This is a genomic window from Mesorhizobium sp. M1403, from assembly GCF_040317695.1.
Taxonomy (GTDB): Bacteria; Pseudomonadota; Alphaproteobacteria; order Rhizobiales; family Rhizobiaceae; genus Mesorhizobium.
Genome location: NZ_JAMYKY010000014.1, coordinates 1 through 110,511, shown reverse-complemented (window position 1 = coordinate 110,511; position 110,511 = coordinate 1). Strand labels below are relative to the sequence as shown.

The window sequence follows — 110,511 nt, the reverse complement described above, 5'->3', positions numbered from 1 at the left end:
GAAACGGCGGAGCCTGAATTCGCCCCCTTCCCGCTCGACCCAGATCGCCGGCGCACCAAGATGGCGCGAGGTCTCATAGGCCGGGATCAGCCCGCCGATCGCTGGGCCGACGACATAGTCGATCCTGCCGGGAACGCCAGCGCGGATCTTTTCGGCCAGCGCCTTGCACAAGCGCTCGGTCTTGTCGGCATGCATGAAAACGCGCGCCTTTTGCAAAAAGACCGGGCTGCGCAGGCCGGACGTCAGGATGAAATGCCCTTCGAGAACGGCGCCGGCCTCGCGGAAAATGCCCAGCACTTCATCGGTGTTCATCGTTCGCTCCATGCCCATGGTGAATGGTGAATGGTAGTGAGTAGTGAGTAGTGAGTAGTGAGTAGTGAGAGCACCCTCTTTCACTATTCACTATTCACTATTCACTATTCACCCATTCACGCGTCGCGCGTCGCTGACGCTCGAATTGTCCTTTAGCTGCGACAGCAGCCGGTTCAAGTGCTTCAGATCCCACACTTCGAGATCAATCAGCATTTCGGTGAAATCGGGCGCGGTGCGCACCATCGACAAGGTGTGGATGTTGGCGTCGTTGGATGCGACGACCTGCGCAATGTCGGCCAGCGAACCCGGTGCGTTGATGGCGGTGACCGAGACACGCGCCGGGAACCGCTCCTTGGTGCGCTCGTCAATATCCCAGCGCACGTCGATCCAGCGCTCAGGCTGGTCGTCAAAGGCCTGCAACGCCGGCGACTGGATCGGATAGATGGTGATGCCGGTTCCCGGCTGCACGATGCCGACGATGCGGTCGCCGGGCACTGCCCCCTCCGGCGCGAAGCGCACCGGCAGATCGCCGCGCACGCCGCGGATCGGCACCGCATCGTCACGCGGCTGGTTCTTGTCCTTGCGTGCGGCGCGGCCCGGAATCTGGAACAGCATGCCGGCGGCGTTGCGGATCTTCGACCAGCCCTCCTCGCGCTGCTTGGGCGCGACCAGCGTGACGCGCTCGTCCTTGTAGTCAGGAAATACCGCCTTCATGACGTCGCTGGAGGCGAGTTCGCCACGGCCGACCGAGGCCAGCACATCCTCGATGTCCTTGCGCGCCAGCCGGTGCAGCACCGGCTTCAGGTTTTCCTTGGTGAAGGTCTTGCCGGACCGTTCGAAGGCGCGCTCCAGAATGCGGATACCGAGACCCGAATATTGCTTGCGGATAGCGTTCTTGGTGGCACGGCGGATGGCCGAGCGCGCCTTGCCGGTAACGACCACCGATTCCCACGCCGCCGGCGGCACCTGCGCCTTCGAGCGGATGATCTCGACCTCGTCGCCGTTCTTCAGCTCCGTCATCAGCGGCATGATGCGGCCATTGACCTTGGCGCCGACGCAAGTGTCGCCGACATCGGTGTGGACGGCATAGGCAAAGTCAATCGGCGTGGCGCCGCGCGGCAGCGCGATCAGCATGCCTTTCGGCGTAAAGCAGAACACCTGGTCCTGAAACAGTTCCAGCTTGGTGTTTTCGAGGAAGTCCTCGGGATTGTCGCCTTCGGCAAGCTGCTCGATGGTGCGCCGCAGCCAGGCATAGGCATTGGTCTCCTTCGAGATCGCATGGACGGCACCATTCATCTTGCCGCCGGTATCTTTATAGATCGAATGAGCGGCGACACCGTATTCAGCGATCTTGTTCATCTGGTAGGTGCGGATCTGCAATTCGACGCGCTGGCGCGACGGGCCGACGATGGTGGTGTGGATCGAGCGGTAGTCGTTCTGCTTCGGTGTCGAGATATAGTCCTTGAAGCGTCCGGGCACCATCGACCAGGTGGTGTGGATGGCGCCGAGCGCGCGATAGCAGTCCTCGACCGTCTCGACAACGACGCGGAAGCCGAAAATGTCGGACAGTTGCTCGAACGACAGCGCCTTGGCTTCCATCTTGCGGAACACCGACCACGGCTTCTTCTGCCGGCTCTTGACCTCGGCCTTGATCGAATATTTGTCGAACAGTGTGGACAGTGCCTTCTCGATCTCGGACAGCACGCCCTTGTTGCGCTCGAAAATTTCGACGAGGCGCGCGGTGACGGCGCGGTAGGCTTCGGGATTGATGAAGCGGAAGGCGATCTCCTCCAACTCCTCGCGCATGCCTTGCATGCCCATGCGGCCGGCCAGCGGCGCGTAGATGTCCATCGTCTCTTCGGCAATGCGCAGGCGCTTGGCTTCCGGCACATGGTCGAGGGTGCGCATATTGTGCAGGCGGTCGGCGAGCTTGACCAGAAGCACGCGCACGTCTTCCGAGATCGCCAGCAACAGCTTGCGCAGGTTCTCCGCCTGCTCGGCCTTCTTCGAGACGAGGTCGAGCTTCTTCAGCTTGGTCAGTCCTTCGACCAGCTTGCCCATTTCCGGACCGAACAATTCGTCGATCTCGGCCCTGGTCGCCGTGGTGTCCTCGATCGTGTCGTGCAGCAAGGCAACGGCAATCGTCGCCTCGTCCATGTGCATTTCGGTGAGGATGGCGGCGACTTCGAGCGGATGCGAGAAATAGGGATCGCCGGAGGCGCGCTTCTGGTGGCCATGCTTCTGCATGGCGTAGACATAGGCCTTGTTGAGCAGCGCCTCGTTGACGTCAGGCTTGTAGCGCTGGACGCGCTCGACAAGCTCATACTGACGCATCATGGCGGGATCTCGCAATGCTGAAATGAATCATGCGCCGCACTGGCGTACGGCGCATGTCATAGATAGCCACGAAACTGCCGACGCGAAAGTGTCGGCAGTTGTTGCTAAGATCAATAATCGTCGCTTTTTTCCGGCGGTACCAGCCCTTCGATGCCGGCCAACAGGTCTTCTTCGGTCATGCGATCGAAGGTGACGTTGTCCTCGGCGTCGTCGGCATCGGTGGCCGCAACAGTGCTGCCGGTCTGGTCGGCAATCGCCTCGCCATCGGCTTCCGGCTCGTCGACCTCGACATGCTTCTGCAGCGAATGGATGAGATCTTCCTTGAGGTCGTCCGGCGATAGCGTCTCGTCGGCGATTTCGCGGAGCGCAACGACCGGATTCTTGTCGTTGTCGCGAGGTACGGTAATCTGCGCGCCCTGGCTGATTTGACGGGCGCGGTGGCCGGCCAGGAGCACCAGCTCGAAGCGGTTGTCGACCTTGTCGATGCAATCTTCAACGGTTACGCGGGCCATGAGTTGCCCCTTTCATGCCTGGATTTGATGGAAAACAGGCGCGGTCCATAACCCGAACGCCGCCAAAATACAAGCTTTTATGGCGGTGCCCAGCTCTGACGCGGGCCGCCTGCGACGACGCAGCGCCGATCACAATTGCTTGCGGTGCCGCATGGTGCCTTGGATTGCCGTAAAACTGGCGTTATCTCGAACGATGAAGGCCAACAGGTCTATTATCAGACCGGCCGATAGTCGCCACGCATTTAGACGACCGCTTATTTCGAAAAAGGACATTTTTCCATGTTCGATCCTCGTGAAAAAATCGCTCTCTTTATCGACGGTGCCAATCTCTACGCCACCTCGCGCGCGCTGGGCTTTGACATCGACTACCGCAAACTTCTGTCGAGCTTCCAGAAACGCGGCTATCTGCTGCGCGCTTATTACTACACCGCGCTGGTCGAGGATCAGGAATACTCCTCGATTCGGCCGCTGATCGACTGGCTAGATTATAACGGCTTCAAGGTGGTGACCAAGCCAGCCAAGGAATTCACCGACTCGACCGGCCGCCGCAAGATCAAGGGCAATATGGATATCGAGCTGACCGTCGATGCGCTCGAGCTCGCCGATGTCGTCGACCATTATGTCATCTTCTCAGGTGACGGCGATTTCCGCACGCTGGTCGAGGCGCTGCAGCGGCGTGGGCGCAAGGTCTCGATCGTCTCGACCATGGCATCGCAGCCGCCGATGATCTCCGATGACCTGCGCCGCCAGGCCGACCATTTCATCGACTTGATGGCGCTCAAGAATGAAGTCGGCCGCGATCCGTCGGAGCGGCCGGTACGCCGGTCCGAGCCGGCCGAAGTCGACGAGGAAGACTATTGACGGTCGTTGCCTTGACCGCGCCCCTGGCCGCCTCTCCCGAACCCGATCGCGACTGCCCGCTTTGTCCGCGGCTGCACGACTTCATCGCCGAGTGGCGGCAGCGCGAGCCGTCCTGGTTCAACGCGCCAGTGCCGACCTTTTTGCCGCCGGAAGGCGAGGATGCGGTGCGCTTGCTGATCGTCGGGCTGGCGCCTGGCCTCCGCGGCGCGAACCGGACGGGGCGCCCCTTCACCGGCGATTTTGCCGGTGATCTGCTCTACAATACGCTGATCGCGCACGGCTTTGCGCGCGGCGAATTCAAAGCGCGACCAGATGACGGGCTGGAGCTTGTCGGTACGGCGATTACCAATGCGGTGCGCTGCGTGCCGCCGGAGAACAAGCCGGTTGGTGCCGAGATAGCCACCTGCCGGACGTTCCTGGTACCGACGATCGCCCGATTTCCAAACCTGCGCGCCGTGCTGGCGCTGGGCTCGATCGCGCACCAGTCGACCGTGCGGGCGCTCGGCCAGCGCGTCGCCGCCTATCCGTTCCAGCATGGTGGGCAGCAGCAGGCCAATGGCATCGCGCTGTTTTCCAGCTATCATTGCTCGCGCTACAACACCAATACGGGCGTACTGACGCAAGCCATGTTCGTCAACGTTTTCAGTCAGATAGAAGCTTTTCTGAAGACTGAGAGCCGGACGACGCCCGCCGGCGCACAAGCCCTAGATTCGGGTGATCGCGAACAACCAGGCCAAGAGATCCAGCAACCATAGTAACAGTGCAAGCTGCAGCGCGACGCGCAGGCGTTGGATGATCCGCCAATTGCTGGCCATGTCGGATTTGATGCGCAGCGCAAGCGCTCGGTGCATCCCATCCATGGTTGCGGGAGGATGCTGATCGACGAAATCCTGGAGCAGCTTCTCGGGATCGAAACGGAACGTATAGTTATAATATGGCCACACCATAATCGCGACCAGCAGTCCGATAAGAAAAAGCAATGTCAGCGCCAGCCAGTCCCAAGGCCCTATGCCATCCAGGAGCGCCCTGCCTCCAAGGAGAGAACTCGCGAACGCAGTTGCAAAAATCAGATTTCCAGCGCGCGTATTGAGACTTTCAACCACGCCCTGCTGGTGTTGGAGGCCACGCACCGCCTCCGCATAGACAAACGCCAGGCGGGGATCCCCACCGTCCGTCGCAGCAGGCGGGGCGTTGCTGTCATTGGCTGATGAAGGGCGCTCCGGCATCAAATGTACTTAGCACGGCGCCGCCTGCGATATGAATAGCCACCTTGGCGAAGGCTTCGTCGTTCCCGTCATCGCCCACTGAGGGTGCTCTCGCTGGACAGGAATAGCGTCAATCCGACGCCGTCGCTTCAGGCGCTGCGGCAAACAACGCGGCCAGCGTCGCCGGCCCGCCTTGGAGAACATTCAGGTCGACGTCGCCGCTGATGCCGTCGACGCGGCCCCGGTTGTGGTACTGCCAGTAAATCCAGTCGTCATGGCCTGGCCGCAGCGCCAGCGAACGCAGCCAGCGCGGGCGGCCGGCTACCTGCCCGGCATAGGCTTGCGCGGCCTCGTCGGTCACATAGAGGATCGCCGTCTTGCCGAACGCTGCTTCGACCGGGCCGAGGAAGGCTGAGAGTTCGGCGCTCAGCTGTTCGGGAGTTGGCCGCTGCGGGCAATTGCCGCCGAACTCGATGTCTACCACCGGCGGCAGCAAAGGCTGATCGCGCGGCACCACCGAGATGAAGTTGCGTGCCTGATCGGCACCCGGCCTGCAGAAGGTGAAGAAGTGATAGGCGCCGACGGCAAGGCCGGCGGCGCGGGCCGCACCCAAATTGGCGGCGAAGGCATCGTCGACATGGTCGCCGCCTTCCGTTGCCTTGATAACGGCGAAGGCGACATCGTCGGCTGCAACACGCCGCCAGTCGATCTGCCGCTGATGATGGGAAACGTCGATGCCCCTGACCGGATATTTGCCGCGATCCGGAGAAAATGTCTGGAAGTAGGTATAGCCGCCGGCCAGGACGAGGCCCACCAGGAGCAGACCGGCCGCGCCCCATGAGACGATCCGGTTTTTCAAACGAGACCTATCCCTATTGGTCCGCCCTGCCCTCCGCTATGGCTCCGGGCGTTCGTCGCTCGAAAAGCCAAATCGTTGGCTTTTCGTCCGGTTCGCGGACCTCTGCTCACCCTCGCTCTTTCAGCAGCCGGCCCTTCTCGCGCGACCAGTCGCGCTGCTTTTCGGTCTCGCGCTTGTCGTGCAGCTTCTTGCCGCGGCCGACGGCGAGCAGCACCTTCGCCCGCCCTTGGTCGTTGAAATAGATCTTCAGCGGCACCAGCGTCATGCCTTCGCGGTCGACGCTCTGCGACAGCTTGGCCATCTCGCGCTTGTTGAGCAGGAGTTTGCGGCGGCGGCGCGGCTCGTGGTTGAAGCGGTTGGCTTGCAGATATTCCGGCAAATAGGAGTTGATCAGCCAGATCTCGCCGCCCTCGACCGAGGCATAGCTGTCCTGGATATTGGCCTGGCCCTGACGCAGCGACTTCACTTCCGTACCGGTCAGCACCAGGCCGGCCTCGATCGTGTCGAGCACCTCATAGGAAAACCGCGCCTTGCGGTTTTCCGCAACGGTCTTGTTGTTGGGATCGGCTTTTCTGACTTGATTCATGATGCGGAGAGGTGGCGCCTCATCCCTAATTTATCAAGCCGGCGTGCTTCATCGCCGCGTCGATCTTCTCGGCGGTCGACGGCTCGACCGTCATTAGCGGCGAGCGCAGCACGTTCTCGACCTTGCCCAGCTTCGACAGCGCATATTTCGCGCCGGAAACGCCGGGTTCCAGGAAAATCGCCTTGTGCAGTGGCAACAGACGGTCCTGCAGGTCGAGCGCCTTGGCGCTATCGCCGGAAAGCGTCGCCTCCTGGAATTCGGCGCAGAGCCTGGGCGCGACATTTGCCGTCACCGAGATGCAGCCGACGCCGCCATGCGCGTTGAAGCCGAGGGCCGAGGCGTCTTCGCCGGAGAGCTGGATGAAGTCCTTGCCGCAGGTAGCGCGCTGCTCCGAAACCCGCTCGACCTTGCCGGTGGCATCCTTGACGCCGACGATGTTCTTGAAGTCGTGCACCAATTGCCCCATCGTCTCCGGGCTCATGTCGACCACCGAGCGCGGTGGAATGTTGTAGATGATGATCGGCAGGCTGGTCGCCTTGGCGACGGCGGCGAAATGCGCATAGAGGCCGCGCTGCGTCGGCCTGTTGTAATAGGGCGTGACGACAAGGGCCGCGTCGGCGCCCACCTTCTCGGCATACTGGACCAGGCCGACCGCCTCTTCGGTGTTGTTGGAGCCGGCGCCGGCGACGATAGGAACCCGGCCCTTGGCGACTTCGATGCAGACCTTGACGACTTGGCGGTGCTCGTCATGCGACAGCGTCGGCGACTCGCCGGTGGTGCCGACCGGGACCACGCCCGTCGTGCCCTCGGCGATCTGCCAGGCGATGAAGGCGCGAAAGGCTTTCTCGTCGAAACGGCCGCTCTTTTCGAACGGTGTGACGAGCGCGGTCAGCGAGCCTCTCAGCATGTCGTCCAACTCCTTGGGGACTTTCGGGTTTGTCGTGCGCGCCTTCTAGCCGAAAGCGAAGCGGCGCACCATAGTCTCGACATTGTTGCGCGGCAAGCATTGCGCCAGCAATTGCAATTCGAATGACCTCGAGAAGGTTTTCTTTACGGGCCCTTCATCACAGACGAGTAAGCTTCAATTCATCTGTGTCTGTTGTAGCGTCGAAGAACGGGGATGACCAAATCCATGCCGATCAGGCGGCCTCATCTTTTCGCGCTTATCGGCGCGATCGTCGCCCTGATTCCCGGCGCGGCGATCGGCAGCAGCGTCGATGTGCAGGTTACGTCGGCGATTCCGATGACCGAGCCGCAGAACGATGCGGTGCAGCAGTCCCCGTCCGCGAGCGTCGCGGTGCTGAAGAGCGGTCTCGATGCGCTGGCGGCAAACGACATTGCGCGCGCGCGCCAGGTGCGCGAAGCGCTGCCGGCCAAGTCGCTCGACCGGCACATCCTTGCCTGGGCGATCGCGCTCTATGGCGGCGACCAGGTGCCGAGCGGCGACATCGCCGATGCGGCAAAGATGCTGCCGAACTGGCCGGGTACAATCGCCTTGCGCAAGAACAGCGAGCGCGCGCTCTATCGGGAGAACCCCACGCCGCAGATCGTGGTGCGGGCGTTCGACGGCAGCCAGCCGCTGACCTTCGAGGGCGTGGTGATCCTAGCCCGCTCCTATCTAGCACTGGGCGATACCAAGGCGGCGCGCTCGGTGCTGTCGCCATTCTGGCGGACCGAAAAGCTCGAAGCCAGGGACGAGGCGGCGGTCATTCGCGAGTTCGGTGCGCTGATTCCGGCCGCCGACCATCGCTTCCGCATGGAGCGGATGTTTTATGCCGACCGGGTCGCTTCGGCGCTGCGCGTCGCCGGTCTCGCCCGCGCCCAGCAATTGGCCGATGCCTGGGCGGCAGTCACCAAAGGCGACAAGAACGCGGCCAAGCTGCTGAAGGCGGTGCCGGCAGCGCAGCGGGCGGCCGGCTATCTCTTTGCCGAAGCCGAATATCTGCGCAAGCAGCAGAAATTTTCCGACGCCGCCGCGCTGGTGATGAAGGCGCCGGGCGACCGCGACGCTCTGGTCGATCCGGACGCCTGGTGGGTCGAGCGCCGGGTGCTGTCGCGCGAGCTGGTCGACCAGGGCGACATGAAGACCGCCTACAGAATAGTCGCCGCGCATGCCGCCGAAAGTCCCGCCAATGCTGCCGAGGCGGAATTCCATGCAGGCTGGTACGCGCTGCGCGGCCTCAACGACCCGAGCATCGCCGCCAAGCATTTTGCGCGAATCGCGGAGCTCGCCCAAGGGCCGATGTCGCTGTCGCGCGCCTATTATTGGCTCGGCCGCGCCGCCGAAGTCGGCGGCCCCGGCAATGCCAAGGATTATTTCAGCCGCGCCGCAAGCTACGGCACGACCTTTTACGGCCAGCTCGCCGGCGAGCGCGTCGGCCGGCAGACCCTCAACATCGTCTACCCACAGCCAAGTGCCGCCGACCGCCAGAATTTCGCCACCCGCGAGGCGGTCCGCGCCATCAAGCGGCTGCAGGAGGCCGGCTATGACCGCTATGCCGAGACGCTCTACCGCGACCTCGCCGGGCAGCTGAACAACCCCGGCGAACTGGCGCTGCTTGCGGTGTTGGCGGAAAGACAAGGCAACCATTTCATGGCGCTGAAGATCGGCAAGATCGCCGGCGCCCGCGGCATCGATGTCGGCGCGCTGTCGCATCCGCTCGGCGTCATTCCCGACACCGCAAACATCTCCGGCTCGGGCAAGGCGCTGGCCTATGCGATTGCCCGCCAGGAAAGCGAGTTCAACATCGGCGCAATCTCCAGCGCCGGCGCGCGCGGACTGCTGCAACTAATGCCAGGCACCGCCAAGCAATTGGCGAAGAAGGCCGGCATGACATTTTCTCAGGCCCGGCTAACCACCGATGCCGGCTACAATGCAACGCTGGGCGCTGCCTTTCTCGGCGAGCAACTCGGCCGTTTCGACGGCTCCTACGTGCTGACCTTCGCCGGCTACAATGCCGGCCCCGCCCGCGCCGCCCAGTGGGTGGCGAAATACGGCGATCCGCGCGGCAAGGACGTCGATGCCGTCGTCGACTGGATCGAGCGGATTCCCTATACGGAAACAAGAAGTTACGTCCAGCGCGTGATGGAGAATTATGAGGTCTACAAGATGCGTATCTCCGGCAAGTACGACATTGTCGGGGATCTGGTGAACGGCCGGGGGTGACGGCCGGGCTTCAAGCCAGGTTTGCCGGTCACAGCGTATTTTGTTCTTGCTTTGTGCCGGCAGCTATGCTACTAATTTAAATGTGGTGCTGATTCGCACCGACGACCCGCCCAACGAGGCGGGTTTTTGTTTCAGGCTTTGAAAGTTCCGGACGTCGAGTTGGCGGACAGCGGCCCGCCCTGTCCTGCCGGACATCTCCCCAAGGGTCCCACCAGGGGGAGATCGGCAGCTTCGTGGACAGTGCCTTTCTGCATCCGACGAAACTTGGCGAAAGCGACGATGACAGCCAATCTCCCCCTTGAGGGACCCTGCAACTTCGGCGCCTCCCCTATTTGACCCTACCGGCCCCTCGCCTGTAGCAGTTGAAACAAGCCAGCAGCGAGAGGAACGGAGTCCACATGGCAACCGAGCAGGGTTTCTCCGATTTCTTCTACGCCGCGCCGGACGGGCTGTCCCTGCACGCCCGCATCTACGGCGAAGCGAATTCCGGCCGCTGGCCAGTCGTTTGCCTGCCCGCCCTGACCCGCAATTGCCGTGATTTTCACGAGCTGGCGCTTTATCTGTCGACGCAGGCGAAGCGCAAGGTCGTCGCTTTCGACTATCGCGGGCGCGGGCAGTCCGCCTACGATGCCGATATCGGCCATTACAATATCGGCATCGAAGCTGGCGATATTCTCGCCGGGCTGGCGGCGCTGAGCATCGAGGAGGCTGCCTTCATCGGCACGTCGCGCGGCGGACTGATCATCCATGTGCTCGGGGCGATGCGGCCGGCCGTGCTGAAGGCCGTCGTCCTCAACGACATCGGCCCGGTGATCGAGACGCAAGGGCTCGCCCATATCCGCTCCTATCTCGACCCCGCGCCCAGGCCGAAGGCGTACGCAGAGGTGGTCCGCGGCCTGCGCAGCACCCATGGCGCCGATTTTGCGGCGCTGACCGATGCGGATTGGGAGCGGATGGCGTCAGCCCTCTACCGCGAGACCGAGGAGGGATTTCTGCCCGATTTCGATCCGAAACTGGTCGATACGCTGGCGGGCCTCGATCCCAGCCGGCCGATGCCCGATCTTTGGCCACAGTTCGACGCGCTGGCGGCCATCCCAATGCTCGTCATACGCGGCGCCAACTCGAAGCTGCTGTCCGCCGAAACGCTCGAGCAGATGCGGACGCGCCATACCGATATCGAGACGATCACCGCTGACGGCCAGGGGCATGCACCGTTTTTGGAGTCCGGGATCCTGCCGGGCAGGATCGCTGGTTTTTTCGATCGGGTGGAGCGGCGGAGCGGTTGGAAGTAAAACCACGGTAAGTTTAAGTAACTCTCTGCCTTATCTTGTACCTGTGAAGCATTCTGGCAGCGATTAACAGCTCTGCTGGCGTCCCGGAGAATAATTGTTGGATGTCGGCGCCGCCCCTCATCCGCCTGCTGGCACCTTCTCCCCGTGTAGTGACGGGAGAAGGACAGACGGCCGCAACGCTGACGAACTCCCCTCTCCCCGTTTTTTCACGGGGAGAGGGTAAGGGTGAGGGGCAGCGCCGACTTGATGTATTGGCCTGCAATCCGTTGTCAGATCGACCGACTTACGCCAGATCCACCCAAACCGTCAGGATTTGGCGCTTCTCTTCGCGGGCTTTGGTGCCTTGCTTGCGGCCGGCTCGCTTTTTGGTTCCCGCCTTGCCGAAGGTGGAGCAGACAAAGGACTTGCGCCGCCGCTGTCCGCGCCACCGGACCGCGGCGTTTCCAGCACGGTGACGCAGCCGTCGAGATCGTTGGTGGCCAGATGGGCGTAGCGCATGGTCATCGACAGCGTCTGATGGCCGAGCCACATCTGCACGCGCCTGATGTCGATGCCGCCCTGGACGAGACGCGAGGCACAAGTATGGCGCAATATGTGCGGCACGACCTGATCGTCGGCGCCAAGCCCGACCTCGGCCTTGGCATCGTTCCAGATGGCCCGAAACTGCGCCTGGCTGAGCTTGGTGAACGGGCCCTTGGGCCGGCGACCCTCGGTGGTCGGCAGCTTGATCACCTCTTTTACCCGCTCGGTCATCGGGATGGTGCGGCTGCGGCCGGACTTGGTGATCCAGAAACTGACGCGGTGCTCCTGGATATCGTTCCAGATCAGCCCCAGCGCTTCGCCGAGGCGGCAGCCGGTATCGACGAGAAAGACGGAAAGCCGATAAGCGTCCTCGCTGCGGCTTTTGATGGCGGCAAACAGCCGGGCCTCCTCGTCCCTTTCGAGGAAACGAATCCGTCCCGCCCGCTCTTTCTGGCGGCGGAACTCGGGCAGGCTGTGGATATCCCCCATCTTGTGAGCCTTGCGCAGCAGTTTGCTGAGGGCAGCCATCTTCCGGTTGATGGTTGCGTTGCTGTTGCCGCGCTGGCGCAAGGTGCCGATAAGGTTGTCGAGGGTGCTTTGGTCGAAGGCGCTGAAACGCTCCCCAAGGAGAATCTCATCTATTTCGCCGATGAAGGAGCTGACATTGTATTTGTGCCGCCCATCATCCCAAAGTATGTCCCGGTATGCTGAAAAAAGTTCTCCGACCCTATGCGACTTTACTTCTCGTATGTTGTTGTAACTATATTTTATCTTTGCAGTCTGAGAAGAAAACATCGAAAAAAGATCAGAGGGTTCTCCCTCTTGAATCGCATCGTTCGTCATTATTCGCCACACCCCCGAGTGGATAGGCCTAGACCTACCTGCTTGGTGGTGCCCTTTCAAGAGTTTTAAGCGCTGCGGTCGATTTCATCCGCCAGCGGCGGATCCCAACGACATCGTTCCACAACCCTGTTCAGCTACCGAACCCCCTTTTCCTTCTGTTTGCTACCAGTCGCGAAAACAAAAACAGCCCGGGCGTTAAAGCGCCCGGGCTGGATTTCACTTGCTTTAAGTCCAGCCCTTAGAACGAGCGCTGGAAGCGGAGGACACCGCCGATGTTGCTGTCGTCGTCGGCACCAGTCCAGTTGTAGAAGTCGGCGTCGCCAAACTTGCCGGCGTGCAGGTAGTCGACTTCGGCCGTGATCGTGAAGCCTGGGACGATGTCGTAGGCGATGTTGGCCGCGATGCCGAGATTCTCGTCTTCGTCATACCCCGCCTGGAGGTTGAACGAGGTCTTCTCGTTGATGGTGTAGGTACCACCACCCCAGACTGCCCAATTGCCGCCCCACTGCTTGTAGAAGTTGCGTGGGATATTGTCGTCCGAACCATAGCCGGCCATCAGGAACAGCGTCAGGTTCTGCATCGGCGTGATGTCCAGGCGAGCCTTGCCTGTCCATTCTTCCAGTGAGCTGTCATAGGCAACGACGCCTGAGATCGAACCCCAGCCCTGCGTGTACTTCACGCCGCCGACGACATACGGAACATAGCTGTCGATGGAGTCATGGCCGAGATTGAGGCTTAAATTGGTGACGTTGTCGCCGTTAATGAAAAAGCCCTCACCGGTTTCCAACGACGCCACGGCCGAGAAGCCGTTGCCAGCATCGAAGTAATACTGGATGACGTTGGTGTCGAAGCCGCCGTAGGGGACCAGCGTATCGTTGATGACGTTGCCGGCGTAGCCGGTGAACGTGTTGAAAGCCGTTTCGTCCTTACCGACGCGGAGACCACCGAGCTGGATCCAGGCGAAGTTCAGCGAAACGCCTCTGCTACCAAAGCTGGAAAAGCTGTAGGTAATGTCGTCGCCTTGGTCCAGAGTCCCCTGATCATTCGTGATGTCATGATGACCGGTTCCCCAGTTGAAGCGGGTCTCGGTGTAGGTCTTCAAGGTGCCCATCTCGGTTTCCTGGCCGGTGTAGGTCCTCAGCGTGAAGCGAGCCTGCTTGTAATAACCATCGTTTTCTTCGATTCTGCCGTCCAGAAGATCCGAGTTGTCGAGGTAACGGGCACCAGTGAACGCGCCCGCATCGCCGGCCGAGATGTCGTAGCGGACATAGCCGCCGATGCGCATGCAGATTTCGGTGCCGGGGATGTAGAAGTAGCCAGCGCCGTAGACGTCGCAGATCTTGACGTATTCAGCGGGTTCCGGCTCGGCGACGACGACGGCGTCGGCGGCGCGCGCACCGGAAACTGCGATCAGTGCCGCAGCGGAGCCGAGAAGCAGGCTCTTGATGTTCATTTTCTGACCTCCAGTCAGAATCGAGGGCGGAGGTCGGCAAAAAGCAGCTCGTTCGGCTGTTTTTATTTATATTTTCAAATAGATAAGTCCTAAGGCCGTCAGTGAGGCCCTGTCCGCCAAAAACGCTTACTGGCGAAGGCCTTGCCTGAACCGGTCTTGAAATATCGCTCGAGTTGCCGTGCGTTGGCCTCGGTTTCAACCCCGATGTAGGACTTCAAAGTTACAGGCAGATAGGCCTTGGTCGAAGTCACATAGCCTGATCGATGCGATTCGAAGCGGCGCCGAAGGTCGTTGGTCGACCCGACGTAGACATCGCCGTTACGAAGTTGCAGGAAATAGACGTACCACATAGTCCCCCTACGCTACTTCGTAGCTTCGGGCGACACCCTACGCCCAAAATGCGGTTCCGGGTGGCCTGCCACCCGAAGCCCGCAGGGCGTAGGGTGGCGGAGAGGATGGGATTCGAACCCACGAGAAGCTTTTGACCTCTACTCCCTTAGCAGGGGAGCGCCTTCGACCACTCGGCCACCTCTCCGTAGCGCCGGTGGATAAAGAAAAGCGCCGGCACAATCAACAAGCTGGCGCTATTATCCTTGAAAAATCGACCCTTCGCCAAAGCGCCGCCCAGCGATGTGGCGATTCTGCGGCAATTCCCTGGTTCGCGACTCGGGCCATGGTCACACTTCGGGCCGACCATCGCCGGAATCCGCCGTTTGCAACGGCTTGCGAATGGCTGTTGGTTAACGGGAGCTTTCGGAGTGAGGCCAAATCGTGTCATTTGTGCAACAACGCCGGGGTATAGCGCCAACACAAACCTTTTGCCGGTATGATCGTGGTTGAACGCCGCCGTCTCATGGGTAATGTCGGGTTTGAAGGAGCGGCGCGGTGCGCATCTTTTTCGGTAGTGGGGATGGGGCAGGGAACGCTGTCCTTCAGCAAAGAATACCCAGACCCGTTTTTTAACTTTTGACTGGAGGTCAGAAAATGAACATCAAGAGCCTTCTTCTCGGCTCCGCTGCGGCACTGGTCGCAGTTTCCGGTGCGCGCGCCGCCGACGCCGTCGTCGTCGCCGAGCCGGAACCCGCTGAATACGTCAAGATCTGCGACGTCTACGGCGCTGGCTACTTCTACATCCCCGGCACCGAAACCTGCCTGCGCATCGGCGGCTATGTCCGCTATGACATCGGCATCGGCGACGTTGGCTCATTCGACGGTGCAAAGACTACCGATCAGCAGGACGGCGACTCGCAAGATACCTACTACAAGCACGCCCGCTTTACGCTGAAGACCTGGACCGGCCAGGAGACCGAGCTCGGCACCTTGAAGACCTACACCGAGACCCGTTTCAACTGGGGTAACCGCAATAATTACCTTGATGACAACTACAATGGCATCGACGGCACGGGGGTTTCACTGAACTTCGCCTGGGTCCAGCTCGGTGGCCTGCGCGTCGGTAAGGACGAATCGGCCTTCGATACGTTCATCGGCTACGCCGGCAATGTCATCCAAGATACGCTGGTTCCTTACGGCGGCTTCGACACCAATGTCGTCCAGTATTATTTCGATGCAGGCAACGGCTTCTCGGCCGTGGCTTCATTGGAAACCGGTTCGGGCAGTGCCGATGCGGATCCTGGCGAGTTCCAAGACAGCAACAGCGGCAATGATTCCATCGACAGCTATGTTCCGTATGTCGTCGGCGGTCTCAAATACACGCAGGGCTGGGGCTCGATCACCGGCGTCGCCGCCTACGACAGCACCTGGGAAGAGTGGGCCGGCAAGGTTCGCGTCGACGTTACGCCGATACAGAACCTAACACTGTTCCTCATGGCTGGTTACGGTTCGGACGACAACATCGACCGCAACTTCTACAAGCAGTGGGGCGGCAACTGGGCAGTCTGGGGCGGTGGCACCTACACCATCAACGAGAAGACCTCGTTCAATCTCCAGGCATCGGTTGACGACGACAAGAACTACGGCGTCGCTGCGAACGTCGCCTACGATATCGTTCCCGGTTTCACGATCACGGCTGAAGTCGATTGGGCCCACGACGGTCAGTTTGAAAAAGACTTCGATCGCAACTGGACCAATGCCGACGACAAGGACAGCATTGGCGGCATGCTCCGCTTCCAGCGCTCGTTCTAACAAACCGAGTCTGATTGAGATCGAACCCGGCGGGCCAACCGCCGGGTTTTTCGTTTCGGGCGACGCAGCTAACAACTCTCGATGCATGAATGCAGGCTGCTAAACGGGCAAGCGTTCGCTCGATCTGAAAGGCTGGCCTACAGGATCAACCGACCTGGGACAGCAAGTCACGGTCGACTGCGGCCCATCGAGCGCGCCCTACTTGCTCAAAGTTCGGCCAGGTCGCCCAAAGCATCAATCAGTGGCTGGATCTTGTTCTCATAATTTTTCCAGCGCTTGATGGACGAATTGTAAATCGGTTGCCGAACCTGCCAGCGACTGAGCGTGTTGACCGAACCGTCATTCTCGAAGAATCGCAGGCAGGCATCGTCCCAGGGCAATCCAAGATGATCGATGAGACGGCGAGATTGTACCTCCTGATCCGCAATCAGCGTCTCGTAGCGACTTTCGAAGATGCGTCCGGGAAAAACCTTGTCCCAATGCCGCATCAGGCGATCATATTCACGGTAGTATAGCCCGAGCGTCTCAAGGTCGGCGTTGTAGCTGTGTCCCTTGGTGAACTTCAAAACGAAGCAGGAGACGCAATTGTCGATGGCATCGCGGCGGCAATGAATGATGCGCGCGTTGGGAAAGAGAATTCCGATGAGGCCGATAAGCTCGAAATTATGAGGCATCTTGTCGACAATGCGTAGCGCGGCCGGCGCCCATTGCCGGAGGTATGACAGGTATTCTTCGGCCAGTGCCTTCGACTGATTAGCGGTCATTGCGATCATCGATCTGCGCAAGGTCTCGGCCGCCTGCGTCGTGAAACCAATTGCTTTTGCGATCCGCCGCAGCTTCGTAAGCTCCCCGGCGCCATGAACATCCGGATGGCTCGCGCAGATTTGCTCGGTCAGCGTCGTCCCCGACCGGGGCATGCCCAGCACAAACACAGGCACTTCGGACGGACTGCCGTGGCCGGCCTTGGCTTCCAGCAGTGACGGGCTGAATATCTCGATCATGCAATCGACGTAGCGGCGGAAGGACTCCAGGTCGAAACCACGGCCAGCGGCCTTTTTCGCCCTCTTGAAGTGATCCATTGCCTCTTCATAGCGTTGAAGATCGTTCAGCACTTTGCCTGCGGCGTGATGGAGTTGCGACGCAACATCCGGGTCGAGCCTGGGATTGGAGAGTTCGCGCAGGATAGAGTCGAGCTCTGCAGGCTTCTCAGCGAACTTACGCGTGTTGACCAGGCTATCGTAGGCCTCCCCAATATCGAGGCGACGTTCGATTGCCTGCTTCAGATAGGCTCTGGCTTCGTCCATGCGACCGAGGCTGGTGAGCGCACCAGCCAGACCAATCCGGACCATGGGATGGTCGCCGTTGATCTTTAGCGCCTTCTCGTAAAGGGGCAAAGCCATCTCGGCCTTGTCGAAGTTGACGTAGGCACGCGCTAGTCCGCAAAGCGCTTCCACCAGATCGGGCTTCAATTCGCAGGCGCGCTGCAGGTGCCTGATCGCAAGCAAGCTGTCGCCAAGCTTCAGGCAGGCCTCTCCCAGGCTAAGGTGGAAATACGGATTCTGAGGCGTCTGGCTTACTGCTCGTGCAAAATATTTGAGAGCCAACTCATCGTCGACACCGAGCCCCAACGTGCCGAGGATGTAGAGCGAAAGCGGGTGGTTGGGCGTGCGGGCGAGAACGCGATGGCACAACTCCTCGGCCTCTGGAAGCCGCTCGGCTTGCTGGAGTTCGAGCGCCTGTCGCAGCAGCATGTCGTCGGCTTGCACACGCGACGGCGGTTTCGCCTTCGGCGGTTCCACTTTCGGCGCCGGGCGGGACTTTATGTGTTTGGACCAAGCGGGCGGCAGTCGGTTGCTCATCATGTCTGGCTAGCAAAATGATCCGGGAGAATCCAGCCTGACGTGCCCGCCCGCCGCAGAACTTGCGCAGGCCCAGCCGGCAGGCTAGCAAGAAGGCTCCTTTTCGAACGAGCCTTTGCTATGCGCCCTCCCCTTACGCCGCTTATCGACGCGCTTCCCTCTACGGTGCCGTTTGTCGGCCCGGAGGCGCAGGAGCGTGGTCGCGGCCGCGCCTTTCGCGCTCGCATCGGCGCCAATGAGAGCAGCTTTGGCCCTTCGCCGCGTGTCGTTGCCCGCATGGCCGAGATTGCCGCCGACATGTGGATGTATTGCGACCCCGATAATCACGATTTGAAGGTAGCAGTAGCCAGGCATCTCGATGTCGGCGCCGAAAACGTCGTCGTCGGCGAAGGCATAGATGGGCTGCTCAGCCTGGTGGCGCGCATGTATGTGGCGCCCGGCGACGCGGTGGTGACGTCGCGCGGCGCCTATCCGACCTTCAACTTTCATGTCGCCGGCGTCGGCGGCCGGTTGGTCGCGGTGCCTTACGAGAACGATCGGGAAAACCTCGACGGCCTGTTGGCGGCCGTGGCCAAGGAAAAGGCGCCGCTGGTCTACCTGTCCAATCCGGACAATCCGATGGGCAGCTGGTGGGAAGCGACCGAGCTCGGCCGCTTCATCGAGGCCTTGCCGGAGACCACCATGCTGGTGCTCGACGAGGCGTATGGCGAATTAGGGCCAGCCTCAGCGCTGCCGCCGATTGATATCGCGCGGCCGAACGTCATCCGCATGCGCACCTTCTCCAAGGCCTATGGGCTGGCCGGCATACGCTGCGGCTACGCGGTGGCCGAAGCCCAGGTGATTCGCGACTTTGAGAAGATACGCAACCATTACGGCGTCAGCCGCATGGCGCAGATCGCCGGCGTCGAGGCGCTTGCCGATCAGGCCTGGCTGGAGAGCGTGGTGGCGCGGGTCGCCGCCGGCCGCCGGCGCATCGCCGGAATAGCCGAGGCGAACGGGCTGAAGCCGCTGGCTTCGGCGACCAATTTCGTCACCATCGACTGCGGCCGCGACGGCGCTTTCGCGCTGAAGGTGCTGCAGGCGCTGTTGTCGCGCGACGTGTTCATCCGCAAGCCGATGGTGCCAGTGCTCGACCGCTGCATCCGGGTCAGCGTCGGCCTCGATCACGAGCTCGACATTTTTGCCGAGGAACTGCCGGGCGCACTGGCGGCAGCGCGGGGGAATTGAGGCGCCAAAAGGGGCGACGGAGCACCACGACCTCCAGTACCGCCGCTACTTCTCCCCACCATCAAGCAGGCGCATGACCCGTTTCAAGGCGTCCGATAATTCGGCAGCCGCGTCATCGGCGAGGCTGGCCGTCAGCCGGGCGAGATCGCGATCCGTCGCAGCCTGAAGCCTGGCGAGTTCCGCACTTCCGCGAGCGGTTAGCGACAGGATGCGTCTGCGCCGATCGGCTGGGTCAGTGCGTATCTCGGTCAGGCCAGCGGCAGCGAATCTCCTCAGGACGCGCGTGACGTAGGCCGGATCGAGCCGGAGTTCGGCGGCGATTTCGGAGGCTGCCGGTCCGAGATCGAGGTGGAACGCCCGTGCCAGAAACCCAGCCTCACCGCCGCTATTGGCGGCAGCGCGGAATCGGTCGCCCAATTCGAACAGCAGCCGCGCCTCGCCCAGCGTATAGGCGCTGTGCGTCAAGGTCAGGTCGAGCAGCCCGATCAGGCGCGTGTAGAAGCGATTGAAGCAACGTATCTCCGCGACAAGGGCATTCCGATCGGCCGGCATGTGGACCTCCTTCGGGCTGATCGCTCCTAAGGACCATGATGATCTATTATTTGACTTAGTCAATCATTCGATGGAGACGCCGCCTATCTCGCACGTGAAGCTGGCGGATAGCGATCGGCAGAGAGACCTTCGATGCACGTTGCCTGGTTGAATTTGCACAGCGATGCGCCAGACTCGACTCAGAAGATGGAGAGCGCGATGGCCGACCGGACGGTGCAGGTACGCATATACGGCAAGGTGCAGGGCGTCAGCTATCGGGTCTGGGCGCGGCGCGAGGCGTCTGGACTTGGCCTTGCCGGTTGGGTGCGCAACGAAGTTGACGGCTCGGTGACAGCCTCGATTGCAGGTGCCGATGCGGCGGTCTCGACAATAATCGAACGTCTCTGGCAAGGGCCGCCAGGGGCAGCAGTTTCGAACGTCGATGTCGAGGAGATCGAGGCGCGCCACATGTCCGCGGGTTTCAGGATCGTTGCCTAGCAAGGCATGATCCTGCTCATTCGCTTCCATCGCACAAAATCTCTAGGGTGCAGATAGAGCAAACCTGAAGCCATTGCCCTGACCGAACCTCGGATCCTTGAATTAATTGAACGTTTGTTTTATTGTTCGCGAAAAGGCGAGCTTATCATGGCGCGTACGACCGGCTCCGACGGCGAGAAGACCGAAGCTGCGGCCCGCGAGGCGGCGGTCAGCCTGATTGCGCGTCTCGGCTACGAGGCGATGTCGATGCGCCAGCTGGCGGCCGAGGTCGGCGTCCAGGCAGCGGCGCTTTACCGCTACTTCCCGACCAAGCAGGACCTTCTGTTCACGCTGATGCGCGAGCATATGGAAGGCTTGATCGAGGCGTGGCGCGCAACACGCCCTGTCGGCGCCGATCCGGCAGCGCGGCTCGCCGCCTATGTCGAAAACCACATCGCTTTCCACGTCGAACGCCGCCATTCCACCCATGTCTCGAACATGGAGCTGCGCAGCCTGTCGCACGAAAGACTCACGCAGATCCTGCGCATGCGCACCGCTTACGAGAAGGAGCTGCGCGCCATTCTGCGCGACGGCGTCGAAGCGGGCTTGTTCAGCGTCGAGGACACCGGGCTCACCGCCATGGCGCTGATCCAGATGATGACCGGCGTCATCGTGTGGTTCCGGCCGGGCGAACGGCTGTCGATCGCCGAAGTCACCGCTACATATCTAGCAATGACAATGCGCCTTGTTGGAGCAAAGAGCGATGGCGCGAGGACGAGCCACGGCACCGTGCGTCCATTCGAGCGCGCAAAGGACGCTGTAGCACTTTGATTTCGCGCATGATCCCGATTTTCGCGGTCGTGCGCCGGGAGGAACGGCATGTACACGCAGACGCTCAACTTCGGGCTTGACGAAGACATCGAGGCGCTGCGCGATCTGGTGCGGCGCTTCGCCCAGGAGAAAATCGCGCCGATAGCCGCCGAGATCGACCGCTCGAACGAATTCCCGGCACATCTGTGGGTGGAGCTCGGCGGGCTCGGCCTGCTCGGCATCACCGCCGATCCCGATTTCGGCGGCAGCGGCATGGGCTACCTCGCCCATGTCGTGGCGATGGAGGAGATTTCGCGCGCCTCGGCCTCGGTCGGCCTCTCTTACGGCGCCCATTCCAACCTGTGCGTCAATCAGATCAACCGCTGGGCGACGCAGGCACAGAAAGAAAAATATCTACCTTCGCTCTGCAGCGGCGAAAAGGTCGGGGCACTGGCGATGTCGGAATCGGGTGCCGGCTCAGATGTCGTGTCGCTGCGCCTGCGCGCCGAAAAGCGCAATGATCGCTACGTGCTCAACGGCACCAAAATGTGGATCACCAACGGGCCGGATGCCGAGACGCTGGTCGTCTACGCCAAGACCGATCCGGAACTCAATTCGCGCGGCATCACCGCTTTCATCGTCGAAAAGGCCTTTGCCGGTTTTTCGGTGGCGCAAAAGCTCGACAAGCTCGGCATGCGCGGCTCGAACACCGGCGAGCTGGTGTTCGACAATGTCGAAGTGCCGTTCGACAATGTGCTGCACGAGGAAGGGCGCGGCGTCGAGGTGCTGATGTCAGGCCTCGACTACGAACGCGCCGTGCTTGCCGGCGGGCCGATCGGGCTGATGGCTGCGTGCCTCGACGTGGCGATCCCTTACGTGCACGAACGCAAGCAGTTCGGCCAGCCGATCGGCGAGTTCCAGCTGGTGCAAGGCAAGCTCGCCGACATGTATGCGACGATGAATGCGGCGCGTGCTTACGTCTATGCCGTAGCCGCCGCCTGCGATCGCGGTGAGACGACGCGCAAGGACGCCGCCGGGTGCGTGCTGTTCGCCGCCGAAAAGGCGACGCTGATGGCGCTCGACGCCATCCAGCTTTTGGGCGGCAACGGCTACATCAACGATTACCCTACCGGCCGGCTGCTGCGCGACGCCAAGCTCTACGAGATCGGCGCCGGCACCAGCGAAATCCGTCGCTGGCTGATCGGACGGGAAATCATGGCGGAGGGCGCCTAATGGCATTCTTTTGAGATTTGCCAGAAGCCGCACGATATGGCATACTTCCGGACATATGCCATAAATACAAGCGAGACGGACCATGGCGGGCAGAACGGGAAAGTCCGGATTTGACGAAGATCCGCAAGCACAGTTCGATGCTGGCGCTCGCAAAACGCGGCTTCGGGTTCCGGCGAAACGCGAGCGCGTCAAGCTTGGCGAGGGCGGGCGCTTCGTCATCCCTGCTGCGATGCGCGAGGAGATGGGCGTGAAGCCTGGCGAGGACATGATCCTTCATGTCGAAAACGGCGAACTGCGGGTAAGATCGTGGCTGCAGAATTTGCGACGCGTTCAGGCCGAATTGTCGGCGCTGAAACAGCCCGGTGAAAGCGTCGTCGACGAATTTCTGAAGGAGCGGCGGGAAGAGCAGCGTCGAAGCGACAAGCGTCTCGACCGGCTTCACGCCGAAGGGACGACGGGAAAGCGGGTGAAATGAAGCCATACGTCATGGACAGCTCGGCGGCGCTCGCAATCCTGCTCAACGAGCAAGGCACCGAGAATGCTTTGGGGTTCGCGCCGGATGCACAATGCAGCTCGGTCAATGCGGCCGAGATCATTGCCAAGCTGATCGACAAGGGACGCAGCTTGGAACAGGCTGCCGACGACCTCGGCAGTCTCGGCATGCCGATCGCCGTTTTCGACGAAGCGATGGGCATCGCCGCCGGGCAGCTTCGCCAACTGACGCGGCATCGCGGCTTGTCGCTGGGCGATCGGGCCTGCCTGGCGCTGGCGATTCGCGAGAACGCCATTGCCGTCACCGCCGATCGCGACTGGGGCGACCTGGATGTCGGCTGCAAGATCGAGCTGATCCGGTAGCGCCATGGCCCCCCTCACCTCGCAGATCTCGCCCGTCTCCGATATTTTCCGCGCCAATGCCGAGCGCATGCGGGCGCTGGTCGCCGATATTGCGGAAAAGGCTGCTACGGTCGAACGCGGCGGCTCGGAGGAAGCGCGTGAGCGGCATGTTTCGCGCGGCAAGCTCCTGCCGCGGCAACGTCTTGCCCAATTGCTCGATACCGGCTCGCCCTTCCTCGAAATCGGTCAGTTCGCGGCGTGGTCGATGTATGGCGAGGACATCTCCTCGGCCGGCCTCATCGCCGGCATCGGCCGCGTCGAAGGCACCGAAGTCATGGTCGTCGTCAATGACGCCACGGTGAAGGGCGGCACCTATTATCCACTGACGGTGAAGAAGCATCTGCGTGCACAGGAGATCGCATTGCAGAACAATCTGCCTTGCGTCTATCTGGTCGACAGCGGCGGCGCCAATCTGCCCAATCAGGACGAGGTGTTTCCCGACCGCGATCATTTCGGCCGCATCTTCTACAACCAGGCCAACATGTCGGCCGCCGGCATTCCGCAGATCGCCTGCGTCATGGGTTCATGCACGGCCGGCGGCGCCTATGTGCCTGCGATGTCGGACGAGACAATCATGGTGCGCAACCAGGCGACCATCTTTCTCGGCGGGCCGCCGCTGGTGAAGGCGGCCACCGGCGAGGACGTCACCGCCGAGGACCTCGGTGGTGCCGACGTGCACACAAGGCTTTCCGGCGTTGCCGATCACTATGCGCTCGACGACGAGCATGCGCTGGCAATATGCCGGCGTATCGTCAAAAACCTGAATCGGAACAAGACTGTAAGCCTGGCCCTGAAGAAATCGATCCCACCGCTTCACGATCCACATGAACTCTACGGCATCGTACCGACGGATCTGCGCCAGCCTTACGACGTGCGCGAGGTGATCGCCCGCATCGTCGACGGCTCCGAGTTCGATGAGTTCAAGCAGAATTACGGCACCACGCTGGTCACCGGTTTTGCCCATCTCAACGGCATGCCGGTCGGCATCGTCGCCAACAATGGCGTGCTGTTTTCGGAAAGCGCGCTGAAGGGCGCGCACTTCATCGAACTGTGCTGCCAGCGCAAGATCCCGCTGGTCTTCCTGCAAAACATCACCGGTTTCATGGTCGGGCGAAAATACGAGGCCGGCGGCATCGCCAAGGATGGCGCCAAGCTGGTCATGGCGGTCGCAACGGCCAAGGTGCCGAAGGTGACCGTGATCATCGGCGGCTCGTTCGGCGCCGGCAATTACGGTATGTGCGGACGCGCCTATTCGCCACGCTTCCTGTGGATGTGGCCGAATGCCCGCATCTCGGTGATGGGCGGCGAACAGGCAGCAACGGTGCTGGCCGTCGTCAAGCGCGAAGGCATCGAGCGCAAGGGTGGCGAGTGGAGCGCCGAAGAGGAAGCAAAATTCAAGAAGCCGATCCTGATGAAGTACGAGCATGAAGGTCACCCGCTCTATTCGTCGGCAAGGCTCTGGGACGACGGCATCATCGATCCGGCGAAGACCCGCGAGGTGCTGGCGCTAAGCCTGTCGGCCGCGCTGAACGCCGGGATCGAGGAGACCCGGTTCGGCGTGTTCAGGATGTGAGATGAGCGAAATCGGCCAGAGGATTCGCGTTCACACCGGCGACATCACGAAGCTGGCGGTCGATGCAATCGTCAACGCCGCCAACACCTCGCTTCTCGGCGGCGGCGGCGTGGACGGCGCCATCCACCGGGCGGCCGGCCCCGAGCTTGAGTTCGAATGCCGGATGCTGAATGGCTGCAAGGTTGGCGAGGCAAAACTCACCAAGGGCTACAGGCTGCCGGCACGCTACATCATCCACACGGTCGGACCGGTCTGGCAAGGCGGCAGCAAAGGAGAAGCCGAGCTGCTCGCCTCCTGCTATCGCCGGTCACTCGAAATCGCCGCCGCAAAGGACTGCCGGACGGTGGCGTTTCCAGCGATCTCGACCGGTGTCTACCGCTATCCTAAGGATCAGGCGACGCAAATTGCTGTCGGTACCGTGAGTGCCTTCATCGGCCAGAACATCGTTCCGGAAACTGTCATTTTCTGCTGCTTCGACGAGCCGACGGCCGAACTGTATCAGCGGGTCGTTGCTGCACTCGGCAGGGTGTGACCCTGCGCGGGCGACGAACCCGTCCACACCTCCAGACCAATTTTTTTGCTTCTTCATCTGGCCAGCCGAAAGAATCACGGCTATTGGTCATCTCAAATACCAATGGGGATTGGGCGAAGATGAAACGGCGGCTTTTCAAGGAAACAACTGCGTCTATACTTGCGGGGTTGCTTATATTAGCGACGCCTGGCGCCAGTGCAGCGGCGTCGCTTGCTGGGAAAGTCGGCGACAAGCGTTCCTTCGTGTATCTCCCTCAGCAAGGCTCGGAAGGCAATTGCAGGCAGGCCTACAACGCCTATGTGGCTGCGGCCGGTCATTCCGCCTACGCATCGACCATCACCGGAGCAAGGGTCCTGTATTTCGTCTGCGGCGTGCACATTAACGCACCGTCCCAGAAGGCTGCCGAAGCGCTCGCGCTTAAGTCATGCGAAGCCGGTCGCAAGAAGTTCAAAGTGGACATGGTCGGCGGCTGCGGCGTAGTCGCTTCCAAGTAGCTTTCGGCATCAAAGGGCCGGATAGCAATGGGGGATAGGACGAAGATGAGACTTCAGCTTTTTCAGAAAACAACTGTATCCATATTTGCCGGGTTGCTCGTGTTGGGGGCGCCCGGCATCGGAGCAGCGGAGTCGCTGGCGGGACGCAAGGGCGACAGCCGCTATCCCGTCTATTTCGCACCTGGCTCGACGGGAGGCTGTCAGAAGGCATACAGGGCCTATGTGGCGACCGGCAGCCATTCCGCTTATGCGTCGACTCCATTCAATTGGGCGACCGAGTTCATGATTTGCGCGCGTGCAAATGCAACGTCGCAAAAGGCTGCAGAGGCGCAGGCGCTGAAATCCTGCCAGTCAGCCAAGAAGAGCTACAAGGTCACAACCGCGGGAGCTTGCAGCATCGCTGCCTCCAAGTAGGAGATGCTGTTGGCGTTCGCTCTTCCAGGGGAAAAAATGACACCGAGACACGTCAAAAGTACAATCGCTTCGATACTTGCCGGCTTTCTTGTATTCACGGCACCTGGCATAGGAACGGCGGAATCGCTGGCGGGAAGCAAGGGCGAGACCCGTTTCTACCCCTATTTGCCGAAGAATCCGAAGGATCCATGCACCATGGCTTACAAGGCCTATGTAGCGGCCGGCGGCCATTCGGCCTATGCAAGCACTCCGTATTCCCGGGTGCGTTCGCTGTACATCATCTGCGGCTCGCGCTTGAATGCACCGTCACAGCAAGCTGCCGAAGAGTTGGCGTTAAAATCCTGTCAGGCCACCCGCAACAGTTATAAGGTTACGACAGGCGGAGGCTGCGAAATAGCCGCCTCCAAATAGCTGAATATCTGCCAGTCTCGGGTTTTTCAAATGGGTTGGGCAATGAAATCTTTATCCATCAGGCGAGCAACCATATTGGTACTTGCACTGTTCGTGGCCTCTGCACCGAATGTTGGCGCTGCCGAATCGCTAGCTGGAAGCAAGGGCGACGTCCGTTTCTACCCGTATTTGCCGGCAACCGCGGATCGGCCGTGTACCAAGGCATATAAGGCGTATGTGGCGGCCAGCGGCCATTCAGCCTATGCGACCACTCCGTATTCCAGAGTGCGTTCGTTGTACATCATGTGCGGCTCGCGCTTGAATGCGCCCTCGCAAAAGGCTGCCGAGGATATGGCTATGAAATCCTGCCAGGCCACCCGCAGCCATTACAAGGTCACGACCGGTGGAGCTTGCGAAATCGCGGCCTCCAAGTAGGCAGGCCTCGCTTGCCTATCCTTTGACGGCCAGATTACAAAGCGGGGTATTGCCGCAGCTCGCGTGAAGAGAATTCGCGCCGTTGGCGGCGAGCTCTGCCTGTGGAGGCCCGATGTTCGCCAAGATCCTGATCGCCAACCGTGGCGAGATCGCCTGCCGGGTGATCCGCACGGCACGCAGGATGGGTGTGCGCAGCGTCGCCGTCTATTCTGACGCCGACGCTCGCGCCTTGCATGTCGAGACGGCGGACGAGGCGGTGCATATCGGTCCCTCGCCTGCCGGCGAAAGCTATCTGCGGGGTAACAAGATCATCGCGGCGGCCTTGGCCACGGGTGCCGAGGCCATTCATCCGGGCTACGGCTTTCTCTCGGAAAATCCCGACTTCGTCGACCAGGTGGTCGCGGCGGGGCTGATCTTCATCGGGCCGTCGGCGGCCTCGATCCGCGCCATGGGATTGAAGGACGCGGCCAAGCGGCTGATAGAAAAGGCCGGCGTGCCGGTGGTGCCGGGCTATCATGGCGAGGCGCAGGAGATCGTGTTGCTCGCCTCCAAGGCGCGCGAGATCGGCTACCCCGTATTGATCAAGGCGCGCGCCGGTGGCGGCGGCAAGGGCATGCGGCGCGTCGAGCATCCCGATGATTTTTCGGAAGCACTGTCTGGCGCGCGGCGCGAGGCGAAGGCCGCCTTCGGTGACGACCGCGTTTTGGTGGAAAAATATGTCGACAAGCCGCGCCACATCGAAGTGCAGATATTCGGCGACAGTTTCGGCAATGTCGTGCACCTCTACGAGCGCGACTGCTCGGCGCAACGCCGCCACCAGAAGGTGATCGAGGAGGCGCCTGCCCCCGGCATGACGCCGGCGTTGCGCAAGGCGATGACCGAGGCGGCGGTGAAGGCCGCCAAGGCAATCCACTATTCCGGCGCCGGCACCATCGAGTTCATTGTCGATGCCTCGCAAGGTCTGAAGGCCGACCGTTTCTGGTTCATGGAAATGAACACCCGCCTGCAGGTCGAGCACCCGGTCACCGAAATGGTCACCGGCATCGACCTGGTCGAGTGGCAGTTGCGGGTGGCCTCCGGCGAAAAACTGCCGAAGACGCAGAGCGAGGTCGCGCTCTCCGGCCACGCCTTCGAGGCGCGCATCTATGCCGAGGACGCAGCAAGAGGGTTTTTGCCGGCGACCGGCACCTTGCACCATTTAAAATTTCCGCAACCGGCGCCCGAAGGTGCGAGCATGCGCATCGAAACCGGTGTGCGCGCCGGCGATGCGATCTCGCCGTTTTACGATCCGATGATCGCCAAGCTGGTCATCCATGGCAAGGACAGGCGGACGGCGCTCACGGCACTCGGCGCGGCGCTGTCGCAGACCGAAATCGCCGGCTCGACGGTCAACACCGCCTTTCTTGCCGCGCTGGCCGCTGATGCGGATTTTGCGGCGGGCGATGTCGATACCGACCTGATCGCCAGGCATCAGCAGGCGCTGACGGCGGTTCCGCCGCCGAGCGGTGAGACGATTGCCGCTGCGGCACTTGCCGCGTCTGGTGCGGGCGACTTGCCGTCCTCCGACGATCCCTGGTCGTCACTGGCCGGCTATGCGCATTTCCACGCGGTGGCGCGGCGCACGCTGCTGAGATTTGGCGAGCAGGGGATCGTCGCGCGCGTATCGGTGCGGCCGGACGGGCGGTTCGAGGTGGCGCTGGATGCCCCCTATGACAGCGCCAATTCGCATGATCTCCGCGCCGCGCCTCGCCTCGCCCGCTGGCCGGGCCACGTCACGGTCTTCGAAGGCGCCATCGGCTACGGTTTTGCCGTGCCGGATCCGCTGGCGCGGGCCGACGAAGCCGCAGCCGCTTCCGGCAGCCTGCGCGCGCCAATGCCGGGACTGGTCAAATTGGTTCGTGCTGGCAAAGGCGAGGCCGTGATCAAGGGGCAGCCGCTGCTGATCCTGGAGGCGATGAAGATGGAGCACACCATTGCCGCCCCCCATGACGGGGTAATCGCCGAAATCGCTGCCGAAGGCGCGCAGGTCACCGACGGAACCGTGCTGGTTCGCTTTGCCGAGGAACCACAGCTGACTGCTGTTTCCCTATCCACGAAGTGATCTCGAACGCGTCACAAAGGCATCGCCAAGAACAACGTGGCCGGGTTTGACCCCGGCCATGTTCGATTACACCAGCGCAGCTTGCGGCGCCGCGGCCATTACGGCTGGATCGGGGCGTATTTGCCGTCGTGCCACTGGTTGATGTCGTAGCTGGCGTTCTTGAGGTCGCCTTTCTCGTCGAAGGTGACCGGACCGACAACCGTGCTGATCGGCTGGCCGTTCTTCAACGCTTCAGCGACCTTGGCCGGGTCGTCGCTGCCGGCGCGCTTGATGCCTTCGGCGAAGGCCTGGATCACCGCATAGGAAAACAGCGTGAAGCCCTCCGGCACGAAGCCTCCGGCCTTGATTTTGGCGATGGCTTCCCTGGCTTCGGGCTTCGCCTGCGGATCCGATGGGAAGACGAACATGGTGCCTTCACCGGCCGGACCGGCAACCTGCCAGAATTCCGGCGAAGCGATCGAGTCCGGCATGATCAGCTGGAACTTGAGGTTCTGCTCCGCCGACTGGCGCAGGATGAGGCCCGCTTCGGGATGATAGCCGCCGAAATAGACGACATCAGCTTTCAGCTCCTTGAGCTTGGTAACAAGCGCGGAGTAGTCCTTCTCGCCAGCGTTGATGCCCTCGTAGAGGATCTCCTTGAGACCGTTCTGGTTCATCGTTGCCTTGACGGCATCGGCCACACCCTGCCCATAGGCGCTCTTGTCGTGCATGATGACGACGTTCTTGCCGGCATATTTCTTGGCGATCCATGGACCGATGAAAGCGCCCTGCGCATCGTCGCGCGTATAGAGGCGCATGATCGTCGGCCAGCCGGCCTTCGCCGCTGCGTCGGTCAGCACCGGGTTCGAGGAAGCCGGACTCATCATCAGCGCACCGGCTTCGGCGTAGACAGCGGAGGCCGGGATGCTGGAGCCCGAGCAGGCATGGCCATCGATGAACTTGACACCATTGGCGATGATGCGGTTCGCGACCGAAACTGCCTGCTTCGGATCGCACTGGTCGTCCTCGATGTCGAGCTTGATCTGGCGGCCGTCGACGCCGCCCGCCGCGTTGATCGCGTCGGTGGCGGCTTGCGCGCCCTGCTTGAACTGGTCGCCGATGGTGGCAAGCTGACCGGTCATCGGTCCGACCACCGAAAAGGTGATGTCGTCGGCGAAGGCGACCGGCGCGGTCATCATCAGGCCAAATATGGCGGCGCTCAAAATACTGAATTTCTTCATGGTGACACAACTCCTCCACTCTCGCGCGACCGTCCCGGCCGCGCCTCTTCCAGAGTGGCGGGAGAATTTCATCCTTCACCGGAGCTGTCTAGGCGCATCGTCGGCACTCGATTGGGCCTGCAACACGCGGTCCCAAAGACAAAGCCGCGCCAGCCTTGTTCCGGCCGGTCGCGGCTTTTGTCATGAGCTTCCCAACGCAGCCGCGCCAGGACCCGCTCGCCTTCCCTGTCTATTGCTCAGCCGCTGCCGTGTTCTTGATCTTCTTGGCCCAGCCGTCTTGCGCGGCCTTGATTTTTCGGGCCCCGCCATCTGCGCGGCTTTGACCCGAAGCGTCCCTGTCGTGAACTCAGTACCCGTGAAGTCGACGTTGACGAATTCAGTGCATCGTCATCCATTCGCGGGCTTCGCGGAGCGCCTTGGCGATCTCAACCTTCGACATGGCGGCCGACAATTCAGAGCGCAGTTCCGCTGCGCGCGCCGAACCCTTGATCGCGGCGATATTGAACCATTTGTGGGCGGCGACGACATCGGTCTCGCAATCGCGGCCGGTCGCATACATCATGCCCAACTCGAAAAGAATATCGGCCTGGGCAGTTGCCCCCATGGCGCCGAAGCCGGCTTCAAGCATTTCAAAACGTGCCATTTCAATCCCCTGTTCTGGCTCCCGAGAGCTGTCTCCGTCTGTCCCTCGGTGTCCTTGACTACCTTCGGGGGCGGCCGCTCTTTCGATGCTTTCGAGAATGCCGCGGAGGCTTGAATCCGTCGTTAAATGGCGTGCTTAATTTGAGGAAAACAAAGCTAAAACAAGAGGTAAACGCGAAAATTCGTTAAGGATACAAAGCCAGCAATCGCGCCGGTTCGCACAAAATTTGAAGAAAACTTGCGAGGCACGGATCAAGACTCCGCTAACCACGGAAGATAAAGACGTGTGCGGCCCGTTTCATTTTTCACCGGCGCGGCCGTTCGGGAGCGGGCAAAAACCCGCAACCCTTCCCTCGCGGCACCGCTTTTGTTTTTCCGGGAGCTGGACTAGCTTACGTTTGCGTAAGGGGCAGACAGCCGGGACGGAGCCCGATTGGACTTGCCTGAGGGAGGAGAGACATGTTTCGACAAGTGAGCCTGGCCCTCGCGGCCGCAATAATGATGACCGGCGCGGCATGGGCCGATCCGATCGAAGGCAATTGGAAAACGCAAGCCGGATCGACTGCCGCCATTTCGGGTGGCGGCGGGGCATTTTCGATTACGCTCAAATCCGGCAAATTTGCCGGCAAGAACATCGGTTCACTGAGGGTGGCCGGCGACAACAAATATGCCGGCACGATAACCGACCCGGAAACCGACAAGACCTATTCGGGCAAGGCGTCGCTTTCCGGCAGTTCGCTCAAGATGAGCGGCTGCGTGCTCGGCGGGCTGATCTGCAAGAGCCAGACCTGGCATAAGCTCTGATCGAGCCATTCCTGCCGGGATGAGCGGGGCCAGTTGGCCCCGTTTTCATGTTATCGGTCTCGCAGCCACGGCGTCGCCATCGGTCGCTGCTTTCAAGGCGGCCCGTCCAGAGATCATCAACCATTTTGAACCCCAGATGAACGCCGGCATCAGAGCTGGTTCAGCCGGGGCAAGGCATTGTCATGCGTGTTGAAGGAGACACCGCGCAATGCTTGCCCGCCGCTTCACCATCGTCTGCCTGCTGATGAGCCTGTTCGGCATGTTGTTCGCTGTCCTTGTCGCCGAAGCCGGCCGTCCGGCCCGCGCCTGGGATGTCGCCATCTCCTGCCGGCTCGGTTGCCCGAACCAGCTTCGCCACTGAACCCGACAGCGAGAATCTAGAAAACCACGCCATGACCCACCTCACCGCCAACTTCCTCAAGACCCTTCGGCTTCTGCCGCGGACGGCGCTCATCCTGATGCTTCTGGCGGCCCCGGTCCTGGCCGTGCCGACGATGCGCGCCGATGCCGGTTCGACCATCGAGGCGCCTGCGCTGAGGAAGTCCGGCGTCGGCTTTGTGCTGCTGGTCAGCCTGCGGCGCGGTTAAATCGCTGGAAAGAAAACGCCAACAGGCGTTCTGAGATCGCCTTACCCCCTCCCAACTGCGCGCCCAACTCTCTATATTGGGTCATGGAAAAGCGAATCTATCCCCAAGCCATTGAATCGGTCGTCACGCCGGAGCCGTTTGGCCGACAGAGCTTCAACGACGCCAGGAAGGCGGTCGCCGCCCTGCAGGTGCTTTACGACCGCAATACCAAGTTCCTGCGCGATTCATTTGCCGCGCTCGCCGCGGGCGGCGACAACAACAAACGCTACCGGGCCTTCTATCCGGAGATCGGCGTCACCACGAGTTCGTTCACCCAGATCGACTCGCGGCAGGCCTATGGCCACATGCCGACGCCGGGGCATTTCTCGACCACCGTCACCCAGCCTGCCCTTTTCGAAAGCTATCTCACCGAACAGCTTCGGCTGATCATGCGCAACCACGGCGTTCCGGTCACGGTTTCGGAATCGACCACTCCCATCCCGCTGCATTTCGCCTTTCTCGAAGGCACGCATGTCGACGGCACTGCTGCCGAGCGCATTAAACGGCCGATCCGTGACCTGTTCGACGTGCCGGATCTCGACGGCACCGACGACCAGATCGCCAACGGCACGTTCGAAGTGGCGTTGGGCGAGGCACGGCCGCTGGCACCGTTCACCGCGCAACGGATCGACTATTCGCTGCATCGGATGTCGCATTATACGGCGACCAGTCCCCAGCATTTCCAGAACTTCGTGCTGTTCACCAACTACCAGTTCTACATCGACGAATTCGTCGCCCGTGCACGCGATTTGATGGCCAATGGCGGTGACGGATACGTGGAGTTCGTCGAGCCGGGCAATATCGTGACCAAAGTCGGGGACAGCGCGCCCGGTGAGGGTGCCGCGCCGCCTCGCCTGCCGCAGATGCCGGCCTATCATCTGAAGAAGCCGAACCATGGCGGCATCACCATGGTCAATATTGGCGTTGGCCCTTCCAACGCCAAGACGATCACCGACCATATCGCGGTGCTCCGGCCGCATGCCTGGGTGATGCTCGGCCATTGCGCCGGTCTGCGCAACACGCAGGCGCTGGGGGATTATGTGCTGGCGCATGCGTATGTACGGGAAGACCATGTCCTCGATGACGACCTTCCGGTCTGGGTGCCGATTCCGCCGTTGGCTGAAATCCAGGTGGCGCTGCAGGAAGCGGTCGCTGAGGTCACCGGGCTTTCCGGCTACGACCTCAAGCGCATCATGCGCACCGGCACCGTCGCCACCATCGACAACCGCAACTGGGAACTCCGCGACCAGCGCGGGCCGGTGCAGCGGCTGTCGCAGTCGCGGGCGATCGCGCTCGACATGGAATCGGCGACGATCGCCGCCAACGGCTTCCGCTTCCGCGTGCCCTATGGCACGCTGCTTTGCGTCTCCGACAAGCCCCTGCATGGCGAATTGAAGCTGCCCGGCATGGCGACCGAATTCTACAAGCGGCAAGTGGCGCAGCATTTGACCATCGGCATCAGGGCGATGGAGAAGCTGGCCGAAATGCCGATGGAGCGGCTGCATTCGCGCAAGCTCAGGAGCTTTTCGGAAACTGCCTTCCAGTAGCTGCCGATCGCATGTGTCGGTCCACGGCAGGACGTTTCGTCATCTTGATTGAGCCGCATTTCTGCCGATAGACAAAGCGATGGCACGTGTTCGAGACATGACGGTTGCACTGGCGTTCGTCGCAATGCTTGCACTCTCGGTCGCGCTGGTGGCCGGGTTCTTCGGATCGCTGCATCCGGCCTTCGATTCTTTTGCTCATTTCCGCGTTCATTTTGCCTTCTTGATGGCGCTTTGCGCGCTGCCGCTGCTCGCCACCTCGTTTCGCCTGCAGGCCGCCGCCGGATTGCTGTTTGCGGTGGCCGCCTTTGCCACCACGTCGAATGCCTTGCCGCTTTCGCGGCTATGGCAGGTGCAGGCCGCCTACGACGCCAGGCCCGGCGGCGAGGCGGTCTACCGCCTGCTGCAGATGAACCTCAGGTTCAACAATCCAACGCCTGAGAAGGTGCTGTCGCTGATCGGCCGGACCCAGCCTGATGTGATCACCCTCGATGAGGTGTCCGAAATGTGGAAGGCAAAGCTTGGGCTGCTGTCCGGCGCTTATCCCTACCGGATCCTCTGCCCGTATCCCAATGGCGTGTTCGGCGTTGCGCTGCTGTCCAGACGACCGTTTGCCGCGGGCACAGAGCCGCACTGCGACAGCCGCGGCGCGATGGCAATCGCTACGGTCGATTTCGGCGGAACCGACGTCGATGTCGCCGCCATCCACCTCACCTGGCCATGGCCGCACAACCAATCACGGCAGATTGACGGACTGTCGAACGAAATCGTCTCGCTTGGCGAGACGTCGATCCTGGCGGGCGACTGCAACGCAGCGCCATGGAGCGCCGCTGTCCGGCGCGTCGCATCGCTTGGCAAGCTGACTGTAATGCCATCGGCCGGGCCGACCTGGCTCTACAGAAAGCTGCCGGATTTCCTGCGCTTCGCCGGACTGCCGATCGACCAGGTTTTCAGCAAGGGCGCTATCGCCATCCGTTCGGCGTCGACCCTTGGGGACACCGGCTCAGACCATCTGCCGGTGCTGGTGGAATTTTCGCTGCGCTCGGGTGGACAAGAGCCGCTCGACGAGCACCAGACGGCGACCGCATTTGCGGCGCTGCCTGGCGGGGCCCGAAGCTGAAAATCCGCAGTCCAATCTCTACCCTGGCTTATTATTGGCCCACAAAAGCGCGGATGAGGTGCTCGACGGGGCCGCCGTCGCGATGCTCGCGCGCATCGAAGGCCTTCTGCTTTGCTTCATATTCGGCATAGATGGCATTGATCCGGCGCTTTGCCTCGCGACGTGCCTCGAAACAGTGCGGGTCATCATCGACTGTCAGCCCTCGAACCGACTTTTCGGTGGCCCGCATCATCTGTCTGGCGATGCGGCCATGGGTCTCTTCATGGGCGCGGACGCCAGCGAAGAACCGCTTCCACCGCTTCTGCAGTGCCGGCGACGTGGCTGAGGCCAGTTTGGGATAGGTATAGAAGAGATTGAGCGTCCCGTTGGCCTGGCGCAGGCGGCAGACGCCGTTTTCCGTATAGGCGTCGAAGGTCCAATCATCGACGCTGTAGCCGGTCTGCGCGATGGCGTGGGTCATGAAGCCGTGCTTCGGCCCACTGCGATCCATGGCCTCGATCAGGGCCGCGCCGGTGGTTCCGGCAATGTTATAAGTTCGTGTCTTGACCAATACTTTAGTGTCGGCCAAGGCTAAAGGGGTGCACAACGCCCCGATCGCCACAGCGCTCGTCAGAACTGCCAGACGCATTTTCCTTCCTCCCTGTCGTCACAGAAAGGAAACACAGGCAGGCGGTCTATTCAACAATCCTATGGTTGCGCTGCTCCTCATCTTGTTTGGTCCGGAGCAAACCTTGTGACTTACATGTTCTGGTAGACCGGGCCCTCGCCGCCCTGTGGCGGCACCCAATTTATGTTCTGGTTCGGGTCCTTGATATCGCAAGTCTTGCAGTGCACACAGTTCTGCGCGTTGATGACGAAGCGCACATCCTTGGCCGCAGGATCGGCGGCGGCATTGCCGTCCTTGTCGACCCATTCGTAGACGCTAGCCGGGCAGTAACGCGTCGAAGGCCCGGCATAGACGTCATGTTCGGAGCGCTTCTGCAGGTCCATGTCGGCGACGAGCAGATGGACCGGCTCGTTTTCCTCGTGGTTGGTGTTGGACAGGAACACCGACGACAGCCGGTCGAAGGTCAGCACCCCGTCCGGCTTCGGGTAGGCGATCTTCTGGTGCGCGGCGGCCGGTTCCAGCGTGGCGTAGTCAGCCTTGCCGTGCTTCATCGTGCCGAAGGGCGAGAAGCCGAACAGCGTGTTCAGCCACATGTCGAGCCCGCCAAGGCCGACGCCGACAATGGTGCCGAAGCGCGACCATAGCGGCTTGACGTTGCGCACTTTCTTCAGGTCCTTGCCGATATCGGTGGCGCGCCAGGCGGCCTCATAGGAGGCCAGTTCGTCATTGGCGCGGCCGGCGGCTATCGCATCACAGACATGCTCGGCGGCCAGCATTCCGGAGAGCACGGCATTGTGCGAGCCCTTGATGCGCGGCACGTTGACGAAGCCGGCCGCGCAGCCGATCAGCGCACCGCCGGGGAAGGACAGTTTCGGCACCGACTGCCAGCCACCTTCGGTGATGGCGCGGGCACCATAGCCCAGCCGCTTGGCGCCCTCGAAGGTGCCGCGGATCGCCGGATGGGTCTTGAAGCGTTGGAACTCGTCAAAGGGCGACAGATAGGGGTTCTTGTAGTTCAGGTGAACGACGAAGCCGACTGCCACCTGATTGTCCTCGAGATGGTAGAGAAAGGAGCCGCCGCCGGTCTTCATATCGAGCGGCCAGCCGAAGGAATGCTGGACAAGGCCCGGCCGGTGGTTTTCCGGTTTGACCTGCCAGAGTTCCTTGAGGCCGATGCCGTATTTTCCGGGCTCACGACCGTGGGAAAGGTGATATTTGGCGATCAGTTGCTTGGCCAGCGAGCCGCGCGCGCCCTCGCCGATCAAGACATATTTGCCCATCAGCGCCATGCCCGGCGCAAAGCCCGGGCCGTGCGTGCCGTCCTTCTCGACGCCCATGTCGCCGGTGACGACGCCGGTGACCGCACCGGCCTCGTTGTAGAGCAGGCCGACCGCGGCAAAGCCCGGATAGATCTCGACGCCCAGCGCCTCGGCCTTTGTCGCCAGCCAGCGGCAGACATTGCCGAGCGAGACGACATAGTTGCCGTGATTGTTCATCAGCGGCGGCATCAGGATATTGGGCAGACGGAACGAACCGGCGGGGCCGAGAACCAAGAAATGGTCGTCGGTGACCGGTGTCCTGAAGGGATGACCCTCCTCTTCGCGCCAACCCGGCAACAGCCGGTCGATGCCGATCGGATCGACGACGGCGCCGGACAGGATGTGCGCGCCGACTTCGCCGCCCTTTTCCAGCACGACGACGGAAAGCTCGGGATTGACCTGCTTGAGACGGATCGCGGCGGCGAGGCCGGCCGGGCCGGCGCCGACGATGACCACGTCGAATTCCATGCTTTCGCGTTCGATATCGCTCATCGACCCCTCACTGGCTCGCTATTCCCGGCATCTTGCTGGCTCACGCGCTGCATAGCGCATCAAATAGCGACGGGAAACCGGCGCGGACGTGACAATACCGATTTCGTCAAAAAGTCGCGTCCTGCCGCACAGATTCGCGGTGGCGAGCACCAATCTTCAATCCTATTCCGTTTGTAAGGATATGTCGCACTGATGTTTTTAATTGTTCGACGGCTTGCTTATCGGCCATACTTCCCGCCATGCGCATATTCGGGCCGGCTGGCTTTTCATCGACGCGCTTTTTTTTCACGCCCGGCCGGATTTGCCGTGCGGCGTTCTTGGCGCTTCTGCCGCTGGCGGCCGTCGATGCCCGCGCCGACCCACGACTGGTCTGGGCGACCGGCGCCTACTCCTTTTCCGACGAGCGCGGCGGCTTCCGCATCACCGGGGCTTCGGGCGTCGGCACGAAGGAGGATCCGCTCGTCATCACCGAAGAGCTGAATTCAGCGACGCCGGTAACGCTGGCCATTCGCACGACGAAGCCGATCCAGCCGTTCGGCAAGGCTGGAGACTTCGCCAATGGGCTGATGTACATGCGCATCGACGTGCTCAACAATAGCGGCCAGGCCTGGGTCGAGTTCCAGTTCGAACTCCAGGAGATCCTCGACCAGCCGAGCGTGTTCGGCGACGGCCTGTCGTTCGACCAGCGCAACAAAACGCCCGAAAATATCTGGTCGAGCAGCTACGCCGATTTCGACCGCAATTTCGAACCGTATGACCGCCTGCTGTTCAAGAACGGCAAGATCGACCCGCTGAAGACCGCCAGCTTCTATTTCCTGATCACCGACTACACGCCGCGCTGGACGTTCTATCTGGTGCAGGATCCGCGTATACCGTCGAGCTGAACTTGCAAATTCAAGCTCCGCGGCCGAATGTGAAACCATGACTGCCGCCCCCCACAATAACCGAGCCGATCTCGCCGAGCTGCTGGCCTTCTACGCCAGCGCTGGCGTCGATGAGGCACTTGAAGAACAGCCGGTAAACAGGTTTGCAGAAGCCAGGCCGCCGGAGCGGGTACCCGCGGCGGCCGCTCTGCCGGCCGGTGAAAATGCGGCGCCGCAACGCTCGACGAGCGTGTCGCGCGCCGAAATGGGCGAGAGACCGAATACGGCCCCGGTTGTGCGAATGCCCCCGGCCACCGCAACGGTGCCCGACGAGGCGCAGGCAGCGTTAGCGCGGCAACTGGCGAGGTCGGCGGCAAACCTCGACGAGCTTCGCCAGCACATGGCGGCATTCGACGGCTGCAATCTCAAATTCACGGCCAAGAACCTGGTGTTCGCCGACGGCAATCCGACTGCCGAGGTGATGCTGGTCGGCGAAGCGCCGGGCCGCGACGAGGACATAGAGGGCCTGCCGTTCGTCGGCCGCTCTGGCCGGCTGCTCGACCACATCCTGGCCGCGATCGGTCTTGATCGAAATTCAGTCTACATCGCCAATGTCATTCCCTGGCGGCCACCGGGCAATCGCACGCCGACGCCGCACGAGACCGAGATATGCCGGCCGTTCATCGAACGGCAGATCGAGTTGGTTGCTCCGAAAGTGCTGGTCAATCTCGGCGGCCCGTCGGCAAAGACCCTGCTCAACACCTCCGAAGGCATATTGCGGCTGCGCGGCAACTGGCGCGTCCACACGACCCCATCCGGCGTCGCAATTCCCGCCATGCCGACCCTGCATCCGGCCTATCTCCTGAGGACGCCGGCGCACAAGAAGCTGGCGTGGCGGGATTTCCTCGAAGTGAAGGCGAAGTTGCGGGCGCTGAGTTGAGGTTCGCGCGCCTCTTCCTTCTCTCTGTGGTGGAGAAGGGAAAGACAGTGCCGATGACTTCCCAGGTAATTGAAATCCCTCTCCCACCGGCCTAGTCATCTCGTCATGACAGCAGTCCAGATTTCCGCCGGCAGTCTCATTCGCGAATGGCGTACACGCCGGCGCATGAGCCAGCTCGACCTCGCCATGGAGGCCGAGATCTCGCAGCGGCATCTGAGCTTCGTCGAAAGCGGCCGCGCCGCACCCTCGCGCGATATGGTGCTGCATCTGGCCGAGCAGCTTTCGATCCCGCTCAGGCAGCGCAACCAGCTGCTGCTGGCCGCCGGCTTTGCCCCGAGCTTCAGTGAGCGGCCGCTTGACGATGCCTCGATGGCGCCGGCGATGGCGGCGGTCGAGACCGTGCTCAAGGCGCACGAGCCGTTCCCGGCGCTTGCCGTCGACCGGCACTGGAACCTGGTGTCGGCGAACGCCGCCATAGGCCCGTTCCTCGCCAATGTCGCCGATGCCTCATTGCTGACGCCGCCGGTCAACGTGCTGCGCCTCAGCCTGCATCCCGGCGGCATCGCGCCGCGCATCGTCAACCTTGCGGAATGGCGGACGCATCTTCTGGAGCGGCTGAAGCAGCAGAACGATGCTACCGCCGATCCGGTGCTGGTCGAGCTCGAGCGCGAGCTTCGGGCCTATCCGTCCGGCCTCAAAGGCAGCCGGCCGGCGCCGGTCGAACCGAATGCGATTGTCCATCCGCTCAAGCTTGCCCATGGCGACGCGATGCTGTCGTTCATCAGCACCATCACCGTATTCGGCACGCCGCTCGACGTGACGTTGTCGGAGCTGGCGATCGAATCCTTTTTCCCGGCCGACGAGCAGACGCGGGCGGTGCTGGTGCGGCTGGCGAAAGGGCGGGCCGACGCGGCGAAAGGCTGATCACCCCTGTGGCGCGATCGCCTTGCGCGTGCGGGTGCGTTCGAGGCCGAGCTGGCGCTCACGCCAGATGATGAAAATGCCCGCTGCGACGACGATAATGCCGCCGACCAGCATGTTGATCGTGGCGACGTCGCCAAAGACCAGATAGCCGACCACGACGCCGAGGATCATCGAGGTGTATTCGAACGGTGCGACGACCGAAGCTTCGGCATGGCGATAGGCCGAGGTCATCAGGATCTGGCCGAGCCCGCCGCAAAAACCCGCGGCAATCAGAAGCCCCGCCTGCACTGGCGTCAGCGCCTGCCAGCCGAATGGCAGCGAAAGCAGCGCCATGACGCTCGCCGTCACAGAGAACCACAGCACGATGGTCGCCGTCCGCTCGCTCTGGACGAGGTTGCGCACCAGGAGCATGGCGATGGCCGAGATCGCCGCGGCCATGAGGGCGGCGATGACGCCGAGCACCTCCTGGTCGCCAAGGGCAGCGCCCGAGCCCAGCAGCGTCAGTTCCGGCCACGAGATGATCAGCACCCCCACCAGGCCGACGGCAACCGCGCTCCAGCGATAGATGCGGATGGCTTCGCCGAGGAAGATCGAACTGAACACCACGACCAGCAGCGGCTGCGCGTAGTTCAGCGTAATCGCCTCGGGCAGCGGCAGCCGCGTCAGCGCGAAGAAGCCGAGCCCCATGGCGCAAACCCCGACAACACCGCGCGCAATGTGGTTGAGCGGGCGCTTTGTCGAAAAGGCGGTGCCGAGTTTCCCCTGGAAGGCGAGGAAGGCGATGATCGGAAAGATGGCAAAGAAGGAGCGGAAAAAGACGATCTGGCCCGCCGGCACCGTGCCTGCCGCCTTGATGCAGGACGACATGCCGACGAAGACCGCCACCGATACGATCTTGAGCACGATCCCGGTTAGCGTGCTGTGTTCGCCGGCGTGGTCGCCGGCAGCAAGCACTGGCAAGTCCCGTTCGGCTGTCACGCCCCTTTTGCTTCCTGGATCGCCGCCAAGATGCGCGCCGGCGTTGCGGGCATGTCGATATGTCTGATGCCGTAGGCGCTATAGAGAGCGTCGGTCACCTCATTGAGCGCGGCACGCGTCGACCCGATCGTACTCGCCTGCCCGGCGCCCTTGAAGGCCTCGCGACGCAGCACCGAGGCGCCCATCCCGAATTTCGGCGTGACGACGGTCATGGAAGCCTCGCGATGATGCTTGGGAAATGATCGCCTGAAATAGACGTCGCTGCAGTTTTGTCGAGGGAGTGTTTCGTGTAAAGAGCGCAGACTTCAATTTATTTGGACCAGCGGACCCGCCCGCCACTCCCGGATCGACAGGAAAAATCAAGGAATGCGCACCGATACCGGCCAGGTCTTCAAGCTAGAAGACTATCGCCCCAGCGATTATCTCATTCCGGAAACCAGCCTGACTTTCTGCCTTTCACCTGAAGCAACGCATGTCACCGCCGTGCTGGCGGTCGAACGCCGCGACGGGATTGCGGCATCAGTGCCGCTGGTGCTCGATGGCGACGGGCTGACGCTCAGCAGCATCGCCATCGACGGCCAGGAAACGAGCCCTGCGGATTTTCTCGCCACGCCCGATCAACTGACAATCGTCAGCCCCCCTGCGGCAAGGCGCTTCCAACTGAGAATCGAAACGGTGCTGGCGCCGGCGCGGAACGAAGCGCTTATGGGCCTCTATCGCTCCAGCGACGTCTATTGCACGCAGTGCGAGGCCGAAGGCTTTCGCCGCATCACTTATTTCCTCGACCGCCCCGACATCCTGTCGGTCTATACGGTGCGCATCGAAGCTCAGCGCCGTGAGGCGCCGCTGCTTTTGTCCAACGGCAACCCGGCCGGCAGCGGCGAACTTGCCGGCGGCTGGCACTATGCGGTCTGGCACGACCCGTTCCCCAAGCCGTCCTATTTGTTTGCGCTGGTGGCGGGCGACCTCGGCAGGATCTCGGACAGTTTCGTTACCCTGTCTGGCCGCAACGTCGAGCTCGGAATCTATGTCGAACCGGGCAAGGAGAGGCTCGCCGGCTACGCCATGGATGCCTTGAAACGCTCGATGAAATGGGACGAGGAGGCGTTCGGCCGCGAATACGACCTCGATGTCTTCAACATCGTCGCCGTGTCCGACTTCAATATGGGCGCGATGGAGAACAAGGGTCTCAACATCTTCAACGACAAGTACGTGCTGGCCGACCAGGAAACCGCGACGGACGCCGATTTCGCCAATATCGAAGCCATCATCGCGCATGAGTATTTCCACAATTGGACAGGTAACAGAATCACTTGCCGCGACTGGTTCCAGCTTTGCCTGAAGGAAGGCCTGACCGTTTTCCGCGACCACGAATTCTCCGCCGATCAGCGCTCGCGCGCCGTCAAGCGCATCGCCGAGGTGCGTACGCTGCGCGCCCATCAGTTTCCCGAGGACCAGGGGCCGCTGGCGCATCCCGTGCGGCCGCGCCGCTACCGCGAGATCAACAATTTCTACACGGCGACGGTCTACGAAAAGGGCTCGGAAGTCGTGCGCATGATCCATACCATCCTCGGCGCCGAGACGTTCCGCGCCGGCATGGACCTGTACTTCGAACGTCACGACGGCCAGGCGGCGACGATCGAAGACTTCATCAAGGTGTTCGAAGACGTCTCCGGTCGCGACCTGTCGCAGTTTTCGCTGTGGTACCATCAGGCCGGTACGCCGAACCTGACCGCCAGCTCGGCGTATAATCCGGCGGCGCGAGAATTCACACTCGAAATCGAGCAGTCGGTGCCGCCAACACCGGCGGAAAGCCGCAAGCGGCTGATGCACATTCCGCTTGCCTTCGGCCTGGTTGGCGCCGGTGGCGAGGCGATAGCGCATAGCGGCGTCGAAGGGGCGAACGTCGAGGACGGTGTCATCCATATCCGCAAACGTCGCCATGTCGTCAGGTTTTCCGGGATTGCCGAGCGTCCGGCCATGTCGCTCAACCGTGGCTTTTCGGCGCCGGTGACGCTTTCGGTCGAGCAACGGCCCGACGACCAGTTTTTTCTGGCTGGCCATGACAGCGACGCCTTCTCGCGCTGGCAGGCGTTCAACACGCTTTTGACCGATGCCCTGATTGCAGCCTTCCGTCAGATCCTGGACCACAGGCAACCCGAGTTCAGCGCCCGGCTGACCGAGCTTGCGGGCAAGATAGCCGGCGACGAAGCACTCGAACCCGCCTATCGGGCATTGGCGCTGGCGCTGCCCGGCGAGGCCGATATCGCCCGCGACATCGGCAAGAACATCGACCCCGACGCCATTTTCGCGGCGCGCGAGGCGCTAGTGGTTGCGATCGCCGAGACCAACAGCGAGATATTCTCCAAACTTTACGATCGGCTCGCCGACAATGGTCCGTTCAGCCCGGATGCGACCAGTGCCGGGCGGCGTGCACTGCGCAATGTCCTGCTGGATTATCTCTGCTTGCTGCCGGGAGGCGCGGAACTCGCTGCCCGGCACTTCCAGTCGGCGACCAACATGACCGACCGGGCCGCGGCGTTGACCGTGCTTGCGCACCGTCACCACGGCTCACCGGAGGCGACCAAGGCGCTGGCCGATTTCGAGGCGAGATATGCAACCGATGCGCTGGTCATGGACAAATGGTTCCAGATCCAGGCCAGTGTGCCCGGCCCGCAAACCGTCGATGCGGTGCGCGCTTTGACCGGCCACCCGACGTTCTCGATGGCCAACCCGAACCGGGTGCGCTCACTCATCGGTACGTTTTCCAGCGCCAACCAGACCGGCTTCCATAGCGCCGACGGCGAGGGCTACCGGCTTTTCGTCGAAACGGTGCTGCAGGTGGAAAAGCGCAACCCGCAGGTGGCCGCCAGGCTGGCGACGGCGCTCAGGTCTTGGCGGTCGCTCGAACCGGTGCGGCAGGCCAAGGCAAGGGAGGCGCTGCTTTCGATCGCCAATGCAGAGAAGCTGTCGGCCGATTTGCGAGACATCGTCGAGCGCACGCTGGCCTGACAACGCGCCGGCTCACCACCACAATGGCGTCTCGCCCGAAAACCGCATTATTTTAGTCGATTTTTAATCTTTTTTCGCCGCGCCTCTGGACAAGGCGAATCACCTTTGATTCCTTACAGACGATTCGGAAGTGCGGCGTTGCCGGATCGTCAAGCAGATTGAAAATCGGGGAGTGCCATTTATGGCGAAGGCGGACGCGTGGGGCGCGCCCGGTGGGACGGCTTTTGAGCGACGCGAGGCGCGAAGCGACGGTCTCGCCGGCAATACGCGGCTCATCGCCGAACCTGCCTACCGACGGCTGCTGGCAGCCGAGCCGCTGTTGCGGCGATCGATACCGGCCCTCATCATCATCTTTCTGTTGATCATTGCAGTATTGCGCTTTCTGTCGCTGATGAACGAGCGCGACGAGATCGAGCGCGACGCCAAGGCGATCCTTGCGCTGGCCGCGGGCCAACTGGCCAATTCGATCGCTGCCGACGCGGCCATGGTTTCGACGCCCGGCGCGATCCAGGACCTGCTGGAGGGAACCGGCCGTCAGGGCGCGATGGGCCGAAGCCACGTACTGGCGATCACCGACAGCGCCTTCAAGATCATTGCCGTATCGCCGCAGTCGACGCACTGGGAGGGGCGATCGCTCGATGGCGTCGTGCAGGGCGGGCAGCCGCTGTTCATGTTCGGCGACCGCGCCGGGGTGATGGAGGTCAGCATCGGCGGACAGGACTGGTACGCGGCGGTGAGCCTGGCGAATGGCCGAAGGGGTGCCGCGGCAGCCTTTGTGCCGCAGGAGGCAGTTTTTGACACCTGGCGCAAGACGGTCTCGCTCAACGTCACGCTGTTTGTGCTGACGGCCGGCGTGCTGATCATCATCCTCTACGCCTATTTCGGCCAGGCGGCGCGCGCCCAGGCCGCCGACCGCATCTATCTCGAAGCCCACCAGCGCATCGACATGGCGCTGGTGCGCGGCCGCTGCGGCCTGTGGGACTGGGACATGGTGCGCGGCAAGATGTACTGGTCGCGCTCGATGTACGACATGCTGGGCTACGAGCCTTGCGACACGATGCTGTCGTTCGGCGAAGTCGACGAAATCATCCATCCCGAGGACGGCGATTTGTTTGAACTCGCCAACAGGATCGTCGGGCGCGAGATCGACCACATCGACCAGGTGTTCCGGATGCGTCATGCCGACGGGCAATGGGTCTGGATGCGGGCAAGAGCACAGGTTATCGACCCGGAAGCCCCGGAGATCCAGCTGATCGGCATCGCCGTCGACGTCACCGAGCAGCGGCACCTGGCGCTGCGCTCCGAAGCCGCGGACCTGCGCCTGAGGACAGCCATCGAAAACATCAACGAATCCTTCGTGCTGTGGGATTCGTCCGAGCGCCTGATCATGTGCAATTCCAAATACCAGCAGGATAACGGCCTGTCGGATCGCGACGTGATGCCGGGCGCCCCGCGCGCCGTGCTGGATGAACGCATGTTGGCGTTCGCCTCGGAGCGGCGGCTTGCCAATACCAACGGACCGCAGGGGGGCGTGACCTTCGAGCGCCAGCTTGCCGACGGCCGCTGGCTTCAGGTGAACGAATTGCGGACAAGGGACGGCGGCACCGTCTCGGTCGGCTCCGACATCACCCAGATCAAGCTGCACCAGGAGAAGCTGGTCGACAGCGAGCGCCGTTTGATGGCAACGATCCACGACCTCAGCCTTGCCCGTCGGGCGGAAGAAGAACGGGCCCGCGAACTCGTCGAGCTCAATCGCAAATACATGAAGGAAACCGAGCGGGCGGAAGCGGCGAACCGGGCCAAATCTGAATTCCTGGCCAATATGTCGCACGAGTTGCGCACGCCGCTCAACGCGATCATCGGCTTTTCGGAACTGATGGAACGGGGCCTGTTCGGGCCGCTGGGTTCGCCGCGCTACGAAGAGTATGCCACCGACATCAACGGCAGCGGCAAATATCTTCTCGGCGTCATCAACGATATCCTCGACATGTCGAAGATCGAGGCCGGCCAGTTCGCGCTGGATCAGGAACAAATCGATCTCTGCCCGCTGATCAGGGAAACGGTTCGCGTCGTTTCGCTGCAGGCGGCGGAAAAATCGATCACCGTCGAAACCCGCATCGCCGATTCGCTGACGCTGTTCGCCGACCGCAGGGCGATCAAGCAGATCCTCATCAATTTGTTATCGAATGCCGTGAAGTTCACCGGGCAAGGCGGCCACATCTCGGTCAGGGCCCGCAGCATTTCCAGCGCGCTGATCCTGACGATCGAGGACAATGGCTGCGGCATCCCGAAGGCGGCGCTGAGCAAGCTCGGGCGGCCGTTCGAACAGGTGCAAAACCAGTTCTCCAAGAGCCATGCCGGCTCCGGCCTCGGCCTCGCCATCTCGCGCTCGCTGGCCGAGCTTCAGGGTGGCGCGTTGAAGATCCGCTCGACCGAAAGCGTCGGCACGATCGTCTCGGTACGCATCCCGATCAAGAAAGCCACGCAGGCGGTCAAGGCCGCTGCCTGAAACGACAAAATAAGTCTCCGGCGGCTCGCGCCGCCGGAGAGGTTATTAATTCTCACTGCATGCCGTCATTGCCGTCGCCGCCCCATTGGTGGTGACGGCCGGGACCCTTCGGCAGTTCGTTCTTCTCGATCTTGCCGTCATTGTCGCGGTCGAGCATGGCGAACACCTTCTTCTGGCGGCTGGTGATGTCGTCGGCGGTCAGCGTGCCGTCGCCCTTGGTGTCGTAGCGGGCGATGATGCGCCTGGCCATCTGCTCGAAGCGTGCCTTCTCCAGCGCGTCGGCGAGCTGTGCCACGGTCAGCTTGCCGCCATTGTCGGCGACCATCTTCTTCAGCCGCGCGTTCATGGCGTCGGAGAACTGGTCGAAGGTGATGGTGCCGTCATTGTCCTTCATGACCTTACCGAGGCGCATCATCATGCCCTCGCCCGGCCCGGCGCCGGAGTGCTCGTCTGCATAGGCAGCGGTGCCGACGGCGCCGGCCAGGGCTGCGAAAACGAGTGCAAGTCTGGTCGTCTTTCTCATGGTCTTCTCCTGTTGCATCGTCACCCCCGATGCTAGAGCGGCAGATCTTCAATCCCCGCTCTATCTCCTTGTTTGAGCATCGGAAGCTCCCAAAGCAGGTCGCCACTTTTGGCTCCGATGCTCTCGCCCGTTCGGCCGATTGCCGTCACGGTTGTTTCGCACGAAGCAAAAGGTCAAAATCCTTTCTGACCTTCTGCGACGTCTCCTTGAGGTGCGCTTCAAGCACACCGAAATCCGGCAGGTCGGTGACCGCCAGAAGCAGATCCGAAAGCCCTGGCGGAACGTCGTCGCGTTCGAACGCGCCGGTAAGGCAAAGCCGTATTATCTGGGTCAGCGCCAGATAGAGCGAATAGGCATCCACCAGTTCCTGCCTGACCTGGGCGCTGGCGAAATCCGGCGCCAGGCGCGACAGGATGTCAGCCGTGCCGGTGGCCCTGCGGCCTGCCTCGATCTTTCCGGTAATCACCGCAACCTGGGCGATGAATTCGAGATCGATGAGGCCGCCCGGGATCAGCTTGATGTCCCAGGTATCGCGCGGCGGCTTCTCCTTGTCGACCATGGCGCGCATCTCGGATGCCTCGGCCATCACCTTGACTGGATCGCGCGGCAGAGCGAGCACTGCGGCAACTTCCCCTTCGACCTCGCGGCAGAGCTCGGCATCGCCGCCGATCGCGCGGGCTCGCGCCAGCGCCATGTGCTCCCATGTCCAGGCGTCCTGGCGCTGATACTTCTTGAAGGCGTCGACATGGGTGGCCACCGGCCCCTTGTTGCCGGACGGCCGCAGGCGAAGGTCGAGCTCATAGAGCACGCCCTCGGCCGTCGGCGCGGAAACGGCGGCGATCAGCCGCTGCGTCAGTCGGCTGTAGTAATGCGACGGGGCAAGCGGCTTGTCGCCGTCGGACTCCTCGGCATCGGCGTCGTGATCGTAGAGCAGGATGAGGTCGACGTCGGAACCTGCCGTCAGTTCGCGGCTGCCGAGCTTCCCCATGCCGAGCAGTGCGACCCTGCCGCCGGCAATACGGCCATGACGCAGCACAAATTCCGCCGTCACCGTCTGCAATGCCGCCTCGATGGTCAGATCGGCGAGGTCGGAAAAAGCGCGGCCGGCGCGCGGTGGATCGATCGACCCGGCAAGCAGTCTGACGCCGATCAGGAACTTTTGCTCCGAAGCAAAGATGCGCAGTCGGTCGAGCACGTCCTCATAGGCCCTGTCGCCTTCGAGGAAGGCGGCAAGACGCGCCGACAGATAGGCGCGGTTGGGCAGTTCACTCAGCAGCGCCGGATCGAGCAGGCCGTCGAAGACATGTGGCCGGCGCGTGATGATGGCGGCCAGCCGCGGTGCCGCGCCCATGATCGTCGCCATCAGCTTCAGCAAAGCCGGGTTCGAATGCAGCAGCGAAAACAGCTGGATGCCGGCAGGCAGGCCGGCAAGGAATTCGTCGAAGCGGATCACTGCCTCGTCCGCCCGCCGCGTCTGGCCGAAGGCTTGCAGCAGCGCCGGCGTCAGTTCGGTCAGCCGCTCGCGCGCTTCCGCCGACCGGGTGACGCGATACCGGCCGAAGTGCCAGCCGCGGATAACCCGGCAGATGTCGCTCGGCCGCTGGAAGCCGAGCCGCTTCAGGGTCTGCAAGGTGTCGGGATCGTCGACGTCGCCGGTAAAGACCAGATTGCCGATGCCTGCCGAAAGCTCCGGCGCGGTTTCAAACAGCGCTGCATAGTGGCGCTCGACCTGGTGCAGCGCCGCGCGAAACGCTTCGGCAAAGCCTGCCGCATCGGCAAAGCCCAGCATGCGGGCGACGCGCTCCAGCCCCTCTTCGTCCTCCGGCAGGATGTGCGTCTGCTGGTCGGCAACCATCTGGATGGCGTGCTCGACGCGGCGCAGGAACCAGTATTGCCTGGTGAGGGCATCGCGCGCATCGGCAGTGATCCAGCCACGCGCGGAGAGTTCGCCAAGCATCGGCACGGTCTCGCGGCCGCGCAGTTCGGGAAAGCGACCGCCGGCGATGAGTTGCTGGGTCTGGACGAAGAACTCGATCTCGCGGATGCCGCCGCGGCCGAGCTTGACGTTGTGACCTTTGACCGCGACCTCGCCATGGCCCTTGTGGGCGTGGATCTGGCGCTTTATCGAATGGACGTCGGCGATCGCCGCATAGTCCATGTATTTGCGCCAGATATAGGGCTGCAGTTCCTTCAGGAACGCGGCGCCGGCGGCAAGATCGCCAGCCACCGGGCGCGCCTTGATCATGGCGGCGCGCTCCCAGTTCTGGCCGCGCGCCTCATAGTAGCGCAGCGCCGCCTCGACCGGGATCGCCAGCGGCGTCGAGCCGGGGTCGGGACGAAGCCTGAGATCGGTGCGGAAGACGTAACCGTGCTCGGTGCGGTCCTGGAGAATGCGGACCAGCCGGCGGGTCAGGCGCGAAAACAGCTCGGTGGCATCGAGCGAATCGACGACGGCAGGCGCATCGGGGTCGAAGAAGACGACGAGGTCGATGTCGGAGGAGAAGTTCAGCTCATGCGCACCGAGCTTGCCCATGCCAAGCAAGATCCAGCCCGAGCGTTGCGCCGGATTTTTCGGATCCGGCAAACTGAGCTTGCCTTGCTCATGCGCGTCGCGGAGCAGGAAATCGACGGCTGCACGCGTGCAGGCGTCGGCAAGGTCGCTCAGTCGCCGCACCGTCAGCGAAGTCTCGGCCTCGCCGGCGAGATCGGCCAAGGCGATCAGGAAATGCGCCTCCGCCTTGCATCGGCGCAGCTCCATCATCAGGCTGCCTTCGGAGACGGCCTCTGCGCGCGCTGCCTTGTCGACCGCGGCGCCGATCGATGACAGCCGCGCCTCGATGGTCTCGTCAAAAAGCGCATCGAGGATTAGCGGCCGGCGGCGAGCGGTATCGCGCAGGAACGGCGACAGGTCGAACACGGCGGCGAGGAAATCCTGGATGACCCCCTTGCCGGCGAGAAATTTCGCCAGTCGCGGCAGTTCTTCCTGCCGCGCGGCGTCGGCGATCTCCGCCAATTCCTGCCTGGCGCGGCTTGCATCCAGCGGAACGAGCTTTACCGCCGGCTTCAAAAGCCAGTCCGTCTCGAGGCGTCGCGCTGCCATCCTCGCCACCATCAGCGATCTTCCCGCCCGGGAAAACTCATGACGACGGACAATCCGGGATTGCCGGGCAGAAGCGCAAGCCGTCCATTGTGGAACGTCATGATCGCCTTGGCGAGGCTCAAGCCAAGGCCGGAACCCGGCTGCGAGCGGCTCTTTTCCAGCCGCACGAAACGCTCGGTCACCCTGGCGCGGTCGACATCGTCGGGAATGCCCTGGCCGTTGTCGGAAACAGCAAGCCTGATCTCGCCATCGATACGCTCCAGCGTCACGCGAACCGTAGGCCTGGAGGTCGAGTCGGTCGAATATTTGATCGCGTTGTCGACGATATTGGACAGCGCCTGGCCGATCAGCTCGCGATTGCCGTTGACGGCGAAGGCACCCTGTACCGAGGTTTCGAGCGTCACACCCGCCTCTTCCGCCACAGGCTCGTAGAGTTCGACGACGTCGTGCACGGCAGCGGCCAGGTCGACCGTGGTGGTGCTTTCGGAGGAATAGCCGGCCTCCAGCCGTGAGATCATCAGGATGGCGTTGAAGGTCTTTATCAGCTGATCGGATTCGGCGATCGTTCCTTCCAGCGCCTGTCGGTAGTCGCTGGTGTTGTGCTTGCCGGAAAGCGTCGCTTCGGCGCGATTGCGCAGCCTGGTCAGCGGCGTTTTCAGGTCGTGGGCGATGTTGTCGGAGACCTGCTTCAGTCCCTCGTTCAGCGTGGCGATCCTGGCCAGCATGGAATTGAGGTTTTCCGACAGCCGGTCGAACTCGTCGCCGGCGCCGGTGACCGGCAGCCGGCCGGAAAGATCGCCGCCCATGATGCGGCGGCTCGCCTCCGACACACTGTCGATGCGCTTCAGCGCAGCGCGCCCGACGAAGAACCAGATCAGCAGCCCGCCGACGCCCATCATGCCGAGCGCCAGCATCAAGGCGCGGCGAATGACGGCGCGGAAGCGCTCCGGCTCGCCGAGGTCGCGCCCAACCAGCATGATCATCTGGTTGGGCAGGCGCAGCACCAGGGCGATGGCGTTGTGGCCTTTCTCGCCTTCGGCCTGGACCTCGTTCTGCGCGGGCTCGTTCGGGTCGGAGACCGGGTTGCGCTGCCGCTCGAGCTCGCCCTCGCCGAAGCGGCGGTAGGAGAACGGTTCGGTGGTCCAGCCCTCGGCCTCAATCACGCCCGGCTCCAGGCTCTGCACGTTGCCGGTCAGGATCTGGCCGTTGGCATCGGCGATCAGATAGAGATTGGCGCCGGGCTGGCGGGAGCGCTGCTCGACGACGCGGACCAGCACCGGCAGGCCGCCGCGCTGATAGGCGCGGGCAAGGCCGAGTACCTCGTCGTTGATCGTCTCCTGCGTCTGGGCAGTCAGCATGCGCGCCGAGAGCGAGGTCATGTACAAGACCAGCAGCACAGCGCACAGCGCAAAAAGCAGAAGATAAAGCGCTGAAAGCCGCGCTGCCGTCGTCCTCATGATGGCCGGCACGGAAAGGGCCATGGGGTTCTAGCCGCTTTTCAGCATATAGCCGGCGCCGCGAACCGTGTGCAGGATCGGCTTGTCGAAGCCCTTCTCAATCTTGCCGCGCAGCCGCGAGATATGAACGTCGATGACGTTGGTCTGCGGATCGAAATGGTAGTCCCAGACGTTCTCGAGCAGCATGGTGCGCGTCACTACCTGGCCGGCATGGCGCATCAAATATTCGAGCAGGCGGAACTCGCGCGGCTGCAGCGTTATCTCGCGCCCGGCGCGCCGCACCGAATGCGACAGCCGGTCGAGTTCGAGATCACCGACCCGGTAGACGGTTTCTGCCTCCCTGGCGCTGGCGCGGCGGTTCAGCACCTCGACGCGGGCGAGCAGTTCGGAAAAGGCGTAGGGCTTGGTCAGATAGTCGTCGCCGCCGGCACGCAGACCGGTGACCCGGTCGTCGACTTCGCCGAGCGCCGACAGGATCAGCACGGGCGTCGTATTGCCTCTGGACCTGAGCCCGGCAATGACGGACAGGCCGTCGCGGCGCGGCATCATGCGGTCGACGACCATGACGTCATAGTCGCCGGAATCAGCGAGTGCGAAGCCGGTTTCGCCGTCTCCGGCGACATGGGCGGTATGGCCGGCCTCGGCGAACGCCTTCTGCAGGTAGTCGGCCGCCTCGCGATCGTCTTCTATGACGAGAATCTTCATAGAACCGTTATACGCGATTTCGCTGGAAGATTGAGTGGCCGGCATATGCATCGTGGCCGTCTCCATGGCGTATCGCGAACAAAGTGATTCAGGGATACGCGGTAAGTCTTTGTTTTAGCATGTCGTAGCCTAAAACCGCTTCACGCTTTGACCGACACGTTCGAGCGGCAGCGGGCGATCGGAAGCCCGCTGCCGCTGGGGCGGAACACGATGACTGACTAACGTATTCAGGCCCCGTGCTTTCCCGTGCGGCGGCTCGGGGGTGTGAAAACCGCCGCACCGGAAAAGTCGAACCGGTCGTCAGCCCTTGGCGACAGGCAGCGCGACGAAGCGGTTGCTGTCGTCGCGGGTGATCTGCATCAGCACCGCCTTGCGTCCGGACTTCACCGCGTCGGCCATCGCCTTGTCGATGTCGCCGGTGCCGGTCACTTCCGTCGAATTGACGGAGGTGATGACGTCACCGGGCTGGATGCCGCGATCGGCGGCATCGCTGTCGGGGTCGACATCGGTCACCACAAGACCCTTGCCGTTGTCGGACTTGGTGACGGTCAGGCCGAGATCGGCCAGCGTATCGGTCTTCGGCGCGGGTGCAGGCTGCTGGTCGGCCGAGGCCTGCTTGTCGCTGGACGGCAGCTTGCCGAGATCGACCTTGACCGCCTCGCTCTTGCCGTTGCGCCACACCGTGACATCGACCGATTTGCCGGGCGGGTAAGCGCCGATCAGACGGGCGAGTTCCTTCGGCGAAGCAACGTCCTTGCCGTCCACCTGAGTGATCACGTCACCTGCGGTGATGCCGGCCTTCTTGCCGGGACTGTTGTCCTGCGCGCTGGCAACGAGCGCGCCCTTGCCGGACCCAAGGCCAAGCGACTCGGCGATTTCGGGCGTGACCGGCTGGATTTCGACGCCGAGCCAGCCGCGCTGGACTGTGCCGTTTTTCATCAGATCCTGCACGACCTGCTTGGCGGTCGAAGCGGGAATGTCGAAGGCAATGCCGACGCTACCGCCCGACGGCGAGAAGATCGCGGTGTTGATGCCGACGACCTGGCCGTTGAGGTTGAAGGTCGGGCCGCCCGAATTGCCGCGGTTCACCGAGGCGTCGATCTGGATGAAGTCGTCATAGGGGCCGGCGCCGATATCGCGGCCGCGGGCCGAAACGATGCCTGCGGTAACCGTGCCGCCGAGGCCGAACGGATTGCCGACAGCCACCACCCAGTCGCCGACGCGAACCTTGGAATCATCGGCGAAGTCGACATAGGTGAACTTGTTGCCGTCATCGACCTTGAGCACGGCAAGGTCGGTGCGCGGATCGGTGCCGATCAGCTTGGCGTCAAGCTCCTTGCCGTCATTGGTCACCACGGTGAAGGCGGTGCCTTCCTCGACGACATGGTTGTTGGTGACGAGATAGCCGTCATCGGAGATGAAGAAGCCCGACCCTTGCGCCACCGGCCGCGGCTGGTCGTTGTTGCGGTCACGGTGTCCAAAACGGCGCATTCCGTTCGGACCCTGGTCGCCGCCTTGGTCGCCAAAGCCGCGGAACTCGCGGAAGAACCGGCGCAGCTGCGGATTGTCGGGAAGATTGCCTAGGCCGTCCTCGTCGTCCATCTGGCCGGAACCGTCATCGGCCGTCGACTGGATCTTGGCCTTGACGCGCACGCTGACGACCGCCGGCGAAACGCGCTCGACCACATCGGCGAAGCTCGGGACCTGCGGTGCCTCGACACGCACGGCATCGGCCAGAACCGGGGCTGTCCCGGTAGCAACAGCACCAAAGCCGATCGCGCCGGCAATGGCTAGGGATGCGGCTGCGGCCAGCAGGCGTTTGCGGGTGCGAAGATATGAATTGGGGGCAACATTCATGGTTCTCGTATCCTCTTTTCAAGGGACGCCCCTTGATTGGCATCCTCGACAAAGGAAATAGAGAGCCGCACATTACGGCGCCATTTCCGGTACATGAAACTTTCGTAATGTTAGGATCAATCGCGGCGGAGTATCGCGTCCAACGCCGCCTTCTCGTCCGAGGTCAGGGCAGCGGTCGCTGTCGAGCGGCGCGAGCGAGCGGCCAGCAGGATGAACGTCCCGCCAACGAGCAGCAGAAGAACTGGCGTGCCCCAGAGCAAGGCATTGCGCAGATTGAAGCGCGGCTTCAGCAGCACAAATTCGCCGTAGCGCGAAACGACATAGTCCATCACCTGCTGATCGGTATCGCCGGCGACCAGGCGCTGGCGCACAAGGATGCGCAGGTCACGGGCAAGGTCGGCATCGGACTCGTCGATCGACTGATTCTGGCAGACCATGCAGCGCAAGCCTTCCGACAAAGCGCGCGCCCTCGCCTCGAGCGCCGGGTCGGCGAGCACCTCGTCGGGCTTGACCGCCTGCGCGGCGCCGGCGAACAACAGCGCCAGCAAGAGGACCAGCGAGGCCAGCGTGACCCTTTGGCTCATGGCGGGCTCGCCGATGGCACGGCGCCCGCCGGCTTGCGGGACGACGGCGCGCCGACACGCAGGCGGCGGTCGAGCAGCGACATCGCCGCACCCGCCATCATCACCAGGCCGCCACCCCAGATCAGCGTCACCAGCGGCTTCCACCACAGACGAACGACTACAGAGCCGTCGCTGGCCTCGTCGCCAAGCGAGAGATAGAGCTGGCTGAAGCCGATCGTGCTGATGCCGGATTCGGTCGTTGTCATCTGGCGCACCGGGTATGAGCGCTTGGCTGAGGTGATCTCGCCAGCGATGCTGCCGTCAGCGCCAAGCAGGGCGAAGCGGCCGCGATCCTCGCTGTAGTTAGGCCCCTGGGCCGGGTAGAGCCCCTCGAAGCGCAGGGTGTGGCCGGACAGTTCGACTGTATCGCCGGCATGCATCGACAGGATTTTTTCGGTGCCGAAGCAAAGCGTGCCGACAATGCCGAGCGTCGTCAGGCCGAGGCCGAGATGCGCAAGCGCTGTGCCGAAGACCGAGCGCGGCAGGCCGGCGAAGCGCCTGAGCACGGTGGCGGGCGCGACGGTGCCGAAGCCGGATTTGACGGCGAGATCGGTGAACGCGCCGCAGATCAGCCAGAAGGCAAGGCCGACACCGAGTGCCGCCAACACCGAAGCGCCATCGATGAACAGGGCGGTCACCAGCACGGCGAGCAGCGCCGCCGCGAAAGCCGCCATCAGGCGTTGGGCGACCGCGAAAATGTCGCCGCGCTTCCAGGCGAGCAGTGGCCCGAACGGCACGACGACCAGCAGCGGCACCATCAGCGGGCCGAATGTCAGGTTGAAGAACGGCGCGCCGACAGAAATCTTGTCGGCCGAAAGCGCTTCGACTACGAGCGGGTAGAGCGTGCCGACCAGCACGGTGGCGGTGGCGGTGGTCAGGAACAGATTGTTGAGGACCAGCGCGCCTTCGCGCGAGATCGGGTGAAACAGGCCGCCGGCCGTCAGCCGGGAGGCGCGCAAGGCAAACAGCGCCAGCGAGCCGCCAATGAACAGCGTCAGGATGCAGAGGATGAAAACGCCGCGCGTCGGATCGGTGGCGAAGGCGTGCACTGAGGTCAGCACGCCGGAGCGCACCAGGAAGGTGCCGAGCAGCGACAGCGAGAAGGTCAGGATCGCCAGCAGCAGCGTCCAGATCTTCAGCGCCGAGCGCTTTTCCATGACGATCGCCGAATGCAGCAGCGCCGTGCCCGCCAGCCACGGCATGAAGGATGCGTTCTCGACGGGATCCCAGAACCAGAAGCCGCCCCAGCCGAGCTCGTAGTAGGCCCAGTAGGAGCCCATGGCGATGCCGCCGGTGAGGAACATCCAGGCGACCAGCGTCCACGGCCGCACCCAGCGCGCCCACGATGCGTCGATGCGGCCCTCGATGAGGGCGGCGACCGAGAAGGAAAAGCAGATCGAAAAGCCGACATAGCCGAGATAGAGCAGCGGCGGATGGATGGCGAGGCCGAGATCCTGCAGGATCGGGTTGAGATCGCGGCCCTCGATGGGCGCCGGATTGAGCCTGACGAACGGGTTCGACGTCGTCAGGATGAACAGCAAGAAAGTAGCGCCGATCGCTCCCTGCACCGCAAGCACATTGGCCCGGAGCGTCGCCGGAAGATTGCCGCCGAAGACGGCGACAAGCGCGCCGAAGAAGGTCAGGATCAGCACCCAGAGCAGCATCGAACCTTCGTGATTGCCCCAAGTGCCGGTGATCTTGTAGATCAGCGGCTGCAGCGAATGCGAGTTCTCCCAGACGCTCTCCACCGAAAAGTCGGAGCCTGCATACGCGGTCGCCAGCGCCACGAAGGACAGCGCTGTCAAGGCAAAGCCGGTCAGCGCGGCGGGTGCGCCGACGGCCATCATCTTGTGGTTGCCGGTGCGCGCACCGAACAGCGGCACCACCGTCTGCACCAGGGCCAGCGCAAACGCCAGGACCAGGGCGAAATGTCCGGTTTCAACCATTGTCGCCGCGCTCGCCAGGTTTTGCCGCAGGTTCTTGCCGCAAAACCGTGGAACACTTTTGCGGAACCTCTCTAGTCACTCTTGCTCTCCTGCCAGACGCCCTTGGCCTTGAGGCCGTCGGCCACTTCCTTGGGCATATAGGTCTCATCATGCTTGGCGAGCACGCTGTCGGCGACAAAGATTCCGTCAGGGCCGAACGAGCCTTCGGTGATCACGCCCTGCCCTTCCCGGAAAAGGTCGGGAAGAATGCCGGTATAGGTAACCTTGACGTCCTTCTGGTTGTCGGTCACCGAAAACGCGACGGTGGCGCCCTGGCTACGCTCTACTGTGCCTTTTTCGACGAGGCCGCCGAGCCTGATACGCTGGCCCGGCTGAAGGCTGGCGGTGGCCAGATCGGCCGGCATGTAGAAGTAGGAGGCCTTCTGGCCGAGCGCATAGAAGGTCAGCCCGGTGGCAATCCCGAGGAAGGCCAGCCCCGCAGCGATCACCGACAGTCGTTTCTGCTTGCGCGTCATCGTCTACTCCGTCGCCGTCACGCCGAGCGAGGCGGCAAAGGCGGTGAATTTCCTGGCCTGGTCGCTGTCCGCGCCAAAGACGGCGATACCGCGATTGAGTGCGTCACGCGCCTGATCTGTCTTGCCCAGCACAGCATAGGAACGAACGAGCTGCATCCACCCTTCCTCGTCGCGCGGATTTTGCCGAAGCTTTTCGTCGAGGCCGGCAACCATGGTGCTGATCATGGCTTGCCGGTCCTGCGGCGACATCGAGGAGGCAGCATCGATATCGTCGGCGCTCGGCCCTTTCGCGGGCGCCTCCGAAGCGACGTTGCGGGCGGCGGATTCAGCGAGCGCCTGCTCGACGGCGCCGCGCCACGGCGAGCCTTGCGGTAAGGCGGCGAGCATCTTTTGCCAGGCCGCCGTGGCTTCAGCTATGCGGCCTTCCTGTGCCATGGCCATGGCGAGATAGAACGTGGCCTTCGGGTTGGCCGGATCGAGCTTCAACGCCGCCTCGAACGCTGCCTGCGCATCGGCTGAGACAATGCCGCCGGCCGCATTGGCGATCGCCTCGCCAAGACCGGCCTGACGGGCGGCGCTGTCGCCGTCGAGGCGAATGGCGTTGCGATAGGCGGTGACCGCATCGGCGTATCGCTGCATGCGCAGATAGATCGGCGCCAGCACGTCCCAGCCGCGGCCATCGGATGGGTTGGCCGCCAGGTGCGCCTCGGCGCGGGCTATCAGTTCGTCGACCGAGCTGTCGGCGGGGTTCTTGGCCAGGCGTTCGCTGAGCGGCTGCGACGGCAGGTCGGGTGAGCCGAGCTGGCCATAGAGGCCCCAGCTGACCAGCGGAACCACCAGCACGGCAGCCGTTGCCACCAGTCTTGTCGACCGCGACGGCTGCGTCGCCGTCGCGTCGGCCTGGCCGGCATTGCTCAGCCGAAGGATGCGGCGGGCGATTTCGGTGCGTGCCTCTTCGGCCTCCATTGGCTGGATCAGGCCACGCGCCATATCGCGGTCAAGCTCAGCCAGCTGGTCGCGATAGACTTCAAGGTCGTGATTGCCGGCAGCGGACGCGTTCTTCGAACCGCCCGCCAGCGGCAGCAGCACCGCCAGGCTTGCACCCAGCGTCAGGATTGCGGCTATGACCCAGAACAGCATGGCTCTTCCAATAGAACGAGACCCTTGCCCTGCCAACACAAGCGTGCTGCGACGCTTTGGCGGGACCGCTCCGATCGATAGTGCCGGACCGGGATCGGCGTACCAACGGCCCGGGCGAGCTACGTCAGCGGCGTCCAGCTGCCGTCAGCATTGCGACAAGCGGTTCCACGCGCTGTGGCCCCAGCGGTGCCGGTAAACACCGTATGGGTGTATTGGCGGCAGTCCTGCGAGCCGACGCGATAGGGCTGGGCGGCGACCACTTCGCCGCGATGGGCCGAACCGTCGCTCTTCCAGGCCACTTTCTGGCCGCTCGCCGTGTATTCAAGCGCCTTGTATTCCGCCTCGAGCGCGCTGCGCTTCTCGGTCTCGCTCAAGCCGGCGCCGATCGAGCCGCCGACGAGGCCGCCGCCCATGGCGGAGATGATCGTCGTTCCGACCTTGGCGCCGCTGGGAGGCGTAGCGGCCGGGGTCACCGTAACGGCTGGGCCCTTGCCGAGCGTCGTGCAGCCGGAGACGGCGAGCAGAGCGGAAACGAGCGCGATGCGAATCTTCATGCCAATACCGGCTTTCTTGAGCTGGACCGCCGCGCTGTCAGCAGGCTGGCGCGGCCATAATGTCGATGTTTGTCGGAAATTTGGCCGCAGCCGGCCGCCTGGAAAAGCATTACTGAAGGCTCCGCAAACGAACCATCGCCTTCAATCCACTCATGACGGATCGTTCCAGCGCCAGAACGCCTCCATACTCGTTGACAAGGTCGGCGACAATGGCAAGTCCGAGTCCGCTGCCCGGTTTTGTCTCGTCGAGACGCCGTCCGCGCTGCAATACCTCGCGCGCCTTGTCGTCGGGAATGCCGGGGCCGTCATCCTCGATGCTAATCTCGAACAGATTGGCTGCGCCTTCCTCGCCGGCGACGGGCTTGACGGAAACGGCGACCGCGCTTCTTGCCCACTTCATCGCATTGTCGAGCAGATTGCCGAGCAGCTCCTCCAGGTCCTCGCGTTCGCCGGCAAAGACGATGTCGGTGGCCGGCAGCGAGAGCGACAGCGCCGTCTGCGGGTTGAGCTTCTGCAGCACCCGCACCATGCGCTGGACCAGCGGCGCCACCGGCGTCCGGTAGACGACGCTGTCGCGCTGCGCGGCGACGCGGGCACGTTGCAGATAGTGATCCACTTGCTTTTGCATGGAAGCGGCCTGCTCCGCGATCAGCTGGCCCTTGGGACCACCCAGCGCCCGCCCCTCGTTGAGCAGCACGGCCAGCGGCGTCTTCAGCGAGTGCGCGAGGTTGCCGACCTGCGTACGCGACCGCTCGACGATACGCCTGTTGTTCTCGATCAGCGCATTGGTCTCGTTTGCAAGCGGCTCGATCTCAGCCGGGAAACGGCCGTCGAGGCGTTGCGCGGTTCCTTCGCGCACCATGGCAAGCGCATTCCTGACCCGGCGCAACGGCTGCAGGCCGAGCAGGATGGCAATCGCATTGATGGCGATCATGCCGATGCCGAACAGCGACAGATAGGTCAAAAGGCGCTGCTGGAAGGTGGCGATTTCTTGCTCGAGCTCGGTCTGGTTGCCCATGACACGGAAGCGCGCGGCGCGGTTTTTCGCATCGAGGACGAACTCGCTCTCGAACACCTCCAGTTCCTCGCCGTCGATGCCGTCCGCCGAATAGCTGCGCTGGAAGCTGGCATTGAAGGGCACCTCGGCAACGCTTGGCGACGGGATCGCCTTGGTCATCGACGACGAATGGAGATCACCGTGCACGCCTTCCGAGGCAGGCTCGACCGACCAGTACCAGCCGGAATTCGGCTCCGAGAACCTCAGATCGCCAAGGTCGGGAGCGCCGGTCAACTGGCCGCTTTCGGAAACGCCGACCGAGCCGATCAGGTTGAACAGATGCGCCGAGAGCAGGCTGTCGAAACCGCGCTCGCTGGCCTGGCGATAGAGCGTGGTGATCAAGGTGAAGATGACGACCAGAGTGAGGATCGCCCAGACCGTGGAAAAGGCGATGACGCGAAACGCCAGCGAACGCGGCCATGACCGCAGCGACGGCGTGTTCGAGACGGCGGGTTTTGTAGGCAGCGGTTCCGCGTTACGCCTCCGGCTTACGCATGCGGTAGCCCATGCCGCGAACGGTTTCGATGATGTCGATGCCCATCTTCTTGCGAAGCCGTCCGACAAAGACCTCGATCGTGTTTGAATCGCGGTCGAAATCCTGGTCGTAGAGATGCTCGACCAGCTCGGTCCGGGACACCACGTCGCCCATATGGTGCATCAAATAGGCAAGCAGGCGGAATTCATGCGAGGTCAGCTTCAGCGGAACACCATCGACGTCGGCCTTGGAGGCCTTGGTGTCGAGGCGCAGCGGTCCGCAGGTCAGCTCCGACGAGGCATGCCCGGCGGCACGCCGGATCAAGGCCCGCACCCTGGCCAGGATTTCCTCGATGTGGAAGGGTTTGGTGACGTAGTCGTCGGCGCCGGCGTCGATACCGGCAACCTTGTCGCTCCAGCGGTCGCGTGCCGTCAGGATCAGCACCGGCATCTTGCGGCCGCCACGGCGCCAGCGCTCGACCACGCTGATGCCGTCCATCTGCGGCAGGCCGATGTCGAGCACGACGGCATCGTAGGGCTCGGTGTCGCCGAGAAAGTGCCCTTCCTCGCCGTCGAAAGCGCGATCGACGACATAGCCGGCATCGACCAGCGCGTCGCCGATCTGCCGGTTGAGATCCTTGTCATCTTCGACGACGAGTACGCGCATGCGGGAGGCCTGTTGAAGCTGTTCAGATATAGGCCGATTCCGGCAGACTGGGAAACGGCACGGTTCAGTTCAGCGGAACGACGATCTCCGAGCGACGCGGACGCTGCCCTTCTTTGCCCGGAACCAGCACGACGATGACGCAGACCGGCTGGCCGCCGCGTGTCGACTGCGAGGCCTTGGCCAGGGTGCCGCCATTCTGCTCGGCCACCTGCTGGCCGATCGCATAGCAGTCCGAGGCGGCGAGGACGACCGGTTGGGGCTGCTCGGGCACGACAACGGGGATCGCCATCGCCTGCGACGCAAGCAGACCGGCGGCTGAGAGCGCCAGTGCCGCGGTCCGGAAGTGGGAGCAAAGGATGTTCATGGTCAGCATTCTAACGCGCTGGTGCTGAACGTGATATGAACGGTGAACGCTCGAATGCATGCCCGCCACACCCCTGAAGCGCGAGATTACCGGATTGCCATTTCGCCGCCCGTCTCGCGAAATCGCCAAAGTTTAACCTAGCCCTCCGATCCTTCGCCGACAACCGGCATCATTTGGCGGAGAAGGCAATCGCTTCAGGTGTGCGCCGACTTCGACAATCGATCCGGGACAATCGATCCGGCAACCGAAGGCAGGTTCAGGCGAACCGACCTGAAACAAAAAAACCCGCTCGGCGGCGGGTCGTTGGCGCCAATCAGCACCATAGTGAAATTAGTAGCATAGCTGCCGGCACAAAGCAAGAACAAAATTGCCCGATTCTTACGGAGAGTGCCCGACGGTCAGCCCTCATCCTCGATCATGGCGCGGAAACGCAGCAGCCCGTGATGGGCCGAAAGGTCCTCGTCGTAGCGGGCTTCGGCGAATTCGAGCTTGAGATGGGCGCGGCGATGTTCGCCAAGCGAGAGTGCCGCATCTCGCAAGCGGGCGCTGACCAGGTCCATGATGTCGAGCGTTTCCTTGCTGGCCTCGGACTTCGACCAGACATGCAGCGTCAGCAACTGCTCGGCGTTGTTCTCCGTGCCCGTAGCCCAGTCGTAAACGCTGGTGCGGCCGAAGGTCATGTGGGGAAACGCAACATTTTCCGGCGCACGGTCGAACAATCTTGCGTCGCCCAGTGCCGCCGATAAATCGGGATCGCCATTCACTGCCTCGAATATGGCCTTCTGCAATTCGACGGGTGGCGCGGTCATTGTCTTTCCCCTCGCCCGTCGCGTCGACCTCCCTGCTGCGTAGCTGCGTTGCATGGCGGCATCCCGGCAAAGCGCGAATCAGCGCGTCTCATACGGATTATGAACCTTCATGATCTCGGGAATAAGCCCTGCTACTGGAACCCGCGACGCCGCGGCCTTTCGCGTCACGGACGCCCTTGAGGGTGACGCGAATTCATTTGGCGTGCAGGGCGTTCGAAGAACGATGCTATGAAGATGTCTGGTTTCCAAACATTCGAGGTCGTTTTCGTGCGCGAGCCATCGCTGCTGCCTGTTTTCGGAAAGCTTGGGGTCAGGGCGCGGCCGGTCGCGATTGCGGCGCCGACCATGTCGATGACCATCAAGAATTTGGTCAACCGCACTCGGGAGCTGCTCTCGGCGCACGGTAGCCTGGCCCTGAAGCTGTTCGTCGTTTTGTGGACGGTGCTTGTCCTGGCGGCAATATTCTTCGTCGCCCAAGCCTGACCGAGCGACATTCATCGATCGGGCGGAAACTAAAGGATGCCAAGATGGCAAACCGCTACGCGCTGCGTATGGAACGTCCTCACAGCTGGACCGTCTTCTACGTCTTCACCGGCCAGCCTGTCGAGCTCAAGCAGCAATCCATGGTCGGCATGAACACGTGCGATGCGCACGCGATGGTCGATCGGCTGAACAGTCATGACATCGCGGCGGGCGAAGGCGGACCGGAAGCCCCGAGAAAGCGTCTTGTGGACGGATCGCGACGGATCTAGCGAAAATCGGCCGCAGTCAGCACATATATGCTCCTGCGGGTGCGGGCATAGGCATTCCTGGCGACATCGTGGATCGAGCTGGAAGCCGTGTCGAAGGCCGCCAGATAGGTAGCTTCCGAGGCCGCCGTTCCCGGCTGCACTTTGGAGATGGCATCGGTTGCGACAGAGAAGGAAATCTGGAACATGCCGTCATGGCCGACGAAGCGGATGCGTTTGCTTGCCTCGTCGTAGCTGCGGCTGGGATTGGGAAATGTCAGGCTCATGATTTGGCCTCCCTCGATACGGATACGGCCTGCTTGACTGTCCGCGGCGCCCGCTTCCTCTTTGGGGCGACCGGATTCAGAGCTGCCGCCGCGCGATCCGCCTCTTCCTTGGCCAGTCGCAATTCCCTCAGTCTTGCCGTTTTGATCGCCCTGGCCTTGGCCTCCGAGAGATATTCGGCAGTTGCCTTGTTCCGCTCCGCCGTTTTCTTTTGATTTTCCATGAAGCGAGCCTGAGCTTTTTCCATGATGTTCTGATTGCCTTCGGCCATCGGTAAAATCTCCCTTGCAGCGAAAGTCGTGAGTGTGAACTTCACCATAAAATAGGTGTTCAAAGACAGAAATTCAATTTCATTAATATTCGGCAATGCCCGAACACCAAGGGATAGCCAGGCAAAATAATTCATTCAATATTTGACATGCCCCATGAATATTTTTTGGCACTCCTATCAATCGAGTGCCAAGGCGCCTATAGAGAGGGGCGGCCGCCTAAGCCGGCCCCAGAAAGAGTCCCCATGAAATTCCGGCCACTCCACGATCGCGTCGTCATTCGGCGCGCCGAAAGCGACACCAAATCCAAGGGCGGCATCATCATCCCCGACAATGCCAAGGAAAAACCGCAGGAAGGCGAAGTGATCGCCGTCGGGCCGGGCGCGCGGGACGAAAGCGGCGTGCTGATGGCGCTCGACGTCAAGGCCGGCGACCTCATCCTGTTCGGCAAATGGTCCGGCACCGAGGTCAAGATAGACGGCGAGGACCTTGTGATCATGAAGGAGGCCGACATCATGGGCATCATCGACAAGAGCGAGATGGGTATCATCGACAAGAGCGTGGCTACCAAGAAGGCCGCCTGATTGGAATGCCGCGCGCCCTGCCGGGCGCGCAAAGGATGCTCCAAGCTTTGATTCAGGCGCGCTGCAAGCGTCTTGCCACACCAACCGAACTGGAAAAAATCATGTCTGCCAAAGAAATCAAATTTTCCACCGACGCGCGTGACCGCATGCTGCGCGGTGTCGAAATCCTCAACAACGCCGTCAAGGTGACGCTCGGCCCTAAGGGCCGCAACGTCATCATCGACAAGGCCTATGGCGCGCCGCGCATCACCAAGGACGGGGTGACGGTGGCCAAGGAAATCGAACTTTCCGACAAGTTCGAGAACATGGGCGCACAGATGGTGCGCGAAGTGGCCTCGAAGACCAACGACCTCGCCGGCGACGGCACCACCACCGCCACGGTGCTTGCCGCTTCCATCCTGCGCGAGGGCGCCAAATTCGTTGCCGCCGGCATGAACCCGATGGACCTCAAGCGCGGCATCGACCTTGCCGTCACCGCCGTCGTCAAGGAAATCCAGGCTCGAGCCAAGAAGGTCAAGTCCTCAGGCGAGATCGCGCAGGTCGGCACCATTGCCGCCAATGGCGACACCAGCGTCGGTGCCATGATCGCGAAGGCGATGGACAAGGTCGGCAATGACGGCGTCATCACCGTTGAGGAGGCCAAGACCGCCGAAACCGAACTCGACGTCGTCGAAGGCATGCAGTTCGACCGCGGCTATCTCTCGCCCTATTTCGTCACCAATGCCGAGAAGATGCGCGTCGAGCTGGAGGAGCCTTACGTGCTCATCCATGAAAAGAAGCTCGGTAATCTGCAGGCGCTGCTGCCCATCCTCGAGGCCGTGGTGCAAAGCGGCAGGCCGCTGTTGATCATCTCCGAGGACGTCGAGGGCGAAGCGCTGGCGACGCTGGTCGTCAACAAGCTGCGCGGCGGCCTCAAGGTCGCGGCCGTCAAGGCGCCTGGCTTCGGTGACCGCCGCAAGGCGATGCTGGAAGACATCGCCGTGCTCACCGCCGGACAGATGATTTCCGAGGATCTCGGCATCAAGCTGGAGAACATCACCATAGACATGCTCGGCCGCGCCAAGCGCGTGCTGATCGAGAAGGACACCACCACGATCATCGACGGCGCCGGCGAGAAGGCCACCATCCAGGCGCGCGTCCAGCAGATCAAGGGGCAGATCGAGGAAACCACTTCCGACTACGACAAGGAGAAGCTGCAGGAACGTCTCGCCAAGCTGGCGGGCGGCGTTGCCGTCATCCGCGTCGGCGGCGCCACCGAATCCGAGGTCAAGGAAAAGAAGGACCGCATCGACGATGCGCTGAACGCCACCCGCGCGGCCGTCGAGGAAGGCATCGTTCCCGGCGGCGGCGTCGCGTTGCTGCGCGCCAAGGCTGTGCTGAACGGGCTGACCGGAGCCAATGCCGATGTAACGGCGGGCATTTCGATCGTGTCGAGAGCGCTCGAAGCGCCGATCCGGCAGATCGCCGAGAATTCCGGCGTCGAAGGTTCGATTGTCGTCGGCAAACTCGCCGACAGCAAGGACCACAATCAGGGCTTCGATGCCCAGAACGAGGTCTATGTCGACATGATCAAGGCCGGCATCGTCGACCCCGCGAAGGTGGTGCGGACGGCGCTGCAGGACGCGGGCTCGATTGCGGCGCTACTGATCACTGCTGAGGCCATGATCACAGACGTTTCAGCCAAGGAAGCCGCTGCTTCGCCCGGCGGCATGGGCTATTGACCAGCCGCTGCCGGAAACAAGCCTGAAAGACAGCCGCCGGGGGATATTCCCCGGCGCGCGCCATCGGCAAGGAGATCGATCCATGATCGCATTCGTCCCGAAGCCAAATGCAGCCACGAAGACCAAAGTGGCAGAGGAAAGCCGCTTCGATCGCATTCGCAGGCTTGCCGACAAGCACAGGAAAGCCGACGCCGGCACGATAGGCCGCGACCCGAAAAAGATCGCGGACAAGCGTCCCATGTGACGATTGCCAATCCTCGGCACCCCGCGCAAGCGCGGCACCAGACCCTTATCGCGTCTCGTCGCTGATCAGCGCCAGCTGAATGCGATTCTTGCCCGAACGCACAAGCGCCGTCAGTGCCTGCATGGTGCGGTCAAGCTATCTCCGAGCGGCGGCAACTGGGGCCGCTACTTGGCGGCGTCATCGTACCGTTGGTTCTGCGCCATGAGGTGGCGGACCACGAGGTGAAGGAAAGCCTGATCGTTCAATCCAGGCTCGACTGGACCATCGTGGAGCCGCCCAGGTTGAGCCGCCCAAGTTGAGCAATGGAGCGGCAACGGGTGAATTCCGCACGGCAAACGGCATCCGGTCGGCGTCGCTGCTGCCGACGCTGGCGCGTGCCGACCTTCATGCTAGCCCAACTCGACGGCACCACCTACTCGCGCAGGGCAGCCAACATCCTGCGCTGACGCCTCGCGGGAGCCGTCTTCCCCTCGACGAACCGCCCGCTATATCTTCATCGCCCTTACCTTCATCGCCCTTGTCGGCAGCACCAAAATGGACGAATAGTCTTGCAAGGCGCGCCGCCCTGAAATTGCCGGCATGCGGTTTCTCAGTTGGCGGCATCGCCGCAGCCGGATCCTGGAATGGCCAGTCCTTTGGAACCACGCAAGAGAAGAGGTCCGATCGCGGCAAGGCTGCTGGCGGTGGATGCGTGGATCGATTCCTCGGTCTACGAAATCGGCTTCAGGGCGCGTCAGTTCTGGGAAGCGGCGACCATCTTCTCGCGGCGTTTCCGCGTCGGCGGCTGGCGCCGCGGCATGATCGAACTGTTGAGTGAAGGGTTTACGCTCGGTGCCGGCGGCATCGTCGTGCTTTTGGCGCTGGCCTTGCCGGCCTTTCAGATAACCGCCGGCGACTGGCGCACGCAGGGCGATTTCGCCGTCACCTTCCTCGACCGCTACGGCAACGAGATCGGCCAGCGCGGCATCATCCAGCGCGATTCGGTGCCGGTCGACGAGATGCCCGACCATGTCATCAAGGCGGTGCTGGCCACCGAGGACCGGCGCTTCTTCGACCATTACGGCATCGACGTGCTTGGCCTGTCGCGGGCCATATTCGAGAACGTGCGGGCGAATTCCGTCGTCCAGGGCGGCTCGAGCATCACCCAGCAGCTGGCCAAGAACCTGTTCTTGACCAATGAGCGGACATTCGAGCGCAAGATCAAGGAAGCCTTCCTGTCGCTATGGCTCGAAGCCAATCTGTCGAAGAAGGAAATCCTGCAGCTTTACCTCGACCGCGCCTATATGGGCGGCGGCACCTTCGGCATCGAGGCGGCGGCAGATTTCTATTTCGGCAAGAGCGTCAAGGACCTGAACCTTGCCGAGGCGGCGATGCTGGCCGGCCTGTTCAAGGCACCGACCAAATATGCGCCGCACATAAACCTGCCCGCCGCCCGGGCGCGCGCCAATGTCGTGCTGTCCAACCTGGTCGATTCCGGCTTCATGACCGAAGGCCAGGTGCTACAGGCAAGATTACACCCGGCCGAAATCGTTGATCGCGGCGAGCAGAAAAGCCCCGACTATTATCTCGATTGGGCCTTCGAAGAGGTCAAGAAAATCGCCGCCAAAAGCGGCCAGCACTCGCTCGTCGCCCACACCACCTTCGACGCCAACATCCAGAAGGCGGCCGAAGAATCGATGGAATTCCACCTCCGCCAGTTCGGCAAGGAATACAACGTCACCGAGGGCGCGATCGTCGTCATCGAGACCAACGGCGCGGTCAGGGCGATCGTCGGCGGCCGCGACTACGGCGCCAGCCAGTTCAACCGCGCCACCAAGGCGCTTCGCCAAACCGGCTCCTCTTTCAAACCTTATGTCTATGCAACGGCGATGGAGCATGGCTTCACGCCGGATTCGGTGGTTTCCGGCGGACCGATCTCCTGGGGCAGCTGGTCGCCCCACAATTACAATGGCGGGTCGGCCGGCAACGTCACGCTGATCACGGCGATGGCCAAATCGATCAACACCGTGCCCGTGCGGCTTGCCAAGGATTATCTCGGTATCAAGCCGATCAAGGCGATGGCCGAGGCGATGGGCGTCGAGTCACCGCTGGAATCACACAAGACCATGGTGCTCGGCACATCGGGCATGACCGTGATGGACCAGGCGACGGGCTACAGCGTGTTCGCCCAGAACGGCTTTGCCGGAACCCGGCATGGCGTCAGCCAACTCTTCACCCGCACCGGCGAGGTTGTCTACGACTTCGCCAAGGATGCGGCGCCGCCGCACCGGGTGCTGTCGGAGCAGGCGCTCAAGTACATGAACACCATGCTGGCAGCGGTTCCAGTGATCGGCACGGCCCGGCGCGCGGCCCTTCCAAACATCGTTATCGCCGGCAAGACCGGCACGACCCAGTCCTATCGTGATGCCTGGTTTGTCGGCTTTACCGGCAACTACACGGCCGCCGTCTGGCTCGGCAATGACGACTTCACCGCGACCAACAAGATGACCGGCGGCACGCTGCCGGCCATGGTGTGGCAGCGCCTGATGCTCTATGCGCACCAGAATATCGACCTCAGACCGATCCCCGGCCTCGATCACCCCTTCGTCGATGCCGAAATCGCTGCCAAGGCCGAGGAAGCGGAAAAGAAGAGCGCCGAACAGGCAGCAGCCGATGCCGCCGCCGAGCGTCCGCCGGTGCTGTCCAGCCGGACCACCCAGACCCTGAAGGAACTGACCAAGCTGTTCCAGGCGGCACCCGTGCTCGACGCGCCCGCTGCACCGGAGACCCTCTCGGCGCTGTGAGCGGTCAATTCCACAGGGCGGCTTGCCACAAGCCCCCGCACCGCGATATCCCGAGCGACAGTCTTTCAGTCCCCGGCCTTCGGTTCCCCGGCTCCTCATGCTCAAGAATGCCTTCCTGACACTGCTTTCGCTTGCCATCGCCGTCGTCGGCGGTGGCGGCAGCGTCTGGTATGCACTGAAGCTGCAGGACGGCGTCGGCGCCATCAGGATCGGCCAATGGACCGCCTTCCCCGATATCGGCACGCCGACGGCGAATCCCTATTCGAAGGCCCGCGTGGCGCGCGAAGGCGTGCTGGCGCTCGGACAGGCGGAAGGACTGTCTTTTGTCGCCGAGCGCGATTCCGGCGGCGAGCAGCTCAAGCGGCAATGTGCCTACAAGATTGCGGGCGGCTTTCCCACGGCCCGGTTCTGGACCCTCTATGCCGCAGATCGGTCGCTTGGCTTGATCGAGACCGGCAAGCCGAGGCCGGCTGCGCTGCAGTCCTATCAAGTGCTGCGCCAGGCCGACAATTCGGTGATCATTTCCGTCGGCAGCCGCCCGGCGCCTGATAACTGGCTGCTGACCAGCGGCGCCGGTGGGATGTACTTCGTGCTCACGTTCTACGACACGCCGATCGCCAGCAGCACCGGCCTCTCGGACGTCACGCTGCCGCAGATCCAGAAGGTCGGCTGCAATGCGTAGCCTGCTGCATGCCGTGCTGCTCGGCCTGCTTGGCGCCGGCATCGTGCACATCATCGTGCTGCTGCTCGTCCCCGAGTTTTCCGAACGCGACGCCTGGTCGCGATTGGCCATGGCTTCGGATCTCTACAAGATGACCAGGCTCGACGCGGAAGCCGGCGGCGCGCCGGTGGTGAAATCGGTCGATCCGCTGTTTTATGCGGCGGCTTGCCGCTTCGACCTTGCCGAGGGGATGGTGCGGGTCAAGGCGCCGGGAAAGGTGCCGTTCTGGTCGATATCGGTCTATGACCGCGGCGGCCACAACATCTACTCGTTCAACGACCGCAGCGCGACCGCAGGCGTGCTCGACACCGTGGTGCTGACGCCGGCGCAGATGATCGAGGTCCGCAAGAATCTTCCCGCGGAACTGCAAGGGGCGATCTTCGTCGAAGCGCCGATAGCGGAAGGCATGTTCGTCATCCGCTCGTTCGTGCCCGACGACAGCTGGAAGCCGATCGTCTCGCGGTTTCTCGAACAGAGTTCCTGCGAACTGCAGGATTTTTAAACCGCTTCCGATGCTCAGTGATGCGGTACCGGCAATGTCCCCGAAGGTCCCGGCTTATCGGGGCCGACCGGCCGCGTCTCGCCGGTCAGCGGCCGCTGCTCGTAGCGGACCCCGGGAAAGATGATCACCGCCGCCGGCGTTCCCGCGGTTTGTTGTGCTCGATTGGTTGCCGCCGTTCGCGGCACGAAAGACAGTACCATGCCCATGGTTCGCGTATTCCTCTCGGTTGCCCCGGAGCACAACGCAACGCCTCCATAGTCGATTAAGGAGACAGTAGGTTAACGGAGCGCTAACGGATCGCCGCTAAATTGATCTTTGTTCTTGGGAAACGCGAAACCGGTACAGCCCGGCAGAGCGCAGTCCAGATCGTGTCGAGTGTCAGGCGTATCCTTCGTGTCAGCTTCGGATTTCAGGCAAATCGCAGCAGGAGCTGAATCGGGAAAGGCCGAGAGGCTGTTCCGCGCCGCGGTGTCGGCGTTCTGTTCGCTCACCCGACCTTCACGCCGCGAGATCGCGCAGCTCGAAGACCTGACGCTGCCGCTTTTCGACAATGTCTCGGTCGAATCGCGCCGCTACGTCGCGGCAGCCCTTTCCGAATGCGAATATGCACCCGCCGCGCTGGTGCGGCGGCTTTGCCAGGAGCGGGTCGATATCGCCGCTCCGCTGCTCATCCGCTCGCGTGCCCTCAGCGACGTCGACCTGATCGCGCTGATCGGGCGCCACGGGCTGCCGCATGCCCGTGCCATTGCCCGCCGCAAGGATCTCAATCAAACGATCGCGGATCTCATCAAAGTGCTCGAAAGGCCGACGCTGGTGCGGTCGCAACAGCAGCCGGAAACAACCGCCAAAGCCGCGTCCGAAAACGCCGAAGTGGTTGCGAGCGATGCCAACAGGCAAGAGGCTTCCGATGCCGCCGAAACAGTACGCCGCCGGTTGCGATCCATGATGCGCGCCGAGAGCGGCACCGCTATCGGTCCGTTCGTCGAGCCGCAAACCTATGTCAAGCTGCGCGAGACCGCGCTGACCGGCAATGCGGCATTCTTCCAGACAGCGCTCGCCGATGCGCTCGAAGTCGATTTTTCAACGGCGCGGACGCTCACCACGAGCCAAAATTACACACCGCTGCTGGCCGCCTTGCGCGCGCTCGACCTTAGCGAAGACAAGGCGTTCCTGATCACGGCCGCCATCTATCCGACCGAGTTTCCGCACCCGCAGGCGATCCGCATCTTCCTCGACCGCTACCGCCTGCTGCACCGCGACGCGGCGTTGGACAGGCTCCGCGGCTGGAAGGCCGACACCGTGTCGAAAATCGTTCGCAAGCCCGGGCGCGTCGCCGCAAACGCCGACCTGCGCAAGCCGAACAGCGCCGATGTTGCCGCTGTCGCAAAGGCGCGCCGCGTCTGAAAAGTTACGGCGGCTTGACCGAGATAAGGTCCTCGACGGGAATGGCGCCCGCCTCGACCTCGACCACCCAGATATCCGGATCGAATTTCTTCTCGCGCTCCAGCCGCGCGTCGAAGATGGCGGCATCGTCGCCTTCGCCAAGCAGGCTGAAAAAGCGGTCGTCCGGCCTGGCCGAATCGTAGCTCGTCTGCGGCGCCGGCCCGAATAGCGCCATCTCTCCCAGCCTGCTACGCGCCAACACGAAAACCGCACCGGCTTCCGTCGCGCCGCGCTTGACCACGGCGGCAAAGCCGCCGGCGCTGAAAACCCGGCGCAACAGCGCCGACACCCACAGATCGGTAGTTACGCGCATGGAGAATTCCTGGCCATGCGGCGGTCCTTACAGCATTGGCCGGAAGACTGTAACCGGTCTTTGCCGAGCGACCGGCGTGCGGCCGTCACGACCCTCAGTTGGTCAGGCCGATCTCGCGCATCTTGACGTAGACGATCTCGTCGGGCTCGCCGGTCTCGGGCAGGCCGAAAAGCGCCTGGAATTCCTTGATCGCGGCCTTGGTGCGTGCGCCGACGACGCCGTCCAATTGCATGTCGTCATTGCCGAAAGCTTTCAGTCCGGCCTGGATCTTGACGATGCGGGGATCAGGTGCCGCCGCATTTGCCGGTGCGGACGCTGGAATGGCGGCTGGAACAGCGGCCGTTTCGACCGGCCGCGGCACGGGATGCGGCACCACGGCCGCGGTCGTCGGCGTGGCACCCAGTTGATCCAGCAGAATGCTGTCGATCTCGCCGGAGGCATTCAATCCGACCTTCTGCTGATAGGCCTGGATGGCCTTGCGCGTATTCGGTCCGGGAATGCCGTCGACGGTGCCGGAATAGAAATCGAGATCCCTCAATATGCCCTGGACCTGCTCGACGACCGGGTCGCTCTTGATCGGCGCAGCGGCCGGACGCACGATGTTGATGGTGGTTTCGGGCTCGTCGCTGTCCGCCCGGGGAAAGCGCTCGATGCTCCTGGTGACGAAAAACGCGCCGGCGTGCGGAAAGGGCTGGTACCAAAGAGCGTTCGCCGAGACGTAGAACAGCGTCACCAGGAATGCGGTGGAGCCGCCGACCACAACTGGATTGCGCGAGATCAGGCTGCCCAGAGCCATCGCTCCGTGCTCGAAGGCATTGCCGCGGCGTTTGACCGCCTTAGGCTGTTTTGCGGAGCGACCCATTGCTCTCCCCTTTGCCACCGTCCGCTCTGGCTTTGGCCGCGGACATCGGCACCACGCCGGTCTTGTCCGCCGAGTGGCCCGTCGGGCCGTTCACGGGAAGGCTGATCGTTACCGTGGTGCCCTCGCCCGGCATGCTTTCGATCGACATGGTGCCGTCGTGCAGCGCCACCAGCCCCTTCACCAGCGAAAGCCCGAGCCCGGTGCCTTCGAACCGGCGGGTATAGTCGTTCTGTATCTGCATGAACGGCTTGCCGAGATTGGCAAAATCTTCCTCGGCGATGCCAATGCCGGTGTCCCGGACCCAGAAATGCAGCCGCGAGCCGATCCGCTTGGCGCCGATGACGACGTTGCCGCCTTCGGGCGTGAACTTGATCGCGTTGGAGACGAGATTGATCAGGATCTGCTGCACGGCGCGACGGTCGGCATTTATTTCACCTGCGTCCGGCGCGATCTGGGCCTGCAGATCAATGGCTTTTGCCTCGGCTTGCAGGCGCATCATCGACTGGCACATCTCGACCGCTTCGCGGAAGCGGAACGGTTCCGGTTCGGTCGCATAGGCGCCCGATTCGATCCGCGATACGTCGAGTATCGAGGTGACGACGGCAAGCAGGTGCTGGCCCGAATCCCGTACCAAGCCGACATATTCCTTCTGGCGCGGATCCTTGAAGGTGCCGAACATCTCGTGCAGCAGCATGTCCGAAAAACCGATGATGGCATTGAGCGGGGTGCGCAGCTCGTGGCTGACGACGGCAAGGAAGCGTCCTTTCGCCACCTCGGCCGAGGCAGCCGCTTCATTGGCGGCGGCAAGCTCCTGGCGCAGTCCGGCCAGTTCATCATTCTCGCGCAGAACGAGCGTGAAGACAGTCTCCTGCCCCGGCGCGCGCATCATCTCGAGCGAGAACGGCCGGTAATTGTCGGCCGTCACGCCGCTGTTCTGCGGCAGCCGGACGCGAAGGTCGAGCCGGCGCGACAGAGCGCCATCGCGCATATCGGCCAGCGCGCTGAGATACGGGACGCGGTCGGACAGATGGATGCGATCGAAAAGCCCGGCGCCGAAAAGCAACTCCGGCGGCAGCCTCAGCATCGTGCGCGCCTTGGTCGAGGCGTCCAGAACCTCGCCATGCGCCGCTATTCGCAGCACGACAGCGTCGATCAGGTCTTCGAGCCGGTCGCTGCCGGCAGGATCGAGCTGTGCGTTGGCGGCGCCACGAAGTGGAGCGACACGCGGAAAGAGCGTGAGCGCCCAGGCCAGTGGTACCAGCCAGTGCCATGCCGCGATTTCGGTCTGGCCGAGCGGCAAGACGGAACCGGCGAAAGGCTGCAGCAAGACTGCGACAAGGGCCGATATGGCGCCCCAGATCACGGCACGGCGCGACTGGCCGATCCACCAGGCTTCAAACGGCAGCGCCACCGCAAGCACGGCAACCGGCGAGGCCACACCGCCGGCGGCAGCGACAAGGGCACCCAGGGCAACACTGCTCACGACCAAGGCTAGTTGGCCGGCCAGAGTGATCTTACCCGATGCAGCCACCAGCAGGGCGGCGAACCAGCAAAGGCCGAACGCGGCAAAGATCGCAGCCACAGTCACGGCCGCGCCCATGCCCGACGTGACCAGCGTCACCGCCGCACCTGCGCTGAAGAAAGGAGCCGCCAGCATGGCGCCAATGAACCGGCTGTGGCGGCGGCGGTCATCCTGGCCGAGGACGGACGGATGAACCATCCGTTCGCAACCGGCGGCTATCGCGCCCGGCAACTCGGCGTATCTGGCCTTGATCGCACTCAACTCAACGCACCCGGTCGTGAACGGCCCTGCTTTGCAGGTGGCTTTTGTCGATCCGAAACTCGCATCCAGCGTTTAAGGAATGGATAAGGCTGGGCCGATCGTCCCCCGGCCGGCTGCAAATATCGGGATACCGGCGGCGAAAAACCGGGGCAATTGCCGCCATAGTAAACGGAGCGTTATCCGGACCGCCCGCGCCTGGACTTGGGCCGAGGGCATCAAACTGTCGCCGGGTCAAAAAACGAGCAGGAAAAACAACAGGTTGGATGGTTACCCTTTGCTGAATAAAATCTGTGCCTTTCGAGGCAAATGAATTTCAAAACGCTTCGTTTCGAATCTGCCTAAAATTTGAGGAAAACTGTTGCTTTCGGGACAAGCCGTCCTTTGCGCGTCTGTGCCAATATCGCGGTACAAGGGTTGTGCGGTTCGGATGCATGACCGTCATAAAGGACAGACAGATGGGCTTTCTGATAAGAGCTGCTTTCTGGTTTTCGCTGGTGCTTCTGGCGCTGCCGCTGGGTGTCGGCTCCGATGATGCGGGCCGCGAAAGCGTCGGGCCGCTCCAGGCGCTGTTTGCCGCGCGCGAAGCCGTCGGCGACATCGCCGGCATCTGCGAGCGCAAGCCGGACGTCTGCGAGACCGGCAAATCGGCAATGCACACCATCACCGCCCGGGCAAAGGAGACCGCCAAGATCGCGGCCGCCATGCTGGACGACAAGGCCGCTGAACCCGATACGGTGACGACCACCGGCAGCGTGCCCGAGGAAATCGTCTTGCCGGCGAAAGTCGATTTGCCGGCGAAAGTGCACTTGCCGGCAAAGAACTGAGACTGTTTCGGCCGAATCCATCGCTAAACCGCAGGGCGCCCCGCTCTCGGCGCCTGCGGCGTTTCTCCTCTTTTTCCGTGACGCGGCCGCGCCGGATGACTATATCCGGGGAAATGACCACGACGATCCAGACCATCCGCGACGACTTTTCCCTGCTCGACGAGTGGGAAGACCGCTATCGGTATGTGATTGAACTGGGTGAAGCGCTGCCGCCATTTCCCGACGAGCAACGCATACAAGCCAACAAGGTGCCCGGCTGCGTCAGCCAGGTCTGGCTGACCACCGAGCAAGGCGAGGGTGCCAATCCCGTTATCACCTTCAAGGGCGATTCCGACGCCCATATCGTGCGCGGCCTGGTTGCCATCATGCTGGCGCTGTTTTCGGGACGGCCCGCCAGCGAAATCCAGAGGACCGACGCAGAGGCAACGCTAAAGGCACTCGGACTTGACGAGCACCTGTCGCCGCAGCGCGCCAATGGTCTTCGCTCGATGGTCAAGCGTATCAAGCGTGACGCCGAGGCAGCGCTGAAGCAGACCGCCTGACCGGACGGCAATTACCGGCAGTATGAAGAACTGGCGGCCCGAGCTTGGTCTCCCCACAATACAAAACGGCGCCCGAAGGCGCCGCTTGAGTGTCAAACCGGAAGAGCCGCTTGTCAGCGTCCCTTGCGCTTGCGACCGAGACCCATCTTCTTGGCGAGCTGCGAACGGGCGGCCGCATAATTGGGCGCAACCATCGGATAGCTCGGGTCCAGGTTCCACTTTTCGCGATACTGGTCGGGCGTCAGATCATAGTGGGTCATCAAGTGACGCTTGAGCGACTTGAACTTCTTGCCGTCTTCGAGACAGATGATGTAGTCGTCATGCACCGAACGCTTCGGATTTACCGCCGGCTTCTGCTTGTCGGCAGGCGGCTGCTCGGCGGCCCCGCCGACGCGCCCGAGAGCGGCATGGACATCGGCGATGAGGTTCGGCAATTCGCCGACCGGCACGGGATTGTTGCTGACATAGGCGGCCACCACATCGGCGGTGAGCTCGATCAGCGCGTCACTGTTTCTGGAAGGTGTTTCGGTAATATCCATGGCGTTCAGGCCCCAACGAGAATTGTTTCTGTTTGCGCCCGTTTCGATAGTTGGGCATCGCGCGAACTTGTGCAGGAAAAAGCCTCCGCGATTCGCGTCGCGGCATCTTAATGGGCCTGGGCGTCAAGTAAGTCAATTCGCATCTTGCGCTCTATTCAGCGATACAAGTCAAATCTTTCATATTCAGCTTCACTCTTTCGTGCAGAGTGTAACTTTGCCGTTTTTTCTGGTCAGACCAGCATCGACTGACGCCGCGGCAAGCAGCCATTACACAGACGGCAGCAGGTAAATAGAGCTCAATGCTTGATCCTGCCGGCAGCATTACAGCCTGGCCGATCGGCGGATTCAGTAAAATCATAGGTTGCGAAGCGTTACTGTTGCTCGTGAGCCGTCGGCCGGAGCGGCGTGCTGCGTCACTGAAACGGGGTGATGTATTTTCCGTAGACCCAGCCGGTGACGAACTGGCCGCTCTGTGCCGGATCGTGCCAGACTTCGCACCAGCGATGGCGGATCTTCTGTTTCTGCTGCCAGTAGGTTTGGCTGGTCATGTCGAGCAGGTTTATCCCACCGGTGCATTTGCCGGTCATCTGCAGAACCGTCCCGTTGGGATAGGCGGCCTGCTTCTGCGAAGTTCCTGAAGGATATTTGCGCACATTGAGCGTGTCGCCGAACGGCACATTGGCCACTTGCCAAGCCGCAAAGGCAGTTGCATGAGATTGACCGGCATTGGCCAGGGTCATCGCAGCGACGGCGAGGGCCGCGGCAGTCCGAGAAAAAATATTCACTGTCCTCTCCTCCAGCCCGTCCTCTTGAGCCACCACGACAATAGATCGTAGCCCTTGAACCCGCGCTGATCGGCGTGTTCATTCGCCATTCAAATAACTTCCACAGCGAGACGCAATGACCAGAACCTCAGTGTTTCCGACCGCCACCCCGCCGCAGCCGGAGAAGCGGCCGATCTTCGACACGCATCACGGCATGACGCGGACGGACGACTATGCCTGGCTGAGGGCCGTGAATTGGCAAGAGATGTTCAGGGACCCGTCGCTGCTCGACGGCCAGATCCGCGCCCACCTCGAAGCCGAGAATGCTTACCAGGCGGCGCTGATGGCCGATACGGTCCAACTGCAGAAACAGCTTTTCGCGGAAATGAAGGGACGCATCAAGGAAGACGATTCTTCCGTGCCGATGAAGGACGGGCCTTACGCCTACGGCTCCTCCTTCAAGCTTGGCGGCCAGCAGCCGCGTTATTTCCGCACGGCGCGCGACGGCGGCGACAAGCAGATCTTGCTCGACGGCGATGCCGAGGCCGAGGGCAAGCCCTATTTCCGCCTGGGCGGCGTCGATCATTCGGACGACCACCGCAAGCTGCTCTGGGCCTTCGACGACAAGGGTTCCGAATTCTACACGCTGCGCGTCCGCGATCTCGCCGGCGGCAACGATCTGGCGGACAGGGTCCCCGACACCGGCGGCGGCGGTGTGTGGGATGCCGGCAATGACGGTTTTTTCTACACCCGCCTCGACCCCAACCACCGTCCTTCCAAAGTGCTGTTCCATGCGCTTGGCGATAGTCCTGAAAACGACCGGCTGATCTACGAGGAAACCGATCCGGGCTTCTTCATGGATGTCGGCGGCACACGCTCCAACGAGTGGATCATGATCGGCATCAACGACCATGAGACCTCGGAATATCGCATCATGAACGCCAACGAACCGTCCGCAGAGCCGAAGCTGGTTGCGGCACGCCAGACCGGCTTGCAGTACGACCTTGAGGAAGGCGGCGACATCTTCTTCATCCTCACAAATGCCGACGGCGCCAAGGACTTCAAGATCATGACGGCGCCGGCCCATGATCCGGTGCGCGCCAACTGGCAGGAACTGGTGCCGCACGAAGCGGGCCGGCTGATCCTTTCGGTAATCGGCTTCAAGGACCACATGGTCCGGCTGGAGCGCAAGGAAGGCCTGCCACGCATCGTCGTGCGCGATCGCAAGAGCGGCGAAGAGCACCTGATCTCCTTCGACGAGGAAGCCTTCTCGCTCGGCCTGTCCGGCTCCTACGAATACGACACCGAAATCATGCGCTTTTCCTATTCGTCGATGACGACCCCGGCGCAGGTCTTCGATTACAACATGCGCACCCGCGAGCGCGTGCTGCTCAAGACCCAGGAAGTGCCGTCCGGCCATGACCCGGAGCACTATGTCACGCGCCGGCTGATGGCGCCTGCCGCCGACGGCGAACTGGTGCCGATCTCGCTCCTCCATCACCGCGACACGCCGCTCGACGGGTCGGCGCCTTGCCTGCTTTACGGCTACGGCTCTTACGGCATAGCCGTGCCGTCCGCGTTCAACACCAATTTGTTTTCGCTGGTCGACCGCGGCTTTGTCTACGCGATTGCCCATGTCCGCGGCGGCAAGGACAAGGGTTATGGCTGGTACGACGACGGCAAGCGGGCGAACAAGATGAATACGTTCACCGATTTTGTCGCTGCCGCCCACCACCTCGTCGCCGAACGCTATACGCAGCATGACCGCATCGTTGCGCAAGGCGGTTCGGCCGGCGGCATGCTGATGGGCGCGGTCGCCAACATGGCGCCGCAATGCTTCGGCGGCATCGTCGCCGAGGTTCCCTTCGTCGACGTGCTCACCACCATGCTCGACGCCAGCTTGCCGCTGACGCCGCCGGAATGGCCGGAATGGGGCAACCCGATCGCCTCGGCGGAGGATTACCGGACCATCGCTGCCTACTCGCCCTACGACAATATCGCCGCACTCGACTATCCGCCGATCCTGGCGCTGGCCGGCCTGACCGACCCGCGTGTCACCTATTGGGAGCCGGCCAAATGGGTGGCGCGGTTGCGCGACCGCAAGACAGGTGGGAATCCGGTTCTGTTCAAGATCAACATGGATTCAGGCCATGCCGGCGCCTCCGGCCGGTTTTCCAGGCTGGAGGAAATCGCCTTCACCTACGCCTTCGCGCTCAAGGTGACAGGCAAAGCCGAACCAGCCGCGTGAAGTCGGGGGAGAGCGGTCATTGCCTTCCGTTCCAAGACGTGGCTTTCATTCGCGGTGAGAGTTGCGGAGACGCCCACCAATGATCGATCTCACCACATTGATTGCGTATGTCGCGGTTGTGCTTGGCTTTGTCTTCATCCCCGGTCCGGCCACCCTTCTGACCGTGGCGCGGGCTACCAGTTCCGGAACCAGGGTTGGCATCGCGACCGGCGCGGGGATCGCGGCCGGCGACGTGGTTCACACCTTCATGGCGATCGTCGGCATTTCGGCGATCATTGCCACGTCGGCCGCGCTTTTCAGCATCGTGAAATACATCGGCGCAGCCTACCTCATTTATCTCGGCATTCGCGCGATCATCGAGAAAACGCCTGCCTATCCGGCCGCCGGCGCACTTGCGATCCCCGCTGCCAAAGCATTTCGGCAGGCTGTTTTGACCGAGGTTCTCAACCCCAAGACCGCGCTTTTCTTCCTTGCATTTCTTCCGCAGTTCGTGCGGCCTGAAAACGGATCGGTGATGCTTCAACTGGCGACATTGGGCGTGATCTTTGTTCTGTTGGGCCTCATCAGCACGCTGGTTTTCGCCGTGGGTGCGGGCGGCCTCGGTGCATTCCTGCGCCGAAACCCGACGGTGCTGAGATGGCAAGGCAAGGCTGTCGGCGGCATCTATTGCGCCTTGGGCATCCGGCTGGCGCTGCAACAGCGCTAGGACCTCGACAGGCGACGCCGTATGAGGCTTCGGATAATGGGCAGGCACAGCTGATTTTCCGCTCGCAATTGCAAAGGCCGCGCGCTACCCAGTGCGCGGCTTTTCACAGCCGCGCCAACACACAATCACCCAGGGATCTGCCATGTTGCTCGTCGATGTCTATCTCGACAAATCGCCCATCCAGGGCATCGGCGTCTTTGCCAAAAACCACATTGCCCGCGGCACGCTGGTCTGGAAGCTCGACCCGAAATACGACCGGCGCATCGAGGTGGAGACCTACGAGCGGGAAACCGGGCCGGTCAAAACCTATCTCGACCGCTACGCCTATCCGGACCGGCGCGACCCGAATTACATCGTCTTCGAAGCCGACGATGCGCGCTACATGAACCATGCCGACAGCCCGAATTGCGACGTCTCGCAGCCGGAGGAGACCTATGCCTTGCGCGACATTGCGCCCGGCGAGGAAATGACCTGCGACTACAATCACTTCTTCGAAACCGGCTTCGACTTCCTCGGCGACCGCTGACCCAACGGCCCGTCAGCTCGCCGGCTTCTTGCGCGCCGGATAGCCGTTGGGATGCGGCGGCACGGCTTTCAGATAGGCGGCGATCGCCGCGCGGTCCTCCCGGGTCAGCACGGCCATGTTCCGTTGCACGTCGACCATCGCGCCGCCGACCGTATCGAAGTCCGGCGTGAAGCCGGTTTCGAGATAGTTGGCGATGTCGGCTTCCGACCAGTCGGCGATGCCGCCCTCGCCCGACGTGATGTTGGGCACGATGCCGCTGCCTTCCGCGGCCGCGGCGCCTGCCAGCCACTGGCTCTTCCTGGTACCGCCGGTAAGGTCCCGCGGCGTGTGGCATTCGCCGCAATGGCCGGGGCCTTCGACCAAATAGCGGCCGGCCTGCACCGGCTGCGGCGTGCCTTCGGGAAAGGAAACGACCGGCTTGTCGCTCAGATAGAGCAATTTCCACAGACCAAGGCCGCGTCGGACGTTGAAGGGAAACCCCAGCGAATTGGCGGGTGCCTTGCCGGCGACCGCGGGCAAGGTCTTCAGGAACGCATAGAGATCGGCAATGTCGGCCGGCTTCATGCGCGCGTATGAAATATAGGGAAATGCTGGATAAAGATGCTCGCCCGACGGCGACACGCCCCTCAGCATGGCGTTGGCAAAGTCTTCGACCGACCAGGCGCCGATGCCGTCCTTGGTATCCTGCGAGATATTCGGCGGCACGAAGGTGCCGAATGGCGTCTTGAGCTCGAGGCCGCCGACCAGCTGAAGGCGAGCGTCGCCTTGCGAGCCAGGCTTGGCATGACAGGATGTGCAGCCGCCAGCGTAGAAGATGCGCTTGCCCCTGTCAGCGTCACCGGGGCCAAGCTGCGCCAGCGTGGCGGCACCGAGCCTGACCGGAGCCGACAGGAACCAGCCGGCAATCGCGGCGACGCCGCCCAGAACGAGGGCGGCGCCGACGAGTTTCTTCAGCAAGGGCATTGCCCGCTATCAGCCTTTTTTCACCCTGTAGCTTTGATGACAGTTGCCGCAGCCGCCGCCGATGGTGTTGAACTGTGCCTTCAACGCGTCGGCATCCGCAGGTGCCGCGGCGACCGCCGCCTTGACGTCGGCGAGGTACTTGCCTTCAGCCGTCTTGAAGCCGGCCATGTCCTGCCAGATCTTGGGAGACGCCGTGGTGTCGCCGGTGTCGCTGCCCGCCGGGAACAGCGCGTCGACGCCGGCATGGAATTTCTCGGCATTGGCCTGCAGTGCCTGCAACGCCGTCAGCACCGAAGCTGCGTCGTAGGGCGTCTCGCCCTTGACCACTTTCGACAAGCCGGCGGCGATCTTGCCACGTTCCTTCATTAGGGCCTGCCGGTCAGCGACCGGGTCGGCAAATGCCGCCGAACCGGCGAAGGCGAGCATCGAGATGGCGAGGATAAGCTTTCTCATTCACTTGGCTCCATGTTGAAGGCAATTCAGGGTGCGGTCCCACCCCGATGACAAACGGCAAGCATGGCTTAAAAATTCCGACGCTTCGCCTCACGCTTGCGTGAAATTTTTGCAACTGTCGTTCTGATGCTGAAAAAGAAAAGCCCCGGTTCTGCCGGGGCTTTCTGGAACGGATCAGGCACTTTCGTAGAGTTCGAGCACATAGTCCCAGTTGATAAGACTGTCGACGAAGGCTTCGAGATATTTCGGCCGGGCGTTGCGATAATCGATGTAGTAGGAATGTTCCCAGACATCGACGCCAAGGATCGGCGTCGCGCCATGGACGAGCGGGTTCTCGCCATTCGGCGTCTTCGAGATCGCCAGCTTGCCGTCCTTGACCGAGACCCAGGCCCAGCCCGAACCGAACTGGGTGGTGCCGGCGGCGATGAAGTCGGCCTTGAACTTGTCGTAGCCGCCAAGATCGCTGTCGACCGCTTTTTGCAAGGCGCCCGGCAGCTTGTTGCCGCCGCCGCCCTTCTTCATCCATTTCCAGAAATGGATATGATTGTAGTGCTGGGCGGCATTGTTGAAGAGCCCCGCATTCTTGCCGAAGGACTGTTTGACGGCCTCTTCGACCGACAAATCGCCCAGGCCCGCCTCGGCGGCCAGCTTGTTGCCGTTGTCGACGTAGGCCTTGTGGTGCTTGTCGTGATGATATTCCAGCGTTTCCTTGGACATATAAGGCTGCAAAGCCTCGTAATCATAGGGCAAGGCGGGCAATTCAAAAGCCATCGGTCGTACTCCCTCGTGGAAAAATCCGGTGTCGATACCGGACTAACATAGGACTGGATTGGTCTGGAACAACTCCGGAAACGAAGCGCCGGGCCGCTTTTTAGCGGGTCAGCCGGGCGAAGTCGAATGCGCCCATTCCCAATAGAGTTCGCGCGCCTTCTTGGCCACCGGCCCGGGCTGCAGATTGCGATCCTCGATACGGGTGACCGGCACGACTTTCGAGTGGTTTCCGGTCGAGAAGATTTCGTCCGCCTCCAGGAAATCGCGGATCGACAGCGTCTTTTCCGTCGTCGTGAAACCGTACTCGCCAAGCAGGGCCATGGTGCGCGCGCGAGTGATGCCGGACAGGAAGGTGCCGTTCGGCGCCGGCGTCAGGACATGGCCGTCCTTGACCAGGAAAATATTCGAGGTCCCGGTCTCGGCGACATTGCCCAGCATGTCGAGCACGAGCGCATTGTCGAAGCCGCGCATCTTGGCTTCGAGGATGGCCCGGCCGTTGTTAGGATAAAGGCAGCCGGCCTTGGCGTTAGTCGGCATGGTTTCGATTGTCGGGCGGCGGAACGGCGACACCGTCACCGAAAAACCCGCTGGCGAGATCATCGGCGATTCATAGAGGCAAAGGCAGAAACGCGTCGAGGCCGGGTCGGCCGGCACGCCCATATAGCCGCCATGCTCGGCCCAATACATCGGCCTGATGTAGACCGCTGTGTTGCCGTCGAACTTCTTCAGCCCGTCCCAGGTCAGGCCGACGATCTTGTCGGTGCTCATCGTCGGTTTCAGGCCGAGCGCGATCGCCGAGGCGTTCACCCTTGCTGCATGGCGATCGAGGTCGGGAGCGACGCCCTCGAACCAACGGGCGCCGTCGAACACGCTGGTGCCGAGCCACATGGCATGGCTGCGCGGCCCGAGGATGGCGACGTTGCCCTCATACCAGTCGCCGTCGACGAAGGTCCATGTCGCGGATTGCGCCGCAGTCGCCAGTGTCATTGCCAGGTTCCGTTCGATGCTTGTTGCGGCGCATTGGAAGATGCTTTGGCGGCCGCCGTCAACCGGTTTGGCTGAGATTTGTTGAGGCCAGCGGGCTGGCGGACTGCAATCAGCGCTTGCGCCTTGCCTTGCGCAGCCTCAAAACTGTCGCATGCACCATGCAGCTTACGTTTTCGACGCCTATGGCACGCTGTTCGACGTGCACGCGGCCGTGCGCCGTCACGCCGACCAGATCGGGCCGGACGGCCAGTTGCTGTCCGAGATCTGGCGCGCAAAGCAGCTGGAATATTCCTGGGTGCGGACGCTGATGGGGGCCTATGCCGATTTCTGGCAGCTCACCGAGCAGGCACTCGATTTCGCCCTGCGCAAGGTTCCGTCCGCCGATGCCGGGCTGAAGGCGAAGTTGCTCGAGGCCTATTGGCGGCTGGACTGCTATCCGGAGGTGCCGGCCGTGCTCAAGGCGCTCAAGGCATCGGGGGCAAGGCTGGCGATCCTGTCCAACGGTTCGCCTGAAATGCTGGAGGCGGCCGTCAAGTCCGCCGCGCTCGACCAGGTCCTGGACGACGTCTTTTCCGTCGACAGCGTCAGGCGCTTCAAGACCGACCCGTCGGTCTACGACATAGTCACCACGGGCTGGCGCCTCTATCCAGGCGCTGTCTCTTTCCAGTCCTCCAACCGCTGGGACGTTGCCGGCGCCACCAAATTCGGCTTCCGGACGGTGTGGATCAACCGCGCCAATCACCCAGAGGAATACCGGGATTTCCCACCGGCCCTGATCCTGCCGTCCCTTGAAGGTCTGGTTGCCGCGGTTTGACACCGGAAATGTTGCGTCGGCGCAACAGTGGCGATCCAGTCACAGCTTTGCCTTTGTTTGTCCACCCTGCGGCCAGAATTGGAACCGCCTATCGCGCCGAGCATTGCTCGAGCACCTGCGCACAACCGGACGCATTCATGCTTTGTTGCGATTTGAGACTTAAAAAAGGCAATCATGTTCACACCTCCATCGTCCTCTCTGCGCCTTAGCCGTCGCGGTTTCCTCAACGCCGCAGCCCTTGGCGCCGCCTCGGTCGCGGTCTCCAGTTGCACCACGCTGTCGCAACAGCCGGTCGAGCCACCGCCGCCGACCTATGTCGAGCCGGCGCTCGGCGACTATATGACGATGTATGGGCCGATGTCTGATGGCGGCTTCGAGCTGCCGGCGATACCGGTCGACAAAATCGACCCGCAGTTCCTGCGCCAGATCGTGGACGATCCGACCGGGCAGCAGCCGGGCACCATCGTCGTCGACACCACCAATCACTTCCTCTACTTGGTGCGCCCGGGCGGCCAGGCTATCCGCTACGGCGTCGGCCTCGGCCGCGCCGGCTTCGAATGGTCGGGCGATGCCGTGGTCCAATGGAAGCAGAAATGGCCGAAATGGACGCCGCCGGATGAAATGATCTCCCGGCAGCCGGAGTTGAAGCCGTACAGCGCCGATAATGGCGGCATGCCCGGCGGGCTCAAGAACCCGCTTGGCGCGCGGGCGCTCTATCTCTTCCAGGGCAACCAGGACACGCTCTACCGCTTGCACGGTTCGCCGGAATGGCGGTCGATCGGCAAGTCGGTGTCGTCGGGCTGTGTTCGCCTGATGAACCAGGACATTATCGATCTCTACGACCGTGTGCCGAACAAGACCCCGGTCGTGGTGACGGCCGATATCGGCCAGCCGATGGTGGCGACCGCAAACCGCAAAGCCATTCCGATCGACGCCGGCGTGCCGGAAGGATCGATCCTGCTCGGCCCGATAAAATCGATCACAAACTCGATCTTCTGAGCTCGTCGAAAGCGCGGGCGGGATCTTCCTCGCTCCTGGTGGTTTCCGGTTAGATAGCTGCCTGAGCCATCGGATTTGCGCTATGGCAATCTACCACCCGAACGCGACTCCGCGGTCAGCGTGCCAACGGCAGATCTGCGCCTCATGTCAGCCGCCGAGTATCACTTAACACTTGCCTGAAAGCAGATATCAGCTCAGCAAGGTCCGCACCGCAACTCAATGCCAATAACGGCACCGAGCAGCGCGCCGGCGGTGGCGACGATCGCGCTGCTTTCGTGATTTCGTGCCAAACGCCACTAGCAACTTGGAGCAGGCTGCAGTTGCATTCGACCCAACATTCAGCATGTCGACGAGCGTTGCTTCAGCTATAGCGAGACTTCAAAATGCGGCCAATCTGGACCAGATTCAGTAGCACAAAGAAGACATTCCAGCCGACGACGTTCATGAGCGGCGTCGGCTGGCTGTAGAAATACACGGCGAGGCAGATTGCGGCCGCTGTGGTGAGGATCCTCAACCGCAAAATATCCAAGGTGAAGTAGGCGACCACATACATGATGTTGGCCATGTTTATAAGAATTTCCATGTCTCTAGTTCCGTTTGATGGCGAGCACTCAGAAACGATCGTTTTTGAGGTGCTCTCGAACGGCGTAGGAGATCGCATCGCGGCGAATGCCCATATCCTTCAGGATATAGTCAGATAGTTCGTGCAAAGCCCTTTCGGCTCTGCGCGCCCTCAGCCCGATCGAAACGCGCTTTAGGTAGTGAAACATCGTTTTCTCCACTCGTCAGGAATCGCAGCGCCAAGGAATGCGGGCAGGCCGCTCTAAGCGCCGTTCTGTTCATTGCTTACTGGTTGGATGACGCTGCCTCACGTTGACCACGCGAGGCAGCGACTGGAGGTCGTCAGGCGGCCGCTGTCGAAATCGGATCGTTCCGAAGTATGACTGTGTCGGCAACCGCGTAGAATTCCTCCCCAGGCATGCCAACGCGCTTGGCGTGATCCCGGATGGCCTCACCGTCTTTGGCCTCGTAGATGCAGAAGGTGCCGATGCGCCCATCGGGTTCATGCACAACGTAACTGCGGATCCAACTGACCGTGCCCGACATCTGCTCCTTGGCGACCTTTGCGGATTTCGCGCCGGCGGCTTCGAGTTCCTGCAGAGATGCCCACGCGCTCGGGCGACGGATGACAAAGAGGTTCATGATTTTCCCTTTCACTTTCGCGCCGACCCTTCGCCGACGCTGCTGATTGCCATGCGGTGTCTGCATGGCTGGGAAACAAATACGTCTTGGGGGACTGATCGTCCTTATCCAGAGCTGATCTCTGGCTGATCTTTCCCGTCGTCGGCTGACAAACCTGATCGGCAGATAATCCGAGCAAGCAGGAGGGCAAGGGTCAAGCAGTCAGCGCTTGCATAGAACCGTCGACAGGCGACTGGCTATCTTGCGAAAGGCTATGGCGAAGCATTGCAACTTCCTCTTCCAATCGCTGCGATCCCAGGTGACGAGCCGATCTCTCGGCCGCAGTGATCTCCACCTTCGCCCCGCTAATGTCGCCCGAGTTCAGCAATGCCCTCGCTAACTGTAGCCGAACCCTCGCAGCGTGATAATCAACGCCTGCGCTCGTCCAGAGTTGCCGGGCCAGTAGCAGAAGCCGATTTCCGTTCGGATCGCTTGGTTCGCAAAGCGCAGCCTTGGTTTCGGCTATCAATGCCTGCGTGGCCGGCTGCCGCCAGCGTTCTGGCTGTGCATCTATTTCAGCGAGATAGATTGATGCCTGGGCTGAGCGCCCACCGCGCGCCGCTATGCAGGCCGCGTTCACCAACAGGTTTCCGCGTCGCTGAAGATGGAACCACGACATCCCCTGTAAAGCCCGATCAAGTGCGGCTAGCGCACCGTCCAGATCGCCAGTTTCGAACAACAGCAGGGCATTGCCCGGCTCCGCATCCCAGCCGAGTGCATAGGCCTGATCGTAGTCGGCGCGCGCCGCTGCGAGATCGCCGATCATGGCGAAGATATCACCACGGACGCGAAAGCCTTCGCCAAGCGACCAGGATTCCTCCGCAGAAAGTTTGGGAAGCGCCTCGTTTATGCAGGTGAGCGCCTCAGGCAATATCTGCTGCGCTGCGACGACTTCAGCACGATGAAGGTCACAGGCTCCTGATGTTTGTGCAAAACTTGCAGTGCACCAGCTTTCAAAGCCTTCGCTCCACTGGCGAGCACGCGGCCAGTCGGCAAAAGTCCTGCAACTCCAGAGGATATTGCAGTAAACCAAGCTGCCGGTGATGGGGTCGACTTGACTCGACAAACGCGATCGCCGCCGCATGGTTTTGCTGCTCGCTGCCCTCATCGATCTTGCCGAGGGCTAGATTGAAAAATCCCTTGTACGTCAGAGTCAGCGCTCGGAGGCCAGGATCTTCGCAATTTTCAGCTATCGCGTGAGCGGCTGACGCCAGTTGAAGCGCTTCCTCCGGGCGACCGCCCGACGATGCAAGGCGCGATCTCATCCAGAGCAGATATGATTGCGTACTATCGTCTTTCGATTGGGAAAGAAGGGATGCAGCACGTTCCAGCCATCCCTCTGCGACGGCATCTGATCCGCGCTCGGCCTGGATCTTTGCGAGTGTGACAGCGGATCTGGCGGCGCGAGCGAAGTCGGCGACCTCAACATGAGCCGCCACCGCGCGGGCCAGCACAGGGATCGCCTCGGTCGGCCGCCCGTCACATTCGACGACCAGAGCCCAAAGGTCGATATCCGCCGGAGAGAGAGCTTCAATATCTGCAAGATTGGCAAAGAGTTTTGCAGCCGCGCTCCAATCACGTGCCGCTGCCAGCCTGCGAGCCTCAGCAAGATCGTCGGCCCCTTGAAACGAGGCAGGCTGCAAATATCCCAGCCCCGGCTCATCGATGGCGAAGCGATAACCGTGGCGAACGTAGCTGTGTATCGCGTCCTGCAACCCCCCCGCTGCAAGCGCCTTGCGGGTGAGGCTGACTATGCGCTGAAGCGAAGCTTCAGTCACAATGACATCGGGCCAAAGAGCGTCCATCAGTTCGTCTTTGGGGACGACTCTGCCCGCGTTGCGGACCAGGTACACCAGCAAGTCAAAAACAAGCGGCTGGATTTTCTGCCCAACGCCGCTTAGCGAAAGCTTGCGAGCAGCTTCATCAAGTTCGAATTTTCCAAATGAGTGGTGCATCGCCTCCTTCCGGTGCAACAATCTACCTTATCAAGCTAAAACATGGGAGAGGCTTGATACGTGGGTGGCTTCATCTCGAACTCAAGTAGCCCGATCCTTGTGACCTGACCGTCCGCTCTCACCTGTCTAAGGCCAGAAGCCGTCCGTCCGCCAGCGGCCCATTTCGATCGTTCACTAATATGCATCGCCATGGCAGTTCATGGCGCGAAGCTGATATTCGCGCCCTGCCTCACCTGCCCCTAGACAGGCTACCCAGAATGCCCCGGACGATCGCCCGTCTGACCGACGAGCCAACCGAACGCACCACGGATTGGTCGCAGCCTCCGCCACCGTCTGGCGGTTGGAGGGGCGCGGCGCGCGGCGGCCGCCGGTCGGCTGGGGATCGTCATTGCCGAAGCCGGGAATAGTCCAGCGCGAGCGGCCTGCGTCCTGTTGCTGCGCCTGTGCCTCCTGGGCATCCCTGGCCTTTTTCTGCAGGATCTCGAAAGCCGATTCGCGATCGACGGTCTGGCCGTACTGTCCCGCAACCGGGCTCTCAGTGATCAGCTTGCGGCGCTCTTCGGGCGTGATCGGGCCAAGGCGCGAGGACGGCCGGTCGATCAGCGTCCGCTGCACCATGGACGGCGCACCCTTGGCTTCGCCGGGACCAGCGCCTGCGATCGGCGGTTCCTAGCGGAGCACCGGCACCGGTCCACTACTGTGTGGCGGCGGTTGCCGTTCGCGCTCAATCAGCTCCTTATGCAAATCCATGATATGCCGTTCCCCGGCCTTCAGCGCCTCTGCCGAGGTGTGAACCGAGTAGTTCCCTAGATGGAGCGAATGCGGGTGCGGTGCGGCGCTACCAATCACCAGCTTTGCATCGACCTCACCAGTCGAGCGCATCTCGATGGCGCGGTCGCTGTCGTCGAATATTATCATCTCGCCCGCCGACGCTGGCGCATCGAGCATAACCTCGCCGCTTGAAACCGCGAGCCATCCCGCGGTTTGGCCGGCGGGCGTTTCATACCGCCAGCTCTCGCCCGGCTTCAACGTCACGATGAGATAGTTGACGCCGGCCTGCGCGCGGGCGGGGCTCTGCTGCCCGTCATAGCGCCCAATGATGAGACGGGCGGGGCCGACTTCCGGAATGGAAGCGGCTTCGAGATACTGGCTCTCGGCATCCGCAAGTTCGAGGTCGGCAGGAAGCGCCAGCTAGAGCTGAAAGCCCTGGAGTCCCTTGGAGTGGCCCGCTCCCAATTCCTTGCCGTGCCAGACGCCGCGGCCGGCACGCATCCACTCGACACCGCCATAGCCGATATTGCCAGAGTTACCCTGGCCCTCATCGAAGCTCGCATCGCCTTCAGTGAAGACGGTCACAGTCGCAATGCCCGAATGTGGATGGAGGTCGAAGGGGCTCTTGCTGGAGTCCGCAAGCGAGAAGATGTCGAGAAAGACGAACGGCTTCAACAACTCGCCGAGGTCGCTCGGGCTCATGAGCCGGGTGACCGGCCCATGAACATGGCCGCGGGTACGATAAACGACCCGCCGCGAGGTAGTCACCGCCGCGCTCATGCCGACACCCGTTGCGTCAGCCCGAGCAACGCAAGAGTGCTGCCGCGATACGACCAGGCGATTACCAAGGACAGGGCCAGCAGCAACGCGGCAGGCGCGGGCGATCCCGGGACCACGGTGAGGTGGGAGATGATCGCGCCTATCATGGTCGCTGCGAGCACCAGGGCGGCAGGCCCGACAAACCGCGGGCTGAGCAGCAGGATTGCGCCGCCCACCTCGATCATACCGGTCGCGTAGCGGAACCACTGGCCCAGGCCGACATGGTCGAATACATCCACCATCATCTGCATGCCGATCAGCTTGAGGGTTCCGAAAAGGACGAAGGCAAAGGCGACGAGGCCGCGCAGGGCCCTCAAGATGATCCGCTGCCTGGCGGACATGCTATCGCTATTCATGGCTAGATCCTCTCGATAGGGAGAAAAGCGCCGCACGCCGGGGGCGTGCGGCAAGGGATGAAAGCAGGACGGCTCGCCGCCCGTTGGTCACGCGCTCACGAGCGCCTGGCCCTCGATGCTGTATTCCTTGAGCAACGTGCGCGCGGCGTTCGCGTGGGGTGTAGCCCAATCGCGGAACAGCTCGGTCACTAGCGCGAAGGCGGTATTGGGAACAGCGCCCGCGTGCGTCAGCCGATCAACCGCGGTCCGATGTGCGAGCTGCGACAGTCCGCCGACGGCATCGACGACGAACATGACGTCGTGACCGACCGCCAGTGCGTCGACCACCGGAAACGCAAGGCAGATCTCGGTGTACAGCGCGCCGAAGATGAGCCGCTTGCGGCTGGTCTTCGCGACAGCCTCGCGAAAGGCAACGTCCTCCCAGGCGTTCATCGACGTGCGGTCGATGATCTGGATGCCGGGCAGTTCGTCGAGGATGGATTGACGCGTCGGATGATTGACGCCCATCTCGACGCCGACTGTTGACAGGATGATCGGGACCTTGAAGGCCTTGGCCGCCTTGATCATCAGCCGCACGTTGAGGTCGATGAGATTGGCCGGGGTCTCGGAACGGACGGTGTCGAACATCTCTTTCTGGTAGTCGATGAGTATCAGGACATGTCCTCGTGTTTCCAGACGCCTTGCTGCTTAGTCATGGCATTTCCTTTCATCAGCGCTGGGCTACCTGCCCGGCTCGTCAGTATCAATGCCGTAGCTGGTCGAGGGACGATAGCCGTGCTAGGCTAGCCACGCCGTCTCAAAAAGTGGAACGCCATGTTCGATCTGGAAGTGCTGAGTACCTTCGTTGAGGTGGCTGATGCTGGCGGGGTATCCGCGGCTGCGCGCCGGCTTGGATTGCCGAAGTCGATCGTCAGCCGGCGGCTCCAACGGCTGGAGCAGGATCTTGGCGCGCAGCTACGCGCAGCTACTTGTCCGCACGACGCGCGGCGCGGCGCTGACCGAGGCAGGCGCCACCCTGCGCGAGCACGCCGTCCGCGCCATCTCCGAACTGGAGGCGGCCCGAGATTCGGTTTCGCCCGAAGGAGATGTGCGGGGCCGGTTGCGGATTGCGGCCCCGCTGAGCTTCGGCGTCACGCACCTTTGCTCCGTGCTGACCGAACTGGCCAGCCGTCACCCAAGGCTGCATGTCCATACAGCCTATAGCGACCGCTTCGTCGACCTTGTCGGTGAAGGCTTCGACGTCGGCATCCGCGTAGGTATTCTGGCGGACTCAAACCTGATCGCACGGCGGATCGCACCCTTGCGCGGGACGTGCGTCGCCAGTCCCGCCTATCTTGCTAAACATGGAACTCCCATGACACCGGACGACCTCGCCCAGCACGAATGCCTCTTGCAGGGCAACGAGACGTGGCGCTTCGTCGTGAGCGGCAAGACGATCTCGATCAGTCCGCGCGGACGCTTCAAGGCGGACAACGGCACCGCACTGTTGACGGCTGCCTTGGGTGGGCTGGGCATTGCCGCGCTGCCCGACTTCCTTACCGACGTGCCGATCGCGGAGGGTAAGTTGAGACAAGTGATGGCGGATTATCCCTCGCCGGAGGCTGGGATCTACGTGGTGCGGCCACCTGGCGGGACCGCACCCAGAAAGGTGCGTGCGCTGATTGACATCCTCATCGAGTGGTTCGGCGCCCGTTGAGCGTAATCGCTGCGATGGGTGGTAAAACCTGACGTTCGCGCTATGCGTGATGCCGGCCCGTTCTGGTCGTTGAGAAATGCATGTCCGAACGGCTACTTCTGGCATAGCCGCCGTCGGTTGCCCTCCAAATTTTCTGCTGTGCTTGATGCCAAGACAGCATTTGTCAAACTCGGTGGTCCGATGCTCCCTCACCGCCCCCTGGCCAAACTCCCCAGAATACCCCGCACGATCGCCCGTCCGACCGACGAGCCGACCGAGCGCACCACGGATTTGATCGCCGCCTCCGCCACCGTCTGGCGGTTGGAAGGCCGCGGCGCGCGGCGGCCGCCAGCTGGCTGGGGATCGTCATTGCCGAAGCCGGGAATGGTCCAGCGCGAACGGCCGCTCTCCTGCTGCTGCGCTTGTGCCTCCTGGGCGTCCTTGGCCTTTTTTTGCAGCATCTCGAAAGCCGATTCGCGATCGACGGTCTGGTCGTACTGTCCCGAAACCGGGCTCTCAGTGATCAGCTTGCGGCGCTCTTCGGGCGTGATCGGGCCAAGCCGCGAGGATGGCGGGCGGATCAGCGTGCGCTGTACCATGGACGGCACGCCCTTGGCTTCCAGCGTGGAGACGAGTGCCTCGCCGGTGCCGAGCTGCGTGATCACGGTTGCACAGTCGAAATCGGGATTGGGCCTGAACGTCTCGGCCGCCGTCTTGACGGCCTTCTGTTCGCGCGGCGTATAGGCACGCAGTGCGTGCTGCACGCGGTTGCCCAACTGCGCCAGCACCGTTTCAGGGATATCCAGCGGATTTTGCGTGACGAAATAAACGCCGACGCCCTTCGAACGGATCAGCCGGACCACCTGTTCGACGCGGTCGATCAGCACCTTCGGCGCGTCGTCGAACAGAAGATGCGCCTCGTCGAAGAAGAAGACCAGCTTCGGCTTGTCCGGGTCGCCGACCTCGGGCAGTTCCTCGAACTGTTCCGACATCAGCCACAGAAGGAACGTCGCATAGAGCCGCGGATTCAGCATCAATTTGTCGGCGGCGAGCACGCTGATAGCGCCGCGTCCATCACGCGTGGTGCGCATGATGTCGGCGATCCGCAATGCCGGCTCGCCGAAGAAATTGGCAGCGCCCTGCTGCTCCAGGACCAGCAGCGTGCGCTGGATGGCGCCGACCGAAGGTTTCGTCACATTGCCGTAGCGGGCGCCGATCTCTTCGGCGCGGTCGGCGATGTTGGCAAGCAATGACTGCAGGTCCTTCAAGTCGAGCAGCAAAAGGCCTTCCTCGTCGGCGATGCGGAAGGCGATGTTCATAATGCCTTCCTGCGCCTCGGAGAGGTTCATTAGCCGCGACAGAAGCAGCGGCCCCATCTCCGAGATGGTGGCGCGGATCGGGTGACCCTGCTCGCCGAACAGATCCCAGAAGATGACCGGAAATTCCTGGAACTCATAGGGATCGAGCTTGACCTGCTCGGCCCGCTTGACCAGAAAATCCTGCGCTGTGCCCATCATGGCGATACCCGACAGATCGCCCTTGATGTCGGCGCAGAATACCGGCACGCCGGCATTGGAGAAACCCTCGGCCAATATCTGCAGGGTCACCGTCTTGCCGGTGCCGGTCGCGCCGGTGACCAGGCCGTGACGATTGCCATATTGCAGCAAAAGCCGTTCCGGCCGCTGATAGCTGTCGTCCGGCTTGCGGCTGGCTCCCATGAAGATACTGGTGTCGTCGGCCATGTGTCCGGTCTCCGCAAACCTATAGGGTTGAATGCCCTGATCCCCTTGAAGAAAAGGGAGGCCCGCCGCAGGTATAGTGAGGCCATTGCGCAGCGACAATGGGCATCGTCGAAAATGGCTTTTGGAGCTTGCGGAACCTGCCCATGTTTGGCAATCGGTTGACGGTCACCGTCACGGAAGGCGAGTTGCACGGCATGTGTGCTGCATTGTGATATGGGACCGGGGACCGTAGACTGACATAGTAGGCTGACACGGCCACTAGAACGAGGAGAACGGATGGGCGCCGGTGCCTTGACCCATGATGCCGACCTTCCGAACGCCGACCGGCAACGATGGCTGGCGCTGGCGGAGAAAGCGCTGGCCGGCGGTTCCTTCGAGGAAAAGCTCGTCTCGCATACGGACGACGCCATCCGCATCGAGCCGCTCTACGAGCGTTCGGTCACCGCCGAGCCTGTCGTGCGCGCCAACCCGGGATCACCGTGGATCGTCAGCCAGCGTATCGACGATCCGGACATAGTCCGCGCCAGGGCACAGGCGCTGGAAGACGTCGCGCAGGGTGCTACCGGACTGTCGCTTGTCTTCGAAGGCGCGCCGAACGCCTTCGGCTATGGCTTGCCGAGGACGGCCGAGGCGCTGGAGGGCGTGCTCGACGGCGTGCCGCTCAACCGCATCCAGATCCGCATCGATGCCCATCCCTGGAGCCGCGCCGTGGCCGACTGGCTGGTGGCGTTCTTGACCAAGCGCCGCTCCGACCCGGCAAAGCTCAACCTCTCCTTCGGCATCGATCCGGCGGCGATATTTGCCGGGACCGGCAGGCTGCGCATGTCGATCGAAGCTTTGCAGGCATCGATGCCGCAGTCGCTGGCGCATTTCTTTTCGATGGGGGTGCCCGGCGTGCTGCTGGAAGCCGACGGGCGGGTGTTCCACAATGCCGGCGCAACCGAGGCGCAGGAGCTTGGCACGATGCTCGCCTCGGCAGTCTCCTATTTGAGGCTGTTCGAGAAGGCGCGCCAGCCGCTTGTCTATGCGGCGCCGCATATCGGTTTTGCGCTCAGCGTCGACCAGGACCAGTTCGTGTCGACGGCCAAGGTCAGGGCGTTACGGAGACTGTGGGCGCGTGTCCAGGAGGCCTGCTCGATACCGCCCTCCACCGCCAGCATCCATGCCGAAACCTCCTTCAGGATGATGACGGCGGCCGACCCGGAAACCAACATCCTGCGCACCACCATCGCCGCTTTTGCCGCTGCCGCCGGCGGAGCGGATTCGATCGCCATCCTGCCGCATACCATCGCGCACGGCCTGCCCGCGGGTTTTGCACGCCGCGTTGCCCGCAACGCGCAACTGATCATGGCCAATGAAAGCCACATCGACCACGTCGCCGATCCGGCTTGCGGTTCGGGCGCCGTCGAAGCCCTGACTGCGGAGCTCTGCGCGGCGGCCTGGCAGGAGTTCCAGCAGATCGAGGCGGAAGGCGGCGTGCTGACCAGCCTCGAACAAGGCCACGTCCAGAGACGCGTGCAGGCAGCTTCCGCCCGCCGCAACGCTGCCTACCAGGCGGGCGAACGGGCGATCGTCGGCACGACGCTGCACCCGTCGAAAACCGAGCGTCCGGTCGAGACGCTGGCGGCGGAGCGGCGGCCAGCCTTCACCGAAGGCGTTGCGGTGTGCGAGCCGCTGTTTCCGATCCGCATCGATCAGTCGATCGGAGCCGTACCATGATCCCCGATTTCAGCCAGATCGGCTGGTCGCCGCCACGGCGGGCGCCGGTCGAGGTCAAAGGCCAGCGGATGACGCCGGAAGGCATCGCCGTCAAGCATCTCTACAACCAGGGCGATCTCAAGGGCTTGCCGCATCTCGATACCTATCCGGGCCTGCCGCCCTTCGTGCGCGGCCCCTATCCGACGATGTATGTCCAGCAACCCTGGACGATCCGGCAATATGCCGGCTTCTCGACGGCCGAAGAGTCCAACGCCTTCTACCGGCGCAACCTTGCCGCCGGCCAGAAAGGCCTGTCGGTCGCCTTCGATCTCGCCACGCATCGCGGCTACGACAGCGACCATCCGCGCGTCGCCGGCGATGTCGGAATGGCCGGCGTCGCCATCGATTCCATTCTCGACATGCGCCAGCTGTTCGAGGGCATCCCGCTTAACGAGATGACGGTATCGATGACGATGAACGGCGCGGTGCTGCCGATCATGGCGCTCTACATCGTGGCGGCGGAGGAACAGGGCGTCGCGCAGAAGGACCTCACTGGGACCATTCAGAACGACATCCTGAAAGAGTTCATGGTGCGCAACACCTACATCTATCCGCCAAAACCTTCGATGCGGATCGTGTCGGACATTTTTTCCTACACGTCGAAGCATATGCCGAAGTTCAATTCGATCTCGATCTCCGGCTACCATATGCAGGAGGCGGGTGCGACGGCGGATCTCGAGCTCGCCTACACGATTGCCGACGGTATCGAATATGCCCGCGCCGGCGTCGCGGCCGGCCTCGACATCGACCGTTTCGCGCCGCGCCTCTCGTTTTTCTGGGCGATCGGCATGAATTTCTTCATGGAAGTCGCGAAGCTGAGAGCAGCGCGCCTTTTGTGGGCCAGCCTGATGCTGAAGAACTTTTCGCCGAAGGACGAGCGCTCGCTGTCGCTGCGCACCCATTGCCAGACTTCGGGCTGGTCGCTGACGGCGCAGGACCCCTACAACAACATCATCCGCACCATGATAGAGGCCATGGCGGCGACTCAAGGCCACACGCAGTCGCTGCACACCAATTCCTTCGACGAGGCAATGGCGCTGCCGACCGATCATTCGGCCCGCATCGCCCGCAACACACAGCTCATCCTGCAGAAGGAATCCGGCACGACCCGGAGCATCGACCCGTGGGGCGGCTCGGCCTATGTCGAGCGGCTGACGCATGATCTGGCGGCGCGCGCGCTCGCCCATATCGAGGAGGTCGAGAGCCTCGGGGGCATGGCCGCGGCGATCGAAAAGGGCCTACCGAAGCTGCGCATCGAAGAGGCTGCCGCGCGCACCCAGGCGCGCATCGATTCCGGCGAACAGATCGTGGTCGGCGTCAATGCCCACCGTCCCGGCACGGACATCGAAGTCGACGTGCTGAGGATCGACAACGCGGAAGTCAGGGCGCGGCAATTGTCGAAGCTGCAGCGGCTGAAAGGCACGCGTGACGTCGCCGCCGTCGAGAGCGCGCTCGATGCGCTGACCCGTGCTGCCGGGAGTAACGAAAACCTGCTGGAATTCGCCATCCGGGCGGCGCGCGCCAATGCCACGGTCGGCGAGATTTCGCTGGCGCTGGAAAAGGTCTTCGGCCGCCATGTCGCCTCGGTGCAGACGATCTCCGGCGTCTATCGCAACGCGCTTGGCGACAATCCGGTGGTCGACCGGCTGCAGGACAAGGTCGTAGCGTTCGAGGAGAAGTCCGGCGGCAAGCCGCGTATTCTGGTCGCCAAGATGGGGCAAGACGGCCATGATCGCGGCCAGAAAGTGATCGCCACCGCCTTTGCCGATCTCGGCTTCGACGTCACCGTTGGGCCGATGTTCCAGACGCCGGACGAGATCGCCAAACTGGCGGTCGAGCATGACGTGCACATCGTCGGCGCCTCGTCGCTGGCGGCAGGACATTTGACGCTCATTCCCGAACTCAAACAGGCGCTGAAGAAGCTCGGCCGCGACGACATGCTGATCGTCGCCGGCGGCGTCATCCCACCCCAGGATTACGATGCAGTCCGGCAGGCAGGCGCCACTGAGATATTCCCACCCGGCACAGTCATCCCCGAAGCGGCGGACCGGCTGATGGACCGGCTGCTGCAGGCCGGCTGACGCCTTGTTATAATGTCTGTTGCAACGAGAAACGCGCTGAGTCGTTGCAACGGGATATCTCACCATGAACACGACCATTCGCAAGATCGGCAATTCCGAAGGCGTGATCCTGCCGAGGGAGATTCTCGATCGTCTGAACCTGAAGGCCGGCGACCAGCTTCAAATCGTTGAAACAGGTGACGGTCTTGCGCTGAAGCCGGTGGACGACAGCTTCGAGCGGCAAATGAAAGCTGCCCGCGAGGTCATGGACAAATACAAGGTCGCGCTTCAGAAGCTCGCGGAATGAGCTGGGCGTTTCTGACGCGGCGTGCAGTCGAAGCGATGCACGCCGAGCAGTTGCGCCGACACGGCGGAGCACAAGGCTTGAGGGATGAAAATGCCCTTGAATCGGCGCTCGCCCGCGCCGAGAACAAGGCGAACTACAGAGACCCGTCGGTTGAAGAACTCGCAGCCACTTATGTCTTCGGCATCTCCCGAAATCATGCCTTTGTCGACGGCAACAAACGCACCGCCATCGTCGCGGCCGGCGCATTTCTGATTGTGAACGGTTGCGGCCTGACGGCCAATGACGGCACGATCTACGAATTTGTCATGGGCGCCGCCGCCGGTGAAATCGACGAGGCCGGTGCCGCGGCGTTCTTCCGCGATCATGTCGTCAAGCTCGAAGACTAACTATCGGAGAGCTTGACGATCTCCCATTCCTTGCCATTGACCACGGCAACTTCGCCGACCTTCTTGCCGAACAGGGCCATCGCCATCGGCGACATATGGGAAATTGTCCCCTTGGCCGGATTGGCTTCGTCCTCGCCGACGATCTTCCAGTGCACCTTCTTGCCGTCGTCGCTTTCCAGTGTGACGCCCATGCCGAAGCGAACCATGTCGCTGCCCGGTTCCGGCACGGAAAGCTCGGCGCTTTCCCGCCGCGCCGTCCAATAGCGAAGATCGCGCGAGACCAGCGCGATGCGCTCCCGGTCGGCCCTCTTCTCGGCTCTGCCCAGTTCGTCGCGCAGAGCGGCCACCTCAGCATCGATCAGCGCCAAGCCGCGTTCCGTCACCAGATTGCGGTGATGGCTGATCGGCCGCTCGCCGATGCCGGCAATGGCGTTTTCGCTGTCTTCCTCGCGGGTGAAGGCCCTGCTCATCCGATGAACTTAGGCCCGGCGCGACGACTCCACAAGCCATAGCCGGCAAACCGACCTCGGGGCCGATCCCGTCTGGCACGAATCCTGCGACATGATCTTTGAACGCCAGGGATCTGTGCCGATGTTGAACAGACGAACGCTGCTTACGCAGACCGCTGGCTTTGCAGTCATGGGGCTTTCGCTCGGCAAGGCAGCGGCGGAAAACCTGTCCGGCATCGACAAAGCCGCGATGCGCGGGGCGATCAATGCGACCGATCTCGGCGTCCGGCCCGGCGCGCTTGAGGACCAGAGCAAGGCTTTCACCAAGCTGCTGCGCGAAGCGCACGTTCGCGACATGCCGGTGTTCCTGCCGCCGGGGACGTATATCGTTTCCAACCTGTCGCTGCCCGGCCGCGTGCGCCTGTCCGGCGTGGCGGGCGCATCGCGGATCGTCTATGGCGGCAACGGCCATCTCATCATGGCGGAACAGGCCGAGCATATCGAACTCAGTGGACTGGTGTTCGACGGCAGCAAGCACTGGATGGGCGATTATACGCAAGGCCTGCTCGATCTGCGCCGCATCGCCCATCTGGTCGTCGACAATTGCCAGCTTAACGGCAGCGGCAAGAATGGTCTGGCACTCGAACACGCCTCGGGTCGTATCCAGCGCTCGGAGATATCCGGTGCGGCCGATGCCGGCATCTATTCGGTCGAGGCCGATGGCCTGGAAATATCAGGCAATAGCGTCTCCGACTGCGCCAATGGCGGCATTCTGGTGCACCGCTGGCAGGTGGCGGAAGATGGTACCATCGTCAGCGGCAACCGCGTCGAACGCATCCAGGCACGCAACGGCGGAACCGGCCAGAACGGCAACGGCATCAATGCCTTCCGCGCCGGCAATGTCATCATCTCCGGCAATATTGTTTCGGATTGCGCGTTTTCGGCTATCCGCGCCAACAGTGCCAGCAATTTGCAGATCACCGGCAACACCTGCTCGCGCTCGGGCGAAACGGCCGTGTATTCCGAATTCTCATTCGAAGGCGCCATCATCAGCAACAACATCGTCGATAGTGCTGCGAACGGTATTTCGATCGTCAATTTCAACGAAGGCGGCCGCATGGGGGTCTGCTCCGGCAACATCGTCCGCAACCTGTCGACCAGCGGCCCCTACCCTGCCGATGCGCCCGGCTTCGGCGTCGGCATCAGCGTCGAGGCAGACACCACCGTTTCCGGCAATGTCGTTGAGAATGCGCCGCTTTACGGCATGCAGATCGGCTGGGGACCGTTCATGCGCAATGTGATCGCCACGGGAAACATCATCCGCAAGGCGGGGACCGGCATCGTCGTCACCGTGGTCGAAGGTGCCGGGACGGCAATCATCTCCGACAATGTCATCGACGGAGTCCAGAACGGCGCGATCGTCGGCCAGCGCTGGGCCGAGCCGGTGACCGGCGACCTCGCCGCGTCAGGCAATGCCGGCTATGCGCATTTGACCGTCGAGCGCAATCACGTCAGTTGAGGGCGGCGGTGGGCCGGAGCGCGCCGACTTTGGCGCCGATCCGGCTTTCGATAGGCGGATTTGCCTGTTCGATCAGCTTTGCCGCCAGCGGCTGGTCTGCGTGCAAAAGCTTTGACAGCACGGCCGCGAGCATGACTTCAGTTGCGCGGCCGGCGCCGTCGTCGCATTTCAGCGCGATGCCAAGGCCAAGCTCTGGAAGGGCGGCACAATGGACGCCCTCGGCGCCCCCCTTGGCAAAGATCCGGCCGGGCGCGGCCTCCATCATCGCGACGTCGGACCTGCCAGTGCCGGCGACGAAAAACGGCTCGGCCATGCAGGCGGAAAGCAGCCGCTTCGCCGCCCGGGCGCGCACCGGCTCGAAGCTGGCGCCTGTCGCCATGCGGGCAAAGCCAAGCGCAAAGCTGCGCAGCGGCACGGCATAGGTCGGAATCGAGCAACCGTCAGTGCCACGGTGATCGGCGTCATGGGCAGCACCGGTCACCGCCTGCATCGCTTCGCGCACCATCTCCTGCGAAGCATGGCCAGCCTTGACGTAACCGCGATGGGCGATGCCGCTGTGAACGCAGGTGCATAGGAAGCCTGAGTGCTTGCCGGAACAATTGTTGTGCAGCGCGTTCGGCACGCTGCCGGCGCGGGCAAGCGCCAGCGTCGCCCCATGGCTCGACGGCCAATGCGCGCCGCATTCGAGTGCCGTCTCGTCCAGGCCGGCCTTCGCCAGCATAACCCTCGCGAGCTCGACATGTGGCGGCTCGCCGGAATGCGAGGCGCAGGCCAGTGCCAGCTCCCGGTCACCGAAGCCGTAGGCATCGGCAGCGCCGCTCTCGACCAGCGGCAACGCCTGGATCGCCTTGACCGCCGAACGCGGGAACACCGGTTGTGCCGTGTCGCCGATCTCCCAGACAGGCTTGCCGTCGGCGTCGAAGACGGCAACAGCGCCGCGATGCGCGCTCTCGACGATAGCGCCGCGCAAAACTTCGACCAGAACCGGATTTGTCATGAATTCCCCGCTAGCGCATGATCTCGAAACTCGGAATCAATTTTCGAAAAGGATCATGCGCAAAATCAAAGCGATATAGCGCCCTTTTGCGCGCGCGATGCGGCGCGCGCGCTGTAATGCGGGGCCGCTTTTATCTGATCCGGTCGAGAATGGAAACGTAGTTGGCGACCGCCGCGCCGCCCATGTTGAAGATGCCGCCGAGCTTTGCTCCCGGCACCTGGATGCCGCCCGCCTCGCCGACGAGTTGCATGGCGGTAAGCACATGCATCGATACGCCGGTGGCACCGATCGGGTGGCCCTTGGCCTTCAGCCCGCCGGACGGATTGACCGGCAGCCTTCCGTCTTTCGCCGTATCGCCATCCAAGGCCAGCTTGGCGCCCTCGCCCGGCTTGGCCAGGCCCATCGCCTCATACTCGATCAGCTCGGCGATGGTGAAACAGTCATGCGTCTCGACGAAGGACAGGTCGCCGAGCGTCACGCCGGCCTGCTTCAGCGCCTGGTTCCAGGCCTGCTCGCAACCTTCGAACGCGAGGATGTCGCGCTTCGACATTGGCAGGAAATCCTGCACATGCTCATTGGCGCGGAAGGCGACGGCGCGGCGCATCTTCAGCGCCGTCGCCGTGTCGGCGAGGACAAGGGCGGCGGCGCCGTCCGAAACCAGCGAGCAGTCTGTGCGCTTCAGCGGACCGGCGACGAAGGGGTTTTTTTCGCTTTCCTGCCGGCAGAACTCGTAGCCGAAATCCTTGCGCATCTGCGCGTAGGGGTTGTCGACGCCGTTCTTGTGGTTCTTGGCGGCGATCATCGCCAGCGCGTCCGACTGGTCGCCGTAGCGCTGGAAATAGGCTTGGGCGATCTTGCCGAAGACGCCGGCAAAGCCAGCCGGCGTGTCACCGTCCTCCGGCAGATACGAGGCCTTGAGCAGGTTCTTGCCGATCTCGGGACCGGGCGTCGTCGTCATCTGCTCGGCGCCGACCACCAGCACGATACGGGCGGCATTGGCGTCGATGGCGCGGATGCCTTGCCTGACCGCCGCCGAGCCGGTGGCGCAGGCATTCTCGACGCGGGTCGCCGGCTTGAAGCGCAGCCGGTCGTCGGCCTGGAGGACCAGGCTCGCGGTGAAATCCTGGGCGGAAAACCCGGCGTTGAAGTGGCCGAGCACGATCTCGTCGACGTCATCTGGACCGATGCCGGCATGATCAAGCGCCTCGACCGCCACCTTGGTGATCAGGCCCTCCAGCGTCTCGCCTTCGAGCTTGCCAAAGCGCGAATGCGCCCAACCGACGATGCATGCTGTCATGGCGATCTCCATCCTGCAGGCCCGGCTGCGCGATGTCGCGGCCGCTCGGCATTGTTCAAGGATGAACCGTTCCGCCGGTTTCGTGAAGGGGCCAGAACCGCACAATCGCTTGATCTTGATATCTGGTCATAATGCCTGGCGTTTGCCAGCAAATCAGGCTGAATTTTTTGTTGATTGATGCGTCAATAAAAAATAATCTTTATCCCAACAGGCTGGAGCAAGAATGCCGAAACTCGGAATGGAGCCGTTGCGCCGCAGGGCGCTTATCGATGCAACGATCTCGGCGATCGGCGAGCGCGGTTCGCTTGATGTCACGATGTCGGAAATCGCCGGGCGCGCCGGCGTGTCCTCGGCGCTTGCCCACCATTATTTCGGCGCCAAACACGAATTGCTGTTGGCGACGATGCGGCACATCCTGAGCGGGCTCACCGCCGATACGCGGCGCGCGCTTCGCACGGCCGGCACGGCGCGCCAGCGCGTCTCGGCAGTGGTCGCGGTCAATTTCTCCGACGTCCAGTTCCAGCCGGAAACGATCGCCGCCTGGCTCGCCTTCTATGTCGAGGCGCAGAAATCGGCAGCACTTCGCCGGCTGCTCAAGGTCTATGCACGGCGGCTGCATTCCAATCTGCTCAGCGGGCTGACCGGCATCCTGCCGAGAAGCGAGGCCGACCGGGTTGCCGAAGCGACGGCGGCGCTGATCGACGGGCTCTATATCAGGCGCGCGCTGAAGGACGGCGTGCCCGATGCCGCGACCGCGATCGCACTGGTTGAGGACTATCTCGAAATGAAGCTTAGCGGACGGCAGAAGCAGTGACATCCAAGCGACCCAACATCCTGATCGTCATGGTCGATCAGCTCAACGGAACGCTGTTTCCAGACGGGCCGGCAGACTTCCTGCACGCGCCACATCTGAAGGCGCTCGCCGCGCGTTCGGCGCGTTTTTGCAACAACTACACCGCCTCGCCGCTCTGCGCGCCGGGCCGGGCCGCATTCATGAGCGGCCAATTGCCGTCACGCACCGGGGTCTATGACAACGCCGCCGAATTCACCTCGTCGATCCCGACCTTTGCCCATCATCTGCGCGCCGCCGGCTATCACACCTGCCTCTCCGGCAAGATGCATTTCGTCGGGCCGGACCAGTTGCACGGCTTCGAGGAACGGCTGACCACCGACATCTATCCGGCCGATTTCGGCTGGACGCCGGACTATCGCAAGCCCGGCGAGCGGATCGACTGGTGGTATCACAATCTGGGCTCAGTGAGCGGTGCCGGAACTGCCGAAATCACCAACCAGCTGGAATATGACGACGAGGTCGCCTTCCATGCGGTGCAGAAGCTCTACGATCTTGCCCGCGTCTCCGACGACGTCGCACATCGGCCCTGGTGCTTGACGGTTTCCTTCACCCATCCGCACGATCCCTACGTCGCACGGCGGCGCTACTGGGACCTCTACGAGGATTGCCCGGCGCTCGAGCCCGAGATCGGCTTCATTCCCTACGACAGGCAGGACCCGCATTCGCAGCGGCTCTACCGCGCCAGCGACTATGATAGCTTTGACATCACCGCGGAGCAGATCCGCCGCGCGCGGCGCGGCTATTTCGCCAATATCTCCTATCTCGACGACAAGCTCGGCGAGTTGCTGTCGGTGCTCGAGCGCACGCACATGCTCGACGACACGGTCATCCTGTTCTGCTCGGACCACGGCGACATGCTCGGCGAGCGCGGCCTGTGGTTCAAGATGTGCTTCTTCGAAGGTTCGGCGCGGGTGCCGCTGATGATCGCCGGCAAGAGCATACACACCGGGCTGATCGACACGCCGGTCTCCAACCTCGACGTGACGCCGACGCTTTGCGATCTCGCCGGCATCGACATCAGCGCGATTGCGCCGTGGACCGACGGCCAGTCGCTACTGCCGCTGCTGAACGGAAGGAAACGCTCCGCGCCGGCGCTGATGGAATATGCAGCCGAAGGCTCGAACGCGCCGATGGTGGCGATGCGCGAGGGCCGCTACAAATTCATCCATTGCGAGATCGATCCGCCGCAACTGTTTGATCTTGAATCGGATCCGCTGGAATTGACCAACCTCGCCGCCGATCCGGCCAATGCGGCTTTGGTGGCGGCTTTCACCGGCAAGGTGCGGGAGCGCTGGGACATGGCGGCGTTCGATGCCGCGGTGCGTGCCAGCCAGGCACGCCGCTGGGTGGTCTACCCGGCGCTGCGCAACGGCACCCACTACCCTTGGGAATTCCAGCCGCTGCAGAAAGCATCGGAGCGCTACATGCGCAATCACATGAACCTCGACCTGCTCGAAGAGCAGAAGCGCTTTCCGCGAGGCAAATGATGGCAGACAGTCTCGTCCCCTCGCTCGACCATCTCAGGCAGGCCTATGCCGCCACCTCCAAGGCGACGCAGATCACGCCGCTGCTGGAATCGGCGGCACTCGCCCGCGAGACCGGCGCCGCCCGCTTCTTCGTCAAGGCCGAGTCGCTGCAATGGGCAGGATCGTTCAAGGTGCGCGGCGCCTACTGGCGGCTGAAGCGGCTGTCGCCTGACGAAGCCAAAAAGGGCGTCGTCGCCTATTCCTCCGGCAATTTCGCGCAAGGGCTGGCGGCGGCGGGCCAGGCGCTCGGCATTCCCGTCACCATCGTCATGCCGATCGACGCGCCGGCCGCCAAGCGCGACGCCACATCGGGCTACGGCGCGCACGTCGTGCTGACCGACCATGGCGAGCGCGCGCGTGAGGAAGTCGCTGCCGCCAGGGCGCGCGAGATCGCCGCGAGCGAAGGCCTGGCGCTGCTGCACCCGTTCGACGATCCGGAGATCGTCGCCGGCCAGGCCGGTGCCGGGCTGGAGGCCCTCGACCAGCTCGCCGCCAGGCAAACCGAGGCCGATCTTTTGTTCTGCTCGGTCGGCGGCGGCGGCCTGATCGGCGGTGTTTCGCTGGCCTTCCACTACCTGTCGCCAGCCACGAAGATCATCGGCGTCGAGCCGGAAGGTTTTGACGGCATGGGCTCGTCGCTGGCACATGGCGCCATCGAAACCATGCCGATCGGGCCGAAATCGATCTGCGACGGGCTGATGTCGCGGCGGCCGGGCGACGCGCCGTTCGCAGCTGCGAAGGCCGCCGGCGTTCGCGGCGTCACCGTCGACGATGCTTCGGTGCGGCGCGCTATGCGGATCGCCTTCGAGCGGCTGAAGCTGGTGCTCGAGCCTTCGGGCGCTGCTTCGCTCGCGGCGTTGCTCGGCGGCAAGGTCGACGTGACCGGCAAGACCGTTCTCGTAGTGGCAACCGGCGGCAACGTCTCGCTGGCCGATTTCATTGCGCATATGAACCATGGGCGCGCATGAACCATGCTTGAAGCGGATTTCGTCATCATCGGCTCCGGCTCGGCCGGCTCGGCCATGGCCTACCGGCTGTCGGAGGACGGCAAGCATTCGGTGATCGTCATCGAATATGGCGGCAGCGATATCGGGCCGCTGATCCAGATGCCGTCGGCGCTGTCGATCCCGCTCAACATGAGCCTCTACGACTGGGGCTTTGCCAGCGAGCCGGAGCCGCATCTCGGCGGCCGCGTGCTGGCAACGCCTCGCGGCAAGGTCATCGGCGGCTCATCCTCGATCAACGGCATGGTCTATGTGCGCGGCCATGCCCGCGACTTCGACCATTGGGCCGAACAGGGCGCGGCCGGCTGGGGCTTCGCAGACGTGCTCCCGTACTTCAAGCGAATGGAGGACAGCAATGGCGGCGAGAATGGCTGGCGCGGCCATGGCGGCCCGCTGACTGTGCAGCGCGGCTCGCGGACCAATCCACTCTACGGCGCCTTTGTCGAGGCAGGCCGTCAGGCCGGTTTCGAGCTGACCGATGATTACAATGGCGCGAAGCAGGAAGGTTTTGGGCCGATGGAGCAGACCATTCGTGGCGGTCGCCGCTGGTCGGCGGCGAGCGCCTATCTCAGGCCGGCACTCAGGCGGAAAAATGTCAGCTTGGTCAAGGGGTTCGCCCGACGGGTAATCATCGAGAATCAACGCGCCACCGGAGTCGAGATCGAAGCGCGCAAGCGGATTCAGGTGATCAGAGCGCGGCGTGAGGTGATCGTTGCCGCGTCCTCGATCAACTCGCCCAAGATCCTGATGCTGTCCGGCATCGGCCCCGGCCAGCACCTCAAAGAGAACGGCATTCCGGTGATTGTCGACCGGCCCGGCGTCGGCCGCAATCTGCAGGACCACATGGAACTCTACATCCAGCAGGAATCGACAAAGCCGATCACGCTGAACTCCATCTTGAACCCGTTCTCGAAGGCATTGATCGGCGCGCAGTGGCTGTTCTTCAAGTCCGGCCTCGGCGCCACCAATCATTTCGAGGCGGCCGCCTTTGTGCGCTCGCGCGCCGGCGTCGATTATCCCGATATCCAGTATCACTTCATACCGGCAGCAGTCCGCTATGACGGCAAGGCGGCGGCGAAGGCGCATGGCTTCCAGGCGCATGTCGGGCCGATGCGGTCGAAGTCGCGCGGTTCGGTCACGCTGCGCTCGCCCGATCCCAAATCGAAGCCGGTGATCCGCTTCAACTACATGTCGCATCCGGACGACTGGACGGAGTTCCGCCACTGCATCCGGCTGACCCGTGAGATCTTCGGGCAAGCGGCCTTCGATCCTTACCGCGGCAAGGAACTGTCGCCGGGTTCGCACGTACAATCGGACGACGAGCTCGACGCCTTCATCCGCGACCACGCCGAAAGCGCCTATCACCCTTGCGGCACCTGCAAGATGGGCCGTGCCGACGATGCGATGAGCGTCGTCGATCCGGAATGCCGCGTCATCGGCGTCGAAGGGCTGCGGGTCGCCGATTCCTCGATCTTCCCGCGCGTCACCAATGGCAATCTCAACGCGCCGTCGATCATGACTGGCGAGAAGGCCGCCGACCACGTTCTCGGGCGCTCGCCGCTGGCGCCGTCCAACCAGGAACCATGGATCAATCCGCGCTGGCAGGCGTCGGACAGATAGGCCATGATCCGGCGGACGCACATTCCGCCTGCCGCGAAAGACGATTGGAGAACAGTCATGCGCGCCCAGCCAACGGCATCGCATTATGTCAACGGCCGCTATATCGACGACGAGCGCGGCGCGCCGCTGCCGGTCATCTATCCGGCGACCGGCGAGACCATTGCCATGCTGCGCTCGGCGACGCCGAACGTGCTTGAACTCGCGATCGAAGCCGCGCGTGCGGCACAGCCGGCCTGGGCACGGCTGAAGCCGGTCGAGCGCGGCCGCATACTGCGCCGTGCCGCCGACATTTTGCGCGCCCGCAATGCCGATTTGGCGCGTATCGAGACGCTCGACACCGGCAAGCCGATCCAGGAGACGCTGGTTGCGGACGCCCCTTCGGCGGCGGATTGCCTCGAATATTTCGGCGGCGCGGTCGCCGCCTTTAATGGCGAGGCCGTCGATCTCGGCGGTCCCTTTGCCTATACCAGGCGCGAGGCGCTCGGCGTCTGCGTCGGCATCGGCGCGTGGAACTACCCGATCCAGATCGCCGGCTGGAAATCCGCACCCGCCCTCGCCATGGGCAATGCGATGGTGTTCAAACCGTCGGAAAACACGCCGCTTTCAGCGCTGGCGCTCGCCGAAATCTACACCGAGGCCGGGCTGCCCGACGGGCTGTTCAATGTCGTGCAAGGTTTTGGCGATGTCGGCGCCGGCCTTGTCGGCCATGAGGTCGTCGCCAAAGTCTCGGTGACCGGCTCAGTGCCGACCGGCCGCAAGGTGCTGTCGCTCGCCGGCTCGAAGATGAAGCACGCGACGATGGAGCTCGGCGGCAAGTCGCCGCTGATCGTCTTCGAAGACGCCAACCTCGAAAACGCCATCGGCGGCGCGATGCTCGGCAATTTCTATTCGACCGGTCAGATCTGCTCCAACGGCACACGGGTCTTCGTGCAGCGCAGCATCCATGACCGTTTCGTCGAAAGGCTGACCGAGCGGACCAAGAAAATCCGCATCGGCGACCCGCTCGACCAGGACACGCAGATGGGGCCGCTGGTCTCGAAGGCGCAGCACGACAAGGTCGTCTCATACATCGAGGCCGGCAAGCAGGATGGTGCGGTGCTCGCCTGCGGCGGCAATGTGCCTTCGCTGCAGGGTTTTCAGGGCGGCTTCTTCGTCGAGCCGACGGTGTTCACCGGTGTCACCGACACGATGCGCATCGCCCGCGAGGAGATTTTCGGGCCTGTCATGAGCGTGCTGAAGTTCGACAGCGAGGACGAGGTGATCGAGCGCGCCAACGACACCGAATTCGGCCTCGCTGCAGGCGTGTTCACGCGCGACCTGGCGCGCGCCCACCGTGTCATCGCCGAATTGCAGGCCGGCACCTGCTGGATCAACGCCTACAATCTGACGCCGGTCGAAATCCCGTTCGGCGGCTTCAAGCAGTCCGGCATCGGCCGCGAGAATTCGCTCGCGGCATTGGCACTCTATTCGCAGCTAAAGTCGGTCTACGTCGAGACCGGTGATGTCGCCAGCCCGTACTGATCCTTGCGGGCCGTACCGTCCAGATACTGCGTCAGCGCACAGACCAGATGGTAGAAGATGCTGGCCGGCACCTCGCTTGCCAGCGAGCGGCCACGCTCGTCGATGCGGTCGATCCACAGGCCGAGCGGTGCCGGATTGATGTGCCAGCGGAACAGCCGGCCGACACGCGCCTCGATTTCCGGCTTCAGGTCGGGACCGCCCGAGCCGTCCAGCGCGATCGCTGCCTTGATTGCTTCGGCCTGCGGCCAACTGCGCGAGACGCGGTCGAGCGGCAGCCCTTGCCGCGAGACGGCGCCGTAGGCGAGGCCTGTGGCGCGGTTCAGGCCATTGGCAATCGCCGACGCGTAGAGTTTCCTGGCGAGGCCGGTCAAGCCGCTCTGGCCGCTGCGGCCCGCGAAGTCGACCAGCAGCGAGGCCCATTCGAAATGATGGCCCGGTTCGGTCCACGTGCCTTTCTCGCCAGGGGCTGGCCGCCATTCATTGTCGAAATACTCACCCAGCGTCCAGCTTTCCGGGTCGAAGAAATGGCTGCGGAACAGATCGACGATGCGCGCGGCGCGGCGGAGATAGGCGCGCTCGCCGGTCGCCTGATGCCAGGCCAAAAACGCCTCGAGCAGATGCATGTGCGGGTTGGAGCGGCGTTCGCCCTCGCCGCTCGAGGTCTCGCGGAAGCCGGTCAGGCGTTCGTCCTCGAGATGCGCGTCGATGAACGCAAAGGTCTCCTCGCCAAGCCGCAATGCATCCGGATTGCCGCACATATGGGCATGCGCCAGCGCCAGAAGCACGCAGGAATGGTCATAGGCATCCTCGGCGGCATCGGCGACGGTGC

The 110,511-nt window shown here is 62.6% G+C and carries 113 protein-coding genes, 1 tRNA gene and 2 pseudogenes (1 of these 116 only partly in view); 55 read left to right on the top strand and 61 right to left on the bottom strand.

The annotated features are described in order from the left end of the window. The 3 genes from pyrE to rpoZ all read right to left on the bottom strand — a co-directional run. Positions 1–312: the 5' portion of an orotate phosphoribosyltransferase gene (pyrE, locus tag NKH01_RS21720; RefSeq protein WP_353022304.1), read on the bottom strand. 267 nt of this gene lie to the left of the window's left edge; 312 of the gene's 579 nt are visible here — the first part of the coding sequence; it begins with the start codon at positions 310–312; its stop codon lies off the left edge, out of view. 108 nt (positions 313–420) lie between these two features. Beyond that, a complete protein-coding gene (locus tag NKH01_RS21715; protein WP_352814808.1) occupies positions 421–2,649 on the bottom strand; it encodes a RelA/SpoT family protein in 2,229 nt (742 codons plus the stop codon). Between the two features lie 110 nt (positions 2,650–2,759). Beyond that, positions 2,760–3,161 carry a DNA-directed RNA polymerase subunit omega gene (gene rpoZ / locus NKH01_RS21710; RefSeq protein ID WP_352481861.1) on the bottom strand — a complete coding sequence of 134 codons (402 nt, stop codon included), beginning with the start codon at positions 3,159–3,161 and terminating at the stop codon, positions 2,760–2,762. A 279-nt stretch (positions 3,162–3,440) separates the two neighbouring features. Between rpoZ and NKH01_RS21705 the strand changes: the two genes are divergently transcribed. Beyond that, positions 3,441–4,022 carry a LabA-like NYN domain-containing protein gene (locus NKH01_RS21705; protein ID WP_023719891.1) on the top strand — a complete coding sequence of 194 codons (582 nt, stop codon included), beginning with the start codon at positions 3,441–3,443 and terminating at the stop codon, positions 4,020–4,022. Beyond that, positions 4,019–4,777, top strand: coding sequence for a uracil-DNA glycosylase (locus NKH01_RS21700; protein WP_245278617.1), 759 nt, complete (start codon positions 4,019–4,021; stop codon positions 4,775–4,777). The genes NKH01_RS21705 and NKH01_RS21700 overlap by 4 nt, the downstream gene beginning before the upstream one ends. On the opposite strand, the gene NKH01_RS21695 is transcribed toward NKH01_RS21700, so the two are convergent. From NKH01_RS21695 to dapA, 4 genes are all read right to left on the bottom strand, one after another. Then, positions 4,727–5,248, bottom strand: a complete 522-nt coding sequence (locus tag NKH01_RS21695; protein WP_352494844.1) for a hypothetical protein — start codon at positions 5,246–5,248, stop codon at positions 4,727–4,729. The genes NKH01_RS21700 and NKH01_RS21695 overlap by 51 nt on opposite strands. A 109-nt stretch (positions 5,249–5,357) precedes the next feature. Then, positions 5,358–6,086 carry a GH25 family lysozyme gene (locus NKH01_RS21690; protein WP_353022302.1) on the bottom strand — a complete coding sequence of 243 codons (729 nt, stop codon included), beginning with the start codon at positions 6,084–6,086 and terminating at the stop codon, positions 5,358–5,360. Between the two features lie 106 nt (positions 6,087–6,192). After that, positions 6,193–6,672, bottom strand: coding sequence for an SsrA-binding protein SmpB (gene smpB / locus NKH01_RS21685; RefSeq protein WP_023719895.1), 480 nt, complete (start codon positions 6,670–6,672; stop codon positions 6,193–6,195). 25 nt (positions 6,673–6,697) lie between these two features. Beyond that, the gene (gene dapA, locus NKH01_RS21680; protein ID WP_353022300.1) at positions 6,698–7,579 is read right to left on the bottom strand and encodes a 4-hydroxy-tetrahydrodipicolinate synthase; all 882 of its coding nucleotides are present in this window, start codon (positions 7,577–7,579) and stop codon (positions 6,698–6,700) included. Positions 7,580–7,804: 225 nt separating this feature from the next. On the opposite strand from dapA, the gene NKH01_RS21675 reads away from it, so the two are divergent. After that, positions 7,805–9,838, top strand: coding sequence for a lytic transglycosylase domain-containing protein (locus NKH01_RS21675; protein WP_353022361.1), 2,034 nt, complete (start codon positions 7,805–7,807; stop codon positions 9,836–9,838). A 398-nt stretch (positions 9,839–10,236) separates the two neighbouring features. Further along, the gene (locus NKH01_RS21670; RefSeq protein ID WP_353022298.1) at positions 10,237–11,130 is read left to right on the top strand and encodes an alpha/beta fold hydrolase; all 894 of its coding nucleotides are present in this window, start codon (positions 10,237–10,239) and stop codon (positions 11,128–11,130) included. A 306-nt stretch (positions 11,131–11,436) separates the two neighbouring features. Here the strand turns inward: NKH01_RS21670 and NKH01_RS21665 are convergent, their stop codons facing one another. From NKH01_RS21665 to NKH01_RS21650, 4 genes are all read right to left on the bottom strand, one after another. Then, positions 11,437–12,495 carry a tyrosine-type recombinase/integrase gene (locus NKH01_RS21665; RefSeq protein WP_502912669.1) on the bottom strand — a complete coding sequence of 353 codons (1,059 nt, stop codon included), beginning with the start codon at positions 12,493–12,495 and terminating at the stop codon, positions 11,437–11,439. A gap of 238 nt (positions 12,496–12,733) precedes the next feature. After that, positions 12,734–13,948, bottom strand: coding sequence for a porin (locus tag NKH01_RS21660; RefSeq protein WP_353022296.1), 1,215 nt, complete (start codon positions 13,946–13,948; stop codon positions 12,734–12,736). 98 nt (positions 13,949–14,046) lie between these two features. Beyond that, complete coding sequence (locus tag NKH01_RS21655; protein WP_023721031.1) at positions 14,047–14,298, bottom strand: GIY-YIG nuclease family protein; 252 nt, start codon at positions 14,296–14,298, stop codon at positions 14,047–14,049. 94 nt (positions 14,299–14,392) lie between these two features. Further along, positions 14,393–14,483 (bottom strand) — tRNA-Ser (locus NKH01_RS21650). A gap of 449 nt (positions 14,484–14,932) precedes the next feature. Here NKH01_RS21650 and NKH01_RS21645 point away from each other — a divergent pair. Beyond that, complete coding sequence (locus NKH01_RS21645) at positions 14,933–16,090, top strand: porin (protein WP_353022293.1); 1,158 nt, start codon at positions 14,933–14,935, stop codon at positions 16,088–16,090. A gap of 206 nt (positions 16,091–16,296) precedes the next feature. Here the strand turns inward: NKH01_RS21645 and NKH01_RS21640 are convergent, their stop codons facing one another. After that, positions 16,297–17,949: a tetratricopeptide repeat-containing sulfotransferase family protein gene (locus tag NKH01_RS21640; protein ID WP_353022291.1), complete on the bottom strand. Its 1,653-nt coding sequence runs from the start codon at positions 17,947–17,949 to the stop codon at positions 16,297–16,299. Positions 17,950–18,069: 120 nt separating this feature from the next. Between NKH01_RS21640 and NKH01_RS21635 the strand changes: the two genes are divergently transcribed. Further along, positions 18,070–19,176: a pyridoxal phosphate-dependent aminotransferase gene (locus NKH01_RS21635; RefSeq protein WP_353022289.1), complete on the top strand. Its 1,107-nt coding sequence runs from the start codon at positions 18,070–18,072 to the stop codon at positions 19,174–19,176. Between the two features lie 45 nt (positions 19,177–19,221). Here the strand turns inward: NKH01_RS21635 and NKH01_RS21630 are convergent, their stop codons facing one another. After that, the gene (locus tag NKH01_RS21630; RefSeq protein WP_353022288.1) at positions 19,222–19,728 is read right to left on the bottom strand and encodes a MarR family winged helix-turn-helix transcriptional regulator; all 507 of its coding nucleotides are present in this window, start codon (positions 19,726–19,728) and stop codon (positions 19,222–19,224) included. Positions 19,729–19,926: 198 nt separating this feature from the next. Between NKH01_RS21630 and NKH01_RS21625 the strand changes: the two genes are divergently transcribed. The 11 genes from NKH01_RS21625 (at position 19,927) to NKH01_RS21575 (ending at position 29,060) form a co-directional block, all read left to right on the top strand. Beyond that, positions 19,927–20,205, top strand: a complete 279-nt coding sequence (locus NKH01_RS21625) for an acylphosphatase (RefSeq protein WP_353022286.1) — start codon at positions 19,927–19,929, stop codon at positions 20,203–20,205. 147 nt (positions 20,206–20,352) lie between these two features. After that, positions 20,353–21,015 carry a TetR/AcrR family transcriptional regulator gene (locus NKH01_RS21620; protein ID WP_352814791.1) on the top strand — a complete coding sequence of 221 codons (663 nt, stop codon included), beginning with the start codon at positions 20,353–20,355 and terminating at the stop codon, positions 21,013–21,015. Between the two features lie 48 nt (positions 21,016–21,063). Continuing rightward, positions 21,064–22,227 (top strand): isovaleryl-CoA dehydrogenase, encoded by a 1,164-nt coding sequence (locus tag NKH01_RS21615; protein WP_352494839.1) that lies wholly within the window; start codon positions 21,064–21,066, stop codon positions 22,225–22,227. Positions 22,228–22,309: 82 nt separating this feature from the next. After that, positions 22,310–22,702 carry an AbrB/MazE/SpoVT family DNA-binding domain-containing protein gene (locus NKH01_RS21610; protein ID WP_023718356.1) on the top strand — a complete coding sequence of 131 codons (393 nt, stop codon included), beginning with the start codon at positions 22,310–22,312 and terminating at the stop codon, positions 22,700–22,702. Further along, positions 22,699–23,082, top strand: coding sequence for a type II toxin-antitoxin system VapC family toxin (locus NKH01_RS21605; protein ID WP_353022283.1), 384 nt, complete (start codon positions 22,699–22,701; stop codon positions 23,080–23,082). The genes NKH01_RS21610 and NKH01_RS21605 overlap by 4 nt, the downstream gene beginning before the upstream one ends. Before the next feature lie 4 nt (positions 23,083–23,086). After that, positions 23,087–24,694, top strand: coding sequence for a carboxyl transferase domain-containing protein (locus NKH01_RS21600; RefSeq protein WP_353022281.1), 1,608 nt, complete (start codon positions 23,087–23,089; stop codon positions 24,692–24,694). Between the two features lies 1 nt (position 24,695). Then, complete coding sequence (locus tag NKH01_RS21595; RefSeq protein WP_353022279.1) at positions 24,696–25,226, top strand: O-acetyl-ADP-ribose deacetylase; 531 nt, start codon at positions 24,696–24,698, stop codon at positions 25,224–25,226. Between the two features lie 119 nt (positions 25,227–25,345). Beyond that, positions 25,346–25,720, top strand: coding sequence for a hypothetical protein (locus tag NKH01_RS21590; protein ID WP_353022277.1), 375 nt, complete (start codon positions 25,346–25,348; stop codon positions 25,718–25,720). 45 nt (positions 25,721–25,765) lie between these two features. Then, complete coding sequence (locus tag NKH01_RS21585) at positions 25,766–26,134, top strand: hypothetical protein (RefSeq protein WP_353022275.1); 369 nt, start codon at positions 25,766–25,768, stop codon at positions 26,132–26,134. Between the two features lie 36 nt (positions 26,135–26,170). Continuing rightward, complete coding sequence (locus NKH01_RS21580; RefSeq protein ID WP_023718362.1) at positions 26,171–26,545, top strand: hypothetical protein; 375 nt, start codon at positions 26,171–26,173, stop codon at positions 26,543–26,545. A 526-nt stretch (positions 26,546–27,071) separates the two neighbouring features. After that, complete coding sequence (locus NKH01_RS21575; protein ID WP_353022273.1) at positions 27,072–29,060, top strand: acetyl/propionyl/methylcrotonyl-CoA carboxylase subunit alpha; 1,989 nt, start codon at positions 27,072–27,074, stop codon at positions 29,058–29,060. Between the two features lie 98 nt (positions 29,061–29,158). On the opposite strand, the gene NKH01_RS21570 is transcribed toward NKH01_RS21575, so the two are convergent. Together NKH01_RS21570 and NKH01_RS21565 are read right to left on the bottom strand one after the other, a co-directional pair. Continuing rightward, positions 29,159–30,280 carry a branched-chain amino acid ABC transporter substrate-binding protein gene (locus NKH01_RS21570; RefSeq protein WP_023718365.1) on the bottom strand — a complete coding sequence of 374 codons (1,122 nt, stop codon included), beginning with the start codon at positions 30,278–30,280 and terminating at the stop codon, positions 29,159–29,161. Between the two features lie 376 nt (positions 30,281–30,656). Next, positions 30,657–30,923, bottom strand: a complete 267-nt coding sequence (locus NKH01_RS21565) for an SEL1-like repeat protein (protein WP_010915070.1) — start codon at positions 30,921–30,923, stop codon at positions 30,657–30,659. Between the two features lie 458 nt (positions 30,924–31,381). Between NKH01_RS21565 and NKH01_RS21560 the strand changes: the two genes are divergently transcribed. The 5 genes from NKH01_RS21560 (at position 31,382) to NKH01_RS21540 (ending at position 35,016) form a co-directional block, all read left to right on the top strand. Continuing rightward, positions 31,382–31,726, top strand: a complete 345-nt coding sequence (locus NKH01_RS21560) for a DUF2147 domain-containing protein (protein ID WP_352856748.1) — start codon at positions 31,382–31,384, stop codon at positions 31,724–31,726. 208 nt (positions 31,727–31,934) lie between these two features. Beyond that, positions 31,935–32,087, top strand: coding sequence for a hypothetical protein (locus tag NKH01_RS21555; RefSeq protein WP_023718367.1), 153 nt, complete (start codon positions 31,935–31,937; stop codon positions 32,085–32,087). 31 nt (positions 32,088–32,118) lie between these two features. Continuing rightward, positions 32,119–32,313 carry a hypothetical protein gene (locus NKH01_RS21550; protein ID WP_023718368.1) on the top strand — a complete coding sequence of 65 codons (195 nt, stop codon included), beginning with the start codon at positions 32,119–32,121 and terminating at the stop codon, positions 32,311–32,313. Between the two features lie 83 nt (positions 32,314–32,396). Next, on the top strand, positions 32,397–33,899 hold the full coding sequence (locus tag NKH01_RS21545) for an AMP nucleosidase (protein WP_352549000.1): 1,503 nt from the start codon (positions 32,397–32,399) through the stop codon (positions 33,897–33,899). Positions 33,900–33,978: 79 nt separating this feature from the next. Then, positions 33,979–35,016, top strand: coding sequence for an endonuclease/exonuclease/phosphatase family protein (locus tag NKH01_RS21540; RefSeq protein ID WP_353022270.1), 1,038 nt, complete (start codon positions 33,979–33,981; stop codon positions 35,014–35,016). Between the two features lie 31 nt (positions 35,017–35,047). Here the strand turns inward: NKH01_RS21540 and NKH01_RS21535 are convergent, their stop codons facing one another. The 3 genes from NKH01_RS21535 to NKH01_RS21525 all read right to left on the bottom strand — a co-directional run bounded on the left by NKH01_RS21535 (position 35,048) and on the right by NKH01_RS21525 (position 37,723). Continuing rightward, positions 35,048–35,644, bottom strand: coding sequence for a DUF922 domain-containing protein (locus tag NKH01_RS21535; protein ID WP_352856751.1), 597 nt, complete (start codon positions 35,642–35,644; stop codon positions 35,048–35,050). A 110-nt stretch (positions 35,645–35,754) separates the two neighbouring features. Further along, positions 35,755–37,434: an electron transfer flavoprotein-ubiquinone oxidoreductase gene (locus tag NKH01_RS21530; protein ID WP_353022268.1), complete on the bottom strand. Its 1,680-nt coding sequence runs from the start codon at positions 37,432–37,434 to the stop codon at positions 35,755–35,757. A 106-nt stretch (positions 37,435–37,540) separates the two neighbouring features. Then, the gene (locus tag NKH01_RS21525) at positions 37,541–37,723 is read right to left on the bottom strand and encodes a hypothetical protein (RefSeq protein ID WP_353022365.1); all 183 of its coding nucleotides are present in this window, start codon (positions 37,721–37,723) and stop codon (positions 37,541–37,543) included. Between NKH01_RS21525 and NKH01_RS21520 the strand changes: the two genes are divergently transcribed. From NKH01_RS21520 to NKH01_RS21510, 3 genes are all read left to right on the top strand, one after another. After that, on the top strand, positions 37,674–38,318 hold the full coding sequence (locus tag NKH01_RS21520) for a hypothetical protein (RefSeq protein WP_023718372.1): 645 nt from the start codon (positions 37,674–37,676) through the stop codon (positions 38,316–38,318). The genes NKH01_RS21525 and NKH01_RS21520 overlap by 50 nt on opposite strands. A gap of 37 nt (positions 38,319–38,355) precedes the next feature. Further along, positions 38,356–39,237 (top strand): uracil-DNA glycosylase, encoded by an 882-nt coding sequence (locus NKH01_RS21515; protein WP_352850251.1) that lies wholly within the window; start codon positions 38,356–38,358, stop codon positions 39,235–39,237. A gap of 105 nt (positions 39,238–39,342) precedes the next feature. Next, positions 39,343–40,161 (top strand): helix-turn-helix domain-containing protein, encoded by an 819-nt coding sequence (locus tag NKH01_RS21510; RefSeq protein WP_352481886.1) that lies wholly within the window; start codon positions 39,343–39,345, stop codon positions 40,159–40,161. Here the strand turns inward: NKH01_RS21510 and NKH01_RS21505 are convergent, their stop codons facing one another. After that, on the bottom strand, positions 40,162–41,139 hold the full coding sequence (locus NKH01_RS21505) for a DMT family transporter (RefSeq protein WP_502899437.1): 978 nt from the start codon (positions 41,137–41,139) through the stop codon (positions 40,162–40,164). Next, positions 41,136–41,351, bottom strand: a complete 216-nt coding sequence (locus NKH01_RS21500; protein WP_353022363.1) for a hypothetical protein — start codon at positions 41,349–41,351, stop codon at positions 41,136–41,138. Before NKH01_RS21500 ends, NKH01_RS21505 begins: the two co-directional genes overlap by 4 nt. A 154-nt stretch (positions 41,352–41,505) precedes the next feature. Here NKH01_RS21500 and pepN point away from each other — a divergent pair, with 154 nt between their 5' ends. Continuing rightward, a complete protein-coding gene (pepN, locus tag NKH01_RS21495) occupies positions 41,506–44,151 on the top strand; it encodes an aminopeptidase N (RefSeq protein WP_353022265.1) in 2,646 nt (881 codons plus the stop codon). 181 nt (positions 44,152–44,332) lie between these two features. Beyond that, positions 44,333–46,660, top strand: a complete 2,328-nt coding sequence (locus tag NKH01_RS21490) for a PAS domain-containing sensor histidine kinase (protein ID WP_353022263.1) — start codon at positions 44,333–44,335, stop codon at positions 46,658–46,660. Positions 46,661–46,712: 52 nt separating this feature from the next. On the opposite strand, the gene NKH01_RS21485 is transcribed toward NKH01_RS21490, so the two are convergent. From NKH01_RS21485 to NKH01_RS21420, 14 genes are all read right to left on the bottom strand, one after another. After that, positions 46,713–47,183 (bottom strand): EF-hand domain-containing protein, encoded by a 471-nt coding sequence (locus NKH01_RS21485; protein WP_353022261.1) that lies wholly within the window; start codon positions 47,181–47,183, stop codon positions 46,713–46,715. A gap of 145 nt (positions 47,184–47,328) precedes the next feature. Then, the gene (locus NKH01_RS21480) at positions 47,329–50,295 is read right to left on the bottom strand and encodes a bifunctional [glutamine synthetase] adenylyltransferase/[glutamine synthetase]-adenylyl-L-tyrosine phosphorylase (RefSeq protein ID WP_353022259.1); all 2,967 of its coding nucleotides are present in this window, start codon (positions 50,293–50,295) and stop codon (positions 47,329–47,331) included. Further along, entirely contained in the window at positions 50,295–51,764 is a 1,470-nt protein-coding gene (locus NKH01_RS21475; protein WP_353022257.1) for a sensor histidine kinase, read from the bottom strand. Before NKH01_RS21475 ends, NKH01_RS21480 begins: the two co-directional genes overlap by 1 nt. Before the next feature lie 6 nt (positions 51,765–51,770). Further along, a complete protein-coding gene (locus tag NKH01_RS21470) occupies positions 51,771–52,445 on the bottom strand; it encodes a response regulator transcription factor (RefSeq protein ID WP_254819962.1) in 675 nt (224 codons plus the stop codon). Between the two features lie 300 nt (positions 52,446–52,745). Beyond that, the gene (locus tag NKH01_RS21465; protein ID WP_023718383.1) at positions 52,746–54,302 is read right to left on the bottom strand and encodes a Do family serine endopeptidase; all 1,557 of its coding nucleotides are present in this window, start codon (positions 54,300–54,302) and stop codon (positions 52,746–52,748) included. Between the two features lie 116 nt (positions 54,303–54,418). After that, positions 54,419–54,886 carry a cytochrome c-type biogenesis protein gene (locus tag NKH01_RS21460; protein WP_023718384.1) on the bottom strand — a complete coding sequence of 156 codons (468 nt, stop codon included), beginning with the start codon at positions 54,884–54,886 and terminating at the stop codon, positions 54,419–54,421. After that, the gene (locus tag NKH01_RS21455) at positions 54,883–56,871 is read right to left on the bottom strand and encodes a heme lyase CcmF/NrfE family subunit (RefSeq protein ID WP_023718385.1); all 1,989 of its coding nucleotides are present in this window, start codon (positions 56,869–56,871) and stop codon (positions 54,883–54,885) included. Before NKH01_RS21455 ends, NKH01_RS21460 begins: the two co-directional genes overlap by 4 nt. Before the next feature lie 71 nt (positions 56,872–56,942). Then, positions 56,943–57,386: a cytochrome c maturation protein CcmE gene (gene ccmE, locus NKH01_RS21450; RefSeq protein WP_353022255.1), complete on the bottom strand. Its 444-nt coding sequence runs from the start codon at positions 57,384–57,386 to the stop codon at positions 56,943–56,945. A gap of 3 nt (positions 57,387–57,389) precedes the next feature. Further along, entirely contained in the window at positions 57,390–58,526 is a 1,137-nt protein-coding gene (ccmI, locus tag NKH01_RS21445) for a c-type cytochrome biogenesis protein CcmI (RefSeq protein ID WP_353022253.1), read from the bottom strand. Positions 58,527–58,645: 119 nt separating this feature from the next. After that, positions 58,646–59,080 carry an RT0821/Lpp0805 family surface protein gene (locus NKH01_RS21440; protein ID WP_353022251.1) on the bottom strand — a complete coding sequence of 145 codons (435 nt, stop codon included), beginning with the start codon at positions 59,078–59,080 and terminating at the stop codon, positions 58,646–58,648. A gap of 109 nt (positions 59,081–59,189) precedes the next feature. Beyond that, positions 59,190–60,602: an ATP-binding protein gene (locus NKH01_RS21435; RefSeq protein ID WP_353022356.1), complete on the bottom strand. Its 1,413-nt coding sequence runs from the start codon at positions 60,600–60,602 to the stop codon at positions 59,190–59,192. Between the two features lie 10 nt (positions 60,603–60,612). Continuing rightward, entirely contained in the window at positions 60,613–61,278 is a 666-nt protein-coding gene (locus NKH01_RS21430) for a response regulator transcription factor (protein WP_353022249.1), read from the bottom strand. A 64-nt stretch (positions 61,279–61,342) separates the two neighbouring features. Then, complete coding sequence (locus tag NKH01_RS21425; RefSeq protein ID WP_023718391.1) at positions 61,343–61,642, bottom strand: hypothetical protein; 300 nt, start codon at positions 61,640–61,642, stop codon at positions 61,343–61,345. Positions 61,643–62,040: 398 nt separating this feature from the next. Then, positions 62,041–62,451: a DUF3168 domain-containing protein gene (locus NKH01_RS21420; RefSeq protein ID WP_353022247.1), complete on the bottom strand. Its 411-nt coding sequence runs from the start codon at positions 62,449–62,451 to the stop codon at positions 62,041–62,043. A 234-nt stretch (positions 62,452–62,685) separates the two neighbouring features. On the opposite strand from NKH01_RS21420, the gene NKH01_RS21415 reads away from it, so the two are divergent. Then, positions 62,686–62,934, top strand: coding sequence for a hypothetical protein (locus NKH01_RS21415; RefSeq protein WP_353005169.1), 249 nt, complete (start codon positions 62,686–62,688; stop codon positions 62,932–62,934). 44 nt (positions 62,935–62,978) lie between these two features. Next, entirely contained in the window at positions 62,979–63,203 is a 225-nt protein-coding gene (locus tag NKH01_RS21410; RefSeq protein ID WP_353022244.1) for a hypothetical protein, read from the top strand. On the opposite strand, the gene NKH01_RS21405 is transcribed toward NKH01_RS21410, so the two are convergent. Together NKH01_RS21405 and NKH01_RS21400 are read right to left on the bottom strand one after the other, a co-directional pair. Further along, positions 63,200–63,466, bottom strand: a complete 267-nt coding sequence (locus NKH01_RS21405) for a DUF1488 family protein (RefSeq protein WP_023718394.1) — start codon at positions 63,464–63,466, stop codon at positions 63,200–63,202. The two genes, NKH01_RS21410 and NKH01_RS21405, sit on opposite strands and share 4 nt — an antisense overlap. Next, on the bottom strand, positions 63,463–63,735 hold the full coding sequence (locus NKH01_RS21400; protein ID WP_353022354.1) for a hypothetical protein: 273 nt from the start codon (positions 63,733–63,735) through the stop codon (positions 63,463–63,465). Before NKH01_RS21400 ends, NKH01_RS21405 begins: the two co-directional genes overlap by 4 nt. A 243-nt stretch (positions 63,736–63,978) precedes the next feature. Here NKH01_RS21400 and NKH01_RS21395 point away from each other — a divergent pair, with 243 nt between their 5' ends. The 6 genes from NKH01_RS21395 (at position 63,979) to NKH01_RS21370 (ending at position 70,288) form a co-directional block, all read left to right on the top strand. After that, positions 63,979–64,317, top strand: a complete 339-nt coding sequence (locus tag NKH01_RS21395; RefSeq protein WP_023718396.1) for a co-chaperone GroES — start codon at positions 63,979–63,981, stop codon at positions 64,315–64,317. 101 nt (positions 64,318–64,418) lie between these two features. Then, positions 64,419–66,038 (top strand): chaperonin GroEL, encoded by a 1,620-nt coding sequence (gene groL / locus NKH01_RS21390; RefSeq protein ID WP_353022242.1) that lies wholly within the window; start codon positions 64,419–64,421, stop codon positions 66,036–66,038. Positions 66,039–66,120: 82 nt separating this feature from the next. Continuing rightward, entirely contained in the window at positions 66,121–66,282 is a 162-nt protein-coding gene (locus NKH01_RS21385; protein ID WP_023718397.1) for a hypothetical protein, read from the top strand. A 623-nt stretch (positions 66,283–66,905) separates the two neighbouring features. Further along, positions 66,906–69,065 (top strand): transglycosylase domain-containing protein, encoded by a 2,160-nt coding sequence (locus NKH01_RS21380; RefSeq protein WP_353022240.1) that lies wholly within the window; start codon positions 66,906–66,908, stop codon positions 69,063–69,065. A gap of 97 nt (positions 69,066–69,162) precedes the next feature. Beyond that, complete coding sequence (locus NKH01_RS21375) at positions 69,163–69,747, top strand: DUF1214 domain-containing protein (protein WP_353022238.1); 585 nt, start codon at positions 69,163–69,165, stop codon at positions 69,745–69,747. Continuing rightward, positions 69,740–70,288 carry a DUF1254 domain-containing protein gene (locus tag NKH01_RS21370; RefSeq protein WP_353022236.1) on the top strand — a complete coding sequence of 183 codons (549 nt, stop codon included), beginning with the start codon at positions 69,740–69,742 and terminating at the stop codon, positions 70,286–70,288. The genes NKH01_RS21375 and NKH01_RS21370 overlap by 8 nt, the downstream gene beginning before the upstream one ends. A 14-nt stretch (positions 70,289–70,302) precedes the next feature. On the opposite strand, the gene NKH01_RS21365 is transcribed toward NKH01_RS21370, so the two are convergent. Then, positions 70,303–70,494, bottom strand: a complete 192-nt coding sequence (locus tag NKH01_RS21365; RefSeq protein ID WP_031193791.1) for a hypothetical protein — start codon at positions 70,492–70,494, stop codon at positions 70,303–70,305. A 187-nt stretch (positions 70,495–70,681) separates the two neighbouring features. Here NKH01_RS21365 and NKH01_RS21360 point away from each other — a divergent pair, with 187 nt between their 5' ends. Beyond that, positions 70,682–71,692 carry a DUF2336 domain-containing protein gene (locus NKH01_RS21360; RefSeq protein ID WP_353022234.1) on the top strand — a complete coding sequence of 337 codons (1,011 nt, stop codon included), beginning with the start codon at positions 70,682–70,684 and terminating at the stop codon, positions 71,690–71,692. Positions 71,693–71,696: 4 nt separating this feature from the next. Here the strand turns inward: NKH01_RS21360 and NKH01_RS21355 are convergent, their stop codons facing one another. From NKH01_RS21355 to NKH01_RS21345, 3 genes are all read right to left on the bottom strand, one after another. Continuing rightward, the gene (locus NKH01_RS21355; RefSeq protein ID WP_353022232.1) at positions 71,697–72,044 is read right to left on the bottom strand and encodes a DUF1491 family protein; all 348 of its coding nucleotides are present in this window, start codon (positions 72,042–72,044) and stop codon (positions 71,697–71,699) included. Positions 72,045–72,138: 94 nt separating this feature from the next. Further along, on the bottom strand, positions 72,139–72,906 hold the full coding sequence (locus NKH01_RS21350) for a peptidoglycan-binding domain-containing protein (RefSeq protein WP_353022230.1): 768 nt from the start codon (positions 72,904–72,906) through the stop codon (positions 72,139–72,141). Beyond that, positions 72,881–74,626, bottom strand: coding sequence for an ATP-binding protein (locus NKH01_RS21345; RefSeq protein ID WP_353022352.1), 1,746 nt, complete (start codon positions 74,624–74,626; stop codon positions 72,881–72,883). The genes NKH01_RS21350 and NKH01_RS21345 overlap by 26 nt, the downstream gene beginning before the upstream one ends. A gap of 518 nt (positions 74,627–75,144) precedes the next feature. Here NKH01_RS21345 and NKH01_RS21340 point away from each other — a divergent pair. Beyond that, a complete protein-coding gene (locus NKH01_RS21340) occupies positions 75,145–75,513 on the top strand; it encodes a DUF5330 domain-containing protein (protein WP_023718406.1) in 369 nt (122 codons plus the stop codon). Between the two features lie 113 nt (positions 75,514–75,626). Then, positions 75,627–76,055: a SufE family protein gene (locus NKH01_RS21335; RefSeq protein ID WP_023718407.1), complete on the top strand. Its 429-nt coding sequence runs from the start codon at positions 75,627–75,629 to the stop codon at positions 76,053–76,055. Between the two features lie 113 nt (positions 76,056–76,168). Here the strand turns inward: NKH01_RS21335 and NKH01_RS21330 are convergent, their stop codons facing one another. Both NKH01_RS21330 and NKH01_RS21325 read right to left on the bottom strand, forming a co-directional pair. Further along, a complete protein-coding gene (locus tag NKH01_RS21330) occupies positions 76,169–76,594 on the bottom strand; it encodes a Ros/MucR family transcriptional regulator (protein WP_023677844.1) in 426 nt (141 codons plus the stop codon). Between the two features lie 413 nt (positions 76,595–77,007). Continuing rightward, positions 77,008–77,379 carry an SH3 domain-containing protein gene (locus NKH01_RS21325; RefSeq protein WP_023718408.1) on the bottom strand — a complete coding sequence of 124 codons (372 nt, stop codon included), beginning with the start codon at positions 77,377–77,379 and terminating at the stop codon, positions 77,008–77,010. A gap of 115 nt (positions 77,380–77,494) precedes the next feature. Here NKH01_RS21325 and NKH01_RS21320 point away from each other — a divergent pair, with 115 nt between their 5' ends. From NKH01_RS21320 to NKH01_RS21310, 3 genes are all read left to right on the top strand, one after another. Next, positions 77,495–79,606, top strand: a complete 2,112-nt coding sequence (locus tag NKH01_RS21320) for a S9 family peptidase (protein ID WP_353022228.1) — start codon at positions 77,495–77,497, stop codon at positions 79,604–79,606. 79 nt (positions 79,607–79,685) lie between these two features. Further along, the gene (locus tag NKH01_RS21315; RefSeq protein ID WP_352848204.1) at positions 79,686–80,312 is read left to right on the top strand and encodes a LysE family translocator; all 627 of its coding nucleotides are present in this window, start codon (positions 79,686–79,688) and stop codon (positions 80,310–80,312) included. A gap of 142 nt (positions 80,313–80,454) precedes the next feature. Further along, complete coding sequence (locus tag NKH01_RS21310; protein ID WP_023718410.1) at positions 80,455–80,838, top strand: SET domain-containing protein; 384 nt, start codon at positions 80,455–80,457, stop codon at positions 80,836–80,838. 12 nt (positions 80,839–80,850) lie between these two features. On the opposite strand, the gene NKH01_RS21305 is transcribed toward NKH01_RS21310, so the two are convergent. From NKH01_RS21305 to NKH01_RS21290, 4 genes are all read right to left on the bottom strand, one after another. After that, the gene (locus tag NKH01_RS21305; protein WP_353022225.1) at positions 80,851–81,801 is read right to left on the bottom strand and encodes a cytochrome c; all 951 of its coding nucleotides are present in this window, start codon (positions 81,799–81,801) and stop codon (positions 80,851–80,853) included. Between the two features lie 9 nt (positions 81,802–81,810). Further along, the gene (locus tag NKH01_RS21300; RefSeq protein WP_352848198.1) at positions 81,811–82,254 is read right to left on the bottom strand and encodes a c-type cytochrome; all 444 of its coding nucleotides are present in this window, start codon (positions 82,252–82,254) and stop codon (positions 81,811–81,813) included. Positions 82,255–82,428: 174 nt separating this feature from the next. After that, positions 82,429–83,025 (bottom strand): superoxide dismutase, encoded by a 597-nt coding sequence (locus tag NKH01_RS21295; protein WP_353022223.1) that lies wholly within the window; start codon positions 83,023–83,025, stop codon positions 82,429–82,431. A 108-nt stretch (positions 83,026–83,133) separates the two neighbouring features. After that, a complete protein-coding gene (locus NKH01_RS21290) occupies positions 83,134–84,012 on the bottom strand; it encodes a branched-chain amino acid aminotransferase (RefSeq protein ID WP_023718414.1) in 879 nt (292 codons plus the stop codon). A 151-nt stretch (positions 84,013–84,163) separates the two neighbouring features. On the opposite strand from NKH01_RS21290, the gene NKH01_RS21285 reads away from it, so the two are divergent. Together NKH01_RS21285 and NKH01_RS21280 are read left to right on the top strand one after the other, a co-directional pair. Beyond that, positions 84,164–84,826: a haloacid dehalogenase type II gene (locus NKH01_RS21285; protein WP_023718415.1), complete on the top strand. Its 663-nt coding sequence runs from the start codon at positions 84,164–84,166 to the stop codon at positions 84,824–84,826. Between the two features lie 174 nt (positions 84,827–85,000). After that, the gene (locus NKH01_RS21280; RefSeq protein ID WP_352856192.1) at positions 85,001–85,825 is read left to right on the top strand and encodes a L,D-transpeptidase; all 825 of its coding nucleotides are present in this window, start codon (positions 85,001–85,003) and stop codon (positions 85,823–85,825) included. A gap of 361 nt (positions 85,826–86,186) precedes the next feature. Here the strand turns inward: NKH01_RS21280 and NKH01_RS21275 are convergent, their stop codons facing one another. The 10 genes and pseudogenes from NKH01_RS21275 to NKH01_RS21230 all read right to left on the bottom strand — a co-directional run bounded on the left by NKH01_RS21275 (position 86,187) and on the right by NKH01_RS21230 (position 91,613). Then, on the bottom strand, positions 86,187–86,390 hold the full coding sequence (locus NKH01_RS21275) for a hypothetical protein (protein ID WP_210003910.1): 204 nt from the start codon (positions 86,388–86,390) through the stop codon (positions 86,187–86,189). Between the two features lie 46 nt (positions 86,391–86,436). After that, positions 86,437–86,595, bottom strand: coding sequence for a DUF1127 domain-containing protein (locus NKH01_RS21270; protein ID WP_353022220.1), 159 nt, complete (start codon positions 86,593–86,595; stop codon positions 86,437–86,439). A 133-nt stretch (positions 86,596–86,728) separates the two neighbouring features. Continuing rightward, a complete protein-coding gene (locus NKH01_RS21265; protein WP_353022218.1) occupies positions 86,729–87,094 on the bottom strand; it encodes a DUF4242 domain-containing protein in 366 nt (121 codons plus the stop codon). Positions 87,095–87,221: 127 nt separating this feature from the next. Beyond that, on the bottom strand, positions 87,222–87,938 hold the full coding sequence (locus NKH01_RS21260; RefSeq protein WP_353022216.1) for a tetratricopeptide repeat protein: 717 nt from the start codon (positions 87,936–87,938) through the stop codon (positions 87,222–87,224). Between the two features lie 82 nt (positions 87,939–88,020). After that, complete coding sequence (locus NKH01_RS21255) at positions 88,021–89,022, bottom strand: winged helix-turn-helix domain-containing protein (protein ID WP_353022214.1); 1,002 nt, start codon at positions 89,020–89,022, stop codon at positions 88,021–88,023. Between the two features lie 229 nt (positions 89,023–89,251). After that, positions 89,252–89,661, bottom strand: a pseudogene (locus tag NKH01_RS21250) (helicase HerA-like domain-containing protein); the annotation flags it as partial. Positions 89,662–89,691: 30 nt separating this feature from the next. After that, a complete protein-coding gene (locus NKH01_RS21245; RefSeq protein ID WP_353022212.1) occupies positions 89,692–89,970 on the bottom strand; it encodes a hypothetical protein in 279 nt (92 codons plus the stop codon). A 243-nt stretch (positions 89,971–90,213) separates the two neighbouring features. After that, positions 90,214–90,573 (bottom strand): pirin family protein, encoded by a 360-nt coding sequence (locus tag NKH01_RS21240; protein WP_352963919.1) that lies wholly within the window; start codon positions 90,571–90,573, stop codon positions 90,214–90,216. Beyond that, a complete protein-coding gene (locus tag NKH01_RS21235; RefSeq protein WP_353022210.1) occupies positions 90,570–90,953 on the bottom strand; it encodes a DoxX family protein in 384 nt (127 codons plus the stop codon). The genes NKH01_RS21240 and NKH01_RS21235 overlap by 4 nt, the downstream gene beginning before the upstream one ends. A 102-nt stretch (positions 90,954–91,055) precedes the next feature. Next, positions 91,056–91,613 carry an isochorismatase family protein gene (locus NKH01_RS21230; protein ID WP_353022350.1) on the bottom strand — a complete coding sequence of 186 codons (558 nt, stop codon included), beginning with the start codon at positions 91,611–91,613 and terminating at the stop codon, positions 91,056–91,058. Between the two features lie 168 nt (positions 91,614–91,781). On the opposite strand from NKH01_RS21230, the pseudogene NKH01_RS21225 reads away from it, so the two are divergent. After that, positions 91,782–92,664: pseudogene (locus NKH01_RS21225) on the top strand (LysR family transcriptional regulator). Between the two features lie 188 nt (positions 92,665–92,852). Here the strand turns inward: NKH01_RS21225 and NKH01_RS21220 are convergent. Then, on the bottom strand, positions 92,853–94,385 hold the full coding sequence (locus tag NKH01_RS21220; RefSeq protein ID WP_353022208.1) for a helicase HerA-like C-terminal domain-containing protein: 1,533 nt from the start codon (positions 94,383–94,385) through the stop codon (positions 92,853–92,855). A 276-nt stretch (positions 94,386–94,661) separates the two neighbouring features. Here NKH01_RS21220 and NKH01_RS21215 point away from each other — a divergent pair, with 276 nt between their 5' ends. From NKH01_RS21215 to NKH01_RS21200, 4 genes are all read left to right on the top strand, one after another. Next, positions 94,662–96,104, top strand: coding sequence for a methylmalonyl-CoA mutase subunit beta (locus NKH01_RS21215; protein WP_352885408.1), 1,443 nt, complete (start codon positions 94,662–94,664; stop codon positions 96,102–96,104). Next, the gene (gene scpA / locus NKH01_RS21210) at positions 96,101–98,224 is read left to right on the top strand and encodes a methylmalonyl-CoA mutase (RefSeq protein ID WP_353022206.1); all 2,124 of its coding nucleotides are present in this window, start codon (positions 96,101–96,103) and stop codon (positions 98,222–98,224) included. Before NKH01_RS21215 ends, scpA begins: the two co-directional genes overlap by 4 nt. Positions 98,225–98,288: 64 nt before the next feature. Next, positions 98,289–98,510, top strand: coding sequence for an AbrB/MazE/SpoVT family DNA-binding domain-containing protein (locus NKH01_RS21205; RefSeq protein ID WP_023718425.1), 222 nt, complete (start codon positions 98,289–98,291; stop codon positions 98,508–98,510). Then, entirely contained in the window at positions 98,507–98,896 is a 390-nt protein-coding gene (locus NKH01_RS21200) for a type II toxin-antitoxin system death-on-curing family toxin (protein WP_353022203.1), read from the top strand. The genes NKH01_RS21205 and NKH01_RS21200 overlap by 4 nt, the downstream gene beginning before the upstream one ends. Here the strand turns inward: NKH01_RS21200 and NKH01_RS21195 are convergent. Further along, positions 98,893–99,366 (bottom strand): GreA/GreB family elongation factor, encoded by a 474-nt coding sequence (locus NKH01_RS21195; protein ID WP_352566519.1) that lies wholly within the window; start codon positions 99,364–99,366, stop codon positions 98,893–98,895. The genes NKH01_RS21200 and NKH01_RS21195 overlap by 4 nt on opposite strands. Positions 99,367–99,487: 121 nt before the next feature. Between NKH01_RS21195 and NKH01_RS21190 the strand changes: the two genes are divergently transcribed. Beyond that, positions 99,488–100,864 carry a TIGR03808 family TAT-translocated repetitive protein gene (locus NKH01_RS21190; RefSeq protein WP_353022201.1) on the top strand — a complete coding sequence of 459 codons (1,377 nt, stop codon included), beginning with the start codon at positions 99,488–99,490 and terminating at the stop codon, positions 100,862–100,864. Here NKH01_RS21190 and NKH01_RS21185 read toward each other — a convergent pair. Together NKH01_RS21185 and NKH01_RS21180 are read right to left on the bottom strand one after the other, a co-directional pair. Further along, positions 100,857–101,861, bottom strand: a complete 1,005-nt coding sequence (locus NKH01_RS21185; RefSeq protein WP_353022199.1) for an asparaginase — start codon at positions 101,859–101,861, stop codon at positions 100,857–100,859. The two genes, NKH01_RS21190 and NKH01_RS21185, sit on opposite strands and share 8 nt — an antisense overlap. 130 nt (positions 101,862–101,991) lie before the next feature. Further along, complete coding sequence (locus NKH01_RS21180) at positions 101,992–103,158, bottom strand: acetyl-CoA acetyltransferase (RefSeq protein ID WP_352483649.1); 1,167 nt, start codon at positions 103,156–103,158, stop codon at positions 101,992–101,994. Here NKH01_RS21180 and NKH01_RS21175 point away from each other — a divergent pair. From NKH01_RS21175 to betB, 6 genes are read left to right on the top strand one after another with little or no spacing between them, the layout of a single operon-like run. Next, positions 103,157–103,336, top strand: a complete 180-nt coding sequence (locus tag NKH01_RS21175) for a hypothetical protein (protein ID WP_353022197.1) — start codon at positions 103,157–103,159, stop codon at positions 103,334–103,336. The genes NKH01_RS21180 and NKH01_RS21175 overlap by 2 nt on opposite strands. 45 nt (positions 103,337–103,381) lie before the next feature. Next, complete coding sequence (gene betI / locus NKH01_RS21170; protein WP_353022195.1) at positions 103,382–103,972, top strand: choline-binding transcriptional repressor BetI; 591 nt, start codon at positions 103,382–103,384, stop codon at positions 103,970–103,972. Beyond that, on the top strand, positions 103,969–105,498 hold the full coding sequence (betC, locus tag NKH01_RS21165) for a choline-sulfatase (protein WP_353022194.1): 1,530 nt from the start codon (positions 103,969–103,971) through the stop codon (positions 105,496–105,498). The genes betI and betC overlap by 4 nt, the downstream gene beginning before the upstream one ends. Beyond that, positions 105,498–106,505 carry a pyridoxal-phosphate dependent enzyme gene (locus NKH01_RS21160; protein WP_502905907.1) on the top strand — a complete coding sequence of 336 codons (1,008 nt, stop codon included), beginning with the start codon at positions 105,498–105,500 and terminating at the stop codon, positions 106,503–106,505. The genes betC and NKH01_RS21160 overlap by 1 nt, the downstream gene beginning before the upstream one ends. A gap of 3 nt (positions 106,506–106,508) precedes the next feature. Next, a complete protein-coding gene (betA, locus tag NKH01_RS21155) occupies positions 106,509–108,161 on the top strand; it encodes a choline dehydrogenase (protein WP_023718434.1) in 1,653 nt (550 codons plus the stop codon). Positions 108,162–108,218: 57 nt separating this feature from the next. Further along, positions 108,219–109,682: a betaine-aldehyde dehydrogenase gene (gene betB / locus NKH01_RS21150; protein ID WP_023718435.1), complete on the top strand. Its 1,464-nt coding sequence runs from the start codon at positions 108,219–108,221 to the stop codon at positions 109,680–109,682. Here the strand turns inward: betB and NKH01_RS21145 are convergent. Then, on the bottom strand, positions 109,646–110,511 hold an 866-nt coding region (locus tag NKH01_RS21145; protein WP_353022191.1), incomplete at its 5' end, for an AGE family epimerase/isomerase. The two genes, betB and NKH01_RS21145, sit on opposite strands and share 37 nt — an antisense overlap.

What these genes read in the sequence shown, in the direction of transcription:
- NKH01_RS21715 (WP_352814808.1), bottom strand. Translation starts at nt 2,649, where the DNA reads ATGATGCGTCAGTATGAGCTTGTCGAGCGCGTCCAGCGCTACAAGCCT.
- rpoZ (WP_352481861.1), bottom strand. Translation starts at nt 3,161, where the DNA reads ATGGCCCGCGTAACCGTTGAAGATTGCATCGACAAGGTCGACAACCGC.
- NKH01_RS21705 (WP_023719891.1), top strand. Translation starts at nt 3,441, where the DNA reads ATGTTCGATCCTCGTGAAAAAATCGCTCTCTTTATCGACGGTGCCAAT.
- NKH01_RS21695 (WP_352494844.1), bottom strand. Translation starts at nt 5,248, where the DNA reads ATGCCGGAGCGCCCTTCATCAGCCAATGACAGCAACGCCCCGCCTGCT.
- smpB (WP_023719895.1), bottom strand. Translation starts at nt 6,672, where the DNA reads ATGAATCAAGTCAGAAAAGCCGATCCCAACAACAAGACCGTTGCGGAA.
- dapA (WP_353022300.1), bottom strand. Translation starts at nt 7,579, where the DNA reads ATGCTGAGAGGCTCGCTGACCGCGCTCGTCACACCGTTCGAAAAGAGC.
- NKH01_RS21675 (WP_353022361.1), top strand. Translation starts at nt 7,805, where the DNA reads ATGCCGATCAGGCGGCCTCATCTTTTCGCGCTTATCGGCGCGATCGTC.
- NKH01_RS21670 (WP_353022298.1), top strand. Translation starts at nt 10,237, where the DNA reads ATGGCAACCGAGCAGGGTTTCTCCGATTTCTTCTACGCCGCGCCGGAC.
- NKH01_RS21665 (WP_502912669.1), bottom strand. Translation starts at nt 12,495, where the DNA reads ATGACGAACGATGCGATTCAAGAGGGAGAACCCTCTGATCTTTTTTCG.
- NKH01_RS21660 (WP_353022296.1), bottom strand. Translation starts at nt 13,948, where the DNA reads ATGAACATCAAGAGCCTGCTTCTCGGCTCCGCTGCGGCACTGATCGCA.
- NKH01_RS21655 (WP_023721031.1), bottom strand. Translation starts at nt 14,298, where the DNA reads ATGTGGTACGTCTATTTCCTGCAACTTCGTAACGGCGATGTCTACGTC.
- NKH01_RS21645 (WP_353022293.1), top strand. Translation starts at nt 14,933, where the DNA reads ATGAACATCAAGAGCCTTCTTCTCGGCTCCGCTGCGGCACTGGTCGCA.
- NKH01_RS21640 (WP_353022291.1), bottom strand. Translation starts at nt 17,949, where the DNA reads ATGAGCAACCGACTGCCGCCCGCTTGGTCCAAACACATAAAGTCCCGC.
- NKH01_RS21635 (WP_353022289.1), top strand. Translation starts at nt 18,070, where the DNA reads ATGCGCCCTCCCCTTACGCCGCTTATCGACGCGCTTCCCTCTACGGTG.
- NKH01_RS21630 (WP_353022288.1), bottom strand. Translation starts at nt 19,728, where the DNA reads ATGCCGGCCGATCGGAATGCCCTTGTCGCGGAGATACGTTGCTTCAAT.
- NKH01_RS21625 (WP_353022286.1), top strand. Translation starts at nt 19,927, where the DNA reads ATGGCCGACCGGACGGTGCAGGTACGCATATACGGCAAGGTGCAGGGC.
- NKH01_RS21620 (WP_352814791.1), top strand. Translation starts at nt 20,353, where the DNA reads ATGGCGCGTACGACCGGCTCCGACGGCGAGAAGACCGAAGCTGCGGCC.
- NKH01_RS21615 (WP_352494839.1), top strand. Translation starts at nt 21,064, where the DNA reads ATGTACACGCAGACGCTCAACTTCGGGCTTGACGAAGACATCGAGGCG.
- NKH01_RS21610 (WP_023718356.1), top strand. Translation starts at nt 22,310, where the DNA reads ATGGCGGGCAGAACGGGAAAGTCCGGATTTGACGAAGATCCGCAAGCA.
- NKH01_RS21605 (WP_353022283.1), top strand. Translation starts at nt 22,699, where the DNA reads ATGAAGCCATACGTCATGGACAGCTCGGCGGCGCTCGCAATCCTGCTC.
- NKH01_RS21600 (WP_353022281.1), top strand. Translation starts at nt 23,087, where the DNA reads ATGGCCCCCCTCACCTCGCAGATCTCGCCCGTCTCCGATATTTTCCGC.
- NKH01_RS21595 (WP_353022279.1), top strand. Translation starts at nt 24,696, where the DNA reads ATGAGCGAAATCGGCCAGAGGATTCGCGTTCACACCGGCGACATCACG.
- NKH01_RS21590 (WP_353022277.1), top strand. Translation starts at nt 25,346, where the DNA reads ATGAAACGGCGGCTTTTCAAGGAAACAACTGCGTCTATACTTGCGGGG.
- NKH01_RS21585 (WP_353022275.1), top strand. Translation starts at nt 25,766, where the DNA reads ATGAGACTTCAGCTTTTTCAGAAAACAACTGTATCCATATTTGCCGGG.
- NKH01_RS21580 (WP_023718362.1), top strand. Translation starts at nt 26,171, where the DNA reads ATGACACCGAGACACGTCAAAAGTACAATCGCTTCGATACTTGCCGGC.
- NKH01_RS21575 (WP_353022273.1), top strand. Translation starts at nt 27,072, where the DNA reads ATGTTCGCCAAGATCCTGATCGCCAACCGTGGCGAGATCGCCTGCCGG.
- NKH01_RS21570 (WP_023718365.1), bottom strand. Translation starts at nt 30,280, where the DNA reads ATGAAGAAATTCAGTATTTTGAGCGCCGCCATATTTGGCCTGATGATG.
- NKH01_RS21565 (WP_010915070.1), bottom strand. Translation starts at nt 30,923, where the DNA reads ATGGCACGTTTTGAAATGCTTGAAGCCGGCTTCGGCGCCATGGGGGCA.
- NKH01_RS21560 (WP_352856748.1), top strand. Translation starts at nt 31,382, where the DNA reads ATGTTTCGACAAGTGAGCCTGGCCCTCGCGGCCGCAATAATGATGACC.
- NKH01_RS21555 (WP_023718367.1), top strand. Translation starts at nt 31,935, where the DNA reads ATGCTTGCCCGCCGCTTCACCATCGTCTGCCTGCTGATGAGCCTGTTC.
- NKH01_RS21550 (WP_023718368.1), top strand. Translation starts at nt 32,119, where the DNA reads ATGACCCACCTCACCGCCAACTTCCTCAAGACCCTTCGGCTTCTGCCG.
- NKH01_RS21545 (WP_352549000.1), top strand. Translation starts at nt 32,397, where the DNA reads ATGGAAAAGCGAATCTATCCCCAAGCCATTGAATCGGTCGTCACGCCG.
- NKH01_RS21540 (WP_353022270.1), top strand. Translation starts at nt 33,979, where the DNA reads ATGGCACGTGTTCGAGACATGACGGTTGCACTGGCGTTCGTCGCAATG.
- NKH01_RS21535 (WP_352856751.1), bottom strand. Translation starts at nt 35,644, where the DNA reads ATGCGTCTGGCAGTTCTGACGAGCGCTGTGGCGATCGGGGCGTTGTGC.
- NKH01_RS21530 (WP_353022268.1), bottom strand. Translation starts at nt 37,434, where the DNA reads ATGAGCGATATCGAACGCGAAAGCATGGAATTCGACGTGGTCATCGTC.
- NKH01_RS21520 (WP_023718372.1), top strand. Translation starts at nt 37,674, where the DNA reads ATGCGCATATTCGGGCCGGCTGGCTTTTCATCGACGCGCTTTTTTTTC.
- NKH01_RS21515 (WP_352850251.1), top strand. Translation starts at nt 38,356, where the DNA reads ATGACTGCCGCCCCCCACAATAACCGAGCCGATCTCGCCGAGCTGCTG.
- NKH01_RS21510 (WP_352481886.1), top strand. Translation starts at nt 39,343, where the DNA reads ATGACAGCAGTCCAGATTTCCGCCGGCAGTCTCATTCGCGAATGGCGT.
- NKH01_RS21500 (WP_353022363.1), bottom strand. Translation starts at nt 41,351, where the DNA reads ATGACCGTCGTCACGCCGAAATTCGGGATGGGCGCCTCGGTGCTGCGT.
- pepN (WP_353022265.1), top strand. Translation starts at nt 41,506, where the DNA reads ATGCGCACCGATACCGGCCAGGTCTTCAAGCTAGAAGACTATCGCCCC.
- NKH01_RS21490 (WP_353022263.1), top strand. Translation starts at nt 44,333, where the DNA reads ATGGCGAAGGCGGACGCGTGGGGCGCGCCCGGTGGGACGGCTTTTGAG.
- NKH01_RS21485 (WP_353022261.1), bottom strand. Translation starts at nt 47,183, where the DNA reads ATGAGAAAGACGACCAGACTTGCACTCGTTTTCGCAGCCCTGGCCGGC.
- NKH01_RS21480 (WP_353022259.1), bottom strand. Translation starts at nt 50,295, where the DNA reads ATGGTGGCGAGGATGGCAGCGCGACGCCTCGAGACGGACTGGCTTTTG.
- NKH01_RS21475 (WP_353022257.1), bottom strand. Translation starts at nt 51,764, where the DNA reads ATGGCCCTTTCCGTGCCGGCCATCATGAGGACGACGGCAGCGCGGCTT.
- NKH01_RS21470 (WP_254819962.1), bottom strand. Translation starts at nt 52,445, where the DNA reads ATGAAGATTCTCGTCATAGAAGACGATCGCGAGGCGGCCGACTACCTG.
- NKH01_RS21465 (WP_023718383.1), bottom strand. Translation starts at nt 54,302, where the DNA reads ATGAATGTTGCCCCCAATTCATATCTTCGCACCCGCAAACGCCTGCTG.
- NKH01_RS21460 (WP_023718384.1), bottom strand. Translation starts at nt 54,886, where the DNA reads ATGAGCCAAAGGGTCACGCTGGCCTCGCTGGTCCTCTTGCTGGCGCTG.
- NKH01_RS21455 (WP_023718385.1), bottom strand. Translation starts at nt 56,871, where the DNA reads ATGGTTGAAACCGGACATTTCGCCCTGGTCCTGGCGTTTGCGCTGGCC.
- ccmE (WP_353022255.1), bottom strand. Translation starts at nt 57,386, where the DNA reads ATGACGCGCAAGCAGAAACGACTGTCGGTGATCGCTGCGGGGCTGGCC.
- ccmI (WP_353022253.1), bottom strand. Translation starts at nt 58,526, where the DNA reads ATGCTGTTCTGGGTCATAGCCGCAATCCTGACGCTGGGTGCAAGCCTG.
- NKH01_RS21440 (WP_353022251.1), bottom strand. Translation starts at nt 59,080, where the DNA reads ATGAAGATTCGCATCGCGCTCGTTTCCGCTCTGCTCGCCGTCTCCGGC.
- NKH01_RS21430 (WP_353022249.1), bottom strand. Translation starts at nt 61,278, where the DNA reads ATGCGCGTACTCGTCGTCGAAGATGACAAGGATCTCAACCGGCAGATC.
- NKH01_RS21425 (WP_023718391.1), bottom strand. Translation starts at nt 61,642, where the DNA reads ATGAACATCCTTTGCTCCCACTTCCGGACCGCGGCACTGGCGCTCTCA.
- NKH01_RS21420 (WP_353022247.1), bottom strand. Translation starts at nt 62,451, where the DNA reads ATGACCGCGCCACCCGTCGAATTGCAGAAGGCCATATTCGAGGCAGTG.
- NKH01_RS21415 (WP_353005169.1), top strand. Translation starts at nt 62,686, where the DNA reads ATGTCTGGTTTCCAAACATTCGAGGTCGTTTTCGTGCGCGAGCCATCG.
- NKH01_RS21410 (WP_353022244.1), top strand. Translation starts at nt 62,979, where the DNA reads ATGGCAAACCGCTACGCGCTGCGTATGGAACGTCCTCACAGCTGGACC.
- NKH01_RS21405 (WP_023718394.1), bottom strand. Translation starts at nt 63,466, where the DNA reads ATGAGCCTGACATTTCCCAATCCCAGCCGCAGCTACGACGAGGCAAGC.
- NKH01_RS21400 (WP_353022354.1), bottom strand. Translation starts at nt 63,735, where the DNA reads ATGGCCGAAGGCAATCAGAACATCATGGAAAAAGCTCAGGCTCGCTTC.
- NKH01_RS21395 (WP_023718396.1), top strand. Translation starts at nt 63,979, where the DNA reads ATGAAATTCCGGCCACTCCACGATCGCGTCGTCATTCGGCGCGCCGAA.
- groL (WP_353022242.1), top strand. Translation starts at nt 64,419, where the DNA reads ATGTCTGCCAAAGAAATCAAATTTTCCACCGACGCGCGTGACCGCATG.
- NKH01_RS21385 (WP_023718397.1), top strand. Translation starts at nt 66,121, where the DNA reads ATGATCGCATTCGTCCCGAAGCCAAATGCAGCCACGAAGACCAAAGTG.
- NKH01_RS21380 (WP_353022240.1), top strand. Translation starts at nt 66,906, where the DNA reads ATGGCCAGTCCTTTGGAACCACGCAAGAGAAGAGGTCCGATCGCGGCA.
- NKH01_RS21375 (WP_353022238.1), top strand. Translation starts at nt 69,163, where the DNA reads ATGCTCAAGAATGCCTTCCTGACACTGCTTTCGCTTGCCATCGCCGTC.
- NKH01_RS21370 (WP_353022236.1), top strand. Translation starts at nt 69,740, where the DNA reads ATGCGTAGCCTGCTGCATGCCGTGCTGCTCGGCCTGCTTGGCGCCGGC.
- NKH01_RS21365 (WP_031193791.1), bottom strand. Translation starts at nt 70,494, where the DNA reads ATGGGCATGGTACTGTCTTTCGTGCCGCGAACGGCGGCAACCAATCGA.
- NKH01_RS21355 (WP_353022232.1), bottom strand. Translation starts at nt 72,044, where the DNA reads ATGCGCGTAACTACCGATCTGTGGGTGTCGGCGCTGTTGCGCCGGGTT.
- NKH01_RS21350 (WP_353022230.1), bottom strand. Translation starts at nt 72,906, where the DNA reads ATGGGTCGCTCCGCAAAACAGCCTAAGGCGGTCAAACGCCGCGGCAAT.
- NKH01_RS21345 (WP_353022352.1), bottom strand. Translation starts at nt 74,626, where the DNA reads ATGGTTCATCCGTCCGTCCTCGGCCAGGATGACCGCCGCCGCCACAGC.
- NKH01_RS21340 (WP_023718406.1), top strand. Translation starts at nt 75,145, where the DNA reads ATGGGCTTTCTGATAAGAGCTGCTTTCTGGTTTTCGCTGGTGCTTCTG.
- NKH01_RS21335 (WP_023718407.1), top strand. Translation starts at nt 75,627, where the DNA reads ATGACCACGACGATCCAGACCATCCGCGACGACTTTTCCCTGCTCGAC.
- NKH01_RS21330 (WP_023677844.1), bottom strand. Translation starts at nt 76,594, where the DNA reads ATGGATATTACCGAAACACCTTCCAGAAACAGTGACGCGCTGATCGAG.
- NKH01_RS21320 (WP_353022228.1), top strand. Translation starts at nt 77,495, where the DNA reads ATGACCAGAACCTCAGTGTTTCCGACCGCCACCCCGCCGCAGCCGGAG.
- NKH01_RS21315 (WP_352848204.1), top strand. Translation starts at nt 79,686, where the DNA reads ATGATCGATCTCACCACATTGATTGCGTATGTCGCGGTTGTGCTTGGC.
- NKH01_RS21310 (WP_023718410.1), top strand. Translation starts at nt 80,455, where the DNA reads ATGTTGCTCGTCGATGTCTATCTCGACAAATCGCCCATCCAGGGCATC.
- NKH01_RS21305 (WP_353022225.1), bottom strand. Translation starts at nt 81,801, where the DNA reads ATGCCCTTGCTGAAGAAACTCGTCGGCGCCGCCCTCGTTCTGGGCGGC.
- NKH01_RS21300 (WP_352848198.1), bottom strand. Translation starts at nt 82,254, where the DNA reads ATGAGAAAGCTTATCCTCGCCATCTCGATGCTCGCCTTCGCCGGTTCG.
- NKH01_RS21295 (WP_353022223.1), bottom strand. Translation starts at nt 83,025, where the DNA reads ATGGCTTTTGAATTGCCCGCCTTGCCCTATGATTACGAGGCTTTGCAG.
- NKH01_RS21290 (WP_023718414.1), bottom strand. Translation starts at nt 84,012, where the DNA reads ATGACACTGGCGACTGCGGCGCAATCCGCGACATGGACCTTCGTCGAC.
- NKH01_RS21285 (WP_023718415.1), top strand. Translation starts at nt 84,164, where the DNA reads ATGCACCATGCAGCTTACGTTTTCGACGCCTATGGCACGCTGTTCGAC.
- NKH01_RS21280 (WP_352856192.1), top strand. Translation starts at nt 85,001, where the DNA reads ATGTTCACACCTCCATCGTCCTCTCTGCGCCTTAGCCGTCGCGGTTTC.
- NKH01_RS21275 (WP_210003910.1), bottom strand. Translation starts at nt 86,390, where the DNA reads ATGGCCAACATCATGTATGTGGTCGCCTACTTCACCTTGGATATTTTG.
- NKH01_RS21270 (WP_353022220.1), bottom strand. Translation starts at nt 86,595, where the DNA reads ATGTTTCACTACCTAAAGCGCGTTTCGATCGGGCTGAGGGCGCGCAGA.
- NKH01_RS21265 (WP_353022218.1), bottom strand. Translation starts at nt 87,094, where the DNA reads ATGCAGACACCGCATGGCAATCAGCAGCGTCGGCGAAGGGTCGGCGCG.
- NKH01_RS21255 (WP_353022214.1), bottom strand. Translation starts at nt 89,022, where the DNA reads ATGCACCACTCATTTGGAAAATTCGAACTTGATGAAGCTGCTCGCAAG.
- NKH01_RS21245 (WP_353022212.1), bottom strand. Translation starts at nt 89,970, where the DNA reads ATGCTCGATGCGCCAGCGTCGGCGGGCGAGATGATAATATTCGACGAC.
- NKH01_RS21240 (WP_352963919.1), bottom strand. Translation starts at nt 90,573, where the DNA reads ATGAGCGCGGCGGTGACTACCTCGCGGCGGGTCGTTTATCGTACCCGC.
- NKH01_RS21235 (WP_353022210.1), bottom strand. Translation starts at nt 90,953, where the DNA reads ATGTCCGCCAGGCAGCGGATCATCTTGAGGGCCCTGCGCGGCCTCGTC.
- NKH01_RS21220 (WP_353022208.1), bottom strand. Translation starts at nt 94,385, where the DNA reads ATGGCCGACGACACCAGTATCTTCATGGGAGCCAGCCGCAAGCCGGAC.
- NKH01_RS21215 (WP_352885408.1), top strand. Translation starts at nt 94,662, where the DNA reads ATGGGCGCCGGTGCCTTGACCCATGATGCCGACCTTCCGAACGCCGAC.
- scpA (WP_353022206.1), top strand. Translation starts at nt 96,101, where the DNA reads ATGATCCCCGATTTCAGCCAGATCGGCTGGTCGCCGCCACGGCGGGCG.
- NKH01_RS21205 (WP_023718425.1), top strand. Translation starts at nt 98,289, where the DNA reads ATGAACACGACCATTCGCAAGATCGGCAATTCCGAAGGCGTGATCCTG.
- NKH01_RS21200 (WP_353022203.1), top strand. Translation starts at nt 98,507, where the DNA reads ATGAGCTGGGCGTTTCTGACGCGGCGTGCAGTCGAAGCGATGCACGCC.
- NKH01_RS21195 (WP_352566519.1), bottom strand. Translation starts at nt 99,366, where the DNA reads ATGAGCAGGGCCTTCACCCGCGAGGAAGACAGCGAAAACGCCATTGCC.
- NKH01_RS21190 (WP_353022201.1), top strand. Translation starts at nt 99,488, where the DNA reads ATGTTGAACAGACGAACGCTGCTTACGCAGACCGCTGGCTTTGCAGTC.
- NKH01_RS21185 (WP_353022199.1), bottom strand. Translation starts at nt 101,861, where the DNA reads ATGACAAATCCGGTTCTGGTCGAAGTTTTGCGCGGCGCTATCGTCGAG.
- NKH01_RS21175 (WP_353022197.1), top strand. Translation starts at nt 103,157, where the DNA reads ATGGCGATCTCCATCCTGCAGGCCCGGCTGCGCGATGTCGCGGCCGCT.
- NKH01_RS21180 (WP_352483649.1), bottom strand. Translation starts at nt 103,158, where the DNA reads ATGACAGCATGCATCGTCGGTTGGGCGCATTCGCGCTTTGGCAAGCTC.
- betI (WP_353022195.1), top strand. Translation starts at nt 103,382, where the DNA reads ATGCCGAAACTCGGAATGGAGCCGTTGCGCCGCAGGGCGCTTATCGAT.
- NKH01_RS21160 (WP_502905907.1), top strand. Translation starts at nt 105,498, where the DNA reads ATGGCAGACAGTCTCGTCCCCTCGCTCGACCATCTCAGGCAGGCCTAT.
- betA (WP_023718434.1), top strand. Translation starts at nt 106,509, where the DNA reads ATGCTTGAAGCGGATTTCGTCATCATCGGCTCCGGCTCGGCCGGCTCG.
- betB (WP_023718435.1), top strand. Translation starts at nt 108,219, where the DNA reads ATGCGCGCCCAGCCAACGGCATCGCATTATGTCAACGGCCGCTATATC.